The organism is Methanobacterium paludis (genome assembly GCF_000214725.1).
GTDB lineage: Archaea > Methanobacteriota > Methanobacteria > Methanobacteriales > Methanobacteriaceae > Methanobacterium_C > Methanobacterium_C paludis.
In genome coordinates, this window is record NC_015574.1 from 1 (window position 1) to 115343 (window position 115343).

Sequence of the window (115343 nt, forward strand, 5' to 3'; positions counted from 1 at the left end):
AAAACCGAATTTAAAGGCACAATACACAATAAAATATTTATATTATAAGTTATAACTTATAATTTAGAAGTTATACTTTAGAACTTATAACCAATATGGGGGAGGATTATATGGCTGAAATAATTGCGATATTGAACCAGAAGGGTGGATGCGGTAAAACTACAACTGCTGTGAATCTTTCAGCAGCACTGGCCACCATGGGTAGAAGAGTTTTGGTAATAGATATGGACCCGCAGGGCAATGCAACAACGGGGCTGGGAATAGAGAAGAACGCCCATGATAGCACAATATACTCGGTTTTAACGGGTCAGGATCACCTAAAAGATGCGATACTGGGCACTGAAATTCCAGGACTTGACATGATACCCAGCAACATATCCCTGAGCGGTGCAGAGATCGAGCTCAGTAAGGAAGTGGGATACCATGCCATACTGGACATGGCAATGGACGGTGTTTCCTACAATTACGATTACATCTTCATAGATGTGCCTCCATCACTTGGTATACTGACTATAAACTGTCTTGTGGCTGCTGACAGTGTTATAATTCCGATTCAAGCGGAGTTCTATGCGCTTGAGGGAATGGCGGATCTTTTAGAGGCAATCCAACTGGTTGAAACCAGGTTGAAAAGTCCAGCACCAATAAAAGGAATTCTCCTCACACTTTACGACTCAAGGACACGACTTGGAAGGGATGTTTATGAAAACGTCAAGGAGTACTTTGGACAAACAGAAAACATCTTTAAAACAACCATCCCGCGCAATGTAAGACTTGCAGAGGCTCCAAGTCATGGAAAACCATGCATAACCTATGACGAGGAGAGCCGCGGCTCTTTAGCTTACATGGAACTTGCAAAGGAGATCATCAATCTGGAGGGCGGGGAGGACAATAAATGACCTCCAGAAAGAAACAGGGTAGTGCACTTGGAAGGGGGCTTGATGCCCTTATAAGGCCTGATATTGAGGAACAATCAGAAAGGGCAGCAAAAAATGAAGAAATTGAGGATATTAAAGAAGCGGAAGAAACTGACTCTCAAACAAATAAATCTCAAACAAAACTGAAAAAACCCAAAAATCGTCAAAAAACTCAGAGGGACACCGAGGACAATACTCAAAAAGATACTAAAGACACTAAAAATGATGTCAAAACTTCGACTCAAGATCTGGACGTTGATGAGGATCTGATGGAGAGGGTGATGCTCGAGGTTGGTAAAAACCCTAGGATATCCCTGTGGTCCGCCAAGTCTGCGGCAGTTTTAAGGTATTTAAAAAACACCAAACCTGCATTCAGTATAAGTAAGGAAGCTTCAGCCCTGATTGAGGCTGCGGTGAAGGATAAATACCCTGATCTCTGGGAGTTATTTGAGAAAGAGGGTCTGTGATTATATTATAAGTTATAACTTAGATCTTAAAAGTGGGTCAGTTAAAACTTATAACCGGATCACTTATAACTTATAATTGAGTCAGTTATAACTTATAAGTTACAAGTTATAATTCAATTTATAATTAAAAATTCCCGGTTTTTACTTAAAAAACTTTAAAAAATAGATTAGATCGAAAAATAATTCTTATAAACATATTTTTTTTCAAATTAAAAATTAATGAAGACCTAAAATCCTAGAGTGGCCTGGTAGGTTCTGTTCAGTTTTATAAAGGGTTCAGCCCTTGATACAACAACACCGATATCTTTAAGCTCTTCCATTTTATTGAAAGATCTTCCCCTTTTTCTTAAACTAACTATCCTGTTTGCAGATATTTTTCCTATACCTGGAACCCTGAGAAGTTCCCTGTAGGATGCAGCATTGACCTCAACAGGGAATCTGTCCATGTTGGAAAGTGCAGCATAGTACTTTGGATCCTCATCAAGCTGCATGTTACCATCATCATCGAACACGAGTTCATCAAGGTCAAACTTGTAGGAATTAATCAGATAATCCGCCTGATAAAGTCTTGAACTCCTTTTGGGGTTTGGTTCCTCATGATTTTCAAGTGGGGTGTCCTTTATAGGGGTGAACTTACTGAAGTAGCTCCGTTTTATCTGGAGTTTGTCGTAGAGCCACTTCACCCTATCCATGATCTCCTTATCTGTTTCATCTGAAGCACCCACTATGAACTGGGTTGTCTGGCCGGATGGTGCAAGGTTTTTATCCTTTTTTCCAAGTCGTTTGATCCATTTCATACGCCTTATGATGTCGGTTTCATAATTTTTGGTGGTTGTAAGTTCATCAAAGCCTTCTGGGGTTGCAGCCTCCATGTTAATGCTAACACGGTCAGCCAGAGTCATTGCCCTCTTGATAAGATCGTATGAACCGCCTGGAAGTATTTTAAGGTGTATGTAACCCTTGTACTCGTGTTCCATCCGAAGCTTCCTTGCAACCTCCACCATGTTTTCCATGGAAGTTTCAGCGTCATGATGAATGCCTGAACTTAAAAATAACCCTTCAACGTACCGATTGTTGTAGTAATCGAGAAAGATAGATGTTAATTCTTCAGGAGAGAACTCTGCCCTGTTGAACTTGTGTTTGTTGTAGTTGACACAGTAGCGACAGTCGTTTGAACATTTGTTGGTCATAAGCACTTTGAAAAGTGGAACTGTGCACCCGTCTCTGGTGCTTGCATTGTAGATTCCCGGGATCTTACCCGATAGAAAGTTATCTACGTTGAAGTTTGCATAGTTGCACCTGTCGTACTTTGCAGATTCTCCCAGAACCTTCAGCTTCTTTGCATTGTTCATTGTATCTCCTATGTGAAAAGTTGTTAATCAAATTAATGTTAACGTTATGTGACAATGCTTAAAGATAACACTTAAAGATAACAATGTTCAACATAATCTAAACATAATAATAGTCACCTAATTTAAACTTTAAAAAAAAACCAGAATAATTATAAAATCATAAAAAACCTAGAATTTAAACCCGGAATCAAAGGAGAACAAAAGATGATAACCGAGATTATAATTGGAATAGTCATTGTACTGATTTTACTTGCCATCATAGTTTTTTACAACAGCCTGGTACAGCTTAGAAACCGTGTTAAGAATGCATGGTCTCAAATAGATGTTCAACTTAAAAGGAGAACAGATCTGATTCCAAACCTGGTGGAAACAGTAAAGGGATACGCTAAACACGAAAAAACAGTCTTTGAAGATGTTACAAATGCAAGATCAAGTCTTATGAATGCAAAAACCGTGGCCGAAAATGAAAAGGCTAATAACCAGTTAACAGGTGCCCTAAAAACACTGTTTGCGGTGGCTGAAAATTATCCAAACCTCAAGGCCAATGAAAACTTCAGGGATCTTCAGGCACAGCTTTCCCAGACAGAGGATAAGATAGCTTACTCCAGACAGTTCTACAACGACACAGTTTTAATGTACAACAACAAGTGTCAGATGTTCCCAAGCAACATCATAGCATCACTATTCAAGTTTAAAGAAGCAGAATTCTTTGAAATAGCTGAAAGTGAAACTAAAACACCGAAAGTAGAATTTTAGAGGTAGTAAAAAATGGATAAAAAGCGTATTTCATTCATTTTTCTCCTTTTAATTTCACTTTTAACATTATCTGGTGCAGTCTACGCTGCTGGTAGCAGCAGTTCTTCATCCTACTCCATACCAAGCATCCACACGGATCTATTTGTTCAAAATGACGGCACCCTACATGTGAAAGAACTGATACACTACTCTTTTTCTGGAACCTTCCACGGAGTTTACAGGGATATACCCTTAACCAGTGGCCAGTCCCTGGAAAATATAAAAGTTTCAAGTCAGGGAGCTTATTCTACCTATAATGTTACAAATAATGGCACTGGGGACCGTATTACAGTGTATCTTTATTCGGATTCTCAAAAAACGATTCCTGTAACTGATAAGGATGTGGATGTTACAATTGAATACGATTTTCTCCACGGGATAAAGATCTACAACGATGTTGCAGACCTTCAGTACAAACTGTGGGGTACTGGATGGCAGGTGCCTGTAAATCAGCTAACTGCCAACGTGCACCTTAACTCAAGTCAAGGTGTGGAGTACTGGCTAAACCCCCCGTACTTTGCTAACCAATCCGGTTGGCAAGGAAACGTTTTTCAAGTAAGCACCAACGAACTTGGGAAAGGAGAATATTTTGAGGTGAGAATGGCCATACCGAGAAGTCAGTTCGCAGCCAACCCCCAAAATGGTGTTTTGATAAATCAAAACGGCCTTCAAGCCATAGAAAAAATTCAAAACGACTACCAGAACTCTCTGAATTCCCAAAACTTCTGGAACCATGTTTTTACAGCATTATTGATACTCCTGATGTTCGTTCCATTTATTATATACTTCCTGCTGGGAAGGGAACCTAAAATTGATTACAGGGCAGAATACGAGAGGGATGTTCCAACAGATGATCCCCCAGCTCTTGTAAATGCAATATGTGTTCATGGGGTTTCAAAGGGTATAGGAGAACCTGATATGAATGGGTTCAGGGCCACGATAATGGACCTCATAAACAGGAAGTACCTGACTATGGGAACTGTCTCAAAGGAAAATAAATCCTTCAAAGACTCTTTAATGGGTAAGATCAAGAACCAAGCTCCTAAAAAATCAGTTTATCTCCAGATAAACACAGAAAAAGACCTTTCAAAACTTGAAAACTTTGAGATGGATGTTTTGGATATACTGCGGAAATTTGAGAGGGACGGAACCATAAACCTCGAAGATATGAACCAGGATCTCAAGGATAGGGGTAACGCTGAGGCTTTTAGAGATGCCTATGGAACATGGGAGTACGACCTCAAGAAGAGATTTTTAAGCGATGGAGAGATGGAAAAAATATTCGAAAGAAAGGGTGACAGTTATCTCAAGATATATGCAGTCGGCGCTCTTGTACTGGCATTCATTGTCGGATTCATGACTTTCGGCCAATCCCTTCCCTCTTCGAGGTATCCACTTTATGCGGCCGTAGCACTTGGAGTTATATCACTTATCTCATTGAAACTGCCTGAAGGTATAGCAGGACGCTGGACTACCCATGGTGAAGAATACGATGCCAAATGGAGGAACTTCAAGAAGTACCTCAAGGACTTCAGTTTGATAAAGGAGTATCCACCCGAATCAATTGTAATATGGAACAAGTACCTTGTTTATGCAACGGCACTAGGGGTGGCTGAAAACGTTAGAAAGGCCATGGAAATAAACCTTCCAGAAGAGGAACTTGAAATGAACAACATCTACCTCTTCCATTATTACGGAGGCTACCTGCTTTTGAACTTGGCTTTGAATGCCGGAATGACTTCCGGATTGAATTCAGATGCCGCCGATGCCATCGGAGGATTTGGAGACATAGGTGGAGGATTTGGAGGTGGGGGTGGAGGCGCCTTCTAAATCTAAATTCATCCACTTCTTTTTTTTTATAATTCAATTTTTCATATTCATTTTTTTTATAATCATTTTTTTCAATTTTTACACAAATCAACCCCTCAGCCAATCAGTTATTAACAAAACAAAAATTTAACAAAAAATCTTCCCAACAAATTTTTAAACTAGCCAGTACTACCCATTAACATGAGAGTAGTCCTTGCAGGAACAGGAAGTGCGGTAGGTAAAACAACCATTTCAACGGGAATAATGAAGGCCCTATCAAATAATTACAAAGTCCAACCATTTAAGGTAGGTCCGGACTACATAGATCCCACATATCACACCATGGCCACAGGAAACAGGTCCCGAAATCTGGACTCATTTTTCATGTCCAAAGGCCAGATCAGGGAAACTTTCCAGAGAGCCATGAATATTTCAAAATCTCAACTGGGGATAATTGAAGGTGTCAGAGGACTTTACGAAGGCATGAGTGCGGTGGAAGATGTTGGAAGCACAGCGGCCATGGCAAAAGCCCTTAATGCTCCAGTTGTGCTTATTTTAAACTCACGAAGTCTTGTGCGAAGTGCTGCAGCAATTGTACTCGGATTTAAAAACCTTGATCCAGCTGTCAGGATAGAGGGGGTCATCTTGAACCAGGTTAAAAACAGGAACCACTACCTTAAAACCAAAGAAGCAGTTGAAACCCTTGTGAAAACTCCGGTTATAGGTGGCATTCCACGAGACGATGCCCTGAAAGTTGAAGATAGACACCTTGGACTGGTACCTGCAGTGGAACGTGAGAGCATCCTCCGATCTATAGAAAATTGGGGCCAGGTAATGGAAGAGAACATAGACCTCGATGCGTTACTTTCCATAATGAAAGGTGATGGAAAACTTCCTGAAGGAAGGGAGAAACTCTGGAAGGTGGAAAACCATAAAAAGGTTAAAATTGGCGTTGCAATGGATGAGGTGTTTACATTTTACTACCAAGAGAATTTGGAGGCAATGGAGGCCAACAATGCAGAACTGGTCTACTTCAGCCCTCTCCACGATGAAGAGGTACCCGATGTTGACGCCCTTTACATAGGGGGAGGATACCCTGAAATATTCGAAAAAGAACTCGAATCCAACCAGTCAATGCGAAGCTCCGTTAAAATGGTCCACGATGAGGAAAGGCCAATCTATGCCGAGTGCGGAGGCTTGATGTACCTTACAAAATCCATAAACGGCAGAGATATGTGCAACGTATTTGGATATAACTCACTTATGACGAAAAAGCCCCAGGCATTAAGTTATGTGATTGCAGAGGCTGTAAAAGACAACATAGTACTGAAATCGGGTGAAACCTTCAGAGGACACGAGTTCCATTACTCAAAGGTAGATATGGATGCTGGAAAACTAAAGGATTTAAAACCAGAATTTGCCTTTAAAATCCTCAGGGGAAAGGGAATTACAGATTCAAAAGACGGTTTAATGAGTAAAAATACGGTTGCAAGTTACGTGCATGCACACGTTGCAGCATGCCCAGGATTTGCATCTAATTTCACATCAAGTGCAGCAGATATGGGTTAAACAGAATGAGAATTATATATTTTTATTCGATCATTATTCAACATTTATTTATTCAAAATTCAATTCTATTAATTAAGTTATCAAGTTCCATAAATGGTTAAAAAGAGGACTTAAAAATGAAAATAGCAGTTATAGCAGAAATGGCACCTGCAAAGGCTTTCATACCAATAATAAAGAAATTAGATGCTGAAATCATCGGCCTGACCCATGGCCACGGAGTTGAAGAGCTCATGGGCCAGTACTGTACAGAAATACATAGCATAGGTAAAAGTAGAGGGCAGGGCGCCCAGAAAAGATCCAACGCCAAAATAGCGTCCCTTGTCTTTGAGGATATCTGGAGCGTTGTGAAATCACTGCGGGGAAAGAACGTAGATCTTTTACTCACCTGTGGAAATGCAGGGGACGTGAGAAAAGGATTAGCAGCATCTAAAATCCTTCAAACTCCAACTTTACACATAGAACAAGACATATACAACCCCATAGAAATGATAGCGTTCTCAAACATCATAACCGTGCCTTCAGATCGTTACAAAGATTTTGTAACAAAAAAATACGGCTTCAAGAACGTTAAGGTGATTGGAGGATATCCAATGGCATCTTATGTTAGTGAGGTCCCGTTAGCAAATGTTGATGATGTTAAAGCCCGTTACGGTGTGGATGACTTTCTGGTGCTGGTCTTTGGTGGGGATATAAAGGGTGCAGACATTCCCAATATCATAAAAGATGTTGAAACACTTGAAAGGGATGTTCTGGTTGTGCCCTTTAGGTTTGATACAGATTACGTGCAAAAATGTGTTAATTCTCCAAAATTAAGGGTTTTGGACGGTTATGTGGATTTGCCGGGCCTCATGAAAGCTTCATCTGGAGTTATCTACGCTGCTGGTATGGGGTTAACAATAGAGGCAGGAGTTCTTGGGGTTCCTGCAGTCAAGGTAGCAGGATTTCACAGGCAGCATGCAAGTGTTGACTTGGCAGGGGAACTGGGCATAGAAGTGGCTGAAATTGGTGAGATATCCCGTGCAGTTAGTGACATGAAGGCTCCAAGGGGTAAATGGCTGGCTGAAGGTGGTGAAAAGGCCGTTTCCAATGTTGTATCCCTTGTGAACAACTTTGAAAATGAGAAAGTACCTTCAAGTGGTTTTGGAAGTTTCAAGAAGATCTGGAATGCCAGAAAAGAGTTTCGATAGTTGGAAAGGCATATATTCTTACAAACTAAAATGGCATTATTCCAATAAACAGTTTATCTTATTTTTTTTAGTGATTATGTCATTTAATATTTATTTAATTGTAATTCATAACACTTTAAATCTTTATTTTTAAAATTTAAGGCATACAAACGGGTAAATCTTAACCCCTATAAAAACTTAGCAGTAAAAAATTAAATCAAAAAATACTTATTTGATTATTTTGAATACAATGATGGTGATACAATGGTTGTAAAAATAGGAGTTATTAAATGCGGTAATTTAGGTACCTCTCCTGTAATTGATTTAATGCTTGATGAGAGGGCAGACAGGCCTAATATAAGTGTAAAAAGCTTTGGTTCAGGCGCAAAAATGGGTCCAGAAGAGATTGAAGAAGTCGTACCAAAAGTAGCAGATTTGGACGCTGCTTTTGTAATTTTCATCAGTCCTAACCCAGCTGCTCCGGGCCCTGCTAAGGCAAGGGAATTATTATCAGCAATGGACGTACCAGCAATAATAGTTGGAGACGGTCCAGGTGCAAGGGTAAAAGATGAAATGAACGAACAGGGATTAGGATACATACTCGTTAAGGGCGACCCAATGATCGGTGCAAGAAGAGAGTTCCTAGACCCAACTGAAATGGCATCATTCAATGCTGACGTTATAAAAGTGCTTGCAGCAACCGGTGCATACAGATGCGTTCAGAAAACTCTTGACGCACTAATAGCAGCAGCAGAAGCTGGAGAAGCAATAGAAGTTCCAAAACTGGTCTTAACCAGGGACAAAGCTATAGCAGCAGCAGAATTCAAGAACCCATACGCAAAAGCTAAAGCAATGGCAGCATACACAATTGCTGAAAAAGTAGCTGACATAGACGTAGAAGGATGCTTCATGACTAAAGATGCTGAAAAATACATCCCAATAGTCGCATCTTCCCACGAAATGATAGCAGTAGCAGCTAAACTCGCCGCTGAAGCAAGGGAAATCGAGAAAGCAAACGACACAGTCCTAAGGACACCACACAGTGGAAAAGGTCAATTGGTTTCAAAAACAACTTTAATGAGCAAACCAGAATAAGTTTGTCCTCCTGCAGTCCCTAATGGGCTGCTTTTTTTGTTTTTTACTTGTTTTTAATGATTTATTTTGGATTTTTTTTAAATGAATTTAGTTTTAGAATTTTTTTCTGAAAATAAGAAACTTTTATTGCTTTGGATAATCTAACGGTCTATTTAAATTAATTATGCTACAATTTATTGGTCAATTAAAGTTTAAAGAAATTTAATTAAATAATTAACAAAATAAAGTATTTTATAATTTATTTTTATGGATTTACCAAAGGACTAGGCGTGACGATCCTGGGGTAATATTTAATTACAAGTATGATGTTAATCATTGATATCTTACGTTAATTTAACCAAAAGGTCAAGCCATGAAAAAAGAAACCAGCATAGCAAAGCTAATGGAAAGATTCACCAAAGCAGCCAGCATGCAAAGATGGAACGACCATATCCGGCCGGTAAAGTTCACAGAACTGGATAAACAGGCCCATAAAATGGTAATAGCATATGTATTGGCCAAATCCGAGGAAGAGCGGAGAAAAGAGTATTTGGCCAGTTCAGATGGGGACTTCAAAGCCAAACCACTAAACTGGAAATACTTGATAGAGGGAGGAATATTTGAATTTCTCCACAGACTGATTTTGACGGATATAAAACCTCCAGTGTTCCACAAAATGATAGAAAATAAAGAAACAGAAGAATTATTAAATTCTCATGTTTTCAACGAACTCAAAGGAGATATGGTGGGTTTAAATAAAAAATTTTATAAAAGATTCACTAATTACTTTGAAAATCCGAAAACCGACAATATTGAGCGAAGAATACTTCGAGCTGCACATTACCTTGCAACCAACTGGGAATTTAGGATAATATATCATACTGCACCCTTTATCTACGGCATAGAGGAGACTAAACAGAACATAGAAAACCAGATCGAAGATCACTACGATCTGATTGGTGTTCAAAAACTTTTGCTGGGTAAAAGGTCCTTTGGCTTTGTGGATCTTTGTGGTCAGCTCAGATTCCAGAAAAGATGGGCCCATTCTCCCAGAGTGCCTGAAACATCTGTTCTAGGCCATATGCTCATCGTTGCAATCACTTCCTATCTATGTACCCTGGAAATGAACGTTGATGCCTGTGAAAAGAGATTCTATAACAACTACTTCGGTGGTTTGTTCCATGATCTGCCAGAAGTGTTGACCAAGGACATAATTTCTCCGGTAAAAAGGGTAGATAAAGAGATAGACACGAAGATAAAAGAATACGAACATGAAAAGATGGAAGAAAAGTTACTGCCCCTACTTCCAAAACCATGGCGCAGGGAAATGAGATACTTCACAGGCATTGAGTTTGAGAATAAATCTGAGGCTAAACTTGAGTTAACCGAGTTTAAAAACAGAATAACAGAAAATGGTGAAGTTAGAATGGTTAGAACCATTGAAAGCCAGTACAATAAAGATGAGTACTCTCCCCTCGACGGTGAAATTCTGGATGTTTGTGATAAGATTTCAGCATATTTGGAAGTCATATTATCAATAAAACATGGAATAAAATCTGAATCACTGTTAGAAGGTAAGAAAAAGATTTTTGAAGATTATAAAAATAGAAATATTGCTGGAATTGATTTTGATCAAATATTTGGCTATTTTAATGGAAGGTTAGACTAAAAAGAGATTTTTTTATTATCAATTTCTTTCTTTATTGTTAATTTTTTTTATTGTTAAAAAATGGAAATTTTAATAGTGTAAAGCGTTTTTTAACCAAACAACCTTTCTCTTTCCATCTTCGAGATCTTCCTGGCTCACAGCCAGTCCATTTTCCACAACCTTCAAGTTTCCTACAACCTTGCCGATCTTCCGGTTGGAGCGTGGATTGGAATGTGTAGGAATAATTATCTGGGGTTTAAGTTCTTCGATGAGAGTTATGCCTTTATCTGGAGATAACATCCCTGAAAATGGGTTTGAAAACTGCATGAATGCAATGTCTATTTTATTCAGGGATTCTAATTGTTTTATTGTGAGGTGTTCCTGGCCTATATCACTCATATGGGCTATTCGAAGCCCATCAACCTCAAAAACGTAGATAAAATTGTTGGGGTTGTCGTGGTTGATCATGTCACCCATGTGGGTTGATGCCACGCTGTAGATGTGCACGTCGTTGATCTTGAAATCTTCAAGAGTGGCAGCAGACTTTTTACAGTTTAATCTATCTGTAAATTTAGAATCTACATGATCTGTATGGTTATGGGTATTTATAACAACATCGGGTTGGAGATTCAGTTCTTCTGGACTGGGCATTGAAGTTGGATCTGCAACGATGGTTGTACCCTTTGAGGATATGATAATAAATGAGTTGTAGGGGTTGATCCTGATTTACTCACGGTCTGGATCAGAGTTTTTCCTGTATCATTTTTTAGTTGGGGAAGGATCTTAGTTGAAGGTTTGTTGAAAGCAGAAAGAAATGTTAATATGTCCCTTTTCATTACTTTACACCTTCCTTTTTTTTTAAACATAAAGATATTCCAAAATAAACAAATTACAACCCATTTTATGTAGTTAGTTATATTATATACTTTAACCCCAATTTTTATTATGTTAAAGATCAGAGTTTGCGAATACCTATTTTCCTATTCACAGGTTTACATTGAAAGTGACATGGATGTTTAATGCAATATTTAGAATCCATAATATCAGTTTAGCTATATGATGGGTGAGGTGGATTATTTGGAAAGAAAGGGAGTTATAGGCAGACTTAAAACGCTTTCAAAACCGACTGGAAAACCCCTGTGGGGTGCTGCAGTTCGAACAATGCTTATAATAATTTTAGCCGGAATTTTAGCCAGTTACCTTGGTTTTGGTGAGGGGGTGGGGGCAGTTGTTTCCATAACTCTCTTTGCATGCATCATAATAGACCAGCCACTGCCCTTTCGGAAGGTGCTGCCTCTTGCTGCTGTAGGGGCATTTTTAATGTCCATGGCCTTTGCAAGTGCCTCAATTGCCCTCTTAAGTCTACCAGTTTTCATAGTTTTAACAGCCATCTGGGCATTTTTCCCATTATCCCTCTACATATTTGGAGATGCGGAGGGTCTTTTTGGGTTCATGATATTCTCATCTTACTTCATAGCGACTACACTTGTGAAAAGTAGCTTAACAACACTTGGATGGGTTGAATGTGTTCTTTTTGCCTATCTTATAGCTTCCATTCTTCTGGTTTTGAAGTTTTTTGGCAGGGACAGTTACACACGTAAAATGGTAGCTGTAGGTTTCCTTCCACAGACTCACACAAATAAAATGGTGTCAATCAGGAAAAATATGGCTGGATTATCCATTAAAAAATCATTTAACGACCTTTTGAAGGATGGTGTCTACTTAACGGGCCTTAGAGGCTACGGTAAAATGGTACAGTCAAGGCTTTCAGGGAAAACTGCAGAAGTTTTCAGGGGTTTCATGGAAGAATCTGATGCTGTAAGCGCCCAGATCGCAGACCACATAGTGAATAAACGAGGTGGAGTTGACCTTCAAAATCTTAAATCAAAGTTTAAAGAGTTAAACTTCTACAAGGGCGATGTTGATGGTTTGGATGCTGCAAAAAAAGTTTCTAAAACTTTCATGAGCCTGATTGAGGGGGCTAATGCCATGATCTCAGTGGTTCCAACTAATGAAGAACATGTTAAAATCACTTCAACGCACGTTCCAGTGACAGAAACCCTTCGTTCAAAGTTCAATCTGGATTCTCTCTACATACGCCATGCTCTGCGCTTTACAATTGCAATGACAATAGCTCTTCTTTTTATTTACTTGGACCATACAAGGGATGCTCTTTGGATTGCAATGGGTGTTCTCATAATTATCAAGCCGGATGTTACAAGCACTATAGACAACATGATACTGAGGGTTTCATTCAACCTCTTTGCAATTATTTTGGCCATAATACTGGCATTTTTCTTCCCACATGATGTTCTTTTGATATTTGCCCTTTTGGCACTATTCTTCTTCAGGGCATTCTTCCCAACCTACATGGGGCTTTCTGTAATGGCCCTGACCCTATTTGTGGTTTTCATATGGCCCACAGGAACTGTATTTGAAAATGCAGTTGCAAGGCTTGTAGATATATCAATAGGTGCTTTATCCTCATTATTTGTTGTTTATGCGATTTTACCAAAACGTTTAACAATGAATCTGCCAGAACAGCTTTCAAGGGTCATCAAAGCCAACCAGGAATACATGGAAGTTGTTCTTGTATCTGGGGAAGAGTATGACCATAAAAAGGCAACCTCAAAACTTGAAAAAGCATTTTTAGAACACAGCAACCTTGAAGTGGCACTTAAAAAAGTTCAGGACTCTTTTAAGGATGTTTCAGAAGATCTGACAGTTTACGAGGAGATATCTGCTGCAAGTTACAGCCTCACTGCAGATACATCTGCAGTTGCAGGACTCATTGAATATGGTGCTTGGGAAAGAGATCTCACACCGCTTAATGATTTAGGCTCAAAACTTCTTGAAATAATTTCATCTGCAGTTGAAGAGGATAAAAAACCACAGGACTGGCCCGATCTGTCCATTTACAGTAAAATACTCGATGAAGCTCTGGCAGGACACAGGGAACTTGAACAGTACATGAGCTGGATGGCTTCAGATATTCAAATCATGCACGATGAAGTTAAAAAAGCAGCAGAAATGGGAGCCCTTGGAAGGTACAGAGATCTTACTTAAAAATTCGCTTGATGATCTAATAAACTTTGAACTTCTTTATTTTTTCTATTTTGGGCATTTAATCTATTTAACTAGTTTAATCCGTTTTAACTAAATTTAATTCACTTTTAAAAGTTCATTCATTCTTTTTCATCCATTTTCTGGAGTATCTCATTTAAAAGCCCTTTTATTTCTTCGTCATCGGATTTTCTTTCGCTGTGGAAGTCTTTACTCAGTTTTCTGAGTTTTTCAACGTCTTCTTCCCTTTCTTCTCTGAGTTTTTGGAATATCAAACTTGCAATGGATGCTGTGGCATAGCTTGCAAATCCAACACCTGTGAGCATTGTAATGGTTCCTATTATCCTGCCTGTTCCTGTTACCGGTACAATGTCACCGTAGCCTGTGGTTGTCATGGTTGTTATCATGTACCATAGAGAGTCTTCAAAAGTTTGTACATGGGGATTCACTCCGTGTTCTACGAAGAAGAAGAACACAGATCCAAGGAAAAACACGGATGTAACGATTATTATACCGTAACCCAGACCCGTTTCTTTGGAGAGCTTTAAAAATCTAGGGCCTACCTTAATTACAGTTCTTATCATGGCGTAGATCTTCACGATGTTGAAGGCTCCAAAGATTATCAGGGAACCTCCCAGACCCGTAACACTCCAAAAAATGAAGACAATAGGGAACGATGCCACCAACATAACCCAGTTGGTTCTTAAAAACTTTCTTTTATCTTTAAATCTATTTAAACTTATTAAGAAAATAAAAAATGTGAAAATAGAAACAATAACATCGAATTGGAAGATAAGATATATTGTGTTTGGTTTAAGGCTGAAAAATGTGATGGCAAGAAGCAGAATAATGTCCGCTATCATTAGGATTATAAGCAAGGTCACTGCAACTTGAATTAGCTCTCCAAGGCTTTTTTTTAGACTATCATTCATTGAAACAACCTTGTAAGTTTTTTTTAGATAGAATCCATGAAATAGATTAATCAGATCTTACTTAAGTATTAAAGCACACCTTTGGTGCTTGGTATCTTATCGTGTTCAACACGGGATGCATCGTTAAGAGCCCGGGCAAATGCTTTGAATAAAGCTTCTATTTTATGGTGGTCATTTTCTCCTTCGACTTTGGTGTTTATATTTATCATTGCAGAGTTTGCAAAGGATTCAAAGAAGTGTTCAACATTTTCAGTGCTCAGGGTCCCGACTTTCTGATTTGTAAACTCGATATCAAACACAGTGTAACTTCTTCCACCTATGTCAACTGCCACGGTTGCAAGGGAGTCATCCATAGGAACTATGGCATGGGCCATCCGTTTAATACCTCTTTTATTTCCTATTGCTTCTTTAAAAACTTCTCCCAGGAGTATTCCGACATCTTCAACAGTATGGTGGTCGTCGACACCAACGTCTCCATCAGCTTTTACTTCCAGGTCGAAAAATCCGTGTTTTGCAAATGAGTTCAACATGTGGTCGAAAAATTCAATCCCTGTATCCACATGGAACTGACCTTTACCATCTAAGTTTAAAGAAATTTCTATGTTAGTTTCAGAGGTTTTTCTACTCATTTTTTTCTTTCTCATCAGGATCATCTCTTATAACTCTTATGGCACCTTCAGGACATTTTGAAGCGCATATGGTGCATAAATGACAGAAGTTCAGGTTTGTTGCCATGGCTTTATTGTTTATATCCCAGATCTTGGCCCCCTTGGGGCATGCTTCTTTACAGATCCCACAGCCAGTGCATTTGTCCTTATCAACTTCAATCCTCATTCCAACCACCTCTATAATTATAAGTTATAACTTTTAAGTTATAACCTCAGTTTTTTTTATTTATTAATAGGGGCTTCTTTTGGTTTTATAATGCATCATATCATTTGAATACTTATAACTTCTAACTTTTAAGTTATACCTTATAAGTTATAACTTATACGATTTAAAGCTTAATCACCGGCACTGAGGCGGCTTTAAATCCTATGTAAACGGTTTTACCAAGATTTAAATTCAGTTTTTCCCTTGAATATTCTGTAATATCTGCAAAAATACTAACATCCTTATCTAAAGTTAATTTAAGTCGCACCATCCCCTTTTGGAATCCCATTTCTATTATCTCACATTCAAACATATTTCTAACACTTGATTCCTGTGGTTCAAGCATGATAAATATGTCTTCGGGGCTTACTAAGAGTAAAACAGTATCTCCAACCTTTAAATCTTCAATTATTGGAATAATAACCTTTTTAGTGTTCAAAGCAACTTTCGTAATTCTGTTGTCAGTGTCGATCTCAACAACTTTACCTTCTATCTCATTAACCTCGGAGTGCTTTTTTAAAATGCTGTTAAGTTTTGCATACTCCTTTATAACCATTTTACCAATACTTGTAAGCTGACTGCTACCCCCTCCGCCCTTTCCTCCTCTTTTTGTTGCAACAACTGTGGAGTCTAACTCCGCTTCGAGTGTTTCAATATATTTAAGGGCAGTTCTGTATGGGATACCTATTTCTTTTGATGCCTTTGTAATGGAACTGTGTTCCTTTATACCTTTTAAAAGCATGAATTTCTTATAATCCAATATTATGGATTTATTTCCTATTTCCAATCTGTACTCTGGGCTTCCGATTGAGTCAATCATAAGACATCTCCATTAAACACTTGTTTAAATTAGGTTGTAAATCTTTCTATAATTTAATCTTTCAAGATCCATGGGCCCCCTGATTACATGAAATTCTCTTGAGTAATAATATCTTCTCTCTAAAATGCCCTTAATTCGAATGTATAAAATCCATATCTTTAAAAAAGTTAAGTTGTCATGATTTTATAAGGTTATGGGTAGCGGGTTGATATTTAATTTAGCTTAGGTTATTTTTAGCTTAGTTGAAGTTGTTAGGGTTGGAATATACTATTTGTACCTATTCTTTAACTTCGAATTTCTCAAGAAATGCTGCAAATTTTTTAACGGTTTTTCTTAAACTTCTGAATCCCTCTTTGTCTTCTTTAACCCCTTTGAGGGTGTCTTGAGACCAGAAATTTGCGCCGAGATTTGCCCCAAAGGCACCGCCGCTTATTGGTACTGCTCCTTCAAGTATGTAAAAGGTAATTATCTGCTGTACTGCAAGTTCCTGACCACCTATACGGTCTCCACCAACGGCTACTGCCATTCCTACCTTGTACCTCAGAAAATCATATTCAGCAGCTCCCAGTGCCCTGCACCTGTCCATCACTGCCTTAAGCTGGGCGCTCAAACCACCGTTGTAAACAGGGGTGGCCATTATAATGCCCCTGGCTTCTTTTATAAGTGGGTAAAGTTCGTACATGTCGTCTTTCATTATGCACTCCTTCTCACGGAGGCAGTAATCACAGTGCCTGCAAGGACTAATATTTTTGCCCCTAACACCGAAAAATTCGGTTTCAAAACCTTTATCCTCCAGCATCTTCAGGGCTTCATGTAAGACATAATCTGTGGCCTGTTTTCTTGGACTTCCACATATTCCCAGTATCATATTACTCTCCCCTACTAATTCAGTTGATCCGTTTAGAATAATTAAGTGGGTAATTTAATAGAAGATATGATTATTAAAATAATAAAACTTGCTGTTTGAAAATTTAGATAAAGGGATTTAAAAAAGATTGGAAATTTAGTTTAAAAATGAGCTAACTTAAAGAGAATTTATTTTAAAAGAAGTAAAAACTTAAAAAAATGATTTAAAAATAGTTAGGAAAAATCCTAAAAATTTTTATATTCACCTTTAGACGGATTCATCCTCATCAAGGGCGAGCCTCATTGTGTCAGGGTCTTGTGGCATGTGGTCCAGGAAGTCCTGAGCGGAGCGCCTTACATCTCTTGAACCTATGATATACCTTCCCACAACAATGATGTCTGCACCGCTATCGAGGGCAGTGTTGACTTTATCCGGTGTTATACCGCCTGCAACTGCAACAAGTTTTCCTTCACCCAAGATACTTTTGATCTCGTTGATGTTACCCCATTCGGTTCTTTCACCCTGTTTTTCTCCCCTTTCAGCTTTGGAGGTTTCCATATCGACGTTCCTGTGTAACAGAACGATATCTGGTTTGAGTTTAAGTCCCCTGAGTTTTTCAACGAAGTTTTCAACGTTCATCATATCGAGTATGGAATAAATTCCCTGTTTGGACGATTCATGTATGGCCTTTTCAATGGATTCCACAGTTCCAAGTCCGGATATTGCAATGGCATCTGCTGTTTCATCTGCTGCCATTTTAACTTCAACACGACCAACATCAAGGGTTTTGAGGTCTGCTATTATGAATGCGTCCCTTCTAAGTTCCCTTATTTTGCCAACAACTCCAACACCGAATTTTTTAACGAGTGGTGTTCCTGCTTCTATTAAAACACGTTCCCTGTCCGGGAGTGTTTTTATTATTCTCTCCATTTCAGTGAGGTTGTCGAGGTCGAGTGCAACCTGTAGGTATGGGGAGTTCCATAATTTGGTTACTTTGAATCCCATTATTGGATGGGTACCTCTGTCTTTTTCTGCTAAAACTTTTTTAACTGATGGATAACCTTCCATTGCTCTTTTTATTGCCAATTTGGTCGCTCCGTAGTTGTACTGGTAGATCTTACGGAAGTCCTTAGCACTAGGGCTTATGAACACACTTACCATTATTACAATGTCTTCTGCTTCTTCTTGGGGTATAATTCCCTCTGCCACAGCATCTGCCACAGCTCGACCCACAGCTGTTTGTGCTGGGCCGAATATTTTATCTGCATCCTCAAGATCCCTTACTGTGACCTTCGGAATGATCAAAGTTGCAGGTTTGGTCATGAGGTTGGGTCTTATAACTGATAAAAGTGGAGTGTGACCTATTGAAAGATTCGTCATGTTATTTACGAATGCATCTCCTACAGGACCTTTTTTATCTCCGATTACTAAATCAACGTGAGCTACTTCATCGCCATTTCCTATTAAGGCTTCACCTATCTGATACATAATTATTATCCTCCTTTAATCTGAATATTTTATGGGTTGAATGAGTATAAATAAATATTTCAAAAGTTTAGTGGAATCAAGATTATTTGAATAAGTACTGAATAAGTTAATGAAATAGAAATTCAGTTCAAAGAAAATTAACTCTATAGATTTAATCTAATTTTTTTTATAATTAAAACTTTGTTCAAAGAGTTCTCAATTAAATAGATAGTTCGTATAATTAGATCAAAAAATAAATAAAAAAGAAGATTTAATCCTCTAATTTACCTTCAAAGAAGTCACTGTAACCTTGAAGGTCCAGCAGGCCGTGGCCTGAGAAGTTGATGACGATGTTTTTCTCTTCCCCAGTTTTCCTACATTTAACTGCTTCATCCATTCCTATTTTAATGGCGTGACAGGTTTCAGGTGCAGGTACAACCCCTTCACATTTTGCGAAGGTCTGGCCTGTTTTGAAGATTTCGGTCTGTTTGACTGTACGTGCATCCATCAGTCCTTCGTGCACGAGTAATGCAATTATAGGGGACATTCCGTGGTACCTTAATCCTCCTGCATGATTTGATGGTGGTATGAATTCATGACCCAATGTGTACATCTTCAAGAGGGGTGTAAGGCCTTCTGTGTCACCGTAGTCGTATCTGTATTCTCCCTGTGTGAGTGTTGGGCAGGATTCAGGTTCTACGGCTATGAACTGGCAGTCCAGGTCTCCGGATATTTTGTCCTTCATGAATGGGAAAGCTGCACCACTGAAGTTACTTCCTCCACCAACACATCCAACCATTACATCAGGTGTTTCATCGATTGACTCGAACTGTTTCTTGGTTTCAAGTCCGATAACTGTCTGATGGAGCATCACATGATTTAGAACACTTCCAAGAGAATAATAAGTCTTATCATCGCTTAAAGCGTCTTCAACAGCTTCAGATATGGCTATTCCAAGGGAACCTGGATGGTTTGGATCTTCAGCCAGCTTTTTTCTTCCATAAGATGTTTTATCACTTGGTGAAGCCAAAACTTCTCCATCATAGATCTGCATGATAGTTTTCCTGTAAGGTTTCTGCTGGAATGAAGATTTAACCATATAAACAGTGCAGTCAAGTCCCATAAGAGAACATGCAAGGGATAATGCTGTACCCCATTGTCCTGCACCAGTTTCTGTTGTAAGCCTCTCTGCACCATCTTTTTTAGCGTAGTAAGCCTGTGCTATGGCACTGTTAAGCTTGTGACTTCCGGTTGGGGAGAGATCTTCACGTTTGTAGTAGATCTTTGCAGGAGTGTCCAGGTAGTCTTCAAGACCGGTGGCCCTGTAAAGTGGATTTGGTCTTCCTACTTTTTTGTAAACTTCACGTACCTCTTTTGGAATCTCTATCCATCTTTCTTGGGACATTTCCTGTTCTAAAACGCCCTTTGAAAATATTTTTGGCAAATTTTCAAGTTGATGTCCTTCTTCTGTCTGTGTAGGTGCTGGAAGCTCCACAGGTAGGTCTGCTGCTATGTTGTACCATTTTTTTGGAACATCCTTCTCATCTAACATAACTCTGTACATAAAATCACCTTTTTTTAATGTATCCAAATTCCTTTAAAGTCAAATTTATAATTTGTATAATCTGTGCGTTATTTAAAACTTCTTTGTATAGATCTGTACAATAGATTTTTTTAATCCAAATTTTAACAAAAAAACTTGTGGGGGGGTGTTCAAAACCATTATGAGGCTATTCACAGCACGATTTATACAGTAATAAATTGTTTAAGTAAATATTTAAATTTCTTGTTTATATTTATAGATTTACATAAATTTACGTTTTTACATTTTCCTTGATGCACGATCTTCTCAAACTTAATATAAATTAAGAACAGATATACAAACATGAAGATCTTGGCGGTTGATGTTGGTGTGGGCACCCAGGATATAATGCTCTATGATACAAACGATGAAATCGAAAATTCGGTTAAAATGGTGCTGCCGTCACCAACAAGCATATTTGAAAAAAGGATAAGAAGATACAGAAACGATCTATTCATAAATGGCCAGACAATGGGCGGAGGGCCTATAAATAATGCCATAAAAAACCACCTGGAGAAGGGTTACAGGGTGGTGATGACACAAAGTGCTGCTAAAACAGTAAGGGACGATCTGGATCGTGTGAGATCCCTTGGAATCGAAATTGTCCCTGATGGAGAAAAACATCCTGATATAGGTAAAATCGAACTTAAGGATGTGGATCTTGAGGCTATATGGGAAGCCTTATCTAAATTCGATGTTGAACTTGATTTTGACCATATAGGAATTGCTGTTCAGGACCATGGGTTCATGGAAGGTGTTGGAGATAGAAATTTCCGGTTCATGAAGATAAGAGAAAAATTGGAGGTTCCAAAAAGCCCAGAAGAATTCGCCTACTTCAACGAGGTCCCTGAATATTTCACAAGGATGAACGGAGTTTTAAAGACACTTAAAGGATACGAACCCACGTTAATGGATTCCAAGTTTGCATCAATCTGCGGTGCAACCTGTGACGACATTGTTAATGGTCTTGATAAATTTGTTGCCATGGATATTGGAAACGGTCACACACTGGCAGCATCATTTGAAAATGGTAAAATAATGGGAGTTTTTGAGCATCATACTCGCACTTTGGACCCATTCAGGATGGAATATTTTGTAAAAAAACTTGCAGATGGAACTATAAGCCACAAAGAGGTTCATGATGATGGAGGTCATGGTGCATGGGTTGCACGGCCTATAGGTAATTTTGAATGTGTTGTTGCAACCGGACCAAGGCGCGGTATCCTGCAGAAAACAGATTTTAAGGTGCATTACGCAGCTCCAGCAGGGGACGTAATGATGACGGGTCCAGCTGGACTTATCAAAGCCATAATGTCAGAATATAAGCATTAAATCTCTTAGTGAACTCTTAATGACTAAAGAGTATAGATTAACTAATAATGGATTAATTGGATGATAACATGATATTGGACCCCCATATACACAGCACATACTCAAGTGATTCAACAGCAAAGCCCAGGGACATAATCAAAAGAGCAAAGGCCATAGGCCTTGATGCAATTGCAATTGCAGACCACAACACCATCAAGGGTTCTCTGGTGACTATAGAAGAAGCAAAGGATTTTGATGACTTCATTGTATTGCCTGCCATGGAGATAACATCAAGCAAAGGCCACATAGTTGCATTGGGAATAAAAGAAGAAGTAAAACAGGGTTTAACTCCAGAAGAAACCGTTGAAAAAATAAGGGAAGCTGGGGGGATAGCTGTTGCAGCCCATCCCTTTGTTAGGTACAGGGAAGGGCTCTGCGACTACGTTAAAAAACTGGATATTGATGCAATAGAGACTTTGAACTCACGATACATCTTTGGATACTCAAACTGGAAGGCCAAAAATCTCGCAGCCAAAAGGAACCTTCCAGAGATAGGTTCAAGTGATGCTCACTTTTTAGGAGCTATTGGAAGTTGCGTCACTGAACTTGAGGCAGATTTTTCTGTTGAAAGTATAATAAAAGCTATATTATCTGGTAAAACCAATGTTTTTGGGGATAGGACTCCTCTACCTTTGATACTCAAGGAAGTCATTAACAAGAAGATTAAAAGGATTTAATTTTTAAAAGGATTTATTGATTGAACAGATTTAGGAGTATTTTAGGGTTATTATGGACTGTTCTAGAATTATTAGTGACTCAATACTTAATTAATTATATCTTATTGTTTTTTTCTCATTTCTTTTTTTTAGCTTCTAAAAGATTTATTTAAATTTATTTTTTCATAACTCCTATTAATCTTCTATTAATCTTCATTTCTCTCCCTTTTCTAATAATGCCTAATATAATATCTATAATTCTAAAACTATCTTGTTTGTACTAAATTTCTACAATTTAACCCTTGATACTTTTGTTTTTCCTAATTGTTTTGATTTACGAAATTATTGGTTAGAGAATTTTAATAATACAATAAGTTGTAGTTAGATAATTTTAATAAAATATCTGAATCAGTAGAATTCGCAAAAAAAATGAAAAGGAAAGATCAGAACAAGATAAAGCTTAAACTATGAAAATCAAAATAGATTTATGTTCGATCAAATTAGCCAGTTTGTGAGGCAGAACTTCATTTACCTCCACCCAGGATACACACTTCTTAACACGGTGGTTTTTGGGATTATACTGGGTATTTCAATCATTTTACTAATAAAAATGTTTAAATTTCTTAAAAAAGATCCAAAAGACCTTGTAATTCCATTAATTCCCTTTATATTCTTTGGTTCGAGTGCGAGGGCCCTTGTGGACAACGGTATCTATCCGTTAACCTACATATTGGTCACACCAGGAATATACCTTTTAACAGGTTTTATAGCAATAGCCTCAGTTTTATCGGCAGTTCTCATAGAGAGAAAAACCAATTTTGATTACAGGTACACAATATTTGCTGTTGGGGCCGTAATGTGCATACCCAACATAATATACTTAGGTCCTATAAATTGGGTGGCATTCTTTGAAGTTATTGGAATATGGGCAATTATTTCCTCAATATTTGTTCTTTTAAGAAATAAATGGTGGTTATTAAAGGATAAATTTAATTTAAGTGTTTTAATGGCCCATCTGTTCGATGCAACATCAACTTTTGTTGCTGTTGATTTTTACGGCTACGGAGAACAGCATGTGCTTCCAACATTCCTTACAAATTTGACTGGTACGGCTTTTGTGATGTATCCACTTAAAATAGTGGTTATATTATCTGCTTTATATGTTATAGATAGTTACGTTGAAGATAAGACCATAAGAAACATGTTAAAACTTGCAATATTTATTTTGGGTCTTGCACCAGGACTTAGAAATTTCCTGAGTATAATTATGGGAACGTTCTAGAGAGAAGTTGAATCAACACAATTTATTTTATTAAGGTACTTACAATATTTTTATACAATTGTCAAACCAAATGAGGTCTTTTAATGTATATAGAAACGGTAAAAAAGAATATGAAACTACCAAAAACAGTGAGAATATTAGATACCACGTTAAGGGATGGTGAACAAACTCCCGGCGTTGCAATGACAGTCGATGAAAAAATAAGGATTGCACAGAGGCTGGATAAGTTGGGCGTTGATACTATTGAAGTTGCATTTCCAGTTTCATCCCCTGGTGAAAGGGAAGTGGCACGTGAGATCCACAAACTCAACCTCAACTCCAACGTGTGCGGTTTGGCAAGAGCACTGAAAAAGGATGTAGATGCAGCCATAGATTGTGATGTTGATTACATCCACACCTTCATAGGAACGTCTCCGCTTCACAGGAAGTACAAACTCAAAATGGGCAAAGAAGAGATACTAAGTAAGGCTGTGGATACAGTTGAATACATAAAGGATCACGGTATAACAGCAGAGTTTTCAGCAGAAGACGCCACAAGAACAGAATTTGATTACCTTAAAAAAGTTTATGGGGCTGTTGAAGATGCTGGTGTGGATTACATAGATGTTCCAGACACCGTAGGGGTTATGATACCGTCATCAATGAACTACCTCATATCTGAACTTAAAAAGGATATAAAAGTCCCTATAGGTGTTCACTGTCACGATGACTTTGGACTTGCAGTTGCAAATTCACTCAGCGCAGTTGAAGCAGGGGCAGAGCAAGTTCATGCAACAATAAATGGTTTAGGGGAACGTGCAGGAAATGCATCCCTTGAAGAAGTTGTAATGGCGCTAATAACCAGGTACGGCATCAAGATGAACATCAAAACGGAACTGCTTGTAAGCATATCAGAGTTCGTATCCAGAATTACGGGGGTTAAAATGCCTCCAAACAAGGCCATAGTTGGAGATAACGCATTTGCACATGAAGCAGGTATACATGTTCATGGTGTTCTTCAAAAGGCTGAAACATACGAACCAATAACTCCAGAAATGGTTGGACACACCCGTAGAATAGTTTTAGGAAAACTCACAGGTGCAAATGCCATCAAGGCTAAGTTAGATAAGTATGGGATAGAATTAAACGATCAGCAGTTTGAAAAGGTGTTCAATCAGATAAAAGGACTTGGTGATAGGGGTAAATGTATTACCGACGCGGATTTAAAGTCTATGGCTGAAAACGTGCTTGGAAAAGCTCAAAAAGAGATCGTAAAACTTGAAGGATTCTCTGTTATGACAGGGGACAATGTCATGCCCACAGCCACGGTGAAGCTCAACATAGACGGCGAAATAAAAACAGCAGCAAAAACAGGAGTAGGGCCTGTCGATGCGGCTATAAATGCAATTCAAAGTTTAATGGGTGAAACTGTAGATATAGAACTCGATGAATATCACATAGAAGCCATAACTGGAGGTACAAATGCACTTGCAGAAGTTTTTGTTATAATGAGTGATGAAAACGGAAACAGGGCAACAGGCAGGTCCACAGTTGATGATGTGGTGATGGCCAGTGTAGATGCAGTTTTAGATGCCATAAACAAGATACTCATTGAAAGGTAGATTGGGCAGCATTGGATTATAAAATGTACTCTAACCAGTGGGACATAAAAAAAATGAAACATCTAGGTAACCTATCGGGGGATAATCATGGTGGCTGCAAAGATTTTAGTGGTTGAAGACGAGCGCATTACGGCTGAAGATATAAAAAGTGGCCTTCAAAATGCAGGGTACATAGTTCCTGCAATTGTTGACTCTGGGGAAGATGCTATAAAGAAGACTGAGGAGTTTGGCCCAGATTTGGTGCTCATGGACATTAAATTGAAGGGCGAAATGGACGGAATAGAAGCTGCAGGGCATATAAGGCGGCTTTATGATATTCCGGTAGTATACCTCACGGCTTACTCTGATAGTAACACCGTTCAGCGTGCTAAGATGACAGAACCCTCAGGCTATGTTCTTAAAGAACAAACTGGACTGATTAAAAAGCCTTTTGAGGAGAGTGAGCTTCATGCAGCTATTGAAATAACCCTTCACAGGCACAAAATGGAGAGGGATCATGATAAGTTGTGCTCTACCCTGCTCAGGAGTGTCAATGAGGGTGTCGTTACTGTGGATTCCCATTGTAAAGTTAAGTTCATGAATTCGGTTGCTGAGGGTTTGACTGGTTGGTTGGAGCTGGATGCTGTGGGTATGAGTTTAGGAGATGTTTTGGGTTTTGATGAAATTCCTGGATTGGTTGATGAAGTTTCATTGAGTGATGCTGTGGGTGGAGATGATCTGATGTTAACATCCAGAGATGGCTCCCAGATACCTGTTAATGGCACCATAACTCCAATAAAAGATGAAAATCAGGAAATAGAATCTTTTATTGTAGCTTTTCACAGGGTTGTCTTTAAATCAGTTAAATCCTAACAAAAATTAACCAGGTCTTAAAAATTGGTCTGAAGTTAAAAACGATCTAAAATTAGATTTGATTATAATATGATTTAACTGATTATGTAATCAATTTTTTGGTGTTTATTTCTGCCAGTAACTCATTTTAATGCTTTGTTTTTTTATAACATTATAATATAAACTTTTAAATGATTTCAGGTGATCTATATCTTTTTATGATTTTTTTTTAAACTTAAAATCATAGTTCCATATTTCTTCTTCTATTCAGTTTCATAACTGTTCAACATAAAAAAACAGATTAAAATATTCCCAGACCCAATATAAATACATGGAATCCCAGAAAACATGCAAACTCTTTGGGGCGATTAGGGCAATTTTAGGAATTAAAGGTGCATTACCTTTGATCCACGGCCCGATAGGTTGTGCATACCATATAAGATACATTTTAAGCGCCAGAAGTGCCAGGCAAGTGAGGGTCCTGAGCACTGAAATGGATCAAAACGACGTTGTTTTTGGGGCAGAGGAAAAACTTGAAAGTAAGATCCTGGCTGTAGATGAAAAATATTCTCCAGAGCTAATAGCAGTTTTAACATCATGTGCAAGCAGCATAATAGGAGAGGACATGGAGGGTGTAATTAAACGGGTAAAAAATCATATTAACGCTGAAATAATGTGGATAAGCGCTGGTGGATTTGAAGGAAACCAGACAGACGGCTACGAAGAAAGTTTATCCGCCCTTATAAATTTGATGCACGAGCCCCGGATCAAGAAAGACCACGTAAAAAACTCTATAAACCTTGTGGCACAGTTCAGAGGAGGGCCTGACCTTAAAAACCTTAAAAAATATTTTAAAAAGCTTAAAATTAATATAAATTGCGTTCTTACATCGGGAGCAACGCTTCAGGAAGTTAAAAATGCAGGGGCTGCCGATTTAAACGTTTCAATGTGCGAGGCTTCTGGAATAGTTCCCTGTGAAATCATGCAGAAAAAATTTGGAATCCCCTTCCTATCAGAAACAGTTCCTATAGGTGTTTCAGCGACTTCAAATTATTTCCAGACTATATGCGAGTTTTTAGACATGGAATACACACTTCAGGAAGATGAGGAGAATGCAAAACTTAGTATAAAAAAATATTTAAGATATACTGATGGTAAGAAGGCTGTTATCATTTCAGGGTCAACTCGAGCCATTGCCTTTACAGAATTTCTTCAGGAACTCAGTGTTGAACCTGTGCTGATCTGTCTTGACTTTGAGGGCAGAGATACCCTGAAAAAATTGGCAGAAATTACTTCCAAGAAAAATATCAACCCAGTTATATTGAAAGAGCCGGAATATTATGAAATTTTGGATTACACCGAAAAATTAAATCCAGATATTATCTTAGGGGGACTTGGCGAGATAGGCATCTCCAAAAAGTTTGATATACCATTAGTTGACGTTATGCATTCTCAGGAAATTACTATGGGATTTGAAGGGGCTTTAAAACTTGCAGAAGTCATTAAAGAAGCTTTAAATTGTTAAATTTCATTCAGATTTGTAAATTTCATCCAACTTCAATTTAAATTGACCTAATTTTTCAGATGGTCAAGATTTTTCTGGACCACCATTTAGATCATAAGAAGATCGTAAAACGTATTAGTATGTAAAATCTAAGATATAAATACTTAAAAGCTTAAAATAAAAGTAAGGTATTCTTTGGAGGTTAAAGTGATGTCAGAGGAAAATGTTGTATACATTGGAAACAAACCGGTAATGAACTATGTTTTGGCTGTCGTAACCCAAATGAATGGTGGAACTTCAGAGGTCATGTTAAAAGCAAGAGGACGAGCCATAAGTAGAGCTGTTGACGTTGCGGAAATCGTGCGGAACAGGTTCATAACCGATGTAGAACTTGGAACCATAGACATATGTACCGAAGAAATTCTCAATAACGAAGGATCGTCTACAAACGTTTCAGCTATTGAAATACAGCTTTGCAAAAATTAACAGTTTTAAAGCCCCCAAATTGAAACCTGATGGTTTCATTTTTTTTATTTTAAGAATATTTTTTGAATTACTATTGCTAATTCGTAGTTTAATACTACTCCTGAGACCAAAGAATTTTCTATTATTCCCTTAAAACCTCAAATTAGTTACTTTTCAGGCCTTTCAACCCTCCCCAAATATCTCAAGGAACAAACCTACTTTCCAATTGTGAGTTAACTCCCGTTTTGTAAGTTAAATTTGAGTCTTTTAATTTAAATGGCATTTTATGGATTTGAGTAGATATATAACTCAAATATATGTTTAATTTGAGATATTAATTGATTTAAGGTCATAAAATAAAAATAAGCTAAAAAAATAGAATAAAAGAATTAAATTAAAAAAAAGAAAATAAAAAAATAGAACTTAAACCTCTTGATTGGTTTTAAAGCTCTTTTATAACTTTCCTATTTCTTTCTCCTACCCATCAATTTCCTCACGACTATGAGTGCAGCTACCAGTACTATGAAAACTCCAACCAGGTAGTATGCAAAGTCTGAAATGGGTCCGCTCTTTTTGTCAATGTTCATTGAGTAGAGGTATCCGTCGTTACCGCCTATGTATACCATGTTTCCATATGCGATTGGTGAAGATTTGAAAGCTGAATCAAAGAGATAGTATCCTGGTTCATATTCCCATGCCTCTTTACCACTGTACTTGTTTAACACATAAACGGTTCCATCGTCTGATCCAACTATTATTCTGTTTGAATAGAGGGCAGGTGTTGTTTCAACCGCTCCACTTGCAGTGTAAGTCCATTTCTCTGTTCCATCTCTTGTATCGAGGCATGCAACCTTTCCATTGTCAGCTCCCACAAAGAGACTGTTGTCATTTGCATCGATGGTTGGGGATGATTCAACAGATTTTCCCATGGCATAAGTCCATACAATTGAACCATCTGTGGCGTTTAAAGCGTAGACTTTACCGTCTCCTGATCCAACGTAAACGATTCCATTTGAAACAGCTGGAGAAGATTTTATCTTATCCCCTGTTGTGTACTCCCAGAGTTTGGTGCCATTTTTGGTGCTTATTGCGTAAACTTTGTCGTCATCTGAACCTACGTACAGAACTCCATCTACAACTGTTGGAGCGGATTTAACAGCATTTCCTGTTTCATATTCCCAGTCCATGGTGCCGTTTGAAGCATTGATGGCGTAGATACGTCCATCATCTGAACCAATATACACATTGCCCCCGTCAACTGCAGGAGATGACTCAATGGAGTTTCCTGTTTTGTATTTCCATTTAACATCACCATTTGTAGTGTCCTGAGCATATAAATACCCGTCCGTTGAGCCAATGTAAAGAGTATCGTTAACTATTGCGGGAGATGATATTATTGCTCCACCTGTTTTGTAGTCCCAGAGATTCGTCCCGTCTTCCAAGTTAACTGCGTTAACGTCTCCATCTTTGGTTCCAAAGTATATTATTTTGTTAATTATTGCGGGAGATGATTCTATTGCACTTCCAGCGTTGTAGGTCCATAAACTTGTGGCAAAATCAGCAGCTTGATCCAGGTACCCTGTGTGTTGCACATCCTCATGGAACATAGTCCAATCGCTGGCTGCAGCAGGTGCAACTGAAAGGGGGCCTGCAATAAAGCACATTAAAAGAAATCCTATTAGTATATTCTTTTTTGCGAGCATTACTATCACCTATATTGTATTTCATCTTTATTTGTCTTTAGATTCATCAAATGGATTATTTTGAATATTTTTATTTTTTATTCTAATTTCTCCTTATTTCCATCTTAAACTTTTTTTTATTAATTTATATCATTAAACGTCTCTGTTGAATTTTGTAACACCCAATGCAAAGAATAACAGGGTGAATCCAAGAAGTACTGCAACATCTATCCATATATCCCCTAATCCTGCACCTTTCAACATCACAGCCCTAAGAGCGTCGTTAGCATACGTTAAAGGGAATAGATAAGCTATTTTCTGGAATATCCATGGCATGGTCTCTATTGGATAGAAAACTCCTGATACAAACATCATAGGCATGGTAAATGGCATGACTATCTGAGTGTAATCCTCCTGGGAGTTTACCCTTGCGGATATCATTATTCCAAAGCCCACAAAGCACAGCACCGAGAGCACAAGAAGTAGCAGTGTCAATACCATGCTTCCGTTTATAGTAACGCTGAAGAGTACTATGGCTGCTATAATTAATATTATTGCCCTAAAAGTTTCTATTGTAAGTTTGGATATGATTTTACCGAAGATAACGGTGGCAACACTTGTAGGGGTCATGAAAAGCCTTGCAAGTTCCCCTCGCTCACGTTCGCCTGCTATAGATTCTCCCATTCCAAACATTGCCGAGAACATCACGGTCATTGCTAGAATAGCAGGTACAAGGAAGTCTATATACTTAATATCTCCGTAGAGCTTGTTTATCTGGAAGTTCACAGAGTTCATCATGTTCTGGACATTTAAACCTGCAAATGCTGATTGAGATGTGGTAACCTGGGCAGTTTGGGCTTGAATCTTTTCAATTCCTATCTGTTGGGATATTTGACTGAAAAGTGCCTGTGTTTCTGGTACAAGTGCCTGTGTTGCCATTTGATCCGATGAGTCAACGTAAACAGTCACAGTCTTGGATTGGTTGCCCGTAATATTTTCATAATCACTTGGAAGGATTATTGCGGCTTTGACTTGCCCATCCACAACCATCTCTTTTCCTTTATCTGGATCTGCTATTATACTCTTTACATCGTACAGATCCAAACCTTTAATTGCGTTGAGACTTGCATCTGTAACAGGGCCGTTGCTCTGTTCTACAACCACAACAGGGATGTTCTGAATTTCTCCACCCATACCATAGCCGAAAAGGGCTATCATCAGTATCGGAAATACAAAAAGTGATATTAAACGAGGTTTATGTCTCCAGAGGACTAGCATATCCTTTTTGATCATCCACATTATTTTCTTTGTTTCCACCTCATTCACCATCCACTTTCTTTTTAGCAGTAACCGTCATGAAAACATCCTCCAAAGATGGGTCTTTTGTATGTATTGATGTTATATTTCCCCCATTTTCTATTATGGTTGAAATTACTCCGGTTACAGCATCTTCTGCCTTACTTATATCCATAGTTATTCTTTCAGAGTGGTCTTTCCTGATTTCAAAGACGTAGGGGAGATTTCCTGTTTTCTGGATGATCTCCTCGTTCAAGTTGCTTATCATAACACTTATTTCTCGTGTTTTGTCCTTTTCCTGCTCTACAACAGCTTCTTTAAGTTTGTTAAATGATGAAGCTTCGTTTATAGAACTCTCATTTTCAAGGTCCTTCATGATGGCGCTTATATTGGACTCTTCCTTCGCCTTATTTTCGGCCATTACACTGTCCTTAAGTCCCTGTGGAGTGTTATATGCTGCAAGCTTTCCTCCGTTTATAATTCCTACGTTGTCGCAGAGCATCTCCACTTCGTACATGTCGTGGGAGCACAAAATTATGGTGTGGCCCTTGTTGTTCAGCTCTTCTATAAGATCCCAGAGAACCCTTTTGGTTGTTGGGTCAAGACCAATGGTTGGTTCGTCCAGGAAAAGAATGTCAGGTTGATGTATTAAACTTGCTACCACTGACACCTTTTGTTTTTGTCCTCCTGACATTTGATGAACTTGCTTGTTTTTAGCATACTTAATGTCCACCAGTTCCATGAGTTCATCGATCCGTTTTTCTTTAAGGTCTCTGGGCATTCCATAGTAATCGGCACAGAGTTCAACATTTTCCTGGGCTGTTAAATCACCGTAAAGACTTACCAACTGGGGAACCATCCCAATTTTTTGTCTTACTTCATTTGGGGATTTTTTTATGTCGTAACCTGCTACTTTGGCAGTTCCAGATGTTGGCTGGATCAAACATGTGAGCATTTTGATGGTGGTTGTTTTTCCAGCCCCATTTGGACCTAAAAATCCGAATATGCTTTTGTTATCAACTTTAAGATTTAAACCATCTACCGCCAGAAAGTTTTTGTATCTTTTGGTTAGATCAAGGGTTTCTATGGCGTATTTCACAATTACAACTCCTTTCATTCTTTATTTTTGAGGAACATATCATTCCAGAATTCTTCGCAGTGGGGCATTATATGACATTTAAAAATCAGTTTGATTCTCATAATTGTACCTGCACCCTCTTCGGTTATTTCGTAATATTTTACTTTTCTTTTGCCTTGAGATTCCCATGTACCTTTTATTAATCCTCTTCTCTCCAGACCGTGGAGTACGGGGTATACCATACTTGGGCCCGGAACTTTTTTCTGGTTTTCTGAAGGGAAAAATTCGTTGAGTTTGGTCATTACTTCGTATCCATGCATACGTTCCCTGTTTATGAGCCAGAGTATCATGGCTTTGCCGAATCCTCTCATAAACCCTTTTATAATTGCTTTATCATATTTGGGCAGATTTTTCAGATCTTCACATTTCAGATCCTCGCAGCTCAATTCATCAGTTTCTTCTTCATATTCTGGTTGTGCTTCGTCCTTAGGAGGTGCACGTCCATTTTTCATAAAATTTCACTCCACATCATATATTATACTTTATGATATATCAAATTTTGATATAGTTTCAGGAATATAAATACTGTATAAATCAGTATATAAATGCTTGGTTAAATTTAAAAAAGTGATCAATGCGGTGGTGGGGGATTACTTAGATTAAGCTGATAACTAATATTTTTTGATGTTTTAAGCAATTTTAGAGGTGTTATATGGTTATTATTGCCAACTATTTTCATTTTTTGACTCCTAAGTGTCATTAAAGAGTTATCAAATCTAACTCATTGTGTGATCTTTGAAAATGTTAGGCATACCTAATTAAGTTAGGTAAACCTAAAATTTTCATCCTATATAAATGTTTGCAGTAATTAAAGCCTTGGATATTTTTTAGATGAATTTCAGGATTCAAAAAAAGTTTTCATGACACTTAAGATTTAAAAAGACCTCTTAACGGTTTTAAACCTTAAAAAAGAATTAAATTTCCAAAAAAAAATAAAAAATAAGAAAAAACTACTATTAACTTTATTTAATTCATTTTGGATTTAATTTAAAATAATGCACAACAATAATTTTACATGGAGTTGTAGTTTCAGTTATTCAAATTTAATAATTGAAATGATAATAATTGAATGAAAAACTGAAACCTCTAAATATGGCTTTCACATATTTTACAGTTTCTTACCCATTTTTTTCATCATATCCATTACATCCATCTTATCCTCTTCTTTTGGCGGATTTTTATGGCCGTTTATTAGTGTGTAAGCGAAAGACGCTCCTATAACTCCAATAAAAATTGCAATGGCGTTTACAAAGTTATGCCCTGGCATTTTGGTGTTTGCTGCGTATCCCATCCATGCGAGCGCTTGGAGGGCTAGAAACGTTACCACAATGAATGTAACCGCTCCCAGTATGATTCCTGCAATGATTTTTCTGTCCATTTTATCATAATTCCCGTTATTTTATAGTTATATGAAAACTATCTTCTAACATTTGCATATTATTAATGATCTTGAATGAATTCCAAAGGATCTATTCAACTACGAATAATATTTCAATTTATATTTCAAAGTTAGGAATGAAATAATATTTCAACATTATGAATAATGGTATATAGACATTATCATATCAATATTTTCAAGGAGTGAAAATGTAAATAGCTGGAGAGGGCTATTCTTTAGTAGAGTAGGGGTTGATAGTATAAAAATTGGATTTTCTACACTAGCATTATTTGCAAATTCCTTTGACGAATGGATTCAAACAGCAACAGATGACAACTTTCAGATCATGGAGATCCTTTGTGAAGGCCCATGGACATGGCCCAGAAATGCAATGAAACTCTGCAAAGATTCCTTTGAAGTTTTCAAATCCTCTGATATAGACCTTTTCCTGCACGCACCAACCATCGATCTGAACCCTGCAAGCCTTAACACGGGAATAAGGGAAGAAACACTGCGTCAACTTATGGAAACTGTAGATATGGCTGTAGAAATCGGTGCTGTGGCCATAACAACACATCCTGGATTGATTCACCGCCTTGAGGATCGTGTTCGGAATATGGGGATGCATTTTGCAGTTGAAACCCTAAAAAAGGCCAATGAATATGCAGAAGACCGTGGAATAATCCTTTCAGTTGAAAATATGCCCAATAAATATGCATATTTTTGTAACAGCGCAGCAGAACATCAATATTTTGTTGATGAATGTGGGTGCCATGCAACTGTTGATATAGGTCATGCAAACACCACAGGAGACCCGGAATCATTTTTGCAGATTAATGGGATATATTACTACCATTTGAGTGATAATAATGGGGAAAAGGACCAGCACCTTTCCCTGGGTGAGGGAAACCTGGATCTGGACATTATCAATGGGATAGATAACGTTATAATAGAGTTAAACAACTATGAAAGCGTCTTGAAAAGCAGAGAAATTCTTCTCAACGGCTTTAAATAGTGGATCGTTTTAGATGGGGAAAAATAAATAAGAGATAGCAAAAATAGATTTAGTCGAAAAACTAATCGTTGAGAGGGATATTTAATGGCAAATAATGTTTATTTTACAGATTTCAAGTCAAGAAGTAGTGAAGATAACAAGATAAACAAGGTCAAACGACTTTTTGAAGCTGCAGGCTTTGGAAACTTTATGGGAGAAAACGATCTTACTGCTGTTAAACTCCATTTCGGTGAGGTAGGCAACGATTCATATATAAATCCTGTTTTTGTGAGGCAAGTAGTCGAAAAAATAAGTGAAAATGGTGCTAAACCATTCTTAACCGATACCAACACACTTTACTACGGAAGCAGACACAACTCTGTGGACCATATGAAAACTGCGGTGCTCCATGGATTTGACTACGCTGTTGTAGGTGCTCCACTTATCATTGCAGATGGTCTCATGGGTGATAACTTGCAGAACGTTGAAATCAACCTTAAACACTTTAAAAAGGTTAAAATTGCAGGGGATATTGAGAAATCCGATAGCATGATTGTGATGTCCCACTTCAAAGGTCATGGGATGAGCGGATTTGGAGGTGCATTGAAGAACCTTGCAATGGGATGTGCTTCTTCTAAGGGGAAGGTTGAACAGCATGAATGCGCCAAACCATTAATTAATGAGCTTTGCACAGGGTGCGGAAACTGTATTGAGGTATGTCCAGTATCTGCAATGAAGCTTGAAAACCAGAAATCCGTTATTGATTACGATGAATGCATAGGATGCAACAACTGTGTGGATAACTGCCCAGAGTCTGCAATAGATCTTGACTGGGATAAGATGGAAACTTTCATGGAAAACATGGTTGAATACGCCTATGGGGCCGTTAAAAACAAGAAAGGTAAGGTTGGATACATCAACTTCCTCATGAACATAACACCTGACTGTGACTGTCTCCCGTGGAGCGACAGGCCCATAGTCCCAGATATAGGAATTTTAGCTTCTTCAGACCCTGTTGCACTCGATGCTGCAAGTTACGACCTCATAAACCAACATGAAGGATTTAAAAACTCTTTACTTCACATGCACCACGGTGAAGGTGAGGATAAATTCACCGGCGTCTGGAGTGGTGTTGATGGACACGTGCAAATTAAATACGGCGAAAAGATCGGTCTTGGATCTGCAGACTACCAATTAGTGGACATAGATGGCTAGTACTTCGCTTTAATTTCATTATTTTTGCTTTAATTCAAGTATTTTTGAAATAAAATGAGGATTAAAACTTGAGAAACATTTAAACGGTTTAAAAGTTTGAAACTCATAAAAATTTGTTTTAAAATTAATAATAACCGTATCTAAGAAGATATGTCCAACTGATTGTTCTACGGTAGAATTCGACAAACTATGATACGGTCTATAATTTTCTACGGTAGAATAATAACAGATTCTTAAGTTTTAAATTTATATATAACCTATGAACAAAAACGTTTGATTTATATTAAGGTTTATAAATCCATAAAATAGTCCAATAATTCTTAAACAACAGTTTAAATCATTAAATATCAATTTAGATCATCAAATAACAATTTAAATCATCAATAACAAATTAAAATACATATCCAATGAAAAAAACCAAACAAAATTAAATAAGCTAAATATTAAACAATTCAAAAAATTTAATCTAAAAATCAATTTTAAGGATCTCTTTTATATTTTCAACCACAAAGTCTGCAGCATCATAAACCCTTTTACTCACATTCTTATCCTGTTGAAGTGTTAAAACCCCAATATCTGCTTCTTTAAGTGCAAGTATGTCGTTTAAATCGTTTCCAACCATCATAACTTTGTAGTTTTTCTTAAGATTCTTTACAATTTCCATTTTCCTTCGGGTATCTGCTGTTCCAAAGACATTTTTTTCGGGAATGCCCACATATTCTGCAAGTTTTTGAAGCGAACCCTGCCTGTCTCCTGATGCTACAAAAATCTCAATACCCCTATCTTTTAGCTCATTAATAACTTCTGGGACTTCTTTGAATACTCTTCCCCCTGAGGTTATTGTGAACTCAATTTTACCCTCTTCAGTATTGGCTATGAAACCGGATCCACTGCATATTTGAACGTTGTATTTTTTCTCGATCACAGCATTCAAAGTATCCTGAAGATCTTTTATTAAAGCTTTATCATCTTTAAGGATATCTAAAAGACCAGTTTTATCCACATCTGCGGCTGAGTAACTTATATCAAACTTTACCAGATTTTTTTTAAGGAAATGATGGATGGTCTGGTCTGGTCTTGCCTTTCTTATACATTTTGATGGGTCTGTCTGCAGTACAACAAGGGCCCTTTTGTTGTCGTAGTCCACTATATCAATTGAGCTTACATCATCACAAATAGCGCCTGTTTTAATGTATTTAAGAGCTCTGTATCTTTCTATAAGTGTACCTGAGTTATCGAAGACAATCGCTTTCATATTATCAACTACCGTTAAATGGTATTTAATTTATTGCCTTAAAGAATTGTTGATCCTGTACTCATGAGTTTCAACGTTCCAACAAACAAAGGAAGTTAATGGGGCCTTTAAACGATTTGAGGGGCTTTAATTATAAAATCAAATATGTGTAATTTGTTGGATGTTTGCTTAATTATCTTTAAATTATCTTTTGTGAACTTAAAACGAAGTAAATTCCTAAAATGATCAAAAAAACACCACAGACTGTCATGATTATTTTGTAGTGTCTGTTCGTCATCACCCCAGATCCCTTGTTTGTGAAGAATGATACAAGGCTGTACCATCCAAGATCAGATGCCCAATGCCCAATAAAGAATGCCAAAACTCCAAAAACACCCGCAAGCTCCAAGCCTTTGAATATAAATGTACAGCCGATGGTTGCCCACCAAATGAAGAAGTAGGGATTTGATACACTGGCAATAAATCCTCTAAAAACAGATCCATAACCCGTGGATTGTTTATCATCTCCCGAAGTTTGGCTGTCACCCTCTGAAAGTATGGAAATTTCTGAAATTTCTTCGGTGGATCTCGCAGTCTGGTAACCTATAACCATTAGGGTAATGCCTCCAAAGATTCCTATAAACATGGTTGCAGTTTTTGAACCGATTAACCAGTTAAGACCCCCAATAATCAGTATGACCAAGATTAATTCGGCTATAATATGCCCTAAAACAATTAAAGGTCCAGCTTTAAACCCTTTTTTCAGCGAATCTGTTATGGTAACAGTTAGCATGGGTCCTGGAACCAGGGATCCTGATAAGCCCACTACAAAGGATGTCAATGCAAATAAAATTATCTCAATCAATTGTATCACGATTAATTATCTTGGTTATTTATTTAGTATCATATTTCCAGTTGAAGGTGTTTGGTAACTATCATTCAATCCAACAAAAGACTTCTAACTATCAAACCTTTAAATATCAAACCTTTATTTAACTATCAATTCTAAAATAAATAGGGCTTGTTATCCAAAATAGGATTATATCTGGATTCTTTACTAATCTCTATAAAATGAGTTTATATCCTAAATAAGTTTATTAAATCTACTAAACGAAACACCAAACGAAAAATAATATTATTAATTTATCTGGTGATTAACATTCGTTTAGAACTTTCATTATCTCTGAAAGATGATAATCAATTGTTTTCATCTGTTCCTTGCTTAGGGATCTGGATCTTATTACAAATCTAAAACGTTCGAATACATGCCCCATTTTGTTAAGAACGTCTGTTCTGTATATTTTCTCTTGATACATTCAAACACCTAACTATTGTTGGATTTTTAATTGTATAAAGTTAATGATACATGGATCAGTCAAGGAAATTGATCTTTTGGCCGATGTTATTTTTCACAGCCTTTCGGTACACATTCCATGCAGTGACAATGTCCTGAACTGCAAGTCCAGTTGAATCGAAGATTGTTATATCATCATCCAATTCTCTACCCGGTTTTTCATTGATTATGACGCTTCCAAGTTTGGCTTTTATGTCATATTCTTTTATAATTCCTTGGGAAACTGGAACGTTGATCTCTCCACTGTGGCTGGCCTGTTCCCAGCAATCGATAAAGATATTGGCCTTTTTAAGTAATTCTGCTTCTAATTCCTGTTTACCCGGGGCATCAGCACCCATAGCATTTATATGTGTCCCGTTGGATATCCACTCTGCTTTTATGATGGGCTTGTTTGAAGGAGTTGTGGTAACAACAACATCAACATTATCAACGGCTTTTTGAGCAGAATCAACAGCTTTAACATCCACGCCGTACTTTTTGGAAGCTCTTTGTGCAAAGTCTTCCCTGGAGGTGCATTTTCTGCAGAAAACCCTCACTTCATCGATGTCTATAACTTCGTTGAGGGCCATGAGCTGTGTACTGGCCTGATTTCCTGCTCCTAAAATTCCAAGGGTTTTTGAATCGGATCTGGCCAGATATTTGGTTGCAACACCTGCTGCAGCACCGGTTCTCATGTTTGTTATCAACGTTCCATCCATCAGGGAGATTGGATATCCTGTTTGTGGATCTACAAGTTCAATAATGCCCATAACAGTTGGTAAGCCGTGTTTTATGGGATTGTCAGGATGGACATTTACGCACTTTACTCCTGCCTCTTCAAGGTTTTCCATAAAACAGGGCATTATCCTGAGGTCCCCGTTGTATTTATTGAAAAATAAATATTTTTTAGCTGGCATCTGAACTCTGCTTTTGGCATGTTCAATGTAAGACAGTTCCACATCTTCAATGACTTCTTTCATAGTTATGAGTTCTTTTACTTCATTTTGTTTCAGTAGAATGGTTTTAGACATCAATACACCCCATGTATTAATTAATTTTTTCTTATTTGTTTATCTATACTTCCCATTCGTTTCATTCACATATTAAATTTTGCTTTTTACGTATATAATATCACATTTTAGGAATAAAATTAAATCAGAACGTGTCAAATTAATAAAAATTTAGTTAAATTACAGAACAAATAGAAAACAAATAGAATATTTTGAGAAGATATGATTAAGAAAATTCCAAAAACCATAAGGTAGTAAACCTATTACAGGCTATTTAAATGAATCTGGAAGAAAGATTTTGGGAAGTAGATTTACTGCGCGGATTCGCCATCGTAATGATGATCACATACCACATGATCTATGATCTGACCTACTTTGGTGCATATGATTTTAACATATATTCTGGATTTTTATGGTATTTTGCACGTATTACAGCATTTATCTTCATATTTCTTGTGGGGGTTTCCCTGAAACTTAGCTATTCAAGGTCAGAAGAGTTGCATCTTTACACCAGAGACAGGGATTTATTTGTGAAATACCTGAAGCGGGGTCTTAAAATATTTGTTCTGGGCCTTGGAATAACCATGGTGACCTGGATATTCATAAGGGGAGACTTTATAATATTTGGGGTTCTGCACTTCATTGGAATAGCCATAATCCTGGAAGCTCTCCTTATAAAAAGGGGTTACACCAACCTTTTGGTGGGGGTGGTGTTGGTGGCTGCAGGATTGTACCTTCAAAATTTCACATTCGATTTCAACTGGCTTTTGTGGCTTGGATTTATACCTCAAAACCTTCAAACAGTTGACTATTTCCCTCTCCTTCCATGGCTGGGTGTGGTTTCTCTGGGGCTTTTTTCTGGAGGAATTCTGTATAAAAACTACAAAAGAAGGTTTAAAATTCCAAATCTATCCCGATTTTACCCAACGCGTTTGTTCTGTTTTCTGGGCCGAAATTCCCTTTTAATTTATCTGGTGCATCAACCAATTTTGATAATTATTCTTTATTTTTTGGGAGTTTTGAAGTTGGGCTACCTATTTTAAGTATTAGAAATGGGTTAAACCTTTTTTTGTAGGCTTTAGTAATGTATATTCCTAAAAATTGATGAACCAAAAAAAATTAAATATCATTTCTGTATAAAAATTTCAATAAATTCCAGTCTTTAAGCCTTAAGAGCTGTGACCAACCCTAATCTAAAATAACTACTGAAATAGATATTCATGAAACATGGGATAGAACATTCTTTAATAATAGGAAGTTCAACAAAAATGGAAGATGAAAAGGAGAGAATACAGGTTTTGAAAAAATTTAAGGTTTACAGAAAATCCCTTAAAAATAGCGAAGCTGAGCTCCTTGAAAAACTCCAAAACTTCCAAAAGGACATAAATACTGGTGAAAAAAGTTTTAAAGAATTTGAGGAAGATAAAAACCATTTAAAACCTTTAAATCATGATGATGCAGGTGAAGTTTACATTATATCCCGGATAAAGATTGCAAGGGCCATTCCCCAAGTTCTGGACCGGCACATCATCATGCTGGAGGAGGATGAGGATCTGGACCGCATCATGGTATCATTCGAGTACCAGGTTTACAGGGTTAAAAAAGATATTTACGGGAATATGGGTGATTGGGAAGTTCTTTTAAATTTCATACCTGAAGACAAACGGTTCCAGATTCAAAAAGATCCTAAGGGGCCGGTGGATTTTATTTTAAAGGATTTAATCTGGCTAAGGGAGTATGAAAAGGTATTGGAAGATATTGGATTTTCGGGGGGATCATTAGTGACCCCAGATCAAGATCATGACAAATTCTAACATGGATGAAATTAAATATAAAAGTGCAATAAAACAAATTGAACTTAGATAAAATTTAAACATCAAGATCATTTTTTAATGGGAAAAATTTAGCAAAGACCACTAACATCTTGTTGGTGTCCAATTAAGGTGCGACCATGAAAGTTTCAGATAAGTCAGAATCAATTAAAAATCATGAAATCACGGCATTAGAGAATATTCAAAATTCTCTTTATAAAATAGAGAAGGATAATTCCAGTATAAACGCCTTTTTAGAGGTAAAAGAAGGGGAAGCCATTGAACTTGCCGAGAAAATAGACTCCAGAATAAAAAATGGTGAAAAGGTTGGAAAACTTGCAGGCTTGGTCATAGGAGTGAAAAGCAACATAAATGTGGAGGACTTCCATATAAATGCAGCCTCTCACACCCTTGAAAATTACCTTGGAAGCTACGACGCCACAGTCGTAAAGAGAATAAAGGAAGAAGATGGAATAATCGTTGGCATGACCAACATGGATGAATTTGCAGCAGGAAGCTCCACAGAAACCTCTTACTTCGGACACACCGAGAACCCTGCAGCACCAGGCAGAATCCCTGGAGGTTCAAGCGGAGGTAGCGCAGCTGCAGTGGCTGCAGGCATGTGTGACTTGAGCATAGGTTCTGACACAGGAGGTTCCATAAGAAACCCAGCATCACACTGCGGGGTTATGGGATTTAAACCTACCTACGGTGCAGTTTCAAGGCAGGGTCTTTTGGACCTTTCAATGAGTTTTGATCAGATAGGACCATTCTCACAGGATGCAAGCGGAATTGCCACCATGCTTGATGTTATTGCAGGATACGACCCAACAGAGTGCACAACAATTGACTGGAAGGTCCCAAGTTTCGTGGATGCTGTTGGTGAAACCCAGAAATCCCAAACTCCACTAAAAGGAATGAAGTTGGGGATAGTAAAACAGTTCCTTGAGGTATCCGATGACAAGATCGTCAATATAATTGAAGGATCGCTCGATAAAATGAGGGACATGGGTGCAGAAATAGTTGAATTAAGCTTCGATCAAATTGATTTATGCTTACCTACCTACTACCTGATAAACTACGTTGAGTTTTTCTCAGCGACCCGTAAGTACGACGGCAGAAAGTATGGCTACAGGATCGAGGAATCCTGCGGTGAAGAGGTACTTCGAAGGATCCACATGGGTTCTTACATAAGTCAGAAGGAGTTAAGTGGAAAGTATTACAAAAAAGCTCTCCAAGCAAGGTCTTTAATTAGAAAGGAGATGAACAAGCTCCTTGATGGTGTGGATGCCATAGTTGGGCCAACAGTTCCAAAACTACCCCACAAAATTGGAACATCACTGGAACCAATGGAAATGTACGCCTATGATGTTCTAACCGTCATAGCAAACCTTGCAGGAATCCCAGCAGCCAGCACTCCTGCTGGAAATGTTGGGGGAGTGCCTGTCGGACTTCAAATACAGGCCAAACCACTCGATGATGTTAAGATCCTTGAGATAATGGCGGCTTTTGAACAAGGGGAGTTATAAAACTTCCATCCTTTTTTTTATAAACATGGCTGATTTTTAATTTATTTTTTCGTTAATCACTAATAGATTAAAATTTGAATAAATGAAAAAATAGAAAGCAACTGGATTAACCGTCCAGTTATCTGACTATTTTCTGTAAATCTGTAGAAGAGTCTCTTTGAATTGTCCGAAAAGGTTAAATTGGATTGCCAAGTTTCACTAGAATAAACAAAAATTCAGTGTGTAAAAACATTTATCAATTAACACGCAAAGATTAAAGATTAAAATGAAAAAAATAGGATTTCTTTACGTAAAAGGAGCTTTACCTGGATTTGAAGATTTTGGGAAGCTGCCAACACATCTCGTTAAAAACAATGGCCTTGTAAATGGTAACAAAGCCCATAAGGAATTGGACGGTCTGATAATTCCAGGCGGCAGCATAATAGAATCCCAAAGTGTTGGTGAGGATTTAAAGCGTGAGATACTGAAGATGGAATCAGAAGGCAAATTCATCTTTGGAATGTGCTCAGGGTTCCAGTTACTTGCAAACAAGACAGATATCGGCAGAAAATCTCCATGTCCCATTGAAAAAGAAGGTTTAAAACTTCTTGACGTTTCTTTCAGCCCAATGATAGGTACAGACAGGGTTGAAGCTGGAGTGGTTGACGGTTCCTTTTTAACAGATGGAATGATTGGCCAGAAGGTAACAGGTTTTCACTGCCACACCTACGGCAAGATCACTGGAGATGCCAAACCCATTCTTCGATCCATGGTTAAAAGAACAGATTACACAGATAACCAGCGAAAGATACTTTCAGGTGTTCGAAACGATGAAGGTAACGTTGTAGGGGTCATGGTTCATGGGGCACTAGATTATAATCCTGCATTGGTTCAAAACATCTTAAATTTCATTGATGCGGATGAGAAGGATGTTTCAGATATTCAAAGTGCAAATAAAAATCTTTTAAACGAAATAAAAGGTGAAATTGGTATAGGTACTGGTATCAGTCCGGATTGTAATTTTCAGGGCCCTTTAAAGAGTGTAAAGGCTGCAGAAAGTACGGGAAATATCATGAATGTAGATCGAATCAGTACTTTGAATGGAATCAGTACTTTAGATCGAACCAGTACTGTAGATCCAAATCCTGAAACTCCCAAGGCCATAATGATGGTAGCTACAGGATCAGATTCTGGTAAAACATTCCTCACAACGGGAATTGTGGGAGTTTTAAGGAAAAGAGGTTACAGGATCTGTGTTTTGAAGGTTGGGCCTGATATAAGGGATATAGTGCCGTCGCTTTACCTCAGCAAGGAAAAAATGGAGACATTCTCATCCATAAAAATCGGGGGGCTGGGCTGGAAGAACATCGAAGACATCCTAAAAGATATCAAATCCCAGGGATACGACCTTATTATTGTTGAAGGGGTTATGAGTGTATTCACTGGATTGTTAAACGAGAAAACACCCTTTTCATCTGCAGAAATTGCAAAGGCCTCAAACATGCCAGTTATGCTTGTATCTGCGTGTAACAAGGGCGGGATTGAAACTGCAGCTGTAGATATCGTTGGTCACGTTGAAATGATGGATAAAATAGGGTTAAAAATTAGGGGCGTCATTTTGAACAAGGTCTATGATGAAAAAATAGCAGAATCTGCAGCTTCTTTTATAAGAAAAAGGACTGGACTGGATTTTGTTGGGGCGGTGCCGAAGGTCAAGCTCACAGAGAGGGGCAACGTACCTGAGGTTGAGATAAAACTTGAGGAATTCTGTTTCAACGCCATAAAAACCGTTGAAAAATATCTTGATGTGGATGAGATAGTTTCAATGGCCGAAAAACCTGAATTTGGGGGCTATTCAAGTTATAAAACTATTCTGGATACCTTTTCATGATTTTTCTGTGTGGGGACTTTCATAAAAAATTTAAGTAGTTTACCTTCTTATTTAACTTTAATTCTTGTTATTTAACCTTTATTTTTATTAAAAACTGATTAACACGCTATTTATTTGATTAAATAATCATTAAAATCATATTCTCGATTAAAGTCATATCATCAATTGAAATTATATCATCAATTGAAATTATATCATCAATTGAAATTATATCATCAATTGAAATTATATCATCAATTGAAATTATATCATCAATTGAAATTATATCATCAATTGAAATTTTATAGCATCGATTGAAATTTTATAGCATCGATTGAAATGCACAGGTTGGTAACGGTTTTTTACAGATAACAATTTTTTTATATTTCCTGTTTAAATTGGATTAAAGTGAAGAAACTTCAAAAAGTAGAAAAATTAAAGAGAAAAAGAATTTTAAAAGAGAAAAAGAATTTAGAAAAATTTACCTGAAATCCATCTAAAAGCTATTTACTGAATCTAGAATTTACTTAGAATCTAGAAACTCATGGTAAGCTTCTACAACTTCTGCACCGCTTAAGAAAGCGAGACCATGTTCTTCAGCATATTTTTTGGTGTCCTTGGTCTGCATTGAGTTACCTGTAACATCGTCCATCATTTCACAGCACACAGCAACTTCTGTAAGGCCGCACATCTCTGTCAAGGCGATACACATCTCTGTATGGCCTCTCCTGTTTAGAACATGACCTTCAGCAGCTCTTAAGAGTGTTACATGTCCTGGGGCACGGAAATATTTGCCAAATTCGGCTTGTTTGCCATTTTTACAGAGTAATGCAAGCTCTTTTATGGTCATGGCCCTGTCGTTGTCTGTTATTCCCGTGAAACTGCTTCTGTGGTTAACTGTTATTGAAAATGCTGATTTTTCATCGTAGGGTATGTCGTTGGGGGTTAATTCTCCCAGAGCAGGATACTTCTTGCTTGCAATATCCATTATATCTGTCATAAAGGGAATTCCAAGAGCATCAGAATTTTGAGCAGATAAAGGGGTACAAACAAGTCCTCCTGCATCGTTTCTAATGGTTGACATGTGCTCTGGTGTCATGAACTCTGCAGCAACGATCATATCAGTTTCCCTTTCTCTGTTATCGTCGTCGAATACTAAAACGATTTCTCCGTTTTTTAATGCCTTCAGTGCTTCGTCTATCATTTGATCACAACTTTAAGTTTAAACGCTTATACAATCTAAATTTTAATCAAATTTCAGTTAGTTCTAATTTTAAGTCTTAATTTGAGTAATTTAAATTCTGATTGTGCGTTGTTTGATTTTTACCTATGATTAATTTTTTACTACCACGTCTTTATAGATCTATTCAAGGCCCTCAACTTTTATGGTTACAAAATCGCCGTCTTCAAGTTTTAAAGTGTTTCTAAGATTCTTTTCCGCTATAAATTCAAGAACATCGTTAGGATGTTTGGTTTTCATAGGAAAAACCAGGGCGCCTTCAATTTTATTGTTTAAATTGGCTTTTACAAATTTAACATCTCCAAATTTGCCCTGTCCATTGATGATACTGAATTTTTCCTGTGGAATCTGGTTTATTGTCCTGATGCCGTTGGAATCTACTCCAACGTTGAGGGTTCCTACAAAGGGTTTGAAATTGAGTTTTTTCTCGAACTCGTCCCTATAAATTGCCTGTGACATGAAATATGTACCTTTTCCCATTCCTGAAACTATAATTCCTTTAATCTCCATTTAAATCACTTTTTTGTTATGTTTATTGCCATGATACTGCCAGTTTTGTGTTCGGGTGCTTTTAAAACATGCCCGTAAATATACAGGGTTTACTACTGTTTTTAAGGAGATTTTATGGATAAAACTCACTTAATTTCCTATTATAATGCACCTATCATTTTTTCATAAAATATTTTTTTCATAAAATCTATAGGTGTGGTAAATCTGTAACTGGGGATATATATCTTCCAACAATTAATCTTTTTGCACGGAACATAGAACCAAAAAAAAGCAATCTGATCCAAAACCATGGATACATCATTATTTTTCCAGTGTAAAAACCATTTTAACGGGACCATCCATATTTGGTCTTTTTCAGGAGATACAAAAAGAAAGGAGCACCTATAAGGGCGGTTAATACTCCTAGAGGGATTTCCATTGTTGTGACTGTTCTGGCCACATCATCTATTAAAAGCAGGAAGAAAGCCCCTAAAATAACGCTTGCAGGTAAAAGTACCTTATTATCCGGTCCAACAATCATTCTGGCAACATGGGGTATTACAAGACCAACCCAGGCAATAATGCCGCAAATGCTCACAGCAGATGCAGTTATCACGGTACAGCAGACTATTATGATTGCCCTTAACCTTTTAATGTTCACGCCCAGTGTTTGGGCTTCTTCTTTCCCCATGGAAAGAATATTCAGCCTCCACCGTATTATCAGAAGAATTGCAGTTCCTACCAGTATTGGTAGGCTGGTTAGGAGTACATCCTGATTTGTAACCTTTGCAAGGCTTCCTAGAATCCAGAAAACTATGCTCTGCAGCTGTCCTGGGTCTGCCATGTATTTGGTCATGGATAAAAGGGCTGCAAAGAATGTTTCAACTGCTATTCCGCACAGTAACAGGTTCAAGATAGATACCCCCTTGAATGATCTGCCCAGGGAGTAGGTTAATGCAACTGCCACCAAACCCCATACAAATGCAGAAAACTGTATCATCATGGCGCTGGCTGAAAAAAAGATGGCCAGGGCTGCACCAAACCCTGCACCCGCTGAAACACCTAACTTATCGGAGGAGACCAGGGGATTTCTAAATAATCCCTGAAAAGATGCCCCTGCAATGGATAAAGCAGCCCCAACCATCATAGCGGCCAGTATTCTGGGTAACCGTACCTGGAAGAGAACCGCAGTTGCGGTGGGTGATAAGGTTGAGTTAACGTGGAATATTTTCGAGGCGAAGGCAGTTAAAACATCCTGTGGGGATATGGGATATTTGCCCATGAGGAAAGAGATGAAAAAGAGGAAGATCAGTGGAATGACGAGCAGTAAGGTTACATATACTTCATGCTCAGTTATCTTACTCCTGATTTTCACTTCAAATAAGTTAATTCTTCCTTTGAACAGATTCCGAATTTTACCTTCGTACAGATTCTTGATTCTCCCCCCAAACAAGATACACACCCTTTTTTTAATCTGTCAATCTTGAATAGTTCAGTATGTTGGATGTTTCTGTATCTGTAAGGTTGTAGTGGTAGAAGTCCGAGTAGAACTCTTCTGTAAGGTTTTTCAGGTCCATATTCTTAAATTTGTCCGGATAAAGTACCTTGGCTGTCCATGCTATCCCAATGATGGTGTTGGCTCCTGGAGGATTTTCAAACCAGCTGAATGGAGATTGGGGAACCAGGTAAACCTGCTTGTTTTTAACAGCGTTCACATTCTGCCATAATGAATTTGAGTACACGCTGTTATAGAAAACAGAATCTCCTGTGATTATAACGTCAGGATTCCACTGTAAAACCAGCTCAATTGAAACACCCATACCTCCGCTTTGCACAGGGGACTGGACAACATTCTTACCGCCGCAGATATTGATGAGCTCTGTCTGCGGAGAACCCGGTGCAAAGGTTGTTAAACCATCATCACCCTTTGCATAGTAAACTGTTTTCTTCTCAGAGTCAGGTATGGTTGCAACAGTGCTGTTAACCTGGTTTAGGACTTTGTTGTAGAAGTTAACCAGTTTTGTGGATTGTTCCTCATCCCCGAGTGTCTTTCCCATAAACTGGATGGCCGACACTATGTTGGTGAGGTTGTTGTCGCCTTCAACGTCCACCACAGGGATTCCTCCGAATTTATCCTGTATATTGTTTATGGTATCGTTGTCTCCGCCGTGCCCCATGAAAATCACGTCAGGATTTTGCGACAGTATGGACTCGTAATTTGCATTTTTGCCTCCACCTAGAACAGGGAGGTTCTGATATTTGGTTGGTACGTACTGGTTTTCTGATTCATTTCTGGAGTCCCAGCCAAGCATCTTATCTGGAGCAAGCATGTAAAGTATCACGGTACTTGACCCTGCAAGAGAAAAGGTTTTGTTAATTTCAGATGGCACGATCACACTTCTTCCGGCCATATCAGTAAGCTGTGATTTTCCAGCAGGAACGGCACTATGATAACTGTATACAACCCCAATTAAGGCAACTATGCCCATGATCACAAGTATTAGAACGATTTTTTGCTTATCCATGAATTACACCCAAGTCTCCAGTCTCATTTAAGGATATTTCACTTTGGGCGATATGGATTAATAAACATATTGTATGTGAACATTATGGCCTTTGATATCTGCTTTCTGTAATGATTCAAATGCAGGTCAGGAATTCGGTGGACTAACTGTGTGAACACAGCGGGCAATAAATCTGCAACTTCAGGTTACAACGTTAGAAACTTTTAGTGAAAAATTTTTTTTATTTTTTTAGAAAAAAAATATCTCAGGTGGAAATAGCATACTAAACTCTTTAAAATCTTTTTTAAAATACTATTGAATGAATTTTAGGTTTGGAATTGAGTTTTTTTCCTTGTTGTTTTAATTCAATGTTTAAAATAGTGCAATTTAACCTCCGATAAGTTTAAATATTCACTTCGTTGATTTAGTATATTGATTCTTTTTTGAATCACATTGAAGCATAAAAGTTTTAGTAAATTGAAAAGGGAGGTAAGAAATGGTAAAATTGAATAAGTTGACTGTTATGCTCATGGTTTTCGCATTATTTTTTTGTATTTCTACTGCGGGGGCTGTGAGCGCGGCGGATGTACCGTCTGTTAATTTCACAAGTAATGTGACCAACGGCGGTGCACCGCTAAGCGTGCAGTTTAACGACACATCAAACAACAATCCGACCGGTTGGAGTTGGGATTTCGGTGATGGGAATATCAGCACTGAACAAAATCCCGTGCATAACTACACAAAAGCCGGTAAATACAACGTTAGCTTAACTGCAGGTAATGATGCTGGAAGCAACACAACAACACGGACAAATTACATCACTGTTCTGTTAAATGAGGTTTATGTCTCACCAACCGGAAACGACACAACAGGAGACGGAACAGCAACTAATCCATATTCAACAATACAAAACGGTTTAAATAATGCTGTTGATGGTGGAACAATACATCTGGCAAGTGGAACATACGAAGGAACAGGTAATGTAGGTTTAACCATTGCCAAGAATGTTAAAATTGTCGGTGCAAGTCAGATGAGCACTATAATAGACGCAAAGAACTCAAATAACATATTCGTCGTTAAATCCGGAGTAAACGTTACAATAACAAACTTAACACTAGCAAACGGAAACACAACTTATGGTGGTGCTATCTACAATAACGGTACTTTGAATGCAAGTGACTGTACTTTCACAAACAACACTGCAGGTTATGGCGGTATAGGTTATGGCGGTGCTATCTCTAATATTGGTACTATCAGTTCTCTAAGCGGCTGTACTTTCACAGGAAACACAGCGGAGGTTTATGGTAGCGCTATTTACAATTCAGGTACTATTATCTCTTTAAGCGGCTGTACTTTCACAAACAACACTGGAATTAGGTATGGTGGTGCTATCTACAATAGTGGCTCTATCACTTCTTTAAGTGGTTGTACTTTTGCAAATAACACTGCAAATGTTTCTGGTGGTGTTATCGATAATAGTGGCACTATTGGTGCTTTGAGTGGCTGTACTTTCACAAATAACACAGTATCTTTAGATGGTGGTGTTATTGATAATGAGTATAAAGCTACTATCAATTCTGTGAGCGGTTGTACTTTCACAGGCAACAAAGCAACTAATAATGGTGGTGCTATCTGCAATATGTATGGTACTATTAATTCTTTGAGTGCTTGTACTTTCACAGGAAACACAGCAGGTTATGGCGGTGCTATCTTTAATAAGAGCGCTATTGGTACTTTGGGTGGTTGTACGTTCAACAATAACACTGCAACTAATGGTGGTGCTATCTACAATTATATAAGTAATCTTACTTTGAGTGGTTGTACTTTTACCAATAACACAGCAACTCAAGGCAGTGCTATCTACAATATTGGAAGTAGTGTTAGTACTGCTACTACTACTGTGCATTTCAGCTCCTTTGTAAATAACACTGCAACCGATGGTAGTACTATTTACAGTTCTTTAGGTACAGTGAATGCCCAGAATAATTGGTGGGGATCCAATAACATTCCATCAAGCCAGGTTAATGGTGCTGTGGATTACAGCAACTGGTTGTACATGACTATAACAGTTAATCCTACTGCTGTTGATGGTAGTGCTGGTAATGTGACAGTTAGTTTCAACAATGTGTATGATGGAGCTACTTTGACAAATATTGACCCTGCAAATGGCCATATCCCAGATGGTGGTGTTGTTAATTTCAGCGGCTCATCAGTAGCTTTTAATCCGGTAACAGCAGTTACCCATAATGGTACTGCAACAACTGCATTTACAGCAAGTGATACTAGTATGCCTATTCATGCAACGGCGGACAGTCAAACAGTTTCAACATACATAAACGGGATAAGTACTATGATTTCAGTTGGTAATGTAACTGGTTTTAATGGTGAAATTGTGAATTTAACTGCTACATTGGCTTCCACCAGTGGTACAAGGTTATCTGGTCAGAATGTAACATTTACTGTGAATGGAACCAGTTATAATGCTACAACTGATGATAATGGAGTAGCTACGTTACGTTACACCATCACAGAATCTCTAGGAACATACAATATAACAGCTAGTTTCGCTGGTAGTACGCCCTATGGGGATTGTAATGGAATGAACTATCTCGTTGTTTTATTGAAGGATGTTTATGTTTCACCAATTGGAAGTGACACGACAGGTGATGGTACAGAAAGTAATTCATATGCTACAATACAAAAAGCCTTGAACGATGTTATTCCAAATGGCACAATACATTTACTACCTGGAACCTATACTGGAACTGGTAATAAATGTTTAACAATCACTAAAAATGTTAACATTATCGGTGCAGGTCAGACAAGCACCATAATAAATGCACAAGGTTTAAATAACATATTCACTGTTAATTCGGGAGTAAAAGTTACAATAGCTAACTTAACATTTGCAAACGGAAACACAACTTATGGTGGTGCTATCTACAATAACGGTGCTTTAAATGTGAGTAATTGTACTTTCACAAACAACACAGTAACTAACGGTAATGGTGGTGCTATCTACAATGCAGGTACTATCACTTCTTTAAGTGGTTGTACTTTCACAGGTAACACTGCAACAGCGTCTAGTAATGGGGGCAACGGTGGTGCCATCTTCACTACAGGTACTATTAGTTCTTTGAGCGGCTGTGCTTTCACAAACAACGCTGCACCCAATGTTAGTGGTGGTGCTATTTACAATAATGGTGGTACTATTAGTTCTTTAAGTGGTTGTACGTTCGCTAATAACACTGCAAAGGCTTCTAGTGGTGCTATCTACAATGCCGGTACTATCACATCTTTAATTGCTTGTACTTTCACAGGCAACAATGCGACTCAAGGTGGTGCTATCTACAATAATAAGGGGAATAATATTACGTGGAGTGGCTGCACTTTAACAGGTAACACAGCAACTTATGGTGGTGCTATCTACAATATGGGTAACATGAATGTGGGTGGCTGTACTTTCACAGGCAACAATGCAACTAACATGGGTGGTGCTATTTACAATAATGGAGGGACCAGTAGTCTTACTGTGCATTTCAGTTCTTTTGTAAATAACACTGCACTCACTGGTAGTGCTGTTTACCGTTCTGTTGGCACTGTAAATGCCACGAATAACTGGTGGGGATCCAATAACAGTCCTTCAAACCAGGTTTATGGTACTGCGAACACTTATTACAGTAACTGGTTGTACATGACTATAACAGTTAATCCTGCTGCCGATGGTAATATTGATGCTGTGATGGTTAGTTTTAATAATGTTTGCAATGGAACTAATATAACCAGTTTTGACCCTGTCAATGGCCATATTCCAGATGGTACTGTTGTAAGTTTCAACAGCACAACTGGATCCCTTGATCCTGTAATAACATTCACCACAAATGGTACGGCAACTACAACCTTTACATCAGCAACTGCTGGTAATTGTGTTATTAATGCAACAACTAACAATCAAACAATTTCAATAGGTCTCACTGTTCCGTTGAGTGTATCTGCTAATATAGCAAGTGGTTTCTATAATACTGGTCAAAGTGTTGTTTTAACAGCGAATGATGATAATGCGACCATTTATTATTCTGTTAATGGTAGTGCTCTTACCAAATATACTAGTCCAATTAGTATAGACTCCACTAACACATTATCTTACATTGCAATGGATTCAATCAATAGTTTATATAGCCCTATATACACACAGACCTACACTATAGACGCTAAAGCACCTACAGTAACTGCTAATACGACTACATGTATTTTTAATACCACTCAAAACGTGAATTTGACTGCAACAGATGATACAAGTACTACAATTTATTATACAACTGATGATAGTGATCCTCAGACAAGCAGTACTAGAATCTTTTATACTGGTACAATCACCATAAGCAACACAACCACGCTTAAATACAGTGCAGTGGATGCTGCGGGTAATTGGGCAACGCCACAAACGCAGATATACACGATTGATACTATCCCCCCGACGGTAACAGTGAATGAGACCACGGGAATGTATAATACTAATCAAAGTGTCACTTTGACGGCGACGGATGATACAAACACCACGATTTATTACACCACAGATGGAAGTGATCCAACAGTTGATGGTACGGTTTACACAGTTCCTATCACTGTGGGCAATACAACGTTGAGGTATGCTGCTGTGGATGCTGCGGGTAATGTGAGTCCGATTTACACTCAAAACTACGCTATTGACACTGCGGTGCCTACTGTGAAGGTTGTGGATCCTGCAAGCAGTGCAGTTAATGTGGCTGTGAACAAGGTGATTAAGGTCACCTTCAGTGAGGCTATCAAACTTGGTAATAGTTGGATCGAGCTTGTTAGCAGTAATGGAACTTCTATACCTATCAGCTGGTCTATCAATGGTAGTGTGTTGACTGTAACAGCTGACAGCACGTTAGCTCATGGTGTTAAGTACACGTTGCTCATTCATACGGGTAGTGTGACTGATTTGGCTGGTAACAATGTGGCTGGTTATGTGTCTCGTTTCACTACCAGTACGGATGTTACGGTGCCTGCTGTGAAAACTGTGGACCCTACAAACAACGCTGTGAATGTGGCTGCAAATAAGGTGATCAAGGTTACCTTCAGTGAAGCCATCAAAGCCGGTAACAGCTGGATTGAACTTGTAAATAATAATGGTACGGTTGTGCCGAGCACATGGTCTATTAGTGGTAATGTTTTAACCATAAAAGCTAACAGCACGTTAACGCATGGTGTTAAGTACATGGTACTTATTCACACGGGTAGTGTAACAGATTTAGCTGGTAACAGTGTGAAAGGATACGTGTCCCGATTCACTGTGGACACTGTTGCACCGACTGTGAAAACAGTTGACCCAGTAAGCAATGCTTTGAAAGTTGCCACGAGTAAGGTGATTAAGGTCACCTTCAGTGAAGCTATCAAAGCAGGTAACGGTTCAATTGAACTTGTTAGCAGTAATGGTACGGTGGTGCCGGTTAAATGCTCTGTTAGTGGTAGTGTGTTAACCATAACACCTAGCAGTGCCCTGAGTAAGGGAGTTAAGTACATGGTACTTATTCATACGGGTAGTGTGACTGATCTGGCTGGTAACAACGTAGCAGGTTATGTAACTCGTTTCACAACAACAGCATAAAAAAGTCTTCAAATCTCTTTTTTATTTTTTTTATTTTTTTAACAACTCCTGATCAGTATAAATAAATTTTTAGATTAATTCATTCTATATTCAATTAAACTTCTCTAAACTTCTGATTTTTAATAAAACCTTATAATAATGGTTTTTGTCACGGTTCTGCCACAACCGATACGTATATATTTCCATTTCGCATAGTTTCGTATAGTCAAAGGTCTGCAAAATCCATTAAGATCCGCCAATCCAACAGGAACTCAAAAAAAATAAAGAGTGAAAAAATAATGCTAAAAGATGATAACACACATAAACCTCCTTTAAGTGGGAGCATCCACCGCATAATTAAAAGAGATAAAAATGGTATAAAGGACATCAGGTTTAAAAAGAGTGGATTTAAAAAATGTATACAGTGCGGCCGCTGCACAGCAAGCTGCCCTGCAGCATACCTGTACCCAGACTACAAGCCCAGAGACATGATGAGACGATTCATGTTCGATGACATCCACTCTCCTGAGGTGAAAGCATTGATCTGGAAGTGCGGGCAGTGCTACTCCTGCAGGGCAAGATGTCCCAGAAACTGCAAGGCAGTTCTTGGTGTACAGGCACTCCAAACAAGATCAGTTTTAGAAGGAGATGCACCATCTGAAATCATGGACCTCTCCAAAAAACTTAAAAACAACCTTCACTTGAGGGGTGAAACATTTTTACCATCCCTGATGGACCCTGAGATTCTTAAAGAGTTTGGGGAAAAAACCTACAAACGCTGCAGAAACAACAGCTCAAAAAGGGAATATCTGGGATACAAAAAAGACGACGCAAGGAGAATACCAATTCCCAAAGAATCCCTCGAAGAAATACGTGAAATAATGAAGCTCACAGGATTCATGGAGGATGTAAAATGAGTCAAGAAGAACTTCCACCCGTACCAACGGACCATTACTACCTGTTCAAAAGCTGCATTGCAGGATCGGTGTATCCCGGCATAGAAATTTCCATTAGATATATACTCGACAGCATAAGGGCAGATTACACGGATGACCCACGCCAGTCATCATGCACAGGATTTGCAGTTCATGAGGGAGTTGTGCCCCCTGAAACAAACATGGCCCTTAACGCCCGCAACCTTTCACTTGCAGCGGAATCTGACAACTCCAACATCCTATGCACCTGCCCAACCTCCTACAGCAACCTTAAAGACTGTAAAAAGTTACTATCAAAGGAAGAAAAACTGGAAAAACAGGTTAAAGATGTAATGGAAAAAGTAGGCATCTCCTACGATATAAATCCTGAGATAAATCATGTTTCAGATGTTTTCTTAGTAAAGGTGGAGGATATTCTGAAAAAAGCAATTTACTCCCTTTCAGGTGTAAGGGCAGTCACACACCATGCCTGCCACTACTCAAAATTCTTTTTCAAGGACGTTAGATCTGGAACCTTTGAAAAACCAACAGTACTGGATGAAACCATTAAACGGTTTGGTTGTGAGGTTTTAGATTACTCTGAACAGTTTTTATGCTGTGGAAGCGGTTTAAGACGTTCCATCATCGAAAGAGATTATCCACGCGAAATTCTGAGGAGGAAGTTTGCAAGCATAGCAGAGGTTGAACCAGACCTTATTGTAACACAGTGCCCTGAATGCACCTTCAACCTTGAGTACTACCAGAAATCCCTGTTTGATGAACTTGGAATCCCTGAAGAAATACCTGTACTTTACATATCTGAGCTACTGGCGCTTTTACTTGGAGCAAACCCCCAGGATATTGGAATTGACATGCACGCAGTTCCTGTGGAACCATTCCTTGAAAAATTTGGAATAGGAGTGGGAAAATGAAAGGGATGGAGAACCAGAAAAGGATAGGAGTTTTCATATGCCACTGCGGCGACAACATCTCAAGAAGCATTGACATGAAAAGGTTAAAAGATGCCATAATCGATGAAGATGTGGTGGGGGTGGATGAAAATTCTTACCTGTGCTCTGTCAACGGAGAGAAACTGATGCAGGACAGGATAAAATCCTTGGATCTGGATGGAGCGGTTGTGGCAGCGTGTTCTCCAGAAGTCCACGAGCAGAAGTTTCGAAAATGTGCTGAAACTGCCGGGATCAACAGGTACATGGTTGATGTTGCCAACATCCGGGAACAATGTGCCTGGATAACCAAGGATCCAGACCCAACGCTTCGAGCCATCGACACGGTCAAATCATCCATAAGGGCCATGAAACACGGCAAACCAAGGTACAACATCGATTTAAATGTTGTTAAAAGTGCTTTGGTAATTGGGGGAGGCATATCCGGCATAACAACTGCACTATCACTTGCCCGACAGAACATCAAAGTGTACCTGCTGGAGAAAAGCCCAACCATCGGTGGGAACATGGTTAGGATAGGCAAGGTTTTCTCGGCAGACACACTGAGTGAAGAATGTGCAATGTGCTCCCTCGGCCCGATCATGAGCGAAGTGGCAGAACATCCCAACATCGAGGTCCTCACCCTTTCCCAGGTCACAGAAGTCACAGGACACGCTGGAGACTTCAAGGTTAAACTCAGCACAGGCCCATTTATGGTTGACCCGGATAAATGCACATCCTGCGGTGAATGTTCAAAAGCCTGCAATGTGGAGGTACCTGACGAATGGAATGCAAACCTTTCAACCCGCAAAGCAGTTTACAGACCATTTCCCCAGGCAGTGCCCGGATCCTACACAATTGACGGTAATTCATGTGTTAAATGTGGAGCATGCATGGAATTGTGCTCTGCAGGTGCCATAAACCTTGATAATAAAGCAGATAACGCAACGATAAACGTTGGATCTGTGATAATTGCCACAGGCTACCAGGAGCTGGATCCTACCGGTAAGGAGGAGTTTGGCTACGGTGTAGACGAGGATGTGATCACCCAGATGGAGCTTGCAAGGATGCTGGCTGTTAACGGACCCACATCTGGAAAGATCCTCACACCCTCAACTGGAGAAAAACCCAGAAGGATCGTGATGGTTCAGTGTGTGGGTTCAAGGGACAGAAAAGCAGGATCCATACCCCACTGCTCAACCATATGCTGTATGGTGGCTTTGAAACATTCCAATTATATTGCAAACCATTTTAAAGGCACAGAAGTTTATATCTGTTACACTGACATGAGAACCCCTGGGACCTACGAGAACTACTACTTCGAAACCCAGAAAAAGGGTGAAAAAAGTATAAGATTCCTAAGGGGCAGGGTGGCTGAAGTCATCAGGGACGGGGATGGAATCCTCATTGCCAGGGTTGAAGACACCCTTGGCGGTGGTTTCTTGGAGATAGAAACGGACATGGTCGTGCTTTCATGTGCACTCAAACCTTCTGAAGGTGCAGAAGCCCTGGAGAACCTCTTTGGGGTGACTTTAACTCCCGAACTCTTTGTAATGGAAAAACATCCAAAGCTCAACCCGACAGAGACAACTGTTCCGGGAATCTTCGTATGCGGCACGGCAAAGGGGGCAATGGACATTACAGGGGCCATAAACATGTCCAGATCTGCAGCTTCACAGGTTGCAGAGCTCATGGGCCCCGGTACAATCCAAATTGAACCCAAATTTGCAGTGATAGATCCAGAAATATGTGAAACATGTGGAAAATGCGTTGATCACTGTTTTAAAGGTGCAATATATGTGGATGGGGATGTTTGCATCGACCCTTTTACCTGTTCAGGATGTGGTAACTGCATATCGAAGTGCCTTCAAAATGCAATTGAACTGCCAGGAAGCAGTGACCATGAGATATTTGCACGTATCGATGGATGCCTCGATGGTGAAGGTCCAAAGATCTTGGCCTTTTTGGATGAAAAAATAGCTTACGTTGCTGCAGACAATGTTGGGTTGAATAGATTGAGTTATCCATCTGAAGTACGTATAATAAGGGTTCCGTCTGTTGCGAGGCTTGAGTTGAAACATTTACTCCATGCCTTCAAGAGGGGTGCATCAGGAATATTTCTCGCAGACGGTACTGGTAACTCGTCTGGAAGTCAGGCTGGGGAAAAAATAAGACTGAAGGTTGAAGAGCTCAAAGAAGGATTAACTTCTGAGGGAATCGACCCAAAGCAATTGATGTTTTACGAGGCGTATCTACCTCATTACAAGGGAATGGCGTCCAGACTTGAGGAATTTTCAGGGATTATTAAACAAACACGTACCAAGAATGATCTTAAACATTAAATCCTTAATTTTTTAAGGTACGAATTTTCAATTAATTAACAGCTCTTTTAATCTTTAAAATTGGATTACGATCCTCTGATTGATACGTATAAAAAACGTGCATCGTATATCGTAAATGGTTTGTTTTTTTCTATTTGAACTTGGTTTAAAATGTTTTATACATAAAAAGGCTTATTTAATTTATTTTAGAATAATATTCTATTTTTAAGATTATTGGTTTGTATAAATCTCATTAAAACATTTATAACTATTTTAAAACATTACACTCTTTTTTAAGTGATTTATAATTGTTTTAAATCTCTTGATTGTTGTAAGGATTTTAGAATATTCTGTAATACCTCTTAAAGGTTATATAGAATGATAAGTAGATTATATCATGTCGATTTTATGATGTTAACATTGTTAATCGATTTCATAAAATAGTTAATCAAAAAGGAGGTTAAAATGCATAAAAATGTAATATTTTTAGTGCTTATCTGTGCTACAGTGGTCATGTTCAGCGGAGCTGTTTCAGCGGCTGATGTGCCTTCTGCCAATTTCACTGCGGATAAGTACTGGGGAGTAAACAATGTAACTACCCATTTCACCGACACATCCACTGGCAACCCTACAAACTGGAACTGGAATTTTGGTGATGGAATTACAAGTACAGAACAGAACCCAACCCACACCTACTCAGCATTAGGTAGTTACAATGTTAGTTTAACAGCAATAAACTCCGTTGGAAGTAGTACTAAGTCGATATCAAAGTGTATCAACGTTTTGAACAATTCTAATGTATTCACCAGCAGCAACGGTGTCACTTTTTTCGTGGCCAATGATGCAGGTGTGAAGTATGATATGCCTAATGGGGTTACAAATGATAACGGTGGAGTCTACCCTTACATTCCTCAGACCTATTACATATGTAAAGGTGGTGGTGGTACAGCTCCGATTCAGTTATCAACAGATCCTAATTATGTGCCCGGTTTGGACTCTGGACCAGGTAGTTATACCAACAATGATAACCAGACTGGTACTTTTTATATAGTATTCCGAGGAGGTGTTGTGCATCTAGATGATGCTATTTTAATGCTTGCAGTAAACGGTACCATAGCTGATGATTTTAGTGTTACCATTACTTCAACTGGTTATACGTACACCCCACCAGCACCAGGTTTATCATCGGATCGAACAACTGCAAATCTTCAAAACATCACTTATGTAACTAATGCACTCAATGAAACATTTTACAAAAGTGATTTCATCTACGAGCAGAACTGGAGACCATACAATCAAGTCAATTATCCGATCTACAATGGAGAAAATGTCTCTGATCCAAACAATGATTTCCACCTCATGTTCATAGACCTTGATGTCGGGGCATTTTTTAGAGGCACGATTATCAACGGAACCAGCGCACTAAATTATGGGGCTATAACTGTCACCTATGCTTTCCACAATCTGGAAAATTTTGCAGCATTTGCAACTTATGGATGGTTCTCCTCATGTAACTGGGGAACAGGAATACCTCAAGCAAGTTACAACGGATTATGTGGTTACAACGTTATAGGAACTCCTAGGCCGGGATCTGATTTCACAGCCAACGCTACAAGTGGTAACAATTCACTGGATGTTAAGTTCACTGATAACAGTACCAACAATCCTACAAGCTGGAGCTGGGATTTCGGTGATGGAATCACTTCCACTGAACAGAATCCAACCCACACCTACACCAAAGCTGGAAACTACACAGTTAAATTGACAACATCTAACGCAAACGTGGGTAACACAGAGATAAAAACAGGTTACATCACTGTTTTGGATACTGTAGCTCCTACTATTGTTGCTAATGTTACTAGCGGTAATTATGATGTTGCTCAGAATGTGGCACTGAATGCTACAGATGATGGTGGAAATGCAACTATTTACTACACCACAGATGGTACTGATCCTACCATCAGTAGTCCGGTTTATACTGGACCAATCAACATCACTTCAACAACTACTTTGAAGTTTATTGCTGTTGATGCTGCTGGTAACCAGTCACCTATCCAGTCTGAAACGTACAACATTAAGTCTGATGTGTCTGTAGCTGTTACCGCATCTAAATCAAATCCTCAAGTTGGTGATAATGTTACTTACACGTTTAAGGTGAGTAACAATGGACCTGGAGTTGCTAAGGATGTTGTTTACACTTACGTGATTCCTGAGGGTTTGGAATACCTTGGTGCAACTGTTGATCAGGGTACTGTATTGTATAATGCAACTACGAGGACTTTGACCTGGAATCTTGGTAATGTTGCTGTGGGCGACCCATACTTATGGCTCAATTTACATGTTTTGAGTGCAGGAACCTACAATTTACAGCCTACAATCCGTGTATCTGGTTACAATCCTGAATTGGATGGTAATGTTGGTTCTTTGATTGTGAATGCAGTTTCAGCCGATTCAAATGTAGTTAGTGGTTCAGGCAATGGTTCAGGCAATGGTACAGCTACTGTGAATGCAGCAACTGTTACCAAGACTATGAACACTGTGCCTATGCAGAGTACTGGTGCGCCTTTAACAGGCCTTGTTTCAGCTCTGTTACTTATTGGCAGTGGATTAGCATTGAGCAGGAAAAAATAAATCCTATTTCCCTTTTTTTATTTTTTTATTTTTTTTGAGTAACATACAACCCAATTTTTGAAATAACCACTTTGTCTCTTTTTAAGCAGTTGTAAAGGGTATTTGATGATTTAAGTACCATCATTAAGGTATAAATTGAAATATCTTTGAAAGTTCAACAAAAGAAGATATTAGATTTTATTTTTGAGCTTAAAATTAAAAAACCTTAGAAATAATATGAGTAACTAAAATAAAAACTTATTTTAGAAGATTTTAACAGTATATGCGTGTTATAATCCAATATTTTAAATGTAATTTAGATCAAAGTCATTATTTCACAGTCATATCCAAGTCATATTATTTCATACCTAATAAATAACGATATGTTTATATATACATTTCGATTATCTATATATTATATATGTAATTCAAACAATTCTTAAACAAGGTGATAAAATGCCAGTGATCATAGACGATGAAAAATGTGGAAAAATAACGAACTGCCCTGGAGAAGGATTATGTGTCAAAATCTGTGAAAAAGGGGCTCTTGAAGAAGTAGATGGAAACGTGGTTATAAATCCTGAAAAATGCGATGATTGTGATCTATGCATCCAGAACTGTCCGAACCAGGCCATATCAAAGGCATAATATATCAAGAGTGATAAAAATGGTTTCTATAGAAAGAAATGGGGGACAGAAACGTTCTCTGACCCATTTAAACGAAAAGTGCACGGGCTGCGGCATTTGCACAGAGATATGTCCAACAGGATCCCTGAAAACAGGACCTGTGCTTCCAATAGCCCGAGGGCTTGTGAAGATGGATTACCTTAACATAAACAAGAACACATGTGCGCTCTGCGGTCTTTGTGCTGCTGTATGCCCATTTGAAGCCCTGGAATTTACCATAGATGGGGAAAACATAAAGGAATTAGAACAGTACCCCAAATGGAATCAAGAATGCGAAATTGATGAAGATACCTGCATATACTGCAAAGCCTGCGAAAGAGCCTGTCCAAAAGATGCCATAACAGTTGCAAGAGAGCTGCCAGAAAGGTCAAAGCTTGTAACAGGTGAGATTAGTGTTGACCCGGAAAAATGTATTAACTGCAAGGTATGCGAGGAAATGTGCCCTGCAGGGGCCATAGAAATCAAACAGGACAGTCCAACATCATACGAAGTCAAGATAGATGAGGATAAATGTGTTTACTGCCTTGTATGCAGACGTACCTGTCCAACAGATGCTATAAAAGCTGTATGTGCATCATGTGCGTATTCGGAGTATAACATTAACCCTGAAGACACTGAAATCAAAGGCAACATCTTTTTGAACGAAGAAAAGTGCATCAACTGCGGATGGTGTCAGGATATATGTCCCGTTAACGCTCCAACCATTTCAAAACCATTTGAAGGCGAAATATCCACAAACAAGGAAGAATGCAAGGGTGAATCATGCCATGCATGTGTGGATGTCTGTCCCTGCAATGCAGCGAGCATTGTTGACGGCAAATCTCAGATAAACCCTGAGTTTTGTGTGTTATGCGGTGCATGCACCCAGGTCTGCCCACAAAGCTGCATCAGCTTGAAGCGGGAGAAAATGAACCTGGAGAATGTTCGCTCCAAATCATGGAAGAAAGCCCTTGGCAGTTTGATTGATTGAAAATGAACCCTTATTTGAATGTTGAAATAGTTATTCAATGAGAGTATCAATCTTTTTTTATCCTTCTTTTTTAAACCAATATCATTTATTTTTCTTTTGGCCAGCTTGAAGAGCTTCTTATCACGAGGTATTTATAGAATATTTGAGCATGTATAAGGGACATTGTCTAATATATGTGACAGTCCGTCAAGTTAGAGTAAGTAACTTAAGTTACAGAGAACAATTAGACTTTTATTTTTGATAAACTTAAACAAAAGTATGTGACAGTCTGTTTAAGGCAAGTAAACTGAGATTTCTACAAAAGAGTATATTATATTTTTATTTTAGATAGTTGAAAAGGAACTTAAAACTTAAATAAATACGAATCAAGTGATTTAAAGACTTATTTTCGAGAGCGCCATCAAAATAGATACGTATATATTATCATATCGCATAGTTCATATAAATAAAGATTAAGGTAAAAAAACCAATTAAAGGAGTTTAACATGATTTACGTGAGTATGGACGATACAGACAACCTTGAATCTAGAGGGACGGGAAGTTTAGCCCGTACAATAGCAGGGGAACTCTCAAAAGACTATCAAATTTACGGCGTCACTCGCCACCAGCTTTACGACCATCCAGATATCCCGTACACATCCCATAACACCTGTGCTGTTATCCAAATTGAAAACAAAGGTGTTGAGTTTGTGGATGAGATATTTGAAAGGGTAAAACGTGAAATACTGGATGATTTTATGGAAGGAAGCGATCCCGGACTTGTTGTGGCCCATGATAACCAGATTACACCTGCTATGGTTGCATTTGGGATTGATGCCAAGTGTATCGTGCTGAACCAGCAAAGAGCAAGAAAATTGGCAGATAACCTGGACATAAGGCTGGAAGGCCTTGGAGGCACAGAAGACGGAGTTATAGGGGCAATGGCTGGTGTGGGGCTGGCATCAAGCAGATATGATGGTAGATTCCTGAGGATTGGGACTGAAGATGTAAAAGGATATACAAAAACTGCTGAAGAACTCTTTGAGGCCGGGGTTGACCAAATAGTGACGGTTGACGGCTGTAATGTTACAGAGGGCTTGATCCACAATCCTCAAGGCAGACTGCTCAAAACATGCCCCTTAGGTGACAAGATCATCCTCTTTGTTGAAGAAGAGAATGGTGAGCTGAAAGTTGTGGATCGTGGCTAAAATAATAATATACTTGTTTTAAATCTCTGAATCCTAACAGTATCATGAGTTATTCATGGAAAATGAGATTTTTTCATTTTTTTAGAGTGCCCTGTTCTTGAAACATGAAACTTATCTTATCGATCTATTTTAGTAAGAGAGATATCTTAATTTCTGTTATTTTATAGGTTAATAGCTCTGAAAGGTTATATACTAAGATACGCAAACTTCTACGTATCCATTTAACGAATTGATCAAATCTAAATCTAAAAAAGGGAGGTAAAAATGCATAAAGATCTAACGTTTTTAGCGGTTATTTGTATCATGGTAATTGCGCTCAGCGGAACTGTATCTGCCGTTGATGTGAATACCACCAACACAACCCCGCTTTCTAACTACAGCAACATTTACGTTCAGGTGGCGAACGATGGGGGTGTTTCGTTTAACACCACCGGAAACGGTACATACTATATTCAGTCGCTGAGCTCGCCTAATGGTGGATTTAATGCAGTACATATTGCCAACGATTCTACGGCAACCACCAATTATGGTGGATCCACCAGCACCACAAATCAATCAGGAACCTTTTATGCCACGGACACTGGAGGTAGAGGGTATCAGGATGATGTTGTGCTGATGCTTGCCGTTAATAAAACAATTCCAGATGATTTTGCCGTAACAATAACTGCAAGTGGATACAACTGGACACCTAGCGGTACCCTGAACTCCGCCCCATCACATGGTTCTATCAATGATTATGGGGTAACACTGAATGAAACATTCTACAAGAGTGATTTCATTTACGGGCCTCAAAGCTGGAAACCCACAGGTGGAAATGTTAACTACCCAATCTACATTGGGGAAGACATGAATGATACTTCAAACGCGTTTTACATAATGTTCATTGACCTTCATGCAGGACTGCTTGGATCTAACTACAAATCTGGGTCAAACTCACAGTTCATTAACAATGGAGCGGTGCAGATAAACTACACTTTCACAAATTTACAGTCTTTAGCTGCTTTCAATATCTACGCATGGAACTATAACACCACTCAGGGACAGGGAATGTTATGGACAAACAGCATACTTCCAGGTAACACGGGTGGCCCAAGTGGTTACACGGTAATGGGATCTTCAAATTCAATTGCTGATTTCAGTACAAATGTAACCAGTGGTATAGCCCCATTAACAGTTCAATTCACAGATGAATCAACAGGAGCTAAACCTTTAACTTATTCATGGGATTTTGGGGATGGGACTACATCAACCCAACAGAATCCAGTACACACCTACAACAACGCAGGCAATTATACAGTTAAATTAACAGTAAACAATTCTTATGGTAGTGATGAAAAAACCAGCACAATAATAGTAAGTGTGTTAGAAGCTTTAGCAAACATACCAACTGGACTGTACAACAACTCACAAACAGTTAATTTAACTACATCTGATCAGGAGGATCCTAATCCTCAGATTTATTATACTCTAAACGGCAGTGACCCTACAACAAACAGCACACTTTATTCAGGACCTATAAACATCACTAATGAAGGAATTAATACTCTCAAGTTCAGAGCATTTGATATTTATGGTTACAGTTCGGATGTTGTTACAATGGTCTATACCCTTGATACAACGGCGCCAACAGTAACTGCATCGCCTTCTGGAGGTACCTATCACACCACCCAGAATGTTACATTAACTTCAACAGATGCAAGCAGCACAACAACATATTACACCACAGATAATACTGATCCGAGATCCAGCAAAACTAGAACTGTTTACTCAAGCCCAATTGCACTACATACCAGTACATTACTCCAATTCGCTGCTATTGATGCTGCAGGCAACTGGAGTCCTCTTTACGCTCAAAATTACACCATGATGGATATTGCACCTCCTGTACCTTCAGTGGATTTACCAAGTGGACATTACAGCACTGATCAGGTTGCTAAATTAAGTGCAGTGGATGAATTGGATGCTAATCCACAGATTTATTACACTCTAGATGGTACCAATCCCACTACAAATAGTACACTTTACACATGGCCCGTAAGCATAAACATTGTGGGAACAACAGTTTTGAAGGTCATAACAGTTGATGCTGCAGGTCATATCTCAGATGTTCTCACACGAATTTATTCCCTTGACAAACCAGCATCAAGCGGTACATGGAACAGTACCATAATAGGCAGTAACGTGATGTACAATTCAATTGTTATGGATGCAGCAGGTTATCCACACATAGCTTATTACCAAAATGCAAATTCAGGAACTGACTATCCGGATCTTAAATATGCTTATGAGGATGTAAAGGGATGGCATATAGAAACTGTGGAGTCAGTACCTCCTGGCTCGGGTTACTATGTTTCACTTGCACTGGATTCATCTGGCAACCCTCACATAGTTTATAAACAACAATTTGGTGATGGATACTTAAATATGTTAAAATACGCTTATAGAGATGCAACAGGATGGCATATCTCTATTTTAACCACAGGCTATGCTGGCAATCCAATAGGTGATGATATCATATATTGTAACTTAGTTTTGTATCAAAACCAACCCCGGATCAGTTTTTATAATTACACTGGAGGAAAAATCGAGTATATGTACAATGATGGCACAAAATGGATCACTGAATCTATTGCCTCAACCGGTGGGCCATGGAATTCTATTGCAGTAGATTCCTCTGGCAACCCTAAAATCAGTTACTATAGTATATCTCCAAGTTCTGGGATGGCTAGTTTAAGGTATGCCAAAAGGACAGCAACAGGTGCATGGCAAGTCACAATTGTAGATAATTCTGCAGAAAATGTTGGGGCATGGAATTCTATTGCACTGGATTCATCTGGTAACCCCAGTATCAGTTATATATACAATGATGGAAGTTTGAGATATGCTTACTGGAATGGTACGCAATGGAACAGTGAAATAGTTGACGCACTTGCTTCCTCTTCATGTAAACTGATATTAAATCCTTCAAATAGTCCTATAATAATTTATAGAGATTCAACAAGCAGTAACCTGAAATATGCATACAAAGAAGGTTCTAAATGGATTACTCATAATATAGACACGGGTGACGGTGCGTCTCTTTGGGATTCCCTTGCCTTGAATTCACAAGGAGTTCCTTACGTAAGTTACGAATCTAAAAATTCCTATTTGAAGTACGCATATCTTATACCATTCAATGCAAGTGCAAATCCAACTGGAGGTACCTTTAATAAAACCCAGACAGTGACTCTAACATCAACCCCTGGAACATCTATATATTACACTACAGATGGCAGTGATCCACGAACAAGCAGCACAAAAACTGCTTATTCGAGTTCAATAACAGTAAACAATACAACCACAATCAAATTTGCAGCTGTAGACCCTGCAAATAACTGGGGTTCTATTTACACCCAAACTTACATCATAAACCCTACTGTGAAATCGGTGGATCCAGTTAACAATGCGGTTAATGTGGCCATTAATAAAGTGATTAAAGTCACCTTCAACGAAGTTATCAAAAAAGGTACTGGTTGGATAGAACTTACCAACAGTAATGGCGTGGATATGCCTATCACATGGTCTATTAATGGTAGTGTGTTAACTGTAACAGCTAACAGCACTTTAAATCGTGGAGTTAAGTACACTCTGCTTATTCATACCGGTAGTGTGACTAATATGGCCGGTGATAATGTGACGGGTTACGTGTCACGTTTCACAACCAGTACGGACAGTGTTGCTCCTACTGTGAAAGTTGTGGATCCTGCAAATAATGCTGTGAATGTTGCTGCTGATAAGGTGATTAAGGTTACCTTTAGTGAAGCTATTCAAGCTGGTAATGGTTCGATAGAGCTTACTACTAGTAATGGTACGGTTGTACCGAGTACATGGTCTATTAGTGGTAATGTGTTAACCATAAAAGCTAACAGCAGTTTAACTCATGGTGTTAAGTATATGGTGCTTATCCACACAGGAAGTGTAACAGACTTAGCTGGTAACAATGTGAAAGGCTATGTGTTCCGTTTCACTGTGGACACTGTTGTTCCTACTGTGAAAGTTGTGGATCCTGCAAATAATGCTGTGAATGTGGCTGCTGATAAGGTGATTAAGGTTACCTTTAGTGAAGCTATTAAGGCTGGTAATGGTTCGATAGAGCTTACGACTAGTAATGGTACGGTTGTGCCGAGCACATGGTCTATTAGTGGTAATGTGTTAACCATAAAAGCTAACAGCAGTTTAACTCATGGTGTTAAGTATATGGTGCTTATCCACACAGGAAGTGTGACTGATCTAGCTGGTAACAATGTAGCTGGTTATGTGTCCCGTTTCACTGTGGACACTGTTGTTCCTACTGTGAAAGTTGTGGATCCTGCAAATAATGCTGTGAACGTTGCTACAAGTAAGGTGATTAAAGTCACCTTCAACGAAGCAATCGCAGCTGGTACTAAGTGGATAGAGCTTGTAGCTAGTAATGGCACATCTGTAACTGTCAACTCATCCATCAGTGGTAATGTGTTAACCATAACACCTACCAGTGCCTTGAGTAAGGGTGTTAAGTACACTCTGCTTATTCACACAGGCAGTGTAACGGATCTGGCAGGTAACAATGTTGCTGGTTATGTGTCTCGCTTCAACACAATATCTTAAGAGCTTAAAAAGCCCCTTTATATTTTTTTTAGACTAATAATGGGGGAGAATGTATAAATAAATATTTAAATGTCTTTGGAGGGAGAAAGTAAACGGAAATGAATCATAACATATAATTCCGTATGTGAGGTTTAAATCTACAATTTAACGCCACATTTTAAATTTTTAGATTATATTGAAGCTTTTAAAACGTAAATATGAGCTTTTAAATGGTTATGAATACAATCGACATGTATATAAATACGTATAGTAAGAAATAGTTAAATAACTTATAATCACGGTAAATGCCTTTTTTTGTAGTTAATAATCAATCAATTGAGAACAAATTTGAAAGGTAATCAATAATTGTCAAGACACATTTTAATCAATAAAAACCACTGGGAAACTATGAAAACCACAAAATTTCTTATTTTAGCATTAATAATGTCAATTTTAAGTTTATCTGCCTCAGATATGGTTTTTGCTAATGACACCATATCTGGGGTTTTTGCTAATGACACCATATCTGGGGTCACAATATCTGGCTCTCCCCTTACCAGTTCTAATAAACCTGCTAACTTTTTTGGAACTATAAGTGATTATGCCGATAGTTACGTTGTACACGTGGGAGATACCTTTACTATAACTGTTTCTGTAGATAATGGTGGAGCAGGAGACTGGGAAAACCTATTGTTATATGCACCAATACCTGATGGACTGCAGTACGTCTCACATGTCATGCCAGATATAACCAGCCAAGATTATGATTCTTCAACTGGAATATGGAACATACAACAAATGAAATGGACTGGAAGAGGTCATCACAAGTATATGATCTTAACGGTTAAAGCACTGCCAGAAGCAGAAGGAAAAACCCTAAGCTTCTCATCAAGATTCACATCACTCATATTTGTCGATGAATCTTGGAATCATGCCCGAACAGACATGGTTGCTAATGGATGGGCTCCACCAGGAAACACTATTAATATAAAAGTTCTTCCTGACCCCGTACCTGACCCCGTACCTGACCCCGTACCTGACCCCGTACCTGACCCTAATCCTGGACCTGGGCACGGACCTGGGGATGGACTTGGTAGTGGAAATGGCAATCTTAAAAACAACATTATGACAGCATTGGGTAAGAGCCAACTTCAGACCGGAGGAGGTGGGGGTGGAAATGGAAAAGCTTATGAAGTAACAAAAGCTTCAAAAGCTCAAAACGCCTCATCCATGTATTTACTGGCATTACTGTTGATAGTTGCCATGATTGTTGCGGGTTACTTCTACGGAATCAGGAAGGAAAGATAAGATCAAGCAGTATTGATTTGAAGATTTAATTTTTTTAAATCAACACTTTAAATCGATTCATAATTGAATTTAAACATTTAAAATTGTAATACAAGATAATAATGGTTTAAATCACAAAATAGAAAAAAAAGATTAATATTAATGTAAGGGTGATTCAATGACAGCTTCAGTAAGCAGTACATTCAGCAGTGGCATGCATGCAATTTCACAGAGCCTTTTAGTACCTGTGATGGTAGTCCTCACAATATTTTTCCTTTACGCTCTGCTTAACCTTGGCATACTTATGGCTGAGTACTACAAACGAAGAAAAGTAAATTTTAACCTTAACAAATTTGTTAACCAACTGTTATCCCTTAAAAACAAAAAGGATTCAAATGAGATAATTGGGATAATTGAAGCAGGCAACATACCCAAAACTCATAAAGAAGCACTTAAAACTTTGATAAACAGTTCTAATGTGAGTGATGAGTTCAGGGAATCTCTTGCACTTAAAATGGTTGAAGACGAAAGTTTGCTGGCCTCTAAAAAACTTGAAAAAACTGATATCATAGCCAAGATCTCACCTGCAGTGGGACTTATGGGAACTTTAATACCTCTTGGCCCCGGACTCACAGCACTGGGAGCAGGGAATATTCAAGATCTTGCACAGCACCTTACAATGGCATTTGATGCAGCTGTTCTTGGTATGGCAGCAGCAGCAATTGCTTTTTTAACATCTAAGATAAGAAGAAGGTGGTACGAGGAGGAAATATCCGACCTGGAAACCCTGATGGATACTATTCTGGAGATATACAAATGTTGAAACAGAGAAGAATGAAAAAGGGTAAGAAATTACTCTCAAGTGACGAGGAAATAGATCCAATGGTTTATGCAGTGAACATGATAGACTGCATGCTAGTTCTTGCAGTGGGGTTTTTGATATTTACAATAATGTCCAGCGCCCACACATCTGGAGATACAACTACATCAGACAACACAATAATTAAAGAAGCAGTTGATCTTAACACAGCCCAGAACCTTACCTCAACACTTCAAAATGCTTCCAGTTCAACAAGTGGTCTTTCGGAGGTTGGTAAGGTCTATAAGGATCCTACAACTGGAAAGTACATAATGATCCAGAGTCATGGGTGACTAGCAAATAAAAGAGTAGTGTGAATAATAAATAAAAAGTCTCCCTGGATCTACCTATTTAACAAAAGATACATCTATAGAAACCTACCGTAATGGAGATTATGCTGAAATACGATAGACTCAAATCAATTATTCTTATGATCTTTTTCATAAGGGATGATATGAGGGTCATATACCTACATGAAGTTCTTAAGACTTGATTTAAAAATAATTTTACATTTTTTTATCTAAAAGTAATCAATTTAAAAAATAGTAAAAAAAAGAATTTTTTAATTTAAATTGAACTAATTAACTATTGAAATATATAGGTTTACTGATTACTCCACAATTTCACAGGTTATTGTGGAGAAAATAGGGCCCCTAACATCTATAACCTTGTTTTTACTCGTTATATAATTCAATGCTACATCATCAAGCCTTAAATTTATGTCAGAGATGGATCTGGATATTGTTGTTCTGAGTTTAGTACTATCAGTTCCACTAACAACCATCTCCTCTATCTTGTATGCTGCCTGGGCTGCAAAACCGTCCATGTAACTTATGTTAGTTGGAATTCCCTTTTCTACAGCACTTAAAGCAAGTTTATCTTCCGTATTTGATTTAAGGGGTACACCGATTATGTTGCCGTCGTAGATGTAAATAGCATTCCATGAGGCAGGTCCAAGGAGTTTTGTACCCTTTTCAGGTTCTACAACTTTAACTTCAATGTTTTTACCCATGAATTCCCCTTTAAAGGCTGTGAATTCACAGGGAGAAACTGCATCCCCATGTTGCCTCCATGTTCTTAGTAGATGATCCATCAAAGCCCTGCCATCAGGACTTACAGGATAGTAGTTTATTCGAAGCATGGTTGCAAGTTCCCTGTCGGTTATATTCCATTTTCCGTAGGTTTGAGAATAAACCATTGCACGAACATCTTCCTGGTTGTGCAGTATCATTGCGATCCTCTCTGCCCCAACTCCAAGGTTCATAACGTCCTTGTCTATACCGTACCTTGCAAGGGCAATTGGGGAGTACATTCCGAAGGTTGCAACCTCCACCCACTCTCTAAGTTTTGGATGGTATCCGTAAACCTCTGTTTGAGTTTCAGGGATGTAATACTTGGATCTCTTCTCGTCGGGCAGGAATTTAAACTTCTCAAAGCCAAAGTGTTCCAGAAGACTCTCAGATACTGCCATTCCCACGTCAAGGGACAGTTCATCATCCGCCCAAACACATGAAGCCGAATGATAGGTCATAAGATGGCTTGCATCCTCTCTCTGTTCTCTTCTAAAGCATCTGTCTATTGAGAAAAGTTTTATAGGTAGTTTACTCTTATTATGGAGGGATTCGAGTGTTATGAACCATCCTGATGTCATGTGGGATCTGAGGGTTGTGCCGCTGGCCACAGGGGTAAGTTCCCTGAGCTCTGGGAACACTTTTTCGAGTATTCGAAGTCCCAGATCATTTGATACATCAATGGCACATGAAACATCCTGTACCAGGTCATCCCCACTTGTATCTCCCTTCTTGTAATGCCTGAAAACATCCTGGATGCTCTGAATCTTGGCCTCGTCAAGTTCAACGCCGAGACTTTCAATTTTCTCAATCTTGTCCATTCCAATTCCAATATCTGGCCTTGGAAGTCCTGCAAGATAAAAACACCTGTCAAGAACTGCTGGAGCCTCTGGGCCGAACTGTCTGTAAACATGGTTATCGTCTATGAAGAGAGGGTTTACAGTTTCATCAAATCCCAGTTTTAAATACGCCTGTCTGAGCTCTTCGATGGCGTCGTAGAGCATGTGACTTTTACCAGTTTTTAGATGGATCCTTGGATATTCATCGTCATGATGGGGCTTTTTCAGGGTTTTGGCCGTTTCAACCCATGCCTTTTCAAAATCTTTCTTTGCAAGCCTTACTATTTCCTTTCTCTTCAAATAATGCCCCCAAAAATCGTGATATAGATTAACGTGATTGAATAAAAGTTGGTTATGATCCTTTTTATATTTATTTTATATTTTCAATTTAAATGAATCGATCATAAAATTAAATAACCCTGATAGTTAATTTGATACCATGGCAAGCGAGATAATTGAATGCGATGTACTGGTTATAGGGTCTGGCGGTGCAGGTTGCAGGGCCGCCATAGAAGCCCATAAACATGACTTAGATGTTATAATAGTTTCAAAGGGTTTATCATTCAGATCTGGATGTACAATTCTGGCAGAAGGAGGATACAACGCGGCATTTGGATACGTTGATACTGAGGACAGTTTTGAAGCCCACATCCACGACACGTTGAAGGGAGGGGCGTACCTCAACGATTCTAAACTGGTTAAGATCCTGGTTGAGCAGGCACCAGAACGGCTCATGGAACTTGAAAGCTATGGGGCATTGTTCGACAGACAGGAATCTGGAAAACTCAACCAGCGCCCATTTGGAGGCCAAACCTATAGAAGAACATGCTTCCAGGGTGACAGGACAGGTCATGAGATGATGATGGCCCTTAAAGAAGAGGTCATAAGGCAGAAAATCGAAACAGTTGATGAGGTAATGGTAACATCCCTCATCATGAACGAAGTAGGGGATGCAGTTATAGGGGCATGCGGAGTATCCCTTAGAAACTCGGATTTCATGGTTTTCAGGGCAAAATCAACCGTCATTACAACTGGAGGAGCTGGCTGGCTCTATCCTGTAACATCCAACGCTGTACAAAAAACTGGGGACGGGTACGCACTGGCCTACAATGCAGGTGCAGACCTTATTGACATGGAACAGGTACAGTTCCACCCAACAGGAATGCTTTATCCTGAATCAAGAAAAGGAGTTCTTGTAACCGAGGCGGTACGTGGTGAAGGAGGAAGACTCATCAACTCAGAAGGTGAAAGGTTCATGAAAAACTACGACCCTCGAGGAGAACTTGCAACACGTGATATTGTGGCCAGAGCAATCTACAATGAAATAAGAGAAGGTAGGGGAACGGAAAATGGGGGAGTTTACCTTGATGTAACCCATCTGCCTGCAGAGCTCATTGAAGAGAAGCTTGAAACCATGTTACTGCAGTTCCAGGACGTGGGAGTTGACATCCGAAAGGAACCAATGGAGGTTGCACCCACAGCACACCACTTCATGGGCGGTTCAAGAATAAATCCACTTTGTGAGACAAAGGTCAAAAATCTCTACGCTGCAGGTGAGGCTGCAGGAGGTGTTCACGGTGCAAACAGATTAGGTGGAAATGCCCTTGCAGAAACCCAGGTATTTGGGAAAATAGCCGGAGAATCAGCCGCTAAAAACGCCTTAAAAACAGAGTTCAGCTCTAACAATGGGTTTGTAAATGCAGAAGAGGAAAGAATTCATTCACTCTTTAAAGATGGTGATTATTACCCTCATGAAATTAAAAAAGAGCTTAGAGAAACCATGTGGAACAACGTGGCCATAATAAGAAATGAAACTGATTTGAAAGTGGCAATGGGTAAATTAATGGAGATTAAAGAGAAGATCGCAAATATGAAGGTGCCTGAGGGTACAGGTTTCAATAAAAATCTTCAAGATGCCCTTGAGATTGAAAACATGCTCATTGTTGCAGCTCTTACCACAGAATCGGCATTGATGCGCCGTGAAAGTCGTGGATCTCATTACAGGGAGGATTATCCTGATAGGGACGAGAGATGGAAACGCAGCATAGTTTTAAACAAGAACAGGGACTTTAGGTACATAAAACGTTAGATAAAAAAAATCAGAATTAATTAAAAAAGTTACCTGCTGAGCAATTAGAATAGTTTTCTATTGGGCAGGGACTTTTTAAACCCTAAAAAGTTTTAATATAAAAAATTAAAATGCCCTGACCGGGACTTGAACCCGGGGAATAGGATCCGCAATCCTACGTGTTATCCAACTACACTATCAAGGCATATGAGATTTTATTATTTTTTATTCTATTTTTAAATTTAGAAAATAGTAAAAATTTTATTGATTCTAACAATGGAATTCATTTATATTTAATCAGTACTCATTTTTATATTTAATTCATTTAGTTTACTTTCTTTAATAGTAATTGGATTCATCCATATTTAAACTTTTAAAAATATAAACCTGAAACATGATATTTGTAATAGTTTTTATCTTATTTGTAATGTAACAATGGATCAAGTGGTCTTTGTGTGAATTTTGCATTTAGCATGGTACTGGCAAAAAATGGTTTTTAAAGAGCAAGATTTTGCCAAAAAATTGGTTAAGGCTCATGGAATTAGGAGGTACAACTGCATACCTGTTACTATCAGGCCGTATGCAGCACCTGCCAGAACCTGCCAAATGCTGTGTTTTTTTAGGTAAACTCTGCTCCACATTACAAATGGGATTGTAAGACTGAATAAAATTCCGTAATAGCCGAAAACATAGATCAACGCCGCTGCCGGACCCGCGACACCCATTGCATGGATGCTTATCTTCCAGAAATGGTTTATAAAAAGTACGATCAACGTGTTTGAGAAGTAGCAGAACATGAGCACGGTTGTTACGAGGGGGGCACCGACAGCGTAGAGTGCAATGGCCCCTATGAGATAGAAGATAATGGCAAAAATTAGTGGAAAAGTTCTTTCAACCCTATCTGTTATGTCAATATCTATATTTCTCTTTTTTATCCAAAATAGCGCCGCAATAACAGGTAAAATAGTACCAAAAATTAAACAGATCAGCGTAATAAATAGAAAGTTGTTCCCGCCCAGAATGAAGTAGTTTATAAGGATAAATACAGGTATTGCAACCAGAGGAGGATGTGTGACAGCTGATATGAATCCTGCAAATTTTCTTTTTGATTTTAAATCTAAAACAGAGGTATCCATGTTCACGCCCTATTGAAAATGTTTTCATCCAATTTTATTAAACAATCCAATTTTAGGTTGATACACCGATGGATAAATAGTTAATCCTTAATTTAATCCGGGTTTAGTTTGTATAAATTATTCTGTGTCATAATTACTTTTATTCTCTTATCTTAATTGATTTTCTATCTAAAATTATACCTAAATTTTTCTAAAATTCACTGTCGGTCAATATTCTAATCTATACGCTTATTTCTATCTTCTAAATCTTCAACTCCACACGTACAACTTGAATGTGTAGTCTTCACAGTTTTTAACACCAACTGCAACGTTGTCTGCAGATTTTAGATCTGCGTTCGATGCTATAACTTTCCCTTTAAGCTGGGTTTCCTCTGTTAAACTGTACTTAGTCCCGTTCAATGTTTTATTTAGAAAAGAACCCGCTATCTGCCCTGCATTTTTGATGCCTGTTTCGTCGTTTTGATTTTCTTTTAAGATGTTTGAAATGTCTTGAAGAGTGTTTGAACCATCATTTTCTTTGTAATGGGCCATTGCTTCAATGGAATCCTGGGCGCTGTGAGATAATCGAACATGGGATTCTGTAGTTAGAGGGTCGTAGTAGTTAATGCTTGTCACAGCTGCAACTACAATCAGAACAGGTATCAATGCAAGCACTGCATCTAAACTGACTGCAAACCCTCTTTCATCCATTTAACCGCCTGAAAAACTTTAATTTAAAAATTATAAAAAGAGAAGCCTTTTTACTCAGTCTCCTTTCTATTCATTCCCTTTTATCATATCCACAACTTTATCCTTCTTATCTATGGCATCAAGAGCTGCTTTTTGAACTTTATCTTTCATAGCGTTGAAATCTTCAGGTTCAATATCCCCAACGATTTTTTTTATCTTGGTGTAAGCTGCTTCCCTGAAAAGTGGTTTCAATTCCTCTTCAACACCATCTTTCATGAGCTTGGATTTACCGCTTTCATCAACATAACCTATCTCATCTATACGGACACCAACCGAGGATATAACTTTTTTAACCTCTGTTGCAACATCTTTCGGTGCTATTATCATCAGTGAATCCACAGAAACACCGAGTGGGTCTATGTCCAGCTTTTCAAGCATTTCAAGCACCTTTGGATTCACCATGTCCCTGATCTTATCCTCGAAGAAGGTTAATCCAAGCCCTGTTGTGCTTGCTATTTCATGGGCATCTCCCCTGAGACCTCCATTTGTAACATCTGTCATTGCATGAACTTTAGGCAGCAACCCTGCATTGAATATGGCTTCAGAAGCTTTGATGAAACTTACGTTCATTGTTTCCCGTATAACATCGAACATCCCATGATAGAGGGCTGTTGTGGTTATTGTACCTCCTCCAGAGCCTTCTGTGAGGAGTATGACATCTCCGGCTTCTGCACGTTTCCTTGCGGTTGGCGGATACTCAGATACTCCAACTGCACCCACTGCACTTACGAGTCTGTCGCCTAAAACCATGTCCCCTCCAACTCGTAGTGTGCTTCCGGCTACAAGAGGTACATCCACAAGTTCTGATACTGCGCAGACTCCTGCTGTAAAGTCGAAGAGTTTACCCACGTCTCCGTCGTCTGCAAGGTGCAGGTCGCTCAGCATTGCAACTGGGTCTGCCCCCATTACACAAACATCTCTTAAGGTGGCTCTTGCAACGTGAAAACCTCCAAGGAAGGGGTATTCGCTCAATCTGGAATGAATACCGTCAACTGCAGTTGTAATGTAAGCCTCTTTAGATCCTAATTCTGCCTTAACAACTCCTCCATCGTCCTGGGCTGATGGATTTATCAGTGCGCTGGTTTTGACGCTGGATACTATTTCTGCAATCTTTCTGTGTACGAAGAAATCTCCCTCGCCACGGGATCCCACACCTATTTCACCCATTCCAACTTCGGATTTTGGATATTTTATGAGTTCTTTGAGGAATTCATCGTCATGTTCTTCGATTTTAAGGGTGTTTTTAACCTCTTCAATTACTGCGGCGGCCATTTCACCAGCTTTTTGAGGGGTTATGTCCTTGTATTCAAGTATTTTGTATTTTAGGTTATCTTGAACGGATTTTTCATCTTGTTCTATGATTGCGCGCCTTACGAAGCCTTCTATGTCCACTTGATACACCTTTTTTTGCTTTATTAACTGAAGTATTTGAGGTTGTTTATTGTTATCCAAAATTTTTACAAAATTAATTCTGCTAGTTTTTTAATTTTATAATATTTTTACTCATCTACAACTTTTTGATCGGGATAACTAATAATTAATATTCATTATATAAAAAGTAATAAGATTTCTTGTTTTATGGAACCATATCAACGAAATTTTTGAGAATCTTGAGACCTATTTCACCACTCTTTTCAGGGTGGAATTGGGTTGCAAACACGTTTTCCCGGCAAACAACTGCAGGAACATCAACTCCATAATCAACAGTTGCAGCTATTATGCTCTCGTCTGTGGGCTTCACATAGTATGAGTGCACGAAGTACATGTATTCCGGGCCTACACCTTCAATTATAGGACATTCGTTCTGAATTTTAAGTTTATTCCACCCCATGTGGGGTATTTTCATTCCTTGGGCTGTAACTGACTCTGGAAAGTGCAGAACTTCTCCCTCAAATATCTCAAGGCCTTTTAAGCCCGGACTCTCTTCACTCTCTGTGAAAAGAACCTGCAACCCAAGACAAACTCCAAGAAACGGCTTTCCACAATTTATATGGGTTTTTATAACTTCTTCATAATCTTTGAGTTTTTCCATGGCATTTCCAAACGCTCCAACTCCAGGTAAGACTAAAGCATCAGCATTTTTCATTTCATAGAGGTCGTGAGATACTACAGTTTCCACACCTATCTTTGAAAACCCGTTTTTAATACTCTTCAGGTTTCCTGAGCCGTAATCAATTATGGTTATCATGTTGTTCCTTATTTAATTATTAATATCTAGTTTTCAGTTAATTCCCTATTTGATCTCTATTTAATCCTTTAACCCTAATTTTTTCTTATTTTTGTTTGTTTTTCATTTTTCTATTTTTTTAGTTACATCATGTGTTTTTCTTATTTTGTCGGATACTTCTCTAAAAAAAATAAAAATAAGGTTGGGTCCGTGTTTATAGTTTGGATCTATTTTATACTAGGTAATTATTACTTTAAATCTGCCTACTGTGCGATTGTCTGTGTTTTACCTTGCACTGTAGTAATCTTTAACCCTTATTGTGTCGTTGAGATGTGGTGTTGAGATCTCGTGGAGCACTGTGTTCTCCATTGCAACTATGGAATGGGTTTCTCCAGGCTCTATCCTTATTGTGTCGTTCTTTCCAAAGTAGTCTTTACGATCCTCAAATTCAATGTAGCCGGTTCCACTTACTATGTACATTGTTTCGTCCTTTTGGGAGTGATAGTGGAACGAGGTCTGGTACCCTTCACGTATGAAGAGCTCCTTGGTGAGGTACTTCTCTGTGTTTATAAGGATCTTCTCGTAGCCCCATGGTTTGTCTTCACGGTTCTGGTACTCTTTCCTTATCTGTTCAAGCTCCTTGGATGTGTCTATTGCCATCCAGAAAAGCCCATTTTCCTTGTAGTAACCCAGTTGGTTCTCTTTGGCAAGCATTGGAAACACTGTTTTTTCTATGTCCCCAACTTCAAAGTCCCCAAAGTCTATTTTACCGTTGGAGAAGTAAACTCCACCGTTTATGTAGTAATCGAGAATTGGTTTTTCTTTGAAGGATACTAATCTGTCTCCGTTTATTTCAACTATTCCATAGGGTGAAACCATCTTGGTCACAAAAAGTTGTAGGGGATAGTCAGATTTTTCGCCCTGTTCTATCATCTTTTTAATGTTTAGATCGGCAACAACGTCACCGTTTCTTATGATGCATTGTTCGCCATCTTTAAGATGTTCTATACCAAGTTTTATGGCGTTTAGAGTTCCAAGGGGCTTTTCTTCCTGGATGTACTCTATTTTAACTCCTTTGTATTCTTCATCATATCTTTCCCTTATTTTATCACTTAGAAAACCTGTTAAAAGGAGTACTTTGTCCACTCCTGCATTTTTAAAGTCAAAGAGCTGTTTGTCCAGGATGGTGTAATCGTCCCTAATTTCAACGAGGGGTTTGGGAACTGTTTCTGTTAGGGGTCTTAACCTCTTTCCAAAGCCTCCGCAGAGTATCATTCCAACTGTTTCTGTCATCATATCACCGTGATATTTTTTTTAAATGATTTGTTGTATATAGTTAGTGTTATGGTTAATATTTCTTTGTTGTAATGTTCTCTTTGCATTCCATGTTTAAACATGGGAGTACTAATGAACTATTTTTATAATCATGAACTAACTTATTGATTTTAGTAACATTATGATTTTATTTTATATAGATATATCCTACCTTTAGGAATTATTATTTTATTGAAGTTTAGATCTATAAGATACTGAAATTATCAAGCCCAAAATTTTTTCATGCTAAATTTTTCATGCTAAAATCTCGAATAAAAAAATAAAGAATTTCTATAAATCCATGATGCCCCTTAAAACATCTCCAAAATCTGATCTTACAATTTTATTTGTTCCAAGGGTCTTTGCATGGGCATCCAGTTCCGTGACAACGTATGTATATCCCATTTCCTTCAAGGGTTCCACAATCCTTGGGCCATCCGTCACAGCTATCGTATCGGTGTTTAGTTTTTCTATTGGTAAAGCGTGGGGTACACCAGCAACAACCACCAGATCAAAGTGTTTATCACTTAAAAATTTCACGGCTTCTTCTCCAGTTACAGGGTATTCGTCCAGCCCCCCAGTTATTACATCAACGCTAATTCCAGCATCTAAAAGCTCCTTTTTAATGTTAGCTGCATGCTGTCTTATTCTCGGAAGCCCAACTTCATCATCCAGGTTTGCAATTATTGTTGGTTTATTACCTGGTGCTATGTTACTAAATTGAACCTTTAAAAGGTCTGAAAATAGGTATGAGGTTTCTTTTTTTGCATTGAGGACAATTGCTATTTTATCTCCATTTTGGAACCTTTCAAGAAGGATTTTTGCAACTTCCACCTTGTTGTCACCGTAGGATGGTGGAATGTACTCCCTCTTGGCCATGCCCCTAGTCTTCTCTATTCTGGTTGCAAGTTTAAGCATTCTGTTCTGGCGCTCTGCTTCCGCGTAGGGTATGACACCACCCTTTGCTGCGGCATTTAAAACAGCTATGGCCCCTTCAGTGTTGTCCCCATTTCCAAATCCTCCGTGGGATTCAACTGTAATGACCTTGGCGTTTATATTGGCATTTTGAGCGGCTTCTTTAAGGTTTTCCCCAATTATCATACTTGCACATGTTCCAACAACCCCTACAAGTTTTGGGGAGAACATGGACTCAACTTTGCGGAGGGTTTCCTCGAGTTTTTCAGCTGCCCCGAATACAAAGTCGTTTTCAGACATGGCAGTGGTTACAACGCGCACACCGTCATTTTCAAGTAGTCTTCCAGTCCTGAAACAGCAGCCATGGGGGCCGTGTAGTATGATAACATCTGCATTTAAATCTCTTAACGTGTAAAGTGAAGCTGCTATTGGGCTTGGTCTTGGATGCAATTTTTCACCTCATTTTTAAAATCAAAATATTTTTATTTCAAAAAAAATATTCTCAAAAATACTTCTTTTCCCGTTTTATATCGTTTAAATCTGTGATAGATCAATTAAGGACTTCTTGATAAATCATCTAATGGATATCTAAAGTTCTAAATTCAGGTATGGTCAGTTATGATAATGTGGGAATTTGGGAATAATATAAGTTGATGATTGATATACATTTGAATTAGTATAAAAAGATTTGATGAAATATGTAAGAACATCTATGAAAATGTGATATGATGCAAATGAAAAACTTATTTCTGCTCCTTCTTATCTTTGGAATAATGGGAACGTCTCTTCTTATTAACCAGAACGTTGGTGGTGTTGATATCTCACAGATTACAAATTTTAAAACGTTTGAATCCCCTATGATTCTTGGAAAAACAGACTATGGTTACGTTGAAAGAGGAGGGCCCTACGGAAACATTAGTTCACCTATAAAAGTAGCTTACATAACAGGAGTCCATCCTCTGGAATTCGATGCTCACGATGCAATTTTAGAAGCAGTTATAACCAACGATAATTCCTTAAAATATTGTTACTACATTTACAGGGTCCATGTTACACAGGATGCAGCGGACTACAACAAAGGACGGATCAATGGCCAGAAATTGGCCTATGACTATGTTGTGCCGGATATAAAATCTCATAAATTTGATTTAGCCGTGGATGTACACTCAAACAGGGGTGTTTACAAAGATAAAATATTTGTAGACGTGCCTGCAAACGACAAGATCTCAAGGGAATACGCATTTGAAATTGCCGAAAAAATATCATGGCTCACATTTTATGTCCCTCCACCAGAGAAGGGCCCAACAAGCGGGTCATACGTAACCCTTCCCCTTATAAATTCAGGAATACCTACATTTGTGTATGAAACCTACATGTACGAGCCCTACAGCACAACTCTGGAGCATGCGGTTGATTTTGTTCAAAATCTGGATAAAATAAGCATAAGATGAGGTTATTTAGGTTATTTTAAAGATTTTAATTCATTTATTAATTATTTAGGCATCTAAGTGAGGAATGAATCTTATTTGAGTAATGAATCTTAGGGCATCGCTTCAGTTTAATAACTTAATATAGATCTAATTTATACATTCAAACATAAAATCAAACATTTAAAATGATAATATCCAATTTATATAAGTAAATGGATCAAGGATTAAAAAAAATGATAGTATCCAATATAATTGAAGGAAACTTCGTTGAAAGGCCCAACAGATTCACAGTTGTGTTTAAAACAAACGAAGGATTGAATAATGGCCAGATGTTGGAAAAGGCGCATCTCAGGGATCCAGGAAGGCTTAAAGAACTCCTGCTTCCAGATGTGGCACTGCTTTTAAGGCCGGCACTCAATCCAGACCACAGAAAAACCAAGTACGATGTTGTTGCAGTCAAGAAAGATGATTTCTGGGTCCTTATAAATTCAGGATTTCACAGTGACATAGCTCAGGATCTGATTGAATCAGGCAGAATTGGAGAGTTTTCAAATTACTCTGTTGAAAGACGTGAATACACCTACGGTAAAAGTCGTATAGACTTTCTGCTATCAGACGATAACAATGGAAGAATGCTTGTTGAGGTTAAGGGCTGTACCCTTGTTGAAGATAGACTTGCAAGGTTTCCAGACGCTCCAACAACAAGGGGAAAAAAGCACGTTGAGGAGTTGACACGGGCGGTGGGTGAGGGTTTGAAAAGCGCGGTTTTATTTCTTGTGCTTTCAGAAGATGCCTGCAGATTCACTCCAAACAGGGTCACAGACCCGGAATTTTCACAGGCACTGGAGATTGCACATGAAAGAGGAGTTTCAGTGGTACCATATTCATTTAAAAATATTTACACTGGAGATAAATTGGAAATAAAGCCATTTAAAAGGATTAAATTGGAGTTATAATGGATTTTTTTTATATTGGAAGTAGGGCATTTTAAAGGATTAAATTGGAGTTATAATGGATTTTTTTTATATTGGAAGTAGGGCATTTTAAAGGATTAAATTGGAGTTATAACGGATTTTTTTATATTGGAAGTATATCCTTTTAAAGAATTAAACTGGATTATCAGAGATTTTTATATTTAAAAATAGGACCTTTTAAGGATAAATTGATTTAAGACGATTTGGAGCTGTGCTTCCTAACAAAGTACTTCCTTAACTCCTCTGCAAAAAACATAATCGGGATGAATGTTGCCAGATAAATCCATTCTGTAATTCCAAGGGCTGTGGTACTGAATAAACCCTGAAGGTACGGCACGTAAACTATGGATAACACCACCGCAACTTCAAACAGGATCCCCCTTATCACCCACTTATTTTTGAATATGCCCACACTGAATGTGGAGGTCCTTGTGGTCTGGCAGCCAACCAGGTTTCCTATCTGGGCTGTTACAATCCCTGCAAATGTCATGGTGGTGGCCTTCAGATAAAGGGGGTCTATAAATGCAAGTGTCTGGCCCCACTGCCACCCTCCACTGTAAAGAACCCAGAAATACCCTGAAATCACCAGCACAGCTTCAATTGAACCCAAAAACACGTAACCTCGGAAGATAACTGGAAGGTTTAACAGCCTTTCTTTTTTGGATCGGGGAGGCACGTCCATTACATCCGCCTCTGAGGGACCCATACCCAGGGCCAGCGCAGGAAGAGTGTCCGTTCCAAGGTCAATTGCAAGTATCTGCATGACCCCAATGGGAAGTGGAATTTGAAAGAGAATCATTGCAACAAATGGAATGATTTCGGCGGTTTCGTGGGTAAATATGTAGGTTATAAACTTTCTTATGTTCTCATAGATGGTTCTACCCTCTTTAATGGCAGAAACGATGGTTGCAAAGTTATCATCGGTTAAAATCATGTCTGAAGCTTCTTTAGCAACATCAGTACCTGTTATTCCCATAGAAACACCGATATCTGCCTTTCTAAGGGCCGGGGCATCGTTTACACCGTCACCTGTCATTGCAACGATCTCATCTTCACTTTCAAGTATCGAGGCGATTCGCATCTTATGCTCTGGCACGGCCCTGGCGAATATCACGTTACCTCCAGATCTGAGAACTTCCATAACTTCATCATCCGACATTTTGTCCAGTTCTTTCCCCTTCAATATCCTGCATTCGCCCTTTATGATGCCGATTTCCTCTGCTATGGATCTGGCGGTGAGTCCATAGTCCCCTGTTATCATGATTATCCTGATGCCGGCGTGGTGGCATTTTTGGACTGCAGGGTAAACTTCAGGACGCGGAGGATCCTGCATTGCCATCATTCCCAGAAAAACCATGTCCTTTTCAACTTCTTCAGGAGAATAATCTTTAAAATCTTTTGGAAGATCTCTGTAGGCCATTGCAAGTATTCTGAGTCCTGAAGCTGCAAGTTCGTCGTGTTTTTCTATTACTTTCTTTTTTTCATCCTCTGGAAATGGCACAGGGGTTCCATCAATGGATATTTCATTGCAGAGATTTATGATCTTTTTAGGGGCTCCTTTTACGTATGCAACATTTTTATCCTTTTTCTTGTGGATTGAACTCATTGATTTTCTTTTTGAGTCAAATGGAAGTTCAACAATTCTTGGACTTTTTTTTATCTCCTCTTCCCAGTTAAAACCATTTTTACGTGCAGCAACCAGCAGAGAAGCTTCTGTTGGATCTCCTAGAATTCTCCATTTTCCACCGGTTTTCAGGGTTCCTTCTGGTTCATCTGAACCCTTTTGCTTTATGTTTTCTGATGGTTTTGGGGGAGTGGTTTTAGAAGTTAATCCTGAGGAATACTCATCAGATGATTCAGATTCATCAAATCCCTCAGATGATTTAGATTCATCAAATAATTCAGTTAAGTGTTTTTTAGAGGGTTCAATTAGTTTAGCATCGTTACAAAAGGTTGCAGACCTCATCAATAGTTTTAACTCTCTTACCTCCTGGTGGGAGATTTCTTCACCTTCATGGAGAAACTCACCCTCTGGATTGTAACCTGCTCCTGTTACATCAATTATTTCGCAGGGTATCCAGATCTTTCGGACAGTCATCTCATTTTTGGTTAAAGTGCCAGTTTTGTCAGTGCATATTATGTTGGTTGAACCAAGGGTTTCAACACTTGAAAGACGTTTTATCAATGCATTTTCACTTACCATCTTTTTGGCAGCAGCAGCCAGTGCGAGGGTAACTGTGGGAAGAAGCCCCTCAGGAACACATGCAACAGTTAGTCCTATCGCAAAAATAAAGGCAATGGTCAGTGTGAACTGTATGACCCAGACGTTAACCACAAACAAAATGAATCCCATTGAAATTCCTATAACCGCAATTATCTGGGTTAACCTATTCATCTGTTTTTGTAGAGGACTTGGCTCCTCTTTTACGGCCTGTGTAAGCGATGCTATTTTATTGAACTCGGTATTTTCACCTGTTGAAAAAACTACAGCCCTACCGAAGCCAGATGCAACGCTGGTGCCTGCAAAAACGATATTTGGCATTTCGATGATGGTCTGGTCATCATCTGTAATGGGATAAGAAACCTTACGCACGGGTTTAGATTCGCCTGTGAGTGTGGATGAGTCAATTTTCATCTGAAATGCTTCCACAAGTCTTGCGTCTGCCGATATCTTGTCCCCTTCACCTAAAACAAGGACATCTCCTGGAACAAGCTCTGCTGCAACTACCTCCCCTTCCGCACCACTTCGGACAACCCTCGCCTTTGCTGGCAAAATTTTCTTAAGGGCATCTATTGCCTTTTCTGCTTCATATTCCTGCCAGAAACTGAAAAAACCATTTATTATAATAACAGCGATGATTGCAAATCCCAGTTGAGGGATCCCGGCTATGAATGCCAGTGCACTGGTGCCCCAAAGAAGCAAAGCCAGAAGATGGTAAAAATTAGCAAGAAATTTATAGATAAGGGGAGTACCTTTGATCTCCTCTATCTGATTAGGTCCGTATCTATTTAACCTTTTTTTGGCCTCTTCACGGTCCAAACCTTCATATGAGGTTTCAAGTTCCCTGTAAACATCCTCAGGAGGGAGTTTATAGATCTTCATGTTTACACTTGATACACTTGAAATGTACCTCTCTCTCTTTCACTGAACAGCTTTAACATTCAATCTTCAAAATCAAATTCTTACTTATTTTTATAAATTTAAGAACATAAATAATGAAATGATAAAATTAAACCCATTACTTAATAAAATTCTAGAAGCGATTTTAACATTTATAAACTGATCTGTGGTGTTTTAATGAAATGTGACGTCTTAATAATTGGTGCAGGGCCTGCAGGACTCTTTGCAGCCAGCGAACTATCTTCTGCTTTCAAGGTGGTTGTGGTTGATATGGGGAGGGGTATGGCGGGAAGAAGCTGTATGGCTCTTAAAACTGGAAAATGTGGAATTTGTTCCCCATGTAATATAAACACGGGTCTTGGAGGTGCAGGAGGGCTTTCAGACGGTAAACTTAATTTGAGGCCGGATATAGGTGGAAACCTTGAGGATTTTGTAAGTAAAGAAGAGGCATGGAAGATCGTGCACCAGGTTGATGAATTCTTCTTAAGGCACGGTGCCACCCAAAAACTCTACTCCCCCAAGGAGGAGGATATAACAGATGTTTTAAGGAAATCAGCTGCAACCGGAATAAAATTCATACCCATAGTCCAGAGGCACATGGGCTCCGATAAAACACCTGAGATAATAAACTCCATAAAAAATGAGCTTGAAGGAAATGGTGTTGTTTTTTTACTTGAAACAGAAGTTCTTGAAATAATTGCAGATACCCAGGTTAAAGGGGCAGTTGTTCGAAATGAAAAAGATGGTAAGTTTGAGATAGAGTGCAGTTATGTGATGGCGGCACCTGGAAGGATTGGGTCGCGCTGGTTAGCCGGCCAGATGCAGAGACTTAAAATTCCGATAAAACACAATCCAGTGGATGTTGGAGTTAGAGTTGAGGTTCCACAGATAGTAATGGAGAACATAACAGACATAAACTGGGATCCTAAGTTCCACATAACCACTAAGACCTATGATGACTTTGTAAGGACGTTTTGTACATGTAAAAAAGGATTCGTTGTTGAGGAGGTTTACAACGACTTTGTAGGGATAAATGGACATTCAATGCACGATAAAAAATCTGAAAATACTAACTTCGCATTTTTGGTCCATGTAGAACTTACAGAACCTGTTGAAAACACTACAGCTTATGCATTTTCAATTGCAAGCATATCAACAACCCTGGGTGGGAGAAAACCCCTACTTCAAAGACTTGGAGACCTTAAAAGGGGAAGAAGATCCACCTGGAAACGTCTTGAGAGAAGTAACGTTGTACCCACACTCAAAAGCGTAACACCAGGGGACATTGCAATGGCACTACCACACAGGCTCGTGGTGGACATAATAGAGGGACTTGAAGCACTTGATAAGGTAATTCCAGGTGTTGCATCCGATTCCACCTTGATCTATGCTCCTGAGATAAAGCTGTACGCAATGCGTGTTGACGTTGACTCTGGAATGAAAACCCGGGTTGATGGACTTTACGTTGCAGGTGATGGTGCGGGGGTTTCAAGGGGAATTGTTGGGGCTGCTGCAACTGGAATAATTGCTGCAAGGGATATTTTGGGGAGGAAGGAATTTAAATCGCATTAAACATGTTGATTAAAAACTGTAGAATTTATATAACGAAAGCAGGTTTAAGCAGCATTTGGGTTTCTAAAATTGATATCCACTTCATAAAATACTATTACTACCACATTACGAAAATTTAATATCATACGAATTACATATTTAAATGTTATAAGGGGGTTGAATCATGGTGCATGTGCTTGGACAACTAAAACTTGAGAGTTATACGAAGTGGAAAACTTTTTTTGATGAAAGATCAGCTACACGCAAAGAAAGTGGCTCTAAAGAAGCTCATCTCTTCCGTAACTTGGATGACCAGAATGAAGTTATGATTTTATTTGAATGGGACAATATTGAAAACGCACGGAAGTATATGGAATCAGATAATCTACGAAAATATCTACAAAACGCAGGTGCCCAAATAATAAATATAACTTACCTCGATGAACAGGAAACAACAGTTTAAGAAATCATTTCATTTTAGCCTGAAGATAAGCCCAATAATCCTGTGAGAATTATTTCTCTTGTTTTTTTTATTTAACTTGTTTAAAGGATTGTTGATTCTTAAATAATGGTGATTAGATGTACTGTCCTATATGTGGGTTGAAGAATTCATTTAATTCTAAGATTTGCAAATCCTGTGGAAAGGATTTAAAAGGAGGAAGAGATCACCTTAAAATAGCACGATATAAGCAAGTTATCGCTATGACTCTTCCAGTAGTTCTTTTAATAATATTCATTGCAACAACTAAATATGGATATGAGTACTTTCAATATCTTGGATATACAATACTTTTTATTGCAGGCTTCAGTATTTTGTTTCTCGAAACTCGATCCCCCTCCTATGGTCAACATAGTAGATATTGTCCCAACTGTGAACACTCTAATTTTAATGAAAAATTTTGTATAAAATGTGGATATAATCTAGAAGACATTTTAGGCTATTTTATAACAACTAATCATGATATTGAAATGAATAGGAATTATATAAATATATACAGGAAATATGCTAGTGAAAGTGCAGATGACATGGTTAAATTAGCACCTGAAACTTTTAAGTTAAATAAGATAAGAAATCTCAGAGTATCTTCATGTAAAACCCTGTTTTCCAATAAACCCTGCCTGAAATTTGAATATATGGATGAAAAGTGCAAATCTCCTGCCCGTAAACATGGAGATAAATGTATTGTTAAGATGAACATAGACAAGAAAAACGAATATGAAATTAATAGTATACTGTGCATGGGCATTTATAGTGAAGCATTAAGTCCTCAGAATGTTTAAAATGGGGTTATTAGGCTCGATGGAAAACATGAAAAGTTAAATATTCAAAAACTTCAGTAATTTCTTTATTTTTACTTTAATTAAGATAATTAAACATTGAATAACAGTTTAATTTGGTCAATTTTTATTTAAAACTTTAAAAAACAAAGAAATAGGTAAAAATAGAAAAAATTTACTTTTTTCCTTAAAACTAATTAAAGACTATTAAAATTTAGTTACGGCACACAATACTGATAATATCCCCATCAACCAGTTCATGGTCGCTTGAAACCCTCATGCACTTCCTTGCATCCATTGCATGCATGAAACTATCGCCGATATCTGTGTGTATCACGTATGCAAGATCCTTAGGTTTAGAGCCCTTACGGATTAGTATGGCATCTGGTAGAATGTTGCCCTTTTTATCGCAGAGTTTGTGCTCATCCTCCACAGGGTAAACAGTTATCATGTTCAAAGTGTCGAAAACTATGGTGTTCAATGCTTTTTGAACCCCCGTACCTCCATACTTTTGAAGCACGTGTTCTTTTATGTAGTTAAGGGCTTTTATCTGATTGTCTGTCAGTTTTTCAGGTTTAAGTATCTCAAAATCTGAACTTCCAGGGAAGTAATCTATTAAACCAGCTTCTGCTGCTCTTATAAGTGCTAATTCTGATTCTGCAGATGCTGGAATAACGTTTACATACTTCTCTTTCAGACGTTTGATGTTCTTCTCTGCAGTTGGCAGATCTGCCTTGTTTGCAACGATCAACATGGGTTTTGCCCTTTTTAGAAGGTCGTCCAGAACGGTTATGATGTCAGAGTCTTCCCATTTATCATAATCTTTGCTAATGAGTTTTGTTGATTCTATAACATCCTCAAGCATTATTCCAGTTCCACTTAGCTGTTCTGCTATGACAACTGCAAATTTCAGCCTTTCAGACATTACCTTCCTTATCATCCTGTTCCAGTTCTTCTTCAAGATACCGAAAAGCCACATGGTTATCTCGTGCTCTAAAAACTCCACATCATCAAGTGGATCGTGGGATCCGGCCTCACATGGTCTTCCCTCTTCATCTGTGGAGCCTGAGGCATCTATTATATGTATGAAGGCTCTAGCCTGTCTAAGGTCATCTAAAAACTTGTTTCCCAACCCTCTGCCCTCGTGTGCGCCTGGAACAAGCCCTGCAACGTCCACAAGTTCAACTGGTATCAATCTTTTGCCTTCGACACATTTCGAGTTTCTGGGGTTGCAGGTAACCTCCATCTCTGTACATGGGCAGGTGGTGATCACGTGTGCAACTGCCTTATTGGCGTCTATGGTTGTAAATGGGTAACTTGCAACTTCCACTTCTGATAGAGTTGCAGAATTAAAAAATGATGATTTTCCAACGTTTGGTTTTCCTGTTACAGCAATTTGAAGCATTAAATATCCCTTCTTAATTTTCTAATCATTTATTCTCAAAGCTATCTATTTCTATTTAAAAGACCATGATAAATAACGATTTCGATGATTAAATCCAAGTAAATGAAATCAAGTTTTTAATAATATAAATAAAAATTGGAACTTATAAAAGATAAATTGGTAAAATGCATTGGTAAAAATTTATAAAGAAATAAGTGGTAATATAATTAGCAATAGAAGTGTTAGAACTTTGTAATAAATGAATTGAGTAAAAATGGATCAAGAACTGGAGAAAATGGAATGTCAAAGATTTACGTGGTGGGTATAGGGCCTGGATCAAGCGAATATTTAACGGTTAAAGCTCAAAAAATCGTTGAATCTGCGGATATTTTAATGGGAAGCAGAAGGTCCCTTGAACTTTTCAAGGATGTTGATGAGGAGAAGATTGAAATTGAAGCCCGTGAAATGGAGGAAATGATGAAGCTTGCAGTTTCACACGTGGGGAAAGGAAAGTCTGTAGCACTGCTTTCAACCGGCGATCCTGGATTTTCAGGGGTTTTAAAACTTATTTTAAAATTAATGGATGATTTAAATGGTGAAATAGATGTTGAAGTGGTTCCAGGCGTAAGTTCAATTCAGATGTGTGCTGCAAAACTTCAGATACCCTGGGATGATGCTGACATAGTAACCATGCATGGAAAGGGAAACTCCAAAGATGTTTTAAAGCTTGTTGATAATGGGAAACCTACAATAATCCTTCCAAACCGAAGTGTGGAGGAACTTGCTGAGTTTTTGATTGATAACGGTGTTGATCCCGCAAGAGAAATTGCAGTCTGCGAGAAGCTGAGCTACCCTGATGAAAAAATTGTTAAAACCAGTTTAAATGAAGTTTTGGGCATGAAATTCAGTTACATGTGTGTTGTGGTTGTTTACTGAAGTGATCCCTTTAATTGATCTAATTTGGGGTTAATTATTTTTAATATCTTTAAGAAGGTTGAACTTTTTTCATTGAAATTTTTTTTCATCGAAACATTTCACTTGATAGAATAGTTTCATTTAATAATTAAAATTAGAAAATTCAAATTTATTCATCAATTTATTAGTATCTTTAGGAGTTCATCCGCATAACTCTTCATCATCCTCATGCCATGGAGGTGAAACAATGCAAAGAAACTTCAAATCAGCATTACCGATGTTTTCAATCCACTGCTTTGCATGAGGTGGAATGTAAACGGCCTGTCCTGCATGAACCCGTGAGGATTCTTCCTCGATGTGCATCACACCTTCACCCTCAAGAATGTAATAGATTTCAACGGATTTTTTGAGTTTGTGGGGTAGAGAAGATTTTCCAGGTTCTAAACTGCATGGGCAATGCTACAACCCATTTCAATGTTTTCATTTTCAGGGTGCAGGAGTTCGCACAGAATGGTTTCATCCATTGCTTTAAAATATTCACATTTCCTGACGTCTTTTATGAGCATGTAAACCATCTACAGACATATATAAAAAGCCATATTTTAAAATATATAAAAAAAGTAAAATAAAAGGTTTTAAAAACTTTTAACGGTTTTTAGACCTTAGTTCAGTGCAATTGGAGGTTTTTTCCCTTCTTCAGAATCACCGTAGAGAATATCTGCAATCTGTTTGAGCTGTTCCATTCCCTTAACTTCATGATTTTGGAGTGGTATCTCGGCTATGACCTGGTCTCCGAACTTCTGCTTGATGCTTTCAAGACGTTTTTCCTGGATTTTCCTTCGGGCACGGCAGAACTCACAGTCAGCTTCTTCAGGCTGGATCTGGTTCACTATAACTCCATCTGTTGTCATATTGAACTTGTGGAGGGACTCCATCGCACGTTCTGACTCGTAAATGGACATCTCTTCAGGTATAACAACGGTCTTGAATGAGGTCCTTTCAGAATCAGCCATAATGCCTCTAGCTTCTCTTATCTGTTTTTTGCTAGCTTCAAGGTCTTCCATAGCTCTGTCTTCATCATCCTCGTCACCCATAAATGGCATTATGTTTTTGAAGGCTTTTGCCATGCTTCCTATCTGTCTTCGAACCTTGATCATCTTTCCAACCCATGAGTCCATCATTTCAGGGAATGATAAGAGCCTTAATGTATGTCCGGTTGGTGCTGTGTCGAATATCACTATGTCGTACTCGTCTGTGGTCATGTACTGGAGGAACTTGTCAAATGCGGCTGCTTCGTCAATACCTGGGGACATTGAAGCCATATCCATCTGATCCTGCATCATTCCCATGTCCATACCGGGGTTTAATGCCTGTTGTTCCTTCATTTTAGCCTGATAATCCTGCATAGCAATTTCTGGGTCAATTTCCAGTGCTTCAAGGTTTTCTGCTATGGGTGTTGGGTTGTGTCCTATATTTTTCTCGTATGAATCTGAAAGGGAATGGGCGGGGTCTGTGGATATTACAAGGGTTTTTTTGCCCTGTCTTGCACACCATAAAGCTGTTGCAGCGGATACGGTTGTTTTTCCCACTCCTCCTTTACCACCAATGAACACAAATGTTGTTTTTCCTTTATTGAACTTAAAAAGGTCTTTAAATGCCATTTTACGCCTCCATTATTTATATCAAACAAATTAGCTTAAAATTAGCCCTAACGTTGTTGTTTATGATTAGTTTGTATTCGTTTTTAAAGTTATACTATGTAGGTCAATGCATCTTATAAAAATTGTGGATTCAAAGGTGTAGATTTTTTTAAGGCTTTCTGAAGCTTTCTTCTATCCAACCTTTAATTTCATCCCTTATTCCTCTAAAAACCTTTATTTTATCACTTTTGGTTCCTTTAACTCTTGCGGGATCCTCAAATGATTTATGAAGATAATTTTTTCCTCCAGTCAAGTATGGACATGCGTCACCATCGCATACAGTAACCACGTGATCAAATTCAGTTCCTTCAAACTCCTTGAGGCTTTTGGATCTGTGTTTGGATATGTCAACACCTATTTCAGCCATTACTTCTACAGCGTAGTGGTTTAAGGTGCTTGGATAATTCCCTGCACTGTAAACATCATAATATTCCCCATACAATGATCTGAGGAGGCCTTCTGCCATTTGTGATCTTGCAGCGTTGCGATTGCAGATGAATAAAACTTTTTCTTTAGTTTTTGGGGATTCCATTTTTATAACCCTGTAATTTTTAATAACCTTGTAATTATCATTATCTTATAATTTACCATCCTATAATTTTAACACATCCATATATTTAAATATATCATTATTCAAATACTCTTACTATGAAATCATGTGAAATTGGTGGAAAAAATCCCAACTGTGACCAGATTAAAAGATTGAAAAAAATAACATCTGAAATGCCGGGTGATGATGAGATATATAAAGATTCAGAAACAATAAAGGCTCTTGCAGACCCTACAAGGCTAAAAATAGTTTATCTGCTGAGATATGGTGAACTGTGTGTCTGTGAGATAATGGAAGCGCTTGAAAAACCTCAAGCTACGGTGTCTCATCATTTAAACATCCTGAAAAATGCTGGGTTTTTAAAATGGCGTAAAGAAGGGGTATGGACACATTACAGGCTATCAAACTCAAAAATTCATGAGAACATAAATGAACTACTAAAAAATCATTGATGGGATGAGATTTACATGGATAAAGACAGTGATAATGCCAATAATGAAGTTAGTAGTCAGACTTGTGATGTTACAAGACTGGGCTTTCTTGATAGATTTTTAACATTGTGGATATTTCTTGCAATGGTTTTGGGGGTGTCTTTGGCTTATTTAGTTCCGGGAGTTGAATCGTTTATCGGTAAATTCCAGGTTGGAACAACCAGTATTCCCATAGCAATTGGTTTAATTTTGATGATGTATCCTCCCCTTGCTAAGGTGAAATATGAAGAATTACCCGACGTATTTAGAAACAAGAATATATTGGCTCTTGCTATGTTTCAAAACTGGGTAATAGCGCCCATAGTCATGTTCGCACTGGCAATTATTTTTTTAAGAGGATATCCTGAATATATGACTGGTTTAATCTTAATTGGAATTGCTCCGTGTATTGCTATGGTGCTGGTTTGGAATCAGCTTGCAAAAGGTGATAACGAATATGCAGCAGGATTAGTAGCATTTAACAGTGTATTTCAAGTGCTTTTTTATAGTGTTTATGCTTATATCTTCATAACTGTGCTACCGCCCATGCTTGGTTTGGAAGGAAGTACAATAAATGTTAGTATAACACAAATAGCACAAACCGTCTTTATATACCTGGGAATTCCCTTTTTAGCAGGCATGCTAACAAGATTTGTTCTGGTTAAAAGGAAAGGCAAAGAATGGTATCAGAATAAATTCATCCCTAAAATCAGTCCAATTACCTTAGTAGCATTGCTATTTACGATTGTAGTAATGTTTAGCTTAAAGGGAAGCTTCATAATAGAAATTCCACTCGATGTAGTGCGTGTTGCAATTCCTCTCCTCTTTTACTTTGTAATTATGTTTTTCATAACATTTTACTTGGGGTACAAGATAGGTGCAGATTATTCAAAAACCACAACCATATCATTCACAGCAGCAAGCAACAACTTCGAACTTGCCATTGCAGTTGCAGTTGCAGTTTTCGGAATAGGATCAGGAGTTGCATTTGCAGCTGTTGTGGGGCCACTTATAGAGGTTCCTGTGCTTATAAGTCTGGTGAACGTGGCGTTACTGTTCCAAAGGAAATATTTTAGTAAAAAAGTTGAAACAACTTAAAATCTTTTATTTAGGTGACCTCCCTTTATTTTATCTTTTGTTTAAACTTTCCTCAAAAATTCCCCTTTCTTCAGGTGTCAAACCGTACAGATCATAGGCTCTTTCATAGCAATACCACAAAACTCAGCAATCCTACCAACCCACATAAATAAAATAAATAATAACATTTAATCAGGAATACTTCAACTTGTATAAAGCTGCGGATGTAACTTTACAAATCGCTGGTGTTTTCGGGTACTTTTTAGCGATTTATTATACAGACGGGATTTGTGGAGCAATTCTCGGTGATCTTGGTCTATGGGGTGCAGTGGGCTTTGAAGGCCCATATCTAACCAACGTGGATTGATGAGGATTATGATTCTCAAATTGATCATTTGACTGATGGTGCTATTTGATCATGATAAACCAATGGATATGTCAAATAAAATAAACTGAGGTTAATTTATGAATAGAAACAATACTAAAATGCAAATTGTAGGTATTTTGTCAGCTACATTTTTTATATCCCGATCTTTTTATTTTCCAAGCACAGGAGATCCATCTTATTTGATCTGGGGTTCTGTAGGAATTTTTATTTTAATCTTATTTTTTTTAACGAATAACAAATATTCCGTTAAAATATTTTTCACGACGTCAATTAGTGTAATGATATTTTCAGGACTGATGATAGTGTATACTTATCTTCTCTTGCCAATGTATGCTTCGGGTTTTGTATACTATTTTTCAATCGGAATTTTCTTAATGTACACACTCCTTTTTGCTTTAGGTTGTCTTCATAAATGGGATCCTAAGTTTTTGTTTGGAGAATCATTTGAATGAGAATGAATTGCAAAGTAAACTTGAATGGGATTTTAAAGGTAAACTATAACTGCATCAATCATATTAATCTGAAAAATCTAAAAAAATAAGAAGATTTAGTAAAACAAAGAGGCGTACAAGTGAAACGTAATATGTGAATATACATTATCCTCATTTTTAACATATAAATACAGTGTATATTATTACTATTTGGGCCAAATTAGGTTTTAAAATATTTGGTTTCAAAAACGCTACTTCCAACCGGTTACGATCGGCAATTAATTATAGTTAAGTACCAAAAGTTTTACACTATCTCTTTGAATAAAACTGAAAAAAACAAGTTAATCAGACTAAAGAACATGTTAATTGAACTTATTAGTTCAACAAGTTTAATAAGTTAAGTCCTTAACTATAATTTTTTTATTTCTTTTTATCCCATGAATTTGTACAAATCAATATTATCCAAAAGGTATATATTTAAAACTGTTTTTACATCCCAATTATATAAACTCCAAATAAGATCTTAAAACCCATAATTTTGGATATAATTTTGGATATGGGCTGAAGATTGTAGAATGAACTTAAAACTTAAAAATTGAAATCCGTGATCAAAATGCACAAAGAACCTAAAACCATCCCCCACATAAATGAAGAAAAAGCAGCAGAAAAAATATCTAACTTCATAAAGGATAAATTGAACGAATCCAGAACACAAGGATTGGTTGTAGGTTTAAGCGGAGGATTGGACTCCACAACAACAGCATATCTTTGTGCAAAAGCCATTGGAAAAGATAAAATCATGGGCCTCGTACTGCCCAGTGAAACAACATCAGATGAGGATGTTCAAGATGCTCTAACCGTTGCGGAGGAACTTGGAATAAAACACAAAGTAGTGCACGTGGACGAGTTTATAGAACCATTTAAAGAACTTTTAGCTCAATCAAATGGAGAATATGATACTAAACTTGCAAATGCGAATTTAAAAGCAAGAATACGTATGATGATACTGTACTACCACGCAAATGCAATGAAAAGACTTGTTGTGGGAACAGGAAATAGGACAGAATTGCTTGTAGGCTATTTCACCAAATATGGGGATGGTGGAGTGGATATACTGCCTATAGGTGCTTTATACAAAACTGATGTAAGGCAGCTGGCATCCTACCTGAACGTTCCAAAGAGCATCATAGAAAAAGCCCCTACAGCGGGTTTATGGGCTGGACAGACAGACGAAGATGAGCTTGGAATCAAGTACGAACTTTTAGATAAACTACTCCATCTCATGGTCGACAAAAAATTGGAAGACCATGTTGTTGCAGAAGAACTGGAAATTCCACTTGATGAAGTTTTAAGGATAAAAAAGATGATAAAATCAGCCGAACATAAACTCAAACCTGCACCCCTTGTGGAAATAAGATGAAATATGGAATTAGAGAGGGATAAGATTCGGAATAAAGATGGGTAAGATTGGGAATTAAAGACGGGGGATGAAAATGCATTCGTTAATTTACATAACAACGTCTGGAATTGAAGAATCAAAGGGAATAGCTAAAACCCTTTTAAAAGAAAAATTAGTGGCATGTGTGAATATAGTACCCAAAATAGATTCCATGTACCTCCAGAATGGTAAGATTGAAGAAGACTCAGAGTCCATTTTAATTGCAAAGACCATGTCATACCAAGTGGATAAGGTTATGAAAATGGTTGAAGAAATTCACAGCTATGAAACTCCTTGCATACTCCAGATCAAAATAGAAAAGGGTTCTGAAGATTATTTAGAGTGGATGGAAAATGAAATAGCCTAAAAAATAAGTTAAAAAATATTTAAGTTTTACAAAATAACTACTTTATAATTAATTTATAACTTTTATAGTGAGCTATAACGAGTTATTAATACAGTTTTTATAATGAATTATTAAACATTTAAGATTATTCAAGTTAACCAAATCATGTTTTAGTTGATTCTGGCGGTGATCAGTTGACAGATATTAAAGTTGAAGAGAAATGGCAGAAGAAATGGCAGGAAGCAAATTTATTCGAATCAGATCCAAACGATAAAGAGAAAATATTCATAACTGTGGCATTTCCATACCCAAGCGGTGCAATGCACGTGGGACACGGAAGAACATACACGGTACCTGATGTATATGCTAGATTTAAAAGAATGCAGGGCTACAACGTGTTGTTCCCAATGGCATGGCACGTTACAGGGGCACCAGTTTTAGGAATCGCGAAGAGGATCAAAAGACAGGACCCATGGACACTTGACATCTACAAAAACGTGCACAAAGTCCCTGAAGATGAGCTTCAAAAGTTTGTAGAGCCTGAATATATAGTCAAGTATTTCAGCGAAGAGTATCACGACGTGATGACACGTATGGGTTACTCAATCGACTGGAGACGTGAGTTTAATACCATAGACCCTCACTACCAGAAGTTTGTAGAGTGGCAGTTTAGAAAACTTAAAGATAAAGGGCTGGTAAGGATAGGAGAACATCCTGTGAAGTACTGTCCAGAATGCGGGAACCCTGTGGGAGACCATGACCTTCTTGAAGGTGAAGGTGTTGGAATAAATGAACTGACCCTTGTGAAATTTGAAATGGACGGCGATTATCTTGTAGCGGCCACATTCCGTCCTGAAACTCTTTTCGGTGCCACAAATCTATGGTTGAACCCTGAATCAGAGTACATCAAAATAAAGGTCGACGATGAGAACTGGATAATAAGTAGAAATGCCTACGACAACATTCTCAACCAGAAAAAGGATACATCAATAGTATCTGATGTTGATGCACCTGCAATGATTGGAAAATATGTGAAAAACCCATTAACCGGTGATGAACACATAATACTTCCTGCATCATTTGTTGACCCGGAATATGCAACAGGAGTTGTTTACTCTGTACCAGGACACGCACCAGCAGATTATATAGCACTCATGGACCTTAAAAAGGATGCTGAAACCCTTAAAAAGTACGGTATAACCGATGAAGTTAAGAGTATCCGGCCTGTTGGCATGATAAACCTCAAAGGATTTGGAGAGATCCCGGCTGAAGAGATGATCCAAAAGTTCGATGTTGAAAACCAAAACCATCCAAACCTCAAAGAGGCAACAAACGAGATATACAAACTGGAACATGCAAAGGGAATAATGTCCCAGAAAACAGGGGAGTACGAAGGATTATCAGTATCTGACGCCCGTGATAAGATCATAGACCTACTTCGCACAGAGAAAAAAGGGGACGTAATGCATGAATTTTCAGAAAGACCCGTTATATGTAGATGCGGAACTAAATGTGTCGTTAAAATCCTTGATGATCAATGGTTTTTAAAGTACTCAGATGAGGACTGGACAGAAAAAACCTACAAATGTCTTGAGGGAATGAACATAGTTCCAGAGGAAGTAAGAGCCAACTTCCAGTACTACATAGACTGGCTTCAGGATTGGGCCTGTTCCAGGAGAATTGGACTGGGAACAGACCTTCCATGGAACAAAAAATGGATAATAGAACCATTAAGCGATTCAACCATTTATATGGCCTACTACACAATCGCCAAGTACATGAAAGACATCGATCCCGAAGCTTTAAACGATCAGTTCTTTGATGAAGTGTTTTTAGGAAAATCAGGTTCATTTGATGGAATTGACGCTGAACTCTTCAAAGATATAAAAGATGAGTTCAACTACTGGTACCCACTAAACTGGCGCCTATCTGCAAAGGATCTCGTTGGAAACCACCTGTCTTTCCACATGTTCCACCATGCAGCAATATTCCCAGAGGATAAATGGCCCCGTGGAATTGTTGTCTTTGGAATGGGTCTCCTTGAGGGAAATAAGATGTCATCATCCAAGGGAAACATTGTGATGCTTGAAGATGCCATAGAAACCTACGGATCCGATGTTGTCCGCCTGTTCTTAATGTCATCTGCAGAGCCATGGCAGGACTTTGACTGGAGAGAGAAAGAGGTAAGGGGAATCAGCAAACGTTTGAATTGGTTTATGGAATTTGCGGACCGTGTTGAAGAAATATGCGGTTCTAAAATTGAGCTTGATGGTCATGAATCCGCACCGGAGGTTAAAAAATCAATAAACGCATGGATACTAAGCCAGCTCAACATGAGGATACGGGATGCGACCACAGCCCTTGAAGGGTTCCAAACAAGAAAAGCACTCCAGGAATCATTATTCCTGCTTAAAAAGGATATGGACCACTACTTCCATCGTATTGAACACGAATTGGATGATGAGGAATCCAGAAGGGAAATAGGGGAAGTATTAGTCCACCTATTGGGAATATGGATACGGTTAATGGCACCTTTCGTTCCACACGCAGCAGAAGAACTCTGGAAAACCCATGGGGGCAAAGGATTTGCATCAGAAGCTTCTTGGCCGCAGTACAACCCTGATTTGATAAATGATAAGGTTCAAAAGGCTGAAGAAATAGTTCAGGGACTTGCAAGCGACATAAACGAGATCAAAAATATCATAGATGTGAAACCGAACAAGGTACATATTTATGTGGCACCTGACTGGAAATGGAGGGTTTTCGACATTGCCAAGGAAGTTGGAAAGCCAGATATAGGCAGGATTATGGGTCAAGCTGTAAAACAGAATGTCTATGACAACAAGAAAGAGATTGCAGGTTTTGCAAAGAAAATAGCCCGTGAGATGACCAGGATAAACTACGTGGGTCAGATCGATGAGTATTCCATAATCAAAGACTCACTGGACTACCTTTCAGCGGAAGTAGATGCAGAGGTCATTGTCTATGATGAACCAACCTACGACCCTGAAGGAAAATCAGGAAATGCATCGCCATACAAGCCGGCTATATATATAGAATAATAAGTGGATGATGTTAAGGAGTGATGTTTTAATACATTCATTCTTTAATATTCTTTTAATCCACTTTAGTATCTTTTTTTAATATTTTTTATTTTGATTGTTTTTTAGAAAGGTTTTGATTATTCTTGAAATGAAAAATTTTAAGGAATTTGAAATGAATTTGATATTTTTTATCCTCTTTGAGCTTAACTTTTTATTTTTAAAAAAAGATTTTAAGAAGAATAGGATTTAATTTAAAATAATTTAAAGTAAATCAAATAAATTTTAAAATAAGAATATGTTTAACTCAAAATTAGAGAATTATGGAGTTAATTATTGATGGATTTAACTATTTTTGAGCTTTAACAGTATTTCTGAGCACTCCAACACCTTCAATTAAAACTTCAACCACGTCTCCAACATGCATTGAACCCACACCGGGAGGTGTGCCTGTTGCAATAACATCCCCTGGTTTGAGGGTCATAACGTTTGATATAAACTCTACAAGTTCGTAGGCATTGAATATCATCTGTTTTGTGTTTGAATTCTGCCTTATTTCACCGTTGAGTTTTAAAGATATGTTCTGGTTGGTTGGATCAAGCTCTGTCTCGATGCATGGCCCTATTGGTGCAAATGTGTCGAAACTTTTGGCTCTGGTCCATTGAATATCTTTTCTCTGCTTATCCCGTGCCGTTACATCGTTCAGGATGGTGTATCCGCCGATAAAATATATTGCATCATCTTTTTTGACATGATGGGCTTCTTTAGAAATAACGATCCCTAGTTCTCCTTCGTAATCAACCTGTGTTGAATCCGCAGGATAAATAACGTTAGTTTCATGTCCGATGACAGCGGTTGATGGTTTTATAAATAGGGTAGGTTCGGTTGGAAGATTCATATCCAGTTCCTTTGCATGGTCGCTGTAGTTCAATCCCACGCACACCACTTTGGATGGTGATACTGGGGGCAGTACTTCAACGTCTTCCAACTTGAAGCTTCCAATTTCTTCAAGCCGATTGATGTCTGGGGTGTTCATGGCTTCAATCATTGAAGGATTGATTTCTGTTATTTCATTACCATTTAAAATTCCTGTTTTTTCTTTGCTGTTAATTTTAAACCGTAGAAGTTTCATTCAATCACTACTAGCACTTTTTTATTATATGATGGCTTTTATCGTATATTTGGGCCTTTAAACTCTTAAATGATACGTTCTATTGGCACTACAAGTATGTCCCTTGCACCTATCTTTTTCAGCTGGTTTACAAGGTTGAAAACATCTCTTTCATCCACAACAGCGTGAACAGCCATAATGCCTTTTTTAGACAGCACTTGTGATACTGTTGGGCCGGTGAGTCCAGGCATGGCCTTCTGCACCTCATCTAGGAATTCCTCTGCAACGTTCATCATAACCAGTTTCTTGCCTTCAGCGTCAATAACTCCTTTAATACCAGTTCTTATGGCTTCAATTTTTTCATTGTTCTTTTTAAAGCTTTTTTTGTTGGCGATGAGTTTTATAGAACTTTCAAGGACGGTTTCGATGATCTTGAGGTGGTTCATTTTAAGGGTGGTTCCTGTGCTTGTGAGGTCGGATATGATATCTGCAACACCAATAAACGGTGCGATCTCTGTTGAACCACTGAGCTCAACTATTTTGGCAGTTATGCCCTTACTTTTAAGGTATTTATCTGTCAAATGAGGGAATTCAGTTGCAACCACTGCACCGTCTGTTATGTCATTTATACCGTTTATGGGGGATGTTTCAGGGACTGCTAAAACCAGTTTGGTCCTTCCGAAATTGAGGTCTTCCAGTATCTCCACATCGGCGTTGTTTTCTTCTATTAAGTCGAAGCCTGTCACTCCTAGGTCTGCAGCGCCGTCTGCAACAAATTCTGGGATGTCTGCAGCTCTTGTAAACATCACGCTTATCTCATTATCGTAGGTCTCTGAAAAGAGCTTTCTGTTGGCAGTATCCTTTACACCAATTCCTGCTTTTCCCAGAAGCTGGACTGCAGGGTCGCTTATCCTTCCTTTGGACGGTAGGGCTATTCTTATCTGCATTTAAATCCTCCTGAAACGTAAAAATGTTAAATTTTGGATATGATTTTTGTATGGCCTGAATATCTTATTTTATCCATTGGATTCATGAATTTATTCAGTGGACTAATGAATTTATTCACGAATTTGTAGTGTATTCAATTATAATGTCTTCAAAATTCAATAACATAATACGGTTGGACTGGTAGATATTTATGTTCTTTCATTTCCTAAAAAAATATAAAGAAGTCTAATGATCTAAATAGTTCTAATAATATTATGGGATGGTTCAATGGAAACAAAAAACATTCTTATAGAAAACGCTGTAATTGTTGCTGATAGAATTAAAAAAGGTTCATTATTAATAGAAAACGATAAGATCGTTGAAATAAACGATAAGATCGTTGCAAACAATGTTGATGATGTAATAAATGCTGAAAAAAAGGTTTTAATCCCCGGACTTGTGAACACCCATACGCATCTGTCAATGTCCCTTATGAGGGGACTGGCAGATGATCTGCCCCTTGACACATGGCTCAACGACCATATTTGGCCTGTAGAAGCCAACCTTAACGGCGAGCACTGTTATGCAGGTGCACTTCTGGCCTGTGCAGAGATGATAAAGTCTGGTACAACATGTTTCAACGACATGTACTTTTTCATGGACAGCGTTGCAAAGGCTGCAGATGAGGCAGGAATTCGTGGAATGTTATCACATGGAATGATAGACCTTGGAGATGAGGATAAAAGAAAGGCAGAGTTTAAGGAAACTAAAAGGATAATTGAAAAATGTCACGACACTGCAGATGGTAGAATAAAGGTTTCATTTGGACCTCACTCACCTTACACATGTTCAGAGGAACTTCTTGAAGGAGTGAGGAAGGAAGCAGATAAATACGGCCTCAAAATACACATCCATGCTAGCGAAACCCAAAAGGAGGTTGAAGATGTTTTGGAAGCCCACAGAAAGAGGCCATTTGAATACTTGGATGAAATCGGACTTTTAGGTGAGGATGTACTTGCAGCCCACGCAGTCTGGCTTTCAGATAATGAGATGGAAATAATCAAAGAGAGAGGGGTTAAACTGTCCCACAACCCATCAAGCAACATGAAACTGGCATCGGGAATTTCTCCAGTATCTAAACTTCTTGAAAAAGGTATCTGTGTGTCTCTTGGTACGGATGGAGCAGCATCCAACAATAGCCTTGACCTTTTTGAGGAGATGAAGACCGCTGCACTACTTCAGAAGGTGCATACACTTGATCCAACAGTTTTAAACGCTCATGAAGTTTTTGAAATGGCAACAATTAATGGTGCAGCTGCACTGGGCCTTGAAAATGGAATAGGAACTATCGAGGTTGGAAAAAAGGCAGATATTGTCCTTGTTGATATGAAAACACCAAGTTTAACCCCATTCAGAAATCCAGTTTCCCACTTGGTTTACTCTGCAAACGGCGCCGATGTTGACACGGTTATCTGTAACGGTGAGATGCTTATGAAAAACAGGGAGCTTCAAACCATTGATGAGGCCAGTGTTATTTCCCTGGCTGAGGAAGCATCCCAGGATCTTCTATCAAAAAGTTAAAATAGATTAAAAGAGTTGATGAAATGAAACATCTAGCATTATTTGACATTGACAAAACACTGCTTGTAGGATCCCATTTCCACTACCTGGCCATGAAGCAGGCAGTTAAAAATGTTTATGGGGTAGAAAACCCTGGACATGTACCAAATCTGCAGGGCATGACAGACCTTCAAATCTTGTACGCCACATTGTCCCAGGAGGGCCTGAAACAGGAAACCATAGATGGAGGAATTGATGAATGTATGAATGATATGGTTACCTACTTTCGAAAAAATGTCATAAAAGAAAATATAATCTGCTTGGATGGAGTTAAAGACGTTCTCGAAAACTTGAAACAATTTGGAATACCAAGAGGACTTGTAACAGGAAATATCGAACAAATAGCATGGCTCAAACTGGAAAAAATAAGAGTTAAGGATTATTTTGGATTTGGGGGATTTGGTAACGAATCAGCCGATAGAAGTCTGTTGGTTCGTCATGCAGTTGAGAGAGCTGGAAATATCTACGGAACATTCAACAAAGAAAATGTGTTTGTGATTGGAGACACTCCACGTGACATACTTGCAGGCCAGAAAAATGGTGTTAGAACTGTTGGAGTGGCAACAGGAGACTTCACAGTGGATGAACTTGAGGCAACTGGTGCAGACTTCGTACTCCAAAATCTTAAGGACATGAAAATCATTTTGAAAATAGCATCAGAGATGGGAATAGACGTAAATCCAGGATCATATCCAGTTCAGGATTAAAAATTTATTATTTTTTTTATTATTTTTTTTGTTCAGCTTTTTACACTTTTTCTATTCATTTTTTCAGGTTTTACTTGTTATTCTTAAGCAAATTATAACAATCATATAAATTTTATTAAATGAATTACAAAAATTATGGTGAGGGTTGTTTAGAAAATTTATTAAAATTTATTAAAATTTGCTAAATGGTTGTATACAAGGTGATGATACCATGGAATCGTATTTTAGGAAAGAAATGGAAACTATGGGGCGGGATCAGCTTGACTCCCTTGTGGACGAGCGTATACGTTACACAGTTAAATATGCCTATGAAAATTCACCTTTCTACAGGAAATGGTTCGATAAAAAGGGCATAAAACCTTCTGATGTTCGAAGTCATGAAGATCTCAGGGAACTGCCTATTATATCCGGTGAAACTGTTCGTGGGAGGCAGCCGCCTGAGACAGATGAGTTTGAATTCAAATGTATAGACTGGAACGATGTGTTCACTATCCATGAAACCAGTGGAACCAGTGGAACTCCAAAATCATTCTTCCTGACCTGGGATGACTGGAACCGTTATGCTGAAAAGTACGCCCGTGCATTCGTATCTCAAAACTTTGGACATGGTGACAGGGTGGTTGTCTGCGCATCCTACGGCATGAACGTGGGTGCCAACACCATGACCCTCGCAGCTCAGAAAATCGGAATGACCATAATTCCTGAGGGAAAATGCACATTTCCAGTCCGGATAATGAAAAATTACCAGCCCACGGGTATCGTTGCAAGTGTGTTCAAGCTCCTACGCCTTGCCCGACGGATGGAATCTGAAGGTCTGAACCCACAAAAATCAAGCATAAAACAGCTTGTAGCAGGTGGTGAAAGCTTTTCAGATGAATCACGCTCATATCTTGAGGAGGTTTGGGATGTGCCAGTTTACAACACCTACGGAAGCACCGAAGGAACCATGTGCGGGGAATGCAACCAGAAAGCAGGGCTCCACGTGCCTGAAGACCTTGTACACCTTGACGTCTACAATCCTCAGCTTGAAAACTTCGTTGATGATGGTGAGTGTGGTAGAATAGTTTTAACAACACTTCTACCTCCCGGTGGAAAAACTGGAACACTGCTTTTAAACTACGACACAGACGACACAACCGTGGTTGTGACCCGGGAGAAATGTGACTGTGGAAGAACCCACATGCGTGTTATGAACCCTCAACGTGAGGCAGAAACTATATGGGTGGCGGGTTCACCATTTAATCGGGTTGATATTGAGCAGGGAGTGTTTCAGCGCGAAAACATGGATTATTTAACTGGAGAGTACGAGGCGTTTCTTTACGGAGATAAAGATGAGGTCACCATGAGGGTCAGCATGGAATGCAGGGACCCTGCCACATGTGATAGGGACATGATCCAGGACAACTTCCTCAAAACCTTCCTAAAGTATAGGCCAAATATACGTCAGGCACATGCCGATGGTACCTTCAACATCATCTTTAATTTTACTGAACCAGAGGGTCTTGAATTTTATAAGATCAAGGGAAGACCTAAACGTTTGGTGGATCGTCGTTGAATTTAAATGATGCAGTGATCAAGTAGAAAAGTTAAATCAGCTATTAACGTTGATTAGATCTTTTTTTATAAGATCAGATCTTATGTTTGATCAACTAAGATTTTTAATTTGATAATACTAAATAAAACTAACTAAAAACTTTTTGAGAAATTGAAGTATAAACCAACTTCTATTCAAATTTAAAAAATAATCAAATTACTCTTTAATTTTTATAAGATAAATAAGATTAACCTAAAAATTCATAACTGGAGAAAACTCATGCTGAACGCTGAAACATATGTAACGGAAGATAAAGGTTTAAGTGGGAAGATAAGGACTAAATACGAGGATTTCTACGTGGAAGAAATACCTGAAAACCTGCCTAGTGGTACAGGCCCCAACACATGGATATTCATAGAAAAGATCGGTAGAAACACCCTTGATGTGGTATTGGACATTGCAAAGGAGATGCACATCAACCGTAAGAGAACGGGCTTTGCAGGTATGAAGGACAAGGCAGCTGTAACAAGGCAGTGGCTCTGTGTAAGTAACATAGAACCCGAGGAACTTCCAGACCTTGAAGAAAAGCTTTATAACGTCAAAGTACTTAAAATAATGAAAAATGAGAAGAAACTGAGGATAGGACAGCTTGTAGGCAATAAGTTCAGGATTTTGATCAGGGACTCGGAGGATCCGAAGCAGGATGCAGAGACTGCAGGGAGGATACTGGACCAGTTGGTACAAAATGGTGTCCCAAATTATTATGGATGGCAACGATTTGGAAAAAACCGCCCAAATACTCATAAAGTTGGAGAAGCACTGGTGCACAACGATATAAAAGGAGCAGTAGATTCTTATATTGGAAACCCCTACGAGAAAGAGAAGGACCATATAAAAGAGGCAAGGGCACTCTATGATATAGGAGAATTTGAAGAGGCCTACCAGAGCATGCCATCGGGAATGCGCTACGAGAAGATGATGCTTAGGGAGCTCATGAAACAGCAGAGGAAAAGGGGCAAACTGGATGAGGAAGCATATAAAATCTCACTTGAAAGCCTTCCAAAACCTTTAAAACGAATGTTTGTCCACGCGTATCAATCATACCTATTCAATAAGGCGGTAAGTGAAAGAACGAAGATGGGTATTGACAGATACGTTGAAGGTGACATAGTCATCGACAACGAAGAGCATTTGATACATGAATTTGAAGAAGAGGACATAAATGAGAAAATAAGGAACTTCCAGGCCCATCAGACAGCCCCACTTTACGGAACAAAGGTGCCCCTTGCAGGTGCTGAAGTTGGGAAGATGGAACAGAAGGTGCTTGACGAGGAAGGCATTAAGCTTGAAGACTTTGAATGTCCTAAAACCCCTAGACTTGGAAGCCACGGACTTCGAAGAGCTATAAGATTTAAAATATGGGATGTTAAAGCAGAATGTACCGATGAAGGTGTTATGGTGGAATTTTCCATTCCAAAAGGGTGCTATGCAACCGCAGTGATCAGGGAGATCATGAAGGAGGATGTTTATTAAATAATCACTAATTTTACTTTCTTTTTTTACCTGGAAAATTAGATTTTATGTTGTTTAATAGTTTAAATGTATAAAAAAAGGAAATTAAGGATAAATTTAAATGGTTATCTTTTTAAATTCTACTTCCATTTTTCTATCCTTGGAATACTCAAATGTGTGTTTACAGCCGCTGCAGCGAATGATTGTAAGTTTTCCAGATTTTAAAGCACTTTCCAGAACATCTTCTGGAATTCCCTCGGTTTTTTGAGGAACTTTCACTATGTCGATGTTTTTATCGATGCAACCACATTCTGGACATTTTTGACTGTAATCTTCAGCTTTCATAATCTCACCTCATAAAAATAATTTCAGATCAAATGGATAGTATGCATGTGTACGAACTAATATATAAAGTTTTGTTCGTGAATATGCGAATATATTTTAAAACTTCAAAACACAATAAAAAGACGAAATTGAACCAAAATTCAAAAAAATAAATTTTAAGGTGTTTTTTAAAAAAGTTTAAAAAAGGGAAATGAAACTAAATTTATTCCAAGTTCCAGCTTTATCCTGTTGTTAATGAATCAGTATCTTTTAGAACTGTTTAAGCAGGTTTACTCTTCTGCGTACTTTTCAGGGTTTTCTTCAAAGGTTTTTTTGCAGCCAGGTGCACAGAAATAGTATTTTTTACCTTTGTACTCGCTCACCCATTTTGCTGTTTTCTCGTCAACATCCATTTTGCATATAGGATCCACTGCCATTTTTAACACCTCGTTTATTATTAGATCTTAATGATCTAAATTTTTTATTATTCACACCTTACTATTTTTCTAAAACGGCTTAACTTATAAAGTCTAACAGATCATCAAAATCAAGTTTCACGCATATCTTTAACGATTGTACCGTCTTTTATAACCATAACTATGTTGTCTGGATTTCCAAGTGACTTTATATCCTCCAAAGGATTGGTTTTACTTATCACAATGTCTGCAAATTTTCCTTCTTCAACCGTACCAACCTTATCCTGCCATCCAAGACATTCAGCCCCAGTTTTTGTTCCTGCAACTATGGCTTCATCTGGGGTCATCCCTATATCCTGAAGAAGACTCAATTCTTCCAAATTACGGCCGTGTGATAACACACCGCAGTCCGTTCCCAGGGCTATGGTAACTCCCGCTCTGTAAGCCTTTTTAATGTTCTCTTTCTGGATATCAAACACCGTTAAAGCGGATTCAACTTCCCACTCACGCACTTCTCCTCTTTTTGCCCTTTCCATGTTGTTTTTGTTTACAAGAAGGGTTGGAACCAGGTAAGTCTTGTTTTCAAGCATCATATGGATTGCTTCCTCATCTAGGTAGGTGCCATGTTCAATGGAATGCACACCTGCCTTAAGGGCATTTTTCATTCCCTGAACTCCGTGAGCATGTGCCATTACTTTGATGCCATCTTTGTACTCTGCTTCCTTTACAATAACCTTCAATTCTTCAACTGTGAACTGTGTGGATTCAGGTCCGTCGTTCACGCTCATAACACCCCCTGTCACCATGACCTTTATAACCTCTGCACCTGCACGCAGAACCTCGCGCACCTTCTTTCTAACCTCCTCAAGACCGTCACAGATACTATCTGGATAACCTGGATAAGAAGTTTTAATATCGTATCCTGAATTCAGCCATAAATCGAAGTGGCCTCCTGTTATTGAAAGTGGGGTAACAGATATTTGTATCCTGGGCCCGAGAATCAAACCCTGTTCAATCGCCATTTTAACGCCTGCATCTGCAAGACCCGCGTCTCGCACTGTTGTAACACCGGCGTTGATTGTAAGGCGCATGTTTTCAATTGCATTGTAAAAGTAGAGTGAAAGTGGCTTGTAAATAATGTCTTCCCTGTGAAATCCATTGGCCATGATGTGAACGTGGGCGTCCACAAATCCTGGTAAAATGAAGCCATCGTTGGCGTCTATCATTTTCATTTTGGAGGTTTCAGGGAGTTTTATTGAGTTTTTAGGGCCTGCAGATATTATTTGTTTGTTCCTGATTAATACAGCGGCATTCCTAATTGGGGGCTTACCTGTACCGTCTATAAGAGTTCCATTATGGATCAAGGAGTATGGCATCTTTATCATCCTATCTTTTTATCATTTACATTGAAGTTTTCATCAAGTAACTATTGGTGTTTTAACTTTTATTTATTACTGGAGTTAAGATAATGAATAAAACTATAAATGAACTATTTTTATGATTTATTCGTTTTTATGATTTATTTTAATAAAATAAATGATAATTACAATTTTTTTTGTTTTATTAAATCTTAAAACTGTTTATTTTTAATTTAAATTCATTTAAATATCTATTTTTTATTAATATCTGTTTTTATCAAATTTAATCCAATTTAGGGAATAAAAAGAAAACTCCATTAGGGAAATTAAACAAAATATGTAATGGGAATCAAGTTGTTCTGAAATCAGTTCTCAGAGCAAAATTTTTGAATAAACTGTGGGGTGGAATTTATGGTGGAATGGGGAGCTGTAATTATTGGATTTGTTTTGTCAATAATACTGGGGGCTTTATTTGCGGTGATCATCCCGTTATGGGGAGGAATGCTTGGGCTTTTAGTGGCAGGAATGGTGGTTGGTTACATGGTTGGAGGAGACGCAGCCAATGGAATGATTAATGGGGCTGTTTCCGGTGCTTTTGGAGGTATAATGCTGGCCTTATTACTTCTAATATTTGGTACATTGATCGCAGGATTGATAGGGCTGACAGTGGCTGCAGTCACTTCTATTGTAGTATTTGTGGGACTTATAGGGGTTATAATTATAATGGCAGTTGGCGGGGCCATAGGATCGGTTGTAAAAGGGGAAGCTTAAGATTTAGATAGATTTTTCTTCTTTCTTTTGTTAATTTAGTAAGATTGATCGAGGATCAATTTAAAATAGTATAACAAAAAAAATTAAGTAACATGGTAAATCAAAAATCAGTTGTTATAGGGTTCATAGTGGCATTAGCACTGAGTTTAGCTGTAGGAATGGTTATACCGGCTTATGCAGGATACATATCCGTATTTATAGCAAGTATACTCACAGGATATCTGGTTAATGAGGATATTAAGGACGGAGCTATCCATGGAATCCTTGTGGGAATATTTACGGCAGTAGCAGTGATTTTACTCGTTATGTTGAGATCAGGATCTTCAGAAAAGATAGCAGGACTTCTCATAGTTGTAGCGGTAGGATTAATAGGTTCTTACATACTTATAGGTGCTGTTGGAGGAGCTATAGGCTCTCTAATCAATCAAAAAGATGAACACTAATTTTAATAAATTTCTATTTTTTTCTATTTTTGCCGGACATTAATTGGATATACTTTATTAATTAGAACCTTTATAATGACCTTTATAAACTCTATAAGGACATTTATAAATTATAGCTGCTTTAAGGCGAGCTTAAACATGTGAGGATGATAAAATGACTGATTGGAAGGCTGTTGGGATAGGTGCAATATTAAACGCGGTTTTAACCATAGTTTTAACTATAGCTGTATTTCCGTTGTTCTTTTTAGGACCGTTGATAGGTGGATTTTTAACTGCTTACTTGAGTAATGGGAATGAAAAAGAGGGGTTGGTTGATGGAGCTCTTTCAGGCATAATAGGTGGTCTAATAATAGGAGTATTATTCATTGCAGGGTTCGGTGCTTTGACTGTGATTATAGGACTTATATTTGCAAAAATAGGGATCTTGGCCGGTACAATCACTTTTATAGTGGGATTATTTGTCACTTTGATGTCGGTGATCATTGGTGGAGTATTCGGGGCCATTGGTGGAGTTTTAGGTGAGTATATCAAACAGAATGAAATAATGGAATAAAATTAAATAATTGATAAATAAATTGAAATTTTATTAAGTTACTTGTTTAAGTTAACTTCTTAATTTTTTGAACCATATTCGTTTGAAATACCTTAATTTTTTCCAATTTTGATGTCAATCCTTTTTCCAATTTATTATTTAATTATTTTTGACAATTTACCTTTTTAATTACTCTTTAAAATCTTTATGATGCCGGAATCCGCATCAACTTCAACTAGATCTCCTTCTTTTAAGGTACCTAAAATATCAGCTTCTGGCCTGTCAACCATTGGTATTTCTGCCATTATGGCGCCTGTTGCAATTATTGGCTCTGCTTCAAGTGCTATTATGGCCAAAGGTGCTGTACCGTTTTTGGCCATTTGATATATTACGTAGGATCCAACTGTTGAACCCTTACCTGAGGGTATGAACAGTATCTTCCCGCTTATTTTCCTGCCGTGGAGCTCGTGATTTGAATCTATTACAGTACCTGTTTCAGGGTCAACACCACCCAGAAAGCTTATTGGTTCTTTTGTTAAGATGATTTCGCCTTTTGCATGTCCCTTTGAGATTTTCCTGCTTTTAATGATTTTTGATTCCATGATTACAATTTCTCTTGTATGTATAAAAATTTTTTGAAGTTTAGTAAAATCTTAAATGAAACTGATAAATTAATACAAAGTGACCAAACCATAAAAAAAGCTGATTTTTGGAAATTTTCTTTAAAAAGGCGTTTTTTAAAATTTTCACTATTTTTAAATTTCACTTAAAACTTCATTTTCAAAAATAAAAATAGGACCTAAAGAGCATAAAACAGAGCATAAAAGTCCAGGCAAAATAAAAAAAATAAAAAAAGTTGATTAAGGAAGTTTTATTACAGTTCTCATTCCAGTTCAAGTTTCACTGCACCGATTCTTGGTGCCAGATAGTTGTACAACACTGCCATGATGGCGTATAAAATGAATACAATGACAAAGTTGAACACAACGTTTATTAAAAGACTTATAACCCCTGCTGCGGCTGATGAACCCATTGCAATACTGCTGACCGTGCTTATGAGTTCAAATATTAAATTAATGATAGCCATAACGATTGAAGCTATTAATGCTAATTTTATCGGTGGAATTGAGTTTATACCGTAGAGTTTTTCTTTTAAAGCTTCAAATTCAAACTCTATACCTCCAATTTTAGGTGCAAGCAGGTTGTAGAATATCGCTGCCAGTGCAGTCATTATGAAACTGACTATGAACATCACGATTGGAACTCCAATTACCATGATTAAAAGTCCTACAATCCCTAAAGCGCCAATTGATCCAAGTCCGGGTATGGTTGCTCCTTGATATACAGATGCAATTGCTGCACCCTGTAAACCTATTAGAAGTATTGGTCCAATTATCAGCATGGCTAGGAAAACCAGGGTGGCACTGATTGCGGAAAGCATGAGTGCGAATGGAACAACAGGAACTCCTATGATCTCTTTCAAATCTACAAGATCAAGTTTGATTCCTCCCAACCTTGGAACGAACACGTTGTAGATCAGTGCTGTTAAAAATGACTGTGTAACGCTGAATATAAAGCTACCCACAGGCAAAAGAATGATAACTGCTACAGCGAGGCTTGCTATTGCTCCTGCTGTGATACCGAGACTGCTTGGTAAAAATACTCCCACAACTCCTAAGATGATCACTAGAATTACTGCGTATATTAATCCCACCACTGCTGATATTGATGAATTCATCAAGGTGTATGGCACTATACGAATGGATTTAATCTCTTTAATGTCTGACAAATCATTCACCTCCAAATTTATCTAAATAATCTCTCTGAGGATACTTTATAATTAAATTTTCCTATTTTTTTCTTTTAATCTAAAAAATAGCTTCAAAATCTAATCGGAAATAAAACTAAATGATGGAACTTGATAATATGATTAGTAAATTTAGTTAAAAAATAGATGGTTCAAAGACAAAAAAAAGAATAAAGAGAGGATTAAGGAAGTTTTATTCCAGTATTTATCTTAGTTGTTATTCATTTACTTATTTCTCGTTGTTTATTCCAGTTCTAATTTGACTCCGCCGATTCTTGGTGCCAGGAAGTTGTAGAATATCGTTATCAAGGCGACAATGATGAAGTACATTATGAAAAATCCTATTGTAGTTGTTATAAGTGATACAACACCATTGGCTGCGTTTCCTGCCATACTGTATAACCCTAAATTTATAATGCCTCTTATGAATCCGAATATTGTGAATACCACTGCTACGGCCAGGGCTGCGGGTAAAACAGGTATTGATGTTATTTCTCTTCCTTTTCTCACAATGTCTGCAAGTTCCAGTTTAATCCCGCCAACACGGGGTATTAAGTAGTTGTAAAATATTGCAAACAGTGCGTGGCCTATGAACCCGAATATGAAGACCATTACTGGTAGTCCTATGATTAAAAATAGAGCTCCAAGGACTCCTGCTGTTCCTAAACCTTCCACCGAACCTGTGAATCCTGCTGTGTTGTTGGCTATTATTGGTGCTACTGTTCCTATAATTCCAGTTATTGGGGCCAGAGCGGATGCCAGTAGCAATCCGATGATGAATGCCCATATGGCTTCAATACAAGCCATTATAAATGCAAATGACATAACTGGAATTGATCTTATCTCGTTTCCTTCAAATCCTAACTTTACACCACCAATACGGGGCACTAGGCTGTTGTACAAAATTACGCTGATAAAAGAGATTGTAACAGTGATAAGAAATGCACTTATGGGGCTTATGATTATTATGGCGATACCAAAGGCTGCAATTATTCTGCCTAACTCTGCAAGTTGAGGTACAAGTGCTGCAACTGCTCCAAATGTAATGGCAAGTATTATTGCAAATATAAAGGCCAGTATTGCATGAATCGATGAGGACATCAATGTGAAGGAAACTGGTCTAATGGATTTTATTTCTTTTACATCAACCATCTTTTCAAC

The 115343-nt window shown here is 38.2% G+C and carries 97 protein-coding genes and 1 tRNA gene; 53 read left to right on the plus strand and 45 right to left on the minus strand.

The annotated features are described in order from the left end of the window. Positions 1 to 110 precede the first annotated feature (110 nt). Positions 111 to 896 (plus strand): ParA family protein, encoded by a 786-nt coding sequence (locus MSWAN_RS00005; RefSeq protein ID WP_013824551.1) that lies wholly within the window; start codon positions 111 to 113, stop codon positions 894 to 896. Next, positions 893 to 1381 (plus strand): hypothetical protein, encoded by a 489-nt coding sequence (locus MSWAN_RS00010; protein WP_013824552.1) that lies wholly within the window; start codon positions 893 to 895, stop codon positions 1379 to 1381. The genes MSWAN_RS00005 and MSWAN_RS00010 overlap by 4 nt, the downstream gene beginning before the upstream one ends. A 227-nt stretch (positions 1382 to 1608) precedes the next feature. Here MSWAN_RS00010 and MSWAN_RS00015 read toward each other — a convergent pair whose 3' ends face one another. Next, positions 1609 to 2733, minus strand: coding sequence for a putative DNA modification/repair radical SAM protein (locus MSWAN_RS00015; RefSeq protein ID WP_013824553.1), 1125 nt, complete (start codon positions 2731 to 2733; stop codon positions 1609 to 1611). Between the two features lie 204 nt (positions 2734 to 2937). Here MSWAN_RS00015 and MSWAN_RS00020 point away from each other — a divergent pair, with 204 nt between their 5' ends. The 6 genes from MSWAN_RS00020 (at position 2938) to MSWAN_RS00045 (ending at position 10815) form a co-directional block, all read left to right on the plus strand. Beyond that, positions 2938 to 3489 carry a LemA family protein gene (locus tag MSWAN_RS00020; RefSeq protein WP_013824554.1) on the plus strand — a complete coding sequence of 184 codons (552 nt, stop codon included), beginning with the start codon at positions 2938 to 2940 and terminating at the stop codon, positions 3487 to 3489. Between the two features lie 12 nt (positions 3490 to 3501). After that, positions 3502 to 5358 (plus strand): DUF2207 domain-containing protein, encoded by a 1857-nt coding sequence (locus MSWAN_RS00025; protein ID WP_013824555.1) that lies wholly within the window; start codon positions 3502 to 3504, stop codon positions 5356 to 5358. Between the two features lie 180 nt (positions 5359 to 5538). Beyond that, complete coding sequence (gene cfbB / locus MSWAN_RS00030) at positions 5539 to 6906, plus strand: Ni-sirohydrochlorin a,c-diamide synthase (protein WP_013824556.1); 1368 nt, start codon at positions 5539 to 5541, stop codon at positions 6904 to 6906. A gap of 116 nt (positions 6907 to 7022) precedes the next feature. Beyond that, positions 7023 to 8093 carry a glycosyltransferase family protein gene (locus tag MSWAN_RS00035; RefSeq protein ID WP_013824557.1) on the plus strand — a complete coding sequence of 357 codons (1071 nt, stop codon included), beginning with the start codon at positions 7023 to 7025 and terminating at the stop codon, positions 8091 to 8093. A gap of 243 nt (positions 8094 to 8336) precedes the next feature. Further along, positions 8337 to 9167 (plus strand): F420-dependent methylenetetrahydromethanopterin dehydrogenase, encoded by an 831-nt coding sequence (locus MSWAN_RS00040; protein ID WP_013824558.1) that lies wholly within the window; start codon positions 8337 to 8339, stop codon positions 9165 to 9167. Between the two features lie 352 nt (positions 9168 to 9519). Next, a complete protein-coding gene (locus MSWAN_RS00045; RefSeq protein WP_013824559.1) occupies positions 9520 to 10815 on the plus strand; it encodes an HD domain-containing protein in 1296 nt (431 codons plus the stop codon). Positions 10816 to 10884: 69 nt separating this feature from the next. Here MSWAN_RS00045 and MSWAN_RS00050 read toward each other — a convergent pair whose 3' ends face one another. Continuing rightward, positions 10885 to 11445, minus strand: a complete 561-nt coding sequence (locus tag MSWAN_RS00050; protein WP_013824560.1) for an MBL fold metallo-hydrolase — start codon at positions 11443 to 11445, stop codon at positions 10885 to 10887. Beyond that, positions 11424 to 11630: a hypothetical protein gene (locus tag MSWAN_RS00055; protein ID WP_048187766.1), complete on the minus strand. Its 207-nt coding sequence runs from the start codon at positions 11628 to 11630 to the stop codon at positions 11424 to 11426. Before MSWAN_RS00055 ends, MSWAN_RS00050 begins: the two co-directional genes overlap by 22 nt. A gap of 232 nt (positions 11631 to 11862) precedes the next feature. Between MSWAN_RS00055 and MSWAN_RS00060 the strand changes: the two genes are divergently transcribed. Next, on the plus strand, positions 11863 to 13860 hold the full coding sequence (locus MSWAN_RS00060; RefSeq protein WP_227716970.1) for an FUSC family protein: 1998 nt from the start codon (positions 11863 to 11865) through the stop codon (positions 13858 to 13860). Between the two features lie 119 nt (positions 13861 to 13979). Here MSWAN_RS00060 and MSWAN_RS00065 read toward each other — a convergent pair whose 3' ends face one another. The 7 genes from MSWAN_RS00065 to MSWAN_RS00095 all read right to left on the minus strand — a co-directional run bounded on the left by MSWAN_RS00065 (position 13980) and on the right by MSWAN_RS00095 (position 20360). Next, entirely contained in the window at positions 13980 to 14789 is an 810-nt protein-coding gene (locus tag MSWAN_RS00065; RefSeq protein ID WP_013824562.1) for a potassium channel family protein, read from the minus strand. Between the two features lie 68 nt (positions 14790 to 14857). Beyond that, the gene (gene hisB, locus MSWAN_RS00070; RefSeq protein WP_048188136.1) at positions 14858 to 15436 is read right to left on the minus strand and encodes an imidazoleglycerol-phosphate dehydratase HisB; all 579 of its coding nucleotides are present in this window, start codon (positions 15434 to 15436) and stop codon (positions 14858 to 14860) included. Further along, complete coding sequence (locus MSWAN_RS00075; protein WP_013824564.1) at positions 15411 to 15623, minus strand: 4Fe-4S binding protein; 213 nt, start codon at positions 15621 to 15623, stop codon at positions 15411 to 15413. The genes hisB and MSWAN_RS00075 overlap by 26 nt, the downstream gene beginning before the upstream one ends. A gap of 163 nt (positions 15624 to 15786) precedes the next feature. Next, entirely contained in the window at positions 15787 to 16482 is a 696-nt protein-coding gene (locus MSWAN_RS00080) for a TOBE domain-containing protein (RefSeq protein ID WP_013824565.1), read from the minus strand. A gap of 277 nt (positions 16483 to 16759) precedes the next feature. Next, on the minus strand, positions 16760 to 17350 hold the full coding sequence (locus MSWAN_RS00085; protein WP_013824566.1) for a flavodoxin family protein: 591 nt from the start codon (positions 17348 to 17350) through the stop codon (positions 16760 to 16762). A 246-nt stretch (positions 17351 to 17596) separates the two neighbouring features. Beyond that, a complete protein-coding gene (locus MSWAN_RS00090; RefSeq protein WP_013824567.1) occupies positions 17597 to 18817 on the minus strand; it encodes a bifunctional 5,6,7,8-tetrahydromethanopterin hydro-lyase/3-hexulose-6-phosphate synthase in 1221 nt (406 codons plus the stop codon). A 250-nt stretch (positions 18818 to 19067) separates the two neighbouring features. Continuing rightward, entirely contained in the window at positions 19068 to 20360 is a 1293-nt protein-coding gene (locus MSWAN_RS00095) for a TrpB-like pyridoxal phosphate-dependent enzyme (RefSeq protein WP_013824568.1), read from the minus strand. Between the two features lie 321 nt (positions 20361 to 20681). Between MSWAN_RS00095 and MSWAN_RS00100 the strand changes: the two genes are divergently transcribed. The 7 genes from MSWAN_RS00100 to albA all read left to right on the plus strand — a co-directional run bounded on the left by MSWAN_RS00100 (position 20682) and on the right by albA (position 28109). Continuing rightward, positions 20682 to 21710: a DUF1786 domain-containing protein gene (locus MSWAN_RS00100; RefSeq protein ID WP_013824569.1), complete on the plus strand. Its 1029-nt coding sequence runs from the start codon at positions 20682 to 20684 to the stop codon at positions 21708 to 21710. Positions 21711 to 21778: 68 nt separating this feature from the next. Then, the gene (locus MSWAN_RS00105; protein WP_013824570.1) at positions 21779 to 22426 is read left to right on the plus strand and encodes a PHP domain-containing protein; all 648 of its coding nucleotides are present in this window, start codon (positions 21779 to 21781) and stop codon (positions 22424 to 22426) included. Between the two features lie 466 nt (positions 22427 to 22892). Continuing rightward, entirely contained in the window at positions 22893 to 23687 is a 795-nt protein-coding gene (locus tag MSWAN_RS00110; protein ID WP_013824571.1) for a DUF63 family protein, read from the plus strand. An 83-nt stretch (positions 23688 to 23770) separates the two neighbouring features. Next, positions 23771 to 25288: a 2-isopropylmalate synthase gene (locus tag MSWAN_RS00115; RefSeq protein WP_013824572.1), complete on the plus strand. Its 1518-nt coding sequence runs from the start codon at positions 23771 to 23773 to the stop codon at positions 25286 to 25288. A gap of 87 nt (positions 25289 to 25375) precedes the next feature. Next, positions 25376 to 26140, plus strand: coding sequence for a response regulator (locus tag MSWAN_RS00120; RefSeq protein WP_013824573.1), 765 nt, complete (start codon positions 25376 to 25378; stop codon positions 26138 to 26140). A gap of 310 nt (positions 26141 to 26450) precedes the next feature. Then, the gene (locus tag MSWAN_RS00125; protein WP_013824574.1) at positions 26451 to 27644 is read left to right on the plus strand and encodes a nitrogenase component 1; all 1194 of its coding nucleotides are present in this window, start codon (positions 26451 to 26453) and stop codon (positions 27642 to 27644) included. A 189-nt stretch (positions 27645 to 27833) separates the two neighbouring features. Next, complete coding sequence (albA, locus tag MSWAN_RS00130) at positions 27834 to 28109, plus strand: DNA-binding protein Alba (protein ID WP_013824575.1); 276 nt, start codon at positions 27834 to 27836, stop codon at positions 28107 to 28109. Positions 28110 to 28552: 443 nt separating this feature from the next. Here albA and MSWAN_RS00135 read toward each other — a convergent pair whose 3' ends face one another. From MSWAN_RS00135 to MSWAN_RS00155, 5 genes are all read right to left on the minus strand, one after another. Then, on the minus strand, positions 28553 to 29791 hold the full coding sequence (locus tag MSWAN_RS00135; RefSeq protein ID WP_013824576.1) for a beta-alanine-activating enzyme beta-propeller domain-containing protein: 1239 nt from the start codon (positions 29789 to 29791) through the stop codon (positions 28553 to 28555). A gap of 132 nt (positions 29792 to 29923) precedes the next feature. Further along, positions 29924 to 31099, minus strand: a complete 1176-nt coding sequence (locus MSWAN_RS00140) for an ABC transporter permease (RefSeq protein WP_013824577.1) — start codon at positions 31097 to 31099, stop codon at positions 29924 to 29926. Further along, a complete protein-coding gene (locus MSWAN_RS00145; RefSeq protein ID WP_048188137.1) occupies positions 31089 to 32165 on the minus strand; it encodes an ATP-binding cassette domain-containing protein in 1077 nt (358 codons plus the stop codon). Before MSWAN_RS00145 ends, MSWAN_RS00140 begins: the two co-directional genes overlap by 11 nt. A gap of 14 nt (positions 32166 to 32179) precedes the next feature. Continuing rightward, positions 32180 to 32656, minus strand: coding sequence for a PadR family transcriptional regulator (locus MSWAN_RS00150; RefSeq protein WP_013824579.1), 477 nt, complete (start codon positions 32654 to 32656; stop codon positions 32180 to 32182). Positions 32657 to 33312: 656 nt separating this feature from the next. Next, a complete protein-coding gene (locus MSWAN_RS00155) occupies positions 33313 to 33582 on the minus strand; it encodes a hypothetical protein (RefSeq protein ID WP_013824580.1) in 270 nt (89 codons plus the stop codon). Positions 33583 to 33928: 346 nt separating this feature from the next. Here MSWAN_RS00155 and MSWAN_RS00160 point away from each other — a divergent pair, with 346 nt between their 5' ends. Together MSWAN_RS00160 and MSWAN_RS00165 are read left to right on the plus strand one after the other, a co-directional pair. After that, positions 33929 to 34597: a sugar phosphate isomerase/epimerase family protein gene (locus MSWAN_RS00160; RefSeq protein ID WP_227716971.1), complete on the plus strand. Its 669-nt coding sequence runs from the start codon at positions 33929 to 33931 to the stop codon at positions 34595 to 34597. Between the two features lie 84 nt (positions 34598 to 34681). After that, positions 34682 to 35791 (plus strand): DUF362 domain-containing protein, encoded by a 1110-nt coding sequence (locus MSWAN_RS00165; protein WP_013824582.1) that lies wholly within the window; start codon positions 34682 to 34684, stop codon positions 35789 to 35791. Between the two features lie 466 nt (positions 35792 to 36257). On the opposite strand, the gene MSWAN_RS00170 is transcribed toward MSWAN_RS00165, so the two are convergent. The 4 genes from MSWAN_RS00170 to ala all read right to left on the minus strand — a co-directional run bounded on the left by MSWAN_RS00170 (position 36258) and on the right by ala (position 39389). Then, the gene (locus tag MSWAN_RS00170; RefSeq protein WP_013824583.1) at positions 36258 to 37046 is read right to left on the minus strand and encodes an HAD family hydrolase; all 789 of its coding nucleotides are present in this window, start codon (positions 37044 to 37046) and stop codon (positions 36258 to 36260) included. A 178-nt stretch (positions 37047 to 37224) separates the two neighbouring features. Next, positions 37225 to 37899 carry a LysE family transporter gene (locus tag MSWAN_RS00175; protein ID WP_227716972.1) on the minus strand — a complete coding sequence of 225 codons (675 nt, stop codon included), beginning with the start codon at positions 37897 to 37899 and terminating at the stop codon, positions 37225 to 37227. Between the two features lie 280 nt (positions 37900 to 38179). Further along, complete coding sequence (locus MSWAN_RS12915; RefSeq protein ID WP_013824585.1) at positions 38180 to 38341, minus strand: hypothetical protein; 162 nt, start codon at positions 38339 to 38341, stop codon at positions 38180 to 38182. Positions 38342 to 38396: 55 nt separating this feature from the next. Beyond that, complete coding sequence (ala, locus tag MSWAN_RS00180; protein ID WP_013824586.1) at positions 38397 to 39389, minus strand: alanine dehydrogenase; 993 nt, start codon at positions 39387 to 39389, stop codon at positions 38397 to 38399. A 257-nt stretch (positions 39390 to 39646) separates the two neighbouring features. On the opposite strand from ala, the gene MSWAN_RS00185 reads away from it, so the two are divergent. From MSWAN_RS00185 to MSWAN_RS00200, 4 genes are all read left to right on the plus strand, one after another. Continuing rightward, a complete protein-coding gene (locus tag MSWAN_RS00185) occupies positions 39647 to 40411 on the plus strand; it encodes a DUF1624 domain-containing protein (protein ID WP_013824587.1) in 765 nt (254 codons plus the stop codon). A 177-nt stretch (positions 40412 to 40588) separates the two neighbouring features. After that, positions 40589 to 41182 carry a hypothetical protein gene (locus MSWAN_RS00190; protein ID WP_048187771.1) on the plus strand — a complete coding sequence of 198 codons (594 nt, stop codon included), beginning with the start codon at positions 40589 to 40591 and terminating at the stop codon, positions 41180 to 41182. A 137-nt stretch (positions 41183 to 41319) separates the two neighbouring features. Continuing rightward, complete coding sequence (gene gatA / locus MSWAN_RS00195) at positions 41320 to 42708, plus strand: Asp-tRNA(Asn)/Glu-tRNA(Gln) amidotransferase subunit GatA (RefSeq protein WP_013824589.1); 1389 nt, start codon at positions 41320 to 41322, stop codon at positions 42706 to 42708. 265 nt (positions 42709 to 42973) lie between these two features. Continuing rightward, the gene (locus tag MSWAN_RS00200; protein ID WP_013824590.1) at positions 42974 to 44578 is read left to right on the plus strand and encodes an AAA family ATPase; all 1605 of its coding nucleotides are present in this window, start codon (positions 42974 to 42976) and stop codon (positions 44576 to 44578) included. A 502-nt stretch (positions 44579 to 45080) separates the two neighbouring features. Here MSWAN_RS00200 and ribB read toward each other — a convergent pair. From ribB to MSWAN_RS00220, 4 genes are all read right to left on the minus strand, one after another. After that, entirely contained in the window at positions 45081 to 45761 is a 681-nt protein-coding gene (gene ribB, locus MSWAN_RS00205; RefSeq protein WP_013824591.1) for a 3,4-dihydroxy-2-butanone-4-phosphate synthase, read from the minus strand. A gap of 159 nt (positions 45762 to 45920) precedes the next feature. Then, positions 45921 to 46307: a DUF120 domain-containing protein gene (locus tag MSWAN_RS00210; protein WP_013824592.1), complete on the minus strand. Its 387-nt coding sequence runs from the start codon at positions 46305 to 46307 to the stop codon at positions 45921 to 45923. Between the two features lie 325 nt (positions 46308 to 46632). Next, positions 46633 to 47691 carry a FecCD family ABC transporter permease gene (locus tag MSWAN_RS00215; RefSeq protein ID WP_449405393.1) on the minus strand — a complete coding sequence of 353 codons (1059 nt, stop codon included), beginning with the start codon at positions 47689 to 47691 and terminating at the stop codon, positions 46633 to 46635. A 64-nt stretch (positions 47692 to 47755) separates the two neighbouring features. Then, positions 47756 to 48811, minus strand: a complete 1056-nt coding sequence (locus MSWAN_RS00220) for an iron ABC transporter substrate-binding protein (RefSeq protein ID WP_013824594.1) — start codon at positions 48809 to 48811, stop codon at positions 47756 to 47758. A gap of 475 nt (positions 48812 to 49286) precedes the next feature. On the opposite strand from MSWAN_RS00220, the gene MSWAN_RS00225 reads away from it, so the two are divergent. The 12 genes from MSWAN_RS00225 to MSWAN_RS00280 all read left to right on the plus strand — a co-directional run bounded on the left by MSWAN_RS00225 (position 49287) and on the right by MSWAN_RS00280 (position 71081). Next, positions 49287 to 54422 carry an Ig-like domain-containing protein gene (locus MSWAN_RS00225; RefSeq protein ID WP_013824595.1) on the plus strand — a complete coding sequence of 1712 codons (5136 nt, stop codon included), beginning with the start codon at positions 49287 to 49289 and terminating at the stop codon, positions 54420 to 54422. A 278-nt stretch (positions 54423 to 54700) separates the two neighbouring features. Further along, positions 54701 to 55318: a 4Fe-4S dicluster domain-containing protein gene (locus MSWAN_RS00230; RefSeq protein ID WP_013824596.1), complete on the plus strand. Its 618-nt coding sequence runs from the start codon at positions 54701 to 54703 to the stop codon at positions 55316 to 55318. Beyond that, positions 55315 to 56247, plus strand: coding sequence for a CoB--CoM heterodisulfide reductase iron-sulfur subunit B family protein (locus tag MSWAN_RS00235; protein WP_013824597.1), 933 nt, complete (start codon positions 55315 to 55317; stop codon positions 56245 to 56247). The genes MSWAN_RS00230 and MSWAN_RS00235 overlap by 4 nt, the downstream gene beginning before the upstream one ends. Next, on the plus strand, positions 56244 to 58604 hold the full coding sequence (locus tag MSWAN_RS00240) for an FAD-dependent oxidoreductase (RefSeq protein ID WP_013824598.1): 2361 nt from the start codon (positions 56244 to 56246) through the stop codon (positions 58602 to 58604). Before MSWAN_RS00235 ends, MSWAN_RS00240 begins: the two co-directional genes overlap by 4 nt. A 444-nt stretch (positions 58605 to 59048) precedes the next feature. Beyond that, on the plus strand, positions 59049 to 61214 hold the full coding sequence (locus MSWAN_RS00245) for a PKD domain-containing protein (protein ID WP_013824599.1): 2166 nt from the start codon (positions 59049 to 59051) through the stop codon (positions 61212 to 61214). A 435-nt stretch (positions 61215 to 61649) separates the two neighbouring features. Further along, positions 61650 to 61841: an indolepyruvate ferredoxin oxidoreductase subunit alpha gene (locus MSWAN_RS13085; RefSeq protein ID WP_013824600.1), complete on the plus strand. Its 192-nt coding sequence runs from the start codon at positions 61650 to 61652 to the stop codon at positions 61839 to 61841. Positions 61842 to 61860: 19 nt separating this feature from the next. Continuing rightward, positions 61861 to 62850: a tungsten-dependent formylmethanofuran dehydrogenase subunit FwdF gene (fwdF, locus tag MSWAN_RS00255; protein WP_013824601.1), complete on the plus strand. Its 990-nt coding sequence runs from the start codon at positions 61861 to 61863 to the stop codon at positions 62848 to 62850. A gap of 485 nt (positions 62851 to 63335) precedes the next feature. Next, positions 63336 to 64037: an ABC transporter substrate-binding protein gene (locus tag MSWAN_RS00260; RefSeq protein ID WP_013824602.1), complete on the plus strand. Its 702-nt coding sequence runs from the start codon at positions 63336 to 63338 to the stop codon at positions 64035 to 64037. Between the two features lie 264 nt (positions 64038 to 64301). Next, entirely contained in the window at positions 64302 to 68663 is a 4362-nt protein-coding gene (locus MSWAN_RS00265) for an Ig-like domain-containing protein (protein ID WP_013824603.1), read from the plus strand. A gap of 387 nt (positions 68664 to 69050) precedes the next feature. After that, the gene (locus tag MSWAN_RS00270) at positions 69051 to 69950 is read left to right on the plus strand and encodes a DUF11 domain-containing protein (protein WP_048187773.1); all 900 of its coding nucleotides are present in this window, start codon (positions 69051 to 69053) and stop codon (positions 69948 to 69950) included. A 157-nt stretch (positions 69951 to 70107) separates the two neighbouring features. Further along, the gene (locus MSWAN_RS00275) at positions 70108 to 70752 is read left to right on the plus strand and encodes a MotA/TolQ/ExbB proton channel family protein (protein WP_013824605.1); all 645 of its coding nucleotides are present in this window, start codon (positions 70108 to 70110) and stop codon (positions 70750 to 70752) included. Continuing rightward, entirely contained in the window at positions 70746 to 71081 is a 336-nt protein-coding gene (locus MSWAN_RS00280; protein ID WP_013824606.1) for a DUF2149 domain-containing protein, read from the plus strand. Before MSWAN_RS00275 ends, MSWAN_RS00280 begins: the two co-directional genes overlap by 7 nt. Before the next feature lie 317 nt (positions 71082 to 71398). Here MSWAN_RS00280 and sepS read toward each other — a convergent pair whose 3' ends face one another. Further along, on the minus strand, positions 71399 to 72997 hold the full coding sequence (gene sepS, locus MSWAN_RS00285; protein ID WP_013824607.1) for an O-phosphoserine--tRNA ligase: 1599 nt from the start codon (positions 72995 to 72997) through the stop codon (positions 71399 to 71401). Between the two features lie 139 nt (positions 72998 to 73136). Between sepS and tfrA the strand changes: the two genes are divergently transcribed. Further along, positions 73137 to 74786 carry a fumarate reductase (CoM/CoB) subunit TfrA gene (tfrA, locus tag MSWAN_RS00290; protein WP_013824608.1) on the plus strand — a complete coding sequence of 550 codons (1650 nt, stop codon included), beginning with the start codon at positions 73137 to 73139 and terminating at the stop codon, positions 74784 to 74786. Between the two features lie 111 nt (positions 74787 to 74897). On the opposite strand, the gene MSWAN_RS00295 is transcribed toward tfrA, so the two are convergent. The 7 genes from MSWAN_RS00295 to cfbD all read right to left on the minus strand — a co-directional run bounded on the left by MSWAN_RS00295 (position 74898) and on the right by cfbD (position 81476). Continuing rightward, a tRNA-Arg gene (locus MSWAN_RS00295) sits at positions 74898 to 74970 on the minus strand. Positions 74971 to 75298: 328 nt separating this feature from the next. Beyond that, the gene (locus tag MSWAN_RS00300) at positions 75299 to 75901 is read right to left on the minus strand and encodes a phosphatase PAP2 family protein (protein WP_013824609.1); all 603 of its coding nucleotides are present in this window, start codon (positions 75899 to 75901) and stop codon (positions 75299 to 75301) included. A 249-nt stretch (positions 75902 to 76150) separates the two neighbouring features. After that, positions 76151 to 76591 carry a hypothetical protein gene (locus MSWAN_RS00305; protein WP_013824610.1) on the minus strand — a complete coding sequence of 147 codons (441 nt, stop codon included), beginning with the start codon at positions 76589 to 76591 and terminating at the stop codon, positions 76151 to 76153. Positions 76592 to 76657: 66 nt separating this feature from the next. Continuing rightward, positions 76658 to 78022, minus strand: a complete 1365-nt coding sequence (locus tag MSWAN_RS00310; RefSeq protein ID WP_013824611.1) for an AIR synthase-related protein — start codon at positions 78020 to 78022, stop codon at positions 76658 to 76660. Between the two features lie 184 nt (positions 78023 to 78206). Further along, positions 78207 to 78818 (minus strand): imidazole glycerol phosphate synthase subunit HisH, encoded by a 612-nt coding sequence (gene hisH / locus MSWAN_RS00315; protein WP_013824612.1) that lies wholly within the window; start codon positions 78816 to 78818, stop codon positions 78207 to 78209. Positions 78819 to 79082: 264 nt separating this feature from the next. After that, a complete protein-coding gene (locus tag MSWAN_RS00320; protein ID WP_048187776.1) occupies positions 79083 to 80090 on the minus strand; it encodes a sugar phosphate nucleotidyltransferase in 1008 nt (335 codons plus the stop codon). Between the two features lie 312 nt (positions 80091 to 80402). Continuing rightward, positions 80403 to 81476: a Ni-sirohydrochlorin a,c-diamide reductive cyclase catalytic subunit gene (cfbD, locus tag MSWAN_RS00325; RefSeq protein ID WP_013824614.1), complete on the minus strand. Its 1074-nt coding sequence runs from the start codon at positions 81474 to 81476 to the stop codon at positions 80403 to 80405. Between the two features lie 278 nt (positions 81477 to 81754). Between cfbD and MSWAN_RS00330 the strand changes: the two genes are divergently transcribed. Both MSWAN_RS00330 and sfsA read left to right on the plus strand, forming a co-directional pair. Further along, the gene (locus MSWAN_RS00330; protein ID WP_048187777.1) at positions 81755 to 82477 is read left to right on the plus strand and encodes a hypothetical protein; all 723 of its coding nucleotides are present in this window, start codon (positions 81755 to 81757) and stop codon (positions 82475 to 82477) included. A gap of 212 nt (positions 82478 to 82689) precedes the next feature. Then, positions 82690 to 83412, plus strand: a complete 723-nt coding sequence (sfsA, locus tag MSWAN_RS00335; RefSeq protein WP_013824616.1) for a DNA/RNA nuclease SfsA — start codon at positions 82690 to 82692, stop codon at positions 83410 to 83412. Between the two features lie 211 nt (positions 83413 to 83623). On the opposite strand, the gene MSWAN_RS00340 is transcribed toward sfsA, so the two are convergent. Further along, the gene (locus MSWAN_RS00340) at positions 83624 to 86533 is read right to left on the minus strand and encodes a cation-translocating P-type ATPase (protein WP_013824617.1); all 2910 of its coding nucleotides are present in this window, start codon (positions 86531 to 86533) and stop codon (positions 83624 to 83626) included. A 195-nt stretch (positions 86534 to 86728) separates the two neighbouring features. Here MSWAN_RS00340 and MSWAN_RS00345 point away from each other — a divergent pair, with 195 nt between their 5' ends. From MSWAN_RS00345 to MSWAN_RS00355, 3 genes are all read left to right on the plus strand, one after another. After that, positions 86729 to 88123, plus strand: a complete 1395-nt coding sequence (locus tag MSWAN_RS00345; RefSeq protein ID WP_013824618.1) for an NAD(P)/FAD-dependent oxidoreductase — start codon at positions 86729 to 86731, stop codon at positions 88121 to 88123. Positions 88124 to 88286: 163 nt separating this feature from the next. After that, entirely contained in the window at positions 88287 to 88565 is a 279-nt protein-coding gene (locus MSWAN_RS00350) for an antibiotic biosynthesis monooxygenase (protein WP_013824619.1), read from the plus strand. 116 nt (positions 88566 to 88681) lie between these two features. Beyond that, entirely contained in the window at positions 88682 to 89383 is a 702-nt protein-coding gene (locus tag MSWAN_RS00355; RefSeq protein WP_013824620.1) for a hypothetical protein, read from the plus strand. 211 nt (positions 89384 to 89594) lie between these two features. Here the strand turns inward: MSWAN_RS00355 and MSWAN_RS00360 are convergent, their stop codons facing one another. Next, positions 89595 to 90785, minus strand: coding sequence for a redox-regulated ATPase YchF (locus MSWAN_RS00360; RefSeq protein ID WP_013824621.1), 1191 nt, complete (start codon positions 90783 to 90785; stop codon positions 89595 to 89597). A gap of 279 nt (positions 90786 to 91064) precedes the next feature. On the opposite strand from MSWAN_RS00360, the gene MSWAN_RS00365 reads away from it, so the two are divergent. After that, the gene (locus tag MSWAN_RS00365) at positions 91065 to 91700 is read left to right on the plus strand and encodes a cobalt-precorrin-7 (C(5))-methyltransferase (RefSeq protein WP_013824622.1); all 636 of its coding nucleotides are present in this window, start codon (positions 91065 to 91067) and stop codon (positions 91698 to 91700) included. Positions 91701 to 91880: 180 nt separating this feature from the next. Here the strand turns inward: MSWAN_RS00365 and MSWAN_RS12990 are convergent, their stop codons facing one another. The 4 genes from MSWAN_RS12990 to MSWAN_RS00380 all read right to left on the minus strand — a co-directional run bounded on the left by MSWAN_RS12990 (position 91881) and on the right by MSWAN_RS00380 (position 93911). Beyond that, on the minus strand, positions 91881 to 92072 hold the full coding sequence (locus tag MSWAN_RS12990) for a cupin domain-containing protein (protein WP_227717020.1): 192 nt from the start codon (positions 92070 to 92072) through the stop codon (positions 91881 to 91883). A 47-nt stretch (positions 92073 to 92119) separates the two neighbouring features. After that, a complete protein-coding gene (locus tag MSWAN_RS13090; protein WP_265101172.1) occupies positions 92120 to 92245 on the minus strand; it encodes a cupin domain-containing protein in 126 nt (41 codons plus the stop codon). A gap of 96 nt (positions 92246 to 92341) precedes the next feature. Further along, on the minus strand, positions 92342 to 93340 hold the full coding sequence (locus MSWAN_RS00375) for an ArsA family ATPase (RefSeq protein WP_013824623.1): 999 nt from the start codon (positions 93338 to 93340) through the stop codon (positions 92342 to 92344). Between the two features lie 148 nt (positions 93341 to 93488). Further along, on the minus strand, positions 93489 to 93911 hold the full coding sequence (locus tag MSWAN_RS00380) for an arsenate reductase ArsC (RefSeq protein WP_013824624.1): 423 nt from the start codon (positions 93909 to 93911) through the stop codon (positions 93489 to 93491). Positions 93912 to 94027: 116 nt separating this feature from the next. Here MSWAN_RS00380 and MSWAN_RS00385 point away from each other — a divergent pair, with 116 nt between their 5' ends. The 5 genes from MSWAN_RS00385 to leuS all read left to right on the plus strand — a co-directional run bounded on the left by MSWAN_RS00385 (position 94028) and on the right by leuS (position 101141). Beyond that, complete coding sequence (locus tag MSWAN_RS00385) at positions 94028 to 94381, plus strand: ArsR/SmtB family transcription factor (protein WP_013824625.1); 354 nt, start codon at positions 94028 to 94030, stop codon at positions 94379 to 94381. 15 nt (positions 94382 to 94396) lie between these two features. Further along, positions 94397 to 95497 (plus strand): ACR3 family arsenite efflux transporter, encoded by a 1101-nt coding sequence (gene arsB / locus MSWAN_RS00390; RefSeq protein WP_013824626.1) that lies wholly within the window; start codon positions 94397 to 94399, stop codon positions 95495 to 95497. 1411 nt (positions 95498 to 96908) lie between these two features. Beyond that, entirely contained in the window at positions 96909 to 97715 is an 807-nt protein-coding gene (locus MSWAN_RS00400; RefSeq protein WP_013824629.1) for an NAD+ synthase, read from the plus strand. A gap of 73 nt (positions 97716 to 97788) precedes the next feature. After that, the gene (gene cutA / locus MSWAN_RS00405) at positions 97789 to 98100 is read left to right on the plus strand and encodes a divalent-cation tolerance protein CutA (RefSeq protein ID WP_013824630.1); all 312 of its coding nucleotides are present in this window, start codon (positions 97789 to 97791) and stop codon (positions 98098 to 98100) included. Between the two features lie 173 nt (positions 98101 to 98273). Beyond that, positions 98274 to 101141, plus strand: coding sequence for a leucine--tRNA ligase (leuS, locus tag MSWAN_RS00410; protein ID WP_013824631.1), 2868 nt, complete (start codon positions 98274 to 98276; stop codon positions 101139 to 101141). Between the two features lie 328 nt (positions 101142 to 101469). Here leuS and MSWAN_RS00415 read toward each other — a convergent pair whose 3' ends face one another. Together MSWAN_RS00415 and hisG are read right to left on the minus strand one after the other, a co-directional pair. Further along, positions 101470 to 102252: a fumarylacetoacetate hydrolase family protein gene (locus MSWAN_RS00415; protein WP_013824632.1), complete on the minus strand. Its 783-nt coding sequence runs from the start codon at positions 102250 to 102252 to the stop codon at positions 101470 to 101472. 65 nt (positions 102253 to 102317) lie between these two features. After that, positions 102318 to 103178, minus strand: a complete 861-nt coding sequence (hisG, locus tag MSWAN_RS00420; RefSeq protein ID WP_013824633.1) for an ATP phosphoribosyltransferase — start codon at positions 103176 to 103178, stop codon at positions 102318 to 102320. A gap of 268 nt (positions 103179 to 103446) precedes the next feature. Between hisG and MSWAN_RS00425 the strand changes: the two genes are divergently transcribed. The 4 genes from MSWAN_RS00425 to truD all read left to right on the plus strand — a co-directional run bounded on the left by MSWAN_RS00425 (position 103447) and on the right by truD (position 108552). Then, a complete protein-coding gene (locus tag MSWAN_RS00425; protein WP_013824634.1) occupies positions 103447 to 104739 on the plus strand; it encodes an amidohydrolase family protein in 1293 nt (430 codons plus the stop codon). A 23-nt stretch (positions 104740 to 104762) separates the two neighbouring features. Further along, positions 104763 to 105485: an HAD family hydrolase gene (locus tag MSWAN_RS00430; RefSeq protein ID WP_013824635.1), complete on the plus strand. Its 723-nt coding sequence runs from the start codon at positions 104763 to 104765 to the stop codon at positions 105483 to 105485. A 211-nt stretch (positions 105486 to 105696) separates the two neighbouring features. After that, positions 105697 to 107040: a coenzyme F390 synthetase gene (gene ftsA / locus MSWAN_RS00435; RefSeq protein ID WP_013824636.1), complete on the plus strand. Its 1344-nt coding sequence runs from the start codon at positions 105697 to 105699 to the stop codon at positions 107038 to 107040. A 258-nt stretch (positions 107041 to 107298) separates the two neighbouring features. Beyond that, entirely contained in the window at positions 107299 to 108552 is a 1254-nt protein-coding gene (gene truD, locus MSWAN_RS00440; RefSeq protein WP_013824637.1) for a tRNA pseudouridine(13) synthase TruD, read from the plus strand. A 96-nt stretch (positions 108553 to 108648) separates the two neighbouring features. On the opposite strand, the gene MSWAN_RS00445 is transcribed toward truD, so the two are convergent. From MSWAN_RS00445 to MSWAN_RS00450, 3 genes are all read right to left on the minus strand, one after another. Next, positions 108649 to 108876 (minus strand): hypothetical protein, encoded by a 228-nt coding sequence (locus tag MSWAN_RS00445; protein ID WP_013824638.1) that lies wholly within the window; start codon positions 108874 to 108876, stop codon positions 108649 to 108651. A gap of 269 nt (positions 108877 to 109145) precedes the next feature. Further along, positions 109146 to 109292: a YHS domain-containing protein gene (locus MSWAN_RS12405; RefSeq protein ID WP_013824639.1), complete on the minus strand. Its 147-nt coding sequence runs from the start codon at positions 109290 to 109292 to the stop codon at positions 109146 to 109148. A gap of 110 nt (positions 109293 to 109402) precedes the next feature. After that, on the minus strand, positions 109403 to 110656 hold the full coding sequence (locus tag MSWAN_RS00450; RefSeq protein ID WP_227716973.1) for a metal-dependent hydrolase family protein: 1254 nt from the start codon (positions 110654 to 110656) through the stop codon (positions 109403 to 109405). A gap of 384 nt (positions 110657 to 111040) precedes the next feature. Here MSWAN_RS00450 and MSWAN_RS00455 point away from each other — a divergent pair, with 384 nt between their 5' ends. From MSWAN_RS00455 to MSWAN_RS00465, 3 genes are all read left to right on the plus strand, one after another. Further along, positions 111041 to 111400: a DUF5518 domain-containing protein gene (locus tag MSWAN_RS00455; protein ID WP_048187781.1), complete on the plus strand. Its 360-nt coding sequence runs from the start codon at positions 111041 to 111043 to the stop codon at positions 111398 to 111400. A 92-nt stretch (positions 111401 to 111492) separates the two neighbouring features. Continuing rightward, positions 111493 to 111843, plus strand: coding sequence for a DUF5518 domain-containing protein (locus MSWAN_RS00460; protein WP_013824642.1), 351 nt, complete (start codon positions 111493 to 111495; stop codon positions 111841 to 111843). A 154-nt stretch (positions 111844 to 111997) separates the two neighbouring features. Further along, positions 111998 to 112396, plus strand: coding sequence for a DUF5518 domain-containing protein (locus tag MSWAN_RS00465; protein WP_013824643.1), 399 nt, complete (start codon positions 111998 to 112000; stop codon positions 112394 to 112396). A gap of 164 nt (positions 112397 to 112560) precedes the next feature. Here MSWAN_RS00465 and MSWAN_RS00470 read toward each other — a convergent pair whose 3' ends face one another. From MSWAN_RS00470 to MSWAN_RS00480, 3 genes are all read right to left on the minus strand, one after another. Continuing rightward, positions 112561 to 112965, minus strand: coding sequence for a DUF126 domain-containing protein (locus MSWAN_RS00470; protein ID WP_048188144.1), 405 nt, complete (start codon positions 112963 to 112965; stop codon positions 112561 to 112563). A 293-nt stretch (positions 112966 to 113258) separates the two neighbouring features. Then, positions 113259 to 114173, minus strand: a complete 915-nt coding sequence (locus MSWAN_RS00475) for a hypothetical protein (protein ID WP_227716974.1) — start codon at positions 114171 to 114173, stop codon at positions 113259 to 113261. A gap of 252 nt (positions 114174 to 114425) precedes the next feature. Beyond that, positions 114426 to 115334: a hypothetical protein gene (locus tag MSWAN_RS00480; protein ID WP_013824646.1), complete on the minus strand. Its 909-nt coding sequence runs from the start codon at positions 115332 to 115334 to the stop codon at positions 114426 to 114428. Positions 115335 to 115343 lie beyond the last annotated feature (9 nt).

What these genes read in the sequence shown, in the direction of transcription:
- MSWAN_RS00210 (WP_013824592.1), bottom strand. Translation starts at nt 46,307, where the DNA reads ATGGAGATTAAAGGAATTATAGTTTCAGGAATGGGAAAAGGTACATAT.
- MSWAN_RS00125 (WP_013824574.1), top strand. Translation starts at nt 26,451, where the DNA reads ATGGAATCCCAGAAAACATGCAAACTCTTTGGGGCGATTAGGGCAATT.
- MSWAN_RS00415 (WP_013824632.1), bottom strand. Translation starts at nt 102,252, where the DNA reads ATGAAACTTCTACGGTTTAAAATTAACAGCAAAGAAAAAACAGGAATT.
- tfrA (WP_013824608.1), top strand. Translation starts at nt 73,137, where the DNA reads ATGGCAAGCGAGATAATTGAATGCGATGTACTGGTTATAGGGTCTGGC.
- MSWAN_RS00460 (WP_013824642.1), top strand. Translation starts at nt 111,493, where the DNA reads ATGGTAAATCAAAAATCAGTTGTTATAGGGTTCATAGTGGCATTAGCA.
- MSWAN_RS00385 (WP_013824625.1), top strand. Translation starts at nt 94,028, where the DNA reads ATGAAATCATGTGAAATTGGTGGAAAAAATCCCAACTGTGACCAGATT.
- cfbB (WP_013824556.1), top strand. Translation starts at nt 5,539, where the DNA reads ATGAGAGTAGTCCTTGCAGGAACAGGAAGTGCGGTAGGTAAAACAACC.
- MSWAN_RS00400 (WP_013824629.1), top strand. Translation starts at nt 96,909, where the DNA reads ATGCACAAAGAACCTAAAACCATCCCCCACATAAATGAAGAAAAAGCA.
- MSWAN_RS00045 (WP_013824559.1), top strand. Translation starts at nt 9,520, where the DNA reads ATGAAAAAAGAAACCAGCATAGCAAAGCTAATGGAAAGATTCACCAAA.
- MSWAN_RS12915 (WP_013824585.1), bottom strand. Translation starts at nt 38,341, where the DNA reads ATGTATCAAGAGAAAATATACAGAACAGACGTTCTTAACAAAATGGGG.
- MSWAN_RS00375 (WP_013824623.1), bottom strand. Translation starts at nt 93,340, where the DNA reads ATGGCATTTAAAGACCTTTTTAAGTTCAATAAAGGAAAAACAACATTT.
- MSWAN_RS00230 (WP_013824596.1), top strand. Translation starts at nt 54,701, where the DNA reads ATGCTAAAAGATGATAACACACATAAACCTCCTTTAAGTGGGAGCATC.
- MSWAN_RS00345 (WP_013824618.1), top strand. Translation starts at nt 86,729, where the DNA reads ATGAAATGTGACGTCTTAATAATTGGTGCAGGGCCTGCAGGACTCTTT.
- MSWAN_RS00115 (WP_013824572.1), top strand. Translation starts at nt 23,771, where the DNA reads ATGTATATAGAAACGGTAAAAAAGAATATGAAACTACCAAAAACAGTG.
- hisG (WP_013824633.1), bottom strand. Translation starts at nt 103,178, where the DNA reads ATGCAGATAAGAATAGCCCTACCGTCCAAAGGAAGGATAAGCGACCCT.
- MSWAN_RS00170 (WP_013824583.1), bottom strand. Translation starts at nt 37,046, where the DNA reads ATGAAAGCGATTGTCTTCGATAACTCAGGTACACTTATAGAAAGATAC.
- MSWAN_RS00425 (WP_013824634.1), top strand. Translation starts at nt 103,447, where the DNA reads ATGGAAACAAAAAACATTCTTATAGAAAACGCTGTAATTGTTGCTGAT.
- MSWAN_RS00450 (WP_227716973.1), bottom strand. Translation starts at nt 110,656, where the DNA reads ATGATAAAGATGCCATACTCCTTGATCCATAATGGAACTCTTATAGAC.
- MSWAN_RS13085 (WP_013824600.1), top strand. Translation starts at nt 61,650, where the DNA reads ATGCCAGTGATCATAGACGATGAAAAATGTGGAAAAATAACGAACTGC.
- MSWAN_RS00090 (WP_013824567.1), bottom strand. Translation starts at nt 18,817, where the DNA reads ATGTATCAGATAGGTGAAGCCTTAATAGGAAATGGCGATGAAGTAGCT.
- MSWAN_RS00235 (WP_013824597.1), top strand. Translation starts at nt 55,315, where the DNA reads ATGAGTCAAGAAGAACTTCCACCCGTACCAACGGACCATTACTACCTG.
- MSWAN_RS00455 (WP_048187781.1), top strand. Translation starts at nt 111,041, where the DNA reads ATGGTGGAATGGGGAGCTGTAATTATTGGATTTGTTTTGTCAATAATA.
- MSWAN_RS00050 (WP_013824560.1), bottom strand. Translation starts at nt 11,445, where the DNA reads ATGCCCAGTCCAGAAGAACTGAATCTCCAACCCGATGTTGTTATAAAT.
- MSWAN_RS00265 (WP_013824603.1), top strand. Translation starts at nt 64,302, where the DNA reads ATGCATAAAGATCTAACGTTTTTAGCGGTTATTTGTATCATGGTAATT.
- MSWAN_RS00155 (WP_013824580.1), bottom strand. Translation starts at nt 33,582, where the DNA reads ATGGACAGAAAAATCATTGCAGGAATCATACTGGGAGCGGTTACATTC.
- MSWAN_RS00005 (WP_013824551.1), top strand. Translation starts at nt 111, where the DNA reads ATGGCTGAAATAATTGCGATATTGAACCAGAAGGGTGGATGCGGTAAA.
- MSWAN_RS00480 (WP_013824646.1), bottom strand. Translation starts at nt 115,334, where the DNA reads ATGGTTGATGTAAAAGAAATAAAATCCATTAGACCAGTTTCCTTCACA.
- MSWAN_RS00465 (WP_013824643.1), top strand. Translation starts at nt 111,998, where the DNA reads ATGACTGATTGGAAGGCTGTTGGGATAGGTGCAATATTAAACGCGGTT.
- albA (WP_013824575.1), top strand. Translation starts at nt 27,834, where the DNA reads ATGTCAGAGGAAAATGTTGTATACATTGGAAACAAACCGGTAATGAAC.
- MSWAN_RS00330 (WP_048187777.1), top strand. Translation starts at nt 81,755, where the DNA reads ATGCAAATGAAAAACTTATTTCTGCTCCTTCTTATCTTTGGAATAATG.
- MSWAN_RS00100 (WP_013824569.1), top strand. Translation starts at nt 20,682, where the DNA reads ATGAAGATCTTGGCGGTTGATGTTGGTGTGGGCACCCAGGATATAATG.
- MSWAN_RS00280 (WP_013824606.1), top strand. Translation starts at nt 70,746, where the DNA reads ATGTTGAAACAGAGAAGAATGAAAAAGGGTAAGAAATTACTCTCAAGT.
- MSWAN_RS00365 (WP_013824622.1), top strand. Translation starts at nt 91,065, where the DNA reads ATGTCAAAGATTTACGTGGTGGGTATAGGGCCTGGATCAAGCGAATAT.
- MSWAN_RS13090 (WP_265101172.1), bottom strand. Translation starts at nt 92,245, where the DNA reads ATGCTCATAAAAGACGTCAGGAAATGTGAATATTTTAAAGCAATGGAT.
- fwdF (WP_013824601.1), top strand. Translation starts at nt 61,861, where the DNA reads ATGGTTTCTATAGAAAGAAATGGGGGACAGAAACGTTCTCTGACCCAT.
- MSWAN_RS00380 (WP_013824624.1), bottom strand. Translation starts at nt 93,911, where the DNA reads ATGGAATCCCCAAAAACTAAAGAAAAAGTTTTATTCATCTGCAATCGC.
- MSWAN_RS00015 (WP_013824553.1), bottom strand. Translation starts at nt 2,733, where the DNA reads ATGAACAATGCAAAGAAGCTGAAGGTTCTGGGAGAATCTGCAAAGTAC.
- sfsA (WP_013824616.1), top strand. Translation starts at nt 82,690, where the DNA reads ATGATAGTATCCAATATAATTGAAGGAAACTTCGTTGAAAGGCCCAAC.
- MSWAN_RS00095 (WP_013824568.1), bottom strand. Translation starts at nt 20,360, where the DNA reads ATGTACAGAGTTATGTTAGATGAGAAGGATGTTCCAAAAAAATGGTAC.
- ala (WP_013824586.1), bottom strand. Translation starts at nt 39,389, where the DNA reads ATGTCTAAAACCATTCTACTGAAACAAAATGAAGTAAAAGAACTCATA.
- hisH (WP_013824612.1), bottom strand. Translation starts at nt 78,818, where the DNA reads ATGATAACCATAATTGATTACGGCTCAGGAAACCTGAAGAGTATTAAA.
- MSWAN_RS00275 (WP_013824605.1), top strand. Translation starts at nt 70,108, where the DNA reads ATGACAGCTTCAGTAAGCAGTACATTCAGCAGTGGCATGCATGCAATT.
- MSWAN_RS00025 (WP_013824555.1), top strand. Translation starts at nt 3,502, where the DNA reads ATGGATAAAAAGCGTATTTCATTCATTTTTCTCCTTTTAATTTCACTT.
- MSWAN_RS00220 (WP_013824594.1), bottom strand. Translation starts at nt 48,811, where the DNA reads ATGGATAAGCAAAAAATCGTTCTAATACTTGTGATCATGGGCATAGTT.
- MSWAN_RS00065 (WP_013824562.1), bottom strand. Translation starts at nt 14,789, where the DNA reads ATGAATGATAGTCTAAAAAAAAGCCTTGGAGAGCTAATTCAAGTTGCA.
- MSWAN_RS00360 (WP_013824621.1), bottom strand. Translation starts at nt 90,785, where the DNA reads ATGCTTCAAATTGCTGTAACAGGAAAACCAAACGTTGGAAAATCATCA.
- MSWAN_RS00165 (WP_013824582.1), top strand. Translation starts at nt 34,682, where the DNA reads ATGGCAAATAATGTTTATTTTACAGATTTCAAGTCAAGAAGTAGTGAA.
- MSWAN_RS00260 (WP_013824602.1), top strand. Translation starts at nt 63,336, where the DNA reads ATGATTTACGTGAGTATGGACGATACAGACAACCTTGAATCTAGAGGG.
- MSWAN_RS00200 (WP_013824590.1), top strand. Translation starts at nt 42,974, where the DNA reads ATGAAAAAAATAGGATTTCTTTACGTAAAAGGAGCTTTACCTGGATTT.
- MSWAN_RS00120 (WP_013824573.1), top strand. Translation starts at nt 25,376, where the DNA reads ATGGTGGCTGCAAAGATTTTAGTGGTTGAAGACGAGCGCATTACGGCT.
- MSWAN_RS00300 (WP_013824609.1), bottom strand. Translation starts at nt 75,901, where the DNA reads ATGGATACCTCTGTTTTAGATTTAAAATCAAAAAGAAAATTTGCAGGA.
- cutA (WP_013824630.1), top strand. Translation starts at nt 97,789, where the DNA reads ATGCATTCGTTAATTTACATAACAACGTCTGGAATTGAAGAATCAAAG.
- MSWAN_RS00055 (WP_048187766.1), bottom strand. Translation starts at nt 11,630, where the DNA reads ATGAAAAGGGACATATTAACATTTCTTTCTGCTTTCAACAAACCTTCA.
- ftsA (WP_013824636.1), top strand. Translation starts at nt 105,697, where the DNA reads ATGGAATCGTATTTTAGGAAAGAAATGGAAACTATGGGGCGGGATCAG.
- MSWAN_RS00110 (WP_013824571.1), top strand. Translation starts at nt 22,893, where the DNA reads ATGTTCGATCAAATTAGCCAGTTTGTGAGGCAGAACTTCATTTACCTC.
- MSWAN_RS00320 (WP_048187776.1), bottom strand. Translation starts at nt 80,090, where the DNA reads ATGACAGAAACAGTTGGAATGATACTCTGCGGAGGCTTTGGAAAGAGG.
- MSWAN_RS00305 (WP_013824610.1), bottom strand. Translation starts at nt 76,591, where the DNA reads ATGGATGAAAGAGGGTTTGCAGTCAGTTTAGATGCAGTGCTTGCATTG.
- MSWAN_RS00085 (WP_013824566.1), bottom strand. Translation starts at nt 17,350, where the DNA reads ATGATACTGGGAATATGTGGAAGTCCAAGAAAACAGGCCACAGATTAT.
- arsB (WP_013824626.1), top strand. Translation starts at nt 94,397, where the DNA reads ATGGATAAAGACAGTGATAATGCCAATAATGAAGTTAGTAGTCAGACT.
- MSWAN_RS00185 (WP_013824587.1), top strand. Translation starts at nt 39,647, where the DNA reads ATGAATCTGGAAGAAAGATTTTGGGAAGTAGATTTACTGCGCGGATTC.
- MSWAN_RS00225 (WP_013824595.1), top strand. Translation starts at nt 49,287, where the DNA reads ATGGTAAAATTGAATAAGTTGACTGTTATGCTCATGGTTTTCGCATTA.
- MSWAN_RS00355 (WP_013824620.1), top strand. Translation starts at nt 88,682, where the DNA reads ATGTACTGTCCTATATGTGGGTTGAAGAATTCATTTAATTCTAAGATT.
- MSWAN_RS00140 (WP_013824577.1), bottom strand. Translation starts at nt 31,099, where the DNA reads ATGGTGAATGAGGTGGAAACAAAGAAAATAATGTGGATGATCAAAAAG.
- MSWAN_RS00105 (WP_013824570.1), top strand. Translation starts at nt 21,779, where the DNA reads ATGATATTGGACCCCCATATACACAGCACATACTCAAGTGATTCAACA.
- MSWAN_RS00270 (WP_048187773.1), top strand. Translation starts at nt 69,051, where the DNA reads ATGAAAACCACAAAATTTCTTATTTTAGCATTAATAATGTCAATTTTA.
- MSWAN_RS00160 (WP_227716971.1), top strand. Translation starts at nt 33,929, where the DNA reads ATGGAGATCCTTTGTGAAGGCCCATGGACATGGCCCAGAAATGCAATG.
- MSWAN_RS00445 (WP_013824638.1), bottom strand. Translation starts at nt 108,876, where the DNA reads ATGAAAGCTGAAGATTACAGTCAAAAATGTCCAGAATGTGGTTGCATC.
- MSWAN_RS00040 (WP_013824558.1), top strand. Translation starts at nt 8,337, where the DNA reads ATGGTTGTAAAAATAGGAGTTATTAAATGCGGTAATTTAGGTACCTCT.
- MSWAN_RS00240 (WP_013824598.1), top strand. Translation starts at nt 56,244, where the DNA reads ATGAAAGGGATGGAGAACCAGAAAAGGATAGGAGTTTTCATATGCCAC.
- MSWAN_RS00010 (WP_013824552.1), top strand. Translation starts at nt 893, where the DNA reads ATGACCTCCAGAAAGAAACAGGGTAGTGCACTTGGAAGGGGGCTTGAT.
- truD (WP_013824637.1), top strand. Translation starts at nt 107,299, where the DNA reads ATGCTGAACGCTGAAACATATGTAACGGAAGATAAAGGTTTAAGTGGG.
- MSWAN_RS00135 (WP_013824576.1), bottom strand. Translation starts at nt 29,791, where the DNA reads ATGCTCGCAAAAAAGAATATACTAATAGGATTTCTTTTAATGTGCTTT.
- MSWAN_RS00150 (WP_013824579.1), bottom strand. Translation starts at nt 32,656, where the DNA reads ATGAAAAATGGACGTGCACCTCCTAAGGACGAAGCACAACCAGAATAT.
- ribB (WP_013824591.1), bottom strand. Translation starts at nt 45,761, where the DNA reads ATGATAGACGAAGCACTGAAGGCATTAAAAAACGGAGAAATCGTTTTA.
- MSWAN_RS00035 (WP_013824557.1), top strand. Translation starts at nt 7,023, where the DNA reads ATGAAAATAGCAGTTATAGCAGAAATGGCACCTGCAAAGGCTTTCATA.
- MSWAN_RS00350 (WP_013824619.1), top strand. Translation starts at nt 88,287, where the DNA reads ATGGTGCATGTGCTTGGACAACTAAAACTTGAGAGTTATACGAAGTGG.
- MSWAN_RS00430 (WP_013824635.1), top strand. Translation starts at nt 104,763, where the DNA reads ATGAAACATCTAGCATTATTTGACATTGACAAAACACTGCTTGTAGGA.
- MSWAN_RS00020 (WP_013824554.1), top strand. Translation starts at nt 2,938, where the DNA reads ATGATAACCGAGATTATAATTGGAATAGTCATTGTACTGATTTTACTT.
- MSWAN_RS00190 (WP_048187771.1), top strand. Translation starts at nt 40,589, where the DNA reads ATGAAACATGGGATAGAACATTCTTTAATAATAGGAAGTTCAACAAAA.
- gatA (WP_013824589.1), top strand. Translation starts at nt 41,320, where the DNA reads ATGAAAGTTTCAGATAAGTCAGAATCAATTAAAAATCATGAAATCACG.
- MSWAN_RS00340 (WP_013824617.1), bottom strand. Translation starts at nt 86,533, where the DNA reads ATGAAGATCTATAAACTCCCTCCTGAGGATGTTTACAGGGAACTTGAA.
- MSWAN_RS00075 (WP_013824564.1), bottom strand. Translation starts at nt 15,623, where the DNA reads ATGAGGATTGAAGTTGATAAGGACAAATGCACTGGCTGTGGGATCTGT.
- MSWAN_RS00245 (WP_013824599.1), top strand. Translation starts at nt 59,049, where the DNA reads ATGCATAAAAATGTAATATTTTTAGTGCTTATCTGTGCTACAGTGGTC.
- MSWAN_RS12405 (WP_013824639.1), bottom strand. Translation starts at nt 109,292, where the DNA reads ATGGCAGTGGATCCTATATGCAAAATGGATGTTGACGAGAAAACAGCA.
- MSWAN_RS00080 (WP_013824565.1), bottom strand. Translation starts at nt 16,482, where the DNA reads ATGATTGACTCAATCGGAAGCCCAGAGTACAGATTGGAAATAGGAAAT.